The following is a 111432-nucleotide window of genomic DNA, read 5'->3' as shown; positions in this document are numbered from 1 at the left end:
ACGGCGGGCGCCCGCGTCCTGCCCGCCGGGGAGCCGAGCGCCCTGGCGGCCCAGGCGCGCATGGCCCAGGCTTCCGGCCAGGAGTTGGACGTGGTGGTGGTGGACGAGGGGCTGCACACCCCGGCCGCCGCGCAGGCCCCGCAGGTGCTGGGGCGCCGCACCGGCGAACCGCAGGTGCCGACCGTCCTGCTCTGCCATCCAGCCTCCGGATTGAGCCGCGCGCCGGAAGGGGCGATCCCGGTGTCCCGGCCGGTGCGCCGCTCGGTCCTGCTGCGCGCCGTGGCCGTCGCCGCCGGGCGCGCCCTGCCGGAGGGCGGGGGCGACCTGTCCGCCGGGGCCGGTCCGGCGCGCTTCGACGCGGCGCCCCACCCGCTGCAGACCGCGGCGGCGCCGCCCAGCCTGGAGGAGGCCGAGGCCCAGGGCCGCCTGATCCTGGTGGCGGAGGACAACCCGATCAACCGCAAGGTCCTGCTGATGCAGCTCAACTCGCTGGGCTACACGGCGGAGCTGACCAACGGCGGAGCGGAGGCGCTGGCCGCCGCAAACGCCAAGCGCTACGCGCTTCTGCTGACCGACATCCAGATGCCGGAGGTGGACGGCTTCGAGCTGACCCGCCGCATCCGCGCCGCCGAGCGCAACAGCGGGACCCACCTGCCGATCATCGCCATCACCGCCAACGCCGCCCCCGCCGACGTCGAGCGCTACCACGCCACGGGCATGGACGGCGTGTTGAGCAAGCCGCTGAACCTCACCCAGCTCGGCGCGGCGCTGGCCCGCTTCCTGCCGCCCGCGCCCGCCGGCGAAACGCCCGCCACCGGGGCGCCATCCACAGCGCCCAAGCCGGCGGACACCATGCCGAAGCCGGCGGAGGCGGAAGCGTCCGGCGAAAGCGTTCCTCCGGCGATCGACCTGACCTCGCTGCGCCAGCTCTGCGGCGATGACCGCTCGCTGATCCAGGAGCTGCTGAACGACTTCGTCACGGTCAGCCGAAGCATCGGCCGCGACCTCGCCGCGGCGCTGGCCGCGCAGGACGCCGTCCGCCTGCGCGGCTGCGCCCACAACCTGAAGGGCTGCTCGCGCAACGCGGGCGCCAAGGCGCTGGGCAACGCCGCGCAGGAGCTGGAGCACGCCGCGGCGGCCGAGGCCCCCTGGCCGCAGCTGGCCGGATTGGCCGCGGTGGTCGACACGGCGCTGGAGGATGTGGACCGGTTCGTTCGTAATTTTTGAGGGGCCGTGATTTCTGAAGGCCGCGCCTTTTGAGATCGCCCGGCCGGTGGATGGGGCCAGCCGGTGGAGATGTCACACCCGGCGGGGTTGCGTTCGCGCACGCCAAGGCAAATCATCAGGGTGGACGTTCGCCATCACCGTCTGCCGCCGAGGCGCCGACCATGCCCCTGCCCTTCCCGACCGACCCCGGCACCCTGCGGGACCGCTACCGCCGGGACGGTTTCGTGGTTTTGCGCGGCGTCTTCTCCGCCGACGAGGTGGCTAGGCTCGCCGCCGCCTTCAACCGGCAGTACGCGGCCGGGCTGGCCCACCCGCGCAGCTTCCGCCACGGCAATTTTCACGTCCGCGTCGCCGACGACCCGGCGATCGGGCACACGGTGCGCATGGTGCAGTGGCCGTCCTACGGCGACCCGGTCCTGAACGCGATCCGCCAGGACGAGCGCATGCTGCGGATCGTCGAGCCGCTGGTCGGCCGCGACGTGAAGCAGATCATCAACCAGATGCACTGGAAACCGCCGGGGGCGGCCGGCGGCGACTACGCCTTCCACCAGGACAGCCGCTTCCGCCGCCCGCGGGAAGCGTATCGGAATCTCGGCGACTCCTACGTCCAGACCGGCATCGCCGTGGACCCGCACACCGCGGACAGCGGCGCGATGCGCATCTACCCCGGCAGCCACCTCCTGGGCGACGTGCCGCTCGCCGCGCGGGGCAGCGTGCTGGGCACCGGCATCGCGGAGGACGCGCTGGAGCAGGCCGGGCTCGACCCGTCGCGGCTGGTGGACTTCGTCCTGGAGCCCGGCGACGTCGGGCTGTGGCACCCGCACACCATCCACGGCTCCGGCCCGAACCGCACCGGCACCAACGGCTTGGGCCACGACCGGCGGCTCTACATCAACGGCTACGTCCGGGCCGCGGACTGCGACCGCGGCGAATGGGCCTGGCGGGACGGAACACCGGTCCCGCTCGGCGAGCCCGTGCTGGTCCATTACGAGGAACTCCACCGCCGCCCGGAACCGCACTACATCGACGAGGTCATGCCAGCCTCCTGATGACCCGCGCCGGCCAAATGGGGTATTTTCCGGCACCTCTTCCGACTGCCGGCCCCATGAACCGTCTTTTCGCCGCCATCCTGCTGGCGCTCTCCGCCCTGCCCCTTCCCGCCTTGCCGTTTCCTGCCCAGGCCCAGGACAAGGCTCCCCCCGCCAAGGTCCCCGCGCTGGGGGAGGAGCTGACTCCCTTCGGCGCCGTGCGGGCGGGGAACAGGACGCGGGCGATCCCGCCCTGGGCCGGCGGCCTGACCGCGATGCCGGACGACGCCGTGCCCGGCCGCGCCCTGCCCGACCCCTACGACGAGGACGGGCGCTGGTTCACCGTCGAGCCCGCCGACCTGGAGCGCTACAAGATCCGCCTGTCGGGGGGCTTGCAGGAGCTTCTGCAGAAGCACCCGACCTTCGCGATCCCGGTCTTCCCGTCCCGGCGCAGCGCCGCCGCCCCGCAACGCGTCTACGACGAGTCGGTGGAGAACGCCAAGCGCGCCAAGCTGGGCGAGAACGGCCTGGCGCTGAACGGCGCGCGCGTGGGCGTCCCCTTCCCGATCCCGGCCAACGGCGTGCAGGCGATGTGGAACCACATCCTGCGCTGGCGCGGCGAGTCGGTCAGCCGCACCGGCGCGACGGTCCTGTCGGAAGCGACCGGAGCCATGACGCAGACGCTCTACCGCGAGGACTGGCTGTCCAGCTACGCCGCCGGGCAGGACGGCCGCCCCCTTCTCTACCGCCGCACGACCCTGACGCCGAAGGAGGAGGCTGGGACGACCCTGATCCTGCAAGGGACGCTGAACCCCATCCAGGCGGGGTTCGGCGCCTGGTTCCGCGCGGGGGAGAGCGGCAAGGTGGTGCGCGCGAACGACTTCGTCTATGACCGGCCGGACCCGGCCACCGGCGGCATCCGCACCGCCGACATGCTGGACATGTTCAGCGGGCCGCTGGACCGCTTCGACTTCACGCTGGTGTCGCGGCGGGAGATGTACGTGCCCTACAACGCCAACCGGATGAACGTCGCCGGGCTGGCGCCGGTGGATTTCCTGTGGTCCTCGCACCCCAACCCGCAGTTCCTGCGCTACGAGCTGCACCGGGTCTGGGTCGTGGAAGCGAAGCTGAAGCCGAACTTCCGGCACGCGCTGCCGGAGCGCACCTATTACCTGGACGAGGATTCCTGGCAGATCGTCATGGCCGACCATTACGACGCCAAGGGCAATCTGGTCCGCTACGCGGAGGCGCACGGGGTCGCCTATCCGCAGCTGCCGGGCTTCGCGCCGGCGATGGAGATCACCTACGACCTGGACGGCGGCCGCTACGTGGTCAGCGGCATCGACAACGAGCTGAGGCCCCCGGTCTTCGACAGGCCGATGAAGCCGGATGATTTCACGCCGGAAGCCCTGGTGAAGAAACGGCGGCGCTGACGTTCGGTGCCGAACCGTTCAGTGCCGGACCGGACCGGCCACCCACTGGCTGACGATGGTTTCCGCCAGGAAGGGCGTGCTGTCCGGGTTGTGGTAGCGGAAGACGGTGACGGCCGCTTCCAGTGCGTAGCGCTCCGGCTGGCCGCAGCTGCACAGGCCGGCGTAGCAGCGCCGCACCGCGTCCTGGCAGCCGAAGCTTTCCGGCGGAATGGAGTCGAGCGTCAGCAGGCGCGCGTCATCCTTCATACAGGCACCCCTTTGTCCACCGGTTCGTCTGCGTCGTCGTTCCCATCCGCACCCAACGGAATCCCGTAGATCTCCAGCCGGTGCCCGACGATGCGGTAGCCCAGCTCGCGGGCGATGCGCTCCTTCAGCGCCTCAAGCTCCGGGCTGGCGAATTCGATGATGCGGCCATTGCGCGTGTCGATCAGGTGATGGTGGTGGTCGGTGGACGCTTCCTCGTAGCGGGCGCGGCCGTCGCCCAGGTCGACTTTCTCGATCACCTGCGCGTCCTCCAGCAGCCGCATGGTGCGGTAGACGGTGGCGATGGAGATGCGCGGGTCGATGACGACCGCGCGGCGGTGCACCTCCTCCACGTCGGGGTGGTCGTCCGCCTCGGACAGAACCTGCGAGATGACGCGGCGCTGGCCGGTCATCTTCAATCCCTTTTCCAGGCACAAGGCCTCAAGCCGCGACGTCATCCCGCCAACACCCTTCTTGTTCCGGCCTTCTGGTCCGGCTTTCGCTGATTCGGGTCCCCCATGGATGTCCCCAGAAACCCGCCCGCGTATCATAATGCAAATCGTTCGCAAACATACCGCGCCGTTTGCGCGGCGAAAAGCCGCAGTTGGCCGAAAGCGTGCGTTGACTTGACCATGCGCCTTGGCCCCCAATTTTGCGCATCCGGGCGGATCCATTCCGCACCGGTCCACAACGGGAGGGACAAGACGCATGAGACGCATGTCACTGGCCGCCGGCGCGGCCCTCTTCGCCGCGACCGCCATCATGGCGGCAGGCTTCGCGACAGGGACCTTCGCCCAGGGTCCGGGCCAGCCGCAGGCCCAGGCGGCGATGAGCGACGCGCAGGGCAAGGCGCTGGGCACCATCACGCTGACGCAGTTCCCGCAGGGCCTGCTGGTCCACGCCGAGCTGGACGGGCTGAAGCCCGGCTGGCACGCGGTCCACATCCATGAGAACGGCACCTGCACGCCCAGCTTCGCGGCGGCCGGCGGCCACTTCAACCCGCACGGCGGCCAGCACGGCATCGACGCCGCACCGACGCACGCCGGCGACCTGCCGAACTTCTGGGTGGACGAGTCCGGCAAGGGCGGCTTCGAGACGGTGACCGTCTCCGTCACCCTGGGCGAGGGGCAGGCCAGCCTGTTCAAGCCCGGCGGCACCACCTTCGTCGTGCACGCCCAGCCGGACGACTACGCCAGCGAGCCGGCCGGCAACTCCGGCGACCGCGTGGCCTGCGGCGTGGTCAGCAAGAGCTGACCGTCAACGACCGTCCCGCCGCCTCCTTCCCCGGGGAAGGCCCCCGGGTAAGGAGGCAGGCGCGACATTTCCTGTCCGAACCGGCCCCAACCGCCTTGTTTGCTTGCCAAATCCACCCCCACCCCCTATGTGTGGGCGGTCGATTTTGCTTTGGGGTGCCGGATCCCGTTGTCCCGGTGAGGCGCCGTGCGCCGTTCCCACGGTGAATTGATGGCTCCGCGCACTCCCGCGGCGGAGCGCCCCAGCCACGCCGCACCCCCGGGTGCAGCCTTAGTTCACGTGACCAGGACCCACCCCATATGACCGAATTCAGTGGCCTCGGCCTGATCGAGCCCCTTCTGCGCGCCGTCGCGGAGGAAGGCTACCAGACCGCCACGCCGATCCAGGCCGGCGCCATCCCCGTTCTTCTGGAAGGCCGCGACGTGCTCGGCCTCGCCCAGACCGGCACCGGCAAAACCGCCGCCTTCACCCTGCCGATCCTCCAGCGCCTGTTCCAGGCCAAGAAGCGCGTGCAGTCCAAGGCCCCGCGCTCCCTGATCCTGACCCCGACGCGCGAGCTGGCCTTGCAGATCGGCGAGAGCTTCCGCACCTACGGCCGCCACCTGCCGCTGCGCCGCACCGTGATCCACGGCGGCGTCGGGCAGAGCCCGCAGGTCGCCGCACTCGCCCGCGGGACGGAGGTGCTGATCGCCACCCCCGGCCGCCTGCTCGACCTGATGGCGCAGAATCAGTGCGTGCTCGACCAGATCGAAATCTTCGTCCTGGACGAGGCCGACCGCATGCTCGACATGGGCTTCATCCGCGACGTGCGGAAGGTGGTCGCAGCATTGCCGAAGCAGCGCCAGACGCTGCTGTTCTCCGCCACCATGCCGGACGGCGTCGTCGACCTTGCCCACAGCATCCTGCGCGACGCCACGCGCATCGAGGTCGCCCCGCAGTCCACGACGGTGGAGCGGATCGCCCAGCGCGTGCTGTTCGTGGAGCGCGCCGACAAGCGCCGCCTGCTGGCCGACCTGCTGCAGGACGGCGCCATGGAGCGGACCATCGTCTTCGCCCGCACCAAGCACGGCGCCGACCGCATCGCGGAGCATCTGAAGAAGGCCGGCGTCCCCGCCGACGCCATCCACGGCGACAAGTCGCAGTCGGCCCGCGTCCGCGCGCTGGAGTCCTTCCGCGGCGGCGAACTGAAGGCGCTGGTGGCGACTGACATCGCGGCGCGCGGCATCGACATCGACGGCATCACGCACGTCATCAACTTCGACCTGCCGAACGAGCCGGAAAGCTACGTCCACCGCATCGGCCGCACGGCCCGCGCGGGCACCGACGGCAGCGCCGTGTCCTTCTGCGACGCGGAGGAGGTGGCCTACCTGAAGGCCATCGAGAAGACGATTCGCCAGCCGGTTCCGACCGACCACGACCACCCCTACCACGCGGCTGTCGTGGCGGCCCTGCACGCCTCCTCCGCCAAGCCGCCGAAGCCGGCCCCCAAGCCGCAGCGGCCGCCGCGCTCGCAGGAAAATCGACCGCAAGGCGGCCGTCCGCAGCAGGCGCAGGGTGGCGCCAAGCCTGCCGCGGCCAAGCCGCAGGGCAGCGTCGGCGGCGACCAGCCGCTGAAGGCGAAGTCCGCCGCCAACCAGCAGAACCGCCACAACCGCCGGCCGGCCCCCCACGGGACCGCCCGCGGCGGGAACACGGGCGGCGGGCGTTCGGCGGCGTAAAAGCCCTCACTTGCCCCCACCCTAACCCTCCCCCGCTTCGCAGGGGAGGGGACTGCCGCCGCTCCGCGCCAAACTCCCTCCCCTGCGAAGCGGGGGAGGGTCGGGGTGGGGGCAATGCGCTGCCTGCCTTATGCAATCCCCTCCGCCGCCAGCGCCGCGGCCACGGCCGGGCGCTCGGCCACACGCGCCATGTAGGCGGTGATGTTCGGGTAGCCGTCCAGCGGCAGGCCGATGCGCGGAGCCCAGCGCAGCACCGTGAATCCATAGGCGTCGGCCACCGTGAAGCGGTCGCCCGTCAGGTAGTCCTTGCCGGCGAGCCCGGCCTCCACCACCGCGAACTTGGTCGCCAACGTCTGCTTGACGATGTCCTTGAACGCGTCCGGCGTGTTCGGGCGGAACAGCGGGCTGAAGGTCTTGTGCAGCTCCGTACCGATGAAGTTCAGCCACTCCAGAACGCGGTAGCGCTCCAGCGAGCCGACGGCGGGCAGCAGGCCGCTGTCCGGGGCGCGGTCGGCGACGTACTGCACGATCGCCGCGCCCTCGGTCAGGATGCCGCCCTCGTCGAGCGCCAGCGTCGGCACTTGGCCCTTCGGGTTGACGGCCAGGAAATCGCCGCCGTCTTCCAGCGTCTTGGCGGCAAGGTCGACGGCCGCGACGTCGAAGGCCAGGCCGCTCTCGCGCAGGACGATGTGCGGCGACAGCGAGCAGGCGCCCGGCTTCAGGTAAAGCTTCATTGCTTTTCTTGTCCTTGGTTCCGCAGAATTGACGGATCGGTAGAGGTACACGAGGCGGCGGCGAATGCAACAGCGCCGCCCCGCTCCGTCAATCCGGCAAACGCCGGCCGGTGTCCGCGTCGAACAGGTGCAGGGCCGCGGGCGGCGCGTCCAGGCGCAGCGTCTCCCCCTCGCGGCAGGTCGGCAGGCCGTTGACGCGGACCACCAGCGCCTCCCCGTCCGGCAGCCGGCCGTAGATCACCGTGTCGGCGCCCAGCGCCTCCACAAGGTCCACCGTCACCGCCAGCGGCCCGTCTCCGGCCACCAGATGCTCCGGCCGCACGCCCAGCTTAAGTGGCCGGCTGGCGAGGTCCGGCCGCGGCGCCGGCAATGCGAAGGCGGCGCCACCGGACAGAACCACGCCCTGCCCGTCCGCGCCGACGCGGGCGTCCAGCACGTTCATCGGCGGGGAGCCGATGAAGCCGGCGACGAACAGGCTGGCCGGGCGCTGGTAGACCTCCAGCGGCGTGCCGATCTGCTCCGCCACGCCGTGGTTCATGACCAGGATACGGTCGGCCAGAGTCATCGCCTCCACTTGGTCGTGGGTGACGTAGAGGCTGGTGATGCCCAGCCGATCCTGAAGCCGCTTGATCTCCACCCGCATCTGGGTGCGCAGCTTGGCGTCCAGGTTCGACAGCGGCTCGTCGAACAGGAAGGCCGCGGGCTCGCGCACGATGGCGCGGCCCATGGCGACGCGCTGGCGCTGGCCGCCCGACAGCTGGCTCGGACGGCGGTCGAGGAAGCGGCCAAGCTCCAGGATCTCCGCCGCCTTGGCGACGCGGGCCTGGATCTCCGACCTCGGCAGCCCGCGGATCTTCAGACCGTAGGCCATGTTGTCGAACACGCTCATGTGCGGGTAGAGCGCGTAGTTCTGGAACACCATGGCGATGTCGCGGTCCTTGGGCTCCAGCCCGTTGACCACGCGCCCGCCGATGGCGATCTCGCCGCCGGTGATGCTCTCCAGCCCGGCGACCATGCGCAGCAGCGTGGACTTGCCGCAGCCGGACGGCCCCAGCAGCACCAGGAACTCCCCGTCCGCGATCGCGATGTCGATGCCCTTGATGGCCTCGACGGACCCATAGGACTTGCGGACCCGATTCAGATCGACCGTTGCCATGTTCTTATTTCTCGCTGTCCACAAGACCTTTGACGAACCACCGCTGCATCAGCACCACCACCGCCACTGGCGGCAGCATGGCGAGCACCGTGGTGGCCATGATCACGTTCCAGTCGGTGGCGGCCTCGCCGTTGCCGATCATCTTGGTGATGCCGATGACCACGGTTTCCATGTCGGCGCTGTTGGTGACCAGCAGCGGCCACAGATACTGGTTCCAGCCGTAGATGAAGAGGATGACGAACAGCGCCGCGATGTTCGTGCGCGACAGCGGCAGAACCACGTCGATGAAGAAGCGCACCGCCCCCGCCCCGTCGATCTTCGCGGCCTCCACCAGCTCGTCCGGGATGGTCAGGAAGAACTGCCGGAACAGCAGGGTCGCCGTGGCCGACGCGATCAGCGGGATGGTCAGGCCGGCGTAGGTGTCGATCAGGCCCAGGTTCGCCACGACCTCGTAGGTCGGGATGATGCGGACCTCCACCGGCAGCATCAGCGTGATGAAGATCAGCCAGAAGAAGACCATCCGCAGCGGGAAGCGGAAGAAGGCCACCGCGTAGGCCGACAGGATGGAGATGGCGATCTTGCCCAGCGCGATGACCAACGCCATGACCAGGCTGTTCCACATCATGATCCGCACGGGCGTGTGCAGGATGCGGGTGCCCTGGGTCTCGTTCCAGGCGGCGTTGTAGTTGGTCAACAGCTCCCCGCCCGGCGTCAGCGGCAGGTTGCCGCGCCCGATGGTGGCGGCGTCCCAGGTGGAGCCGATCAGCGTCATGTAGATCGGGAAGGCGAAGACCAGCACGCCCAGGATCAGGATGGCGTGGGGAAGCAGGCTTGCCAGCGCCCCGCCGGATTTGCGCTCGTCGGAATTGCGTTGGGGCCTCATGAGTAATGCACCTTGCGCTCGACGAAGCGGAACTGGATGGCGGTCAGGCCGATCACGATGACCATCAGGATCACCGACTGCGCCGACGACGCGCCCAGGTCGTGATTGACCACGCCGTCCTGGTAGACGCGGAAGATCAGCGTCTCCGTCGCCTTGCCGGGGCCGCCGTGGGTCAGCGCGTGGATGGTGCCGAAGGTCTCGAAGAAGGCGTAGACGATGTTCACCACCAGCAGGAAGAAGGTGGTCGGCGACAGCAGCGGGAAGATGATCGTCCAGAAGCGGCGCGACGCGCTCGCCCCGTCGATGCTCGCCGCCTCCAGGACGGAGCGCGGGATGGCCTGGAGCCCCGCCAGGAAGAAGATGAAGTTGTAGGACACCTGCTTCCAGCTCGCCGCCAGGACGACCATGACCAGCGCCTGGGTGTCGTTCAGCCGGTAGTCCCAGGCGTAGCCGAGGTTGTTCAGCGCGCGGCCCAGCACGCCGATCTCCGGGTTGAAGATGAACATCCACAGTACGGCCGCCACGGCCGGCGCCAGCGCGTAGGGCCAGATCAGCAGCGTCTTGTAGGCGCCGGCCCCCTTGATCTTCGAGTCCGCCAGCACCGCCAGCAGCAGCGCCGCCCCCAGCGACAGCAGGGTCACCGCCGCGCAGAAGATCACCGTGATCCGCAGCGTGTCGAGATAGTTGGGGTCGGTCAGCACCGCCTCGAAATTCTCGAACCAGACGAACTGGGCGCGCAGGCCGAAGGCGTCCTGAAGGTGGACCGACTGCCAGATCGCCTGGGCCGCCGGCCAGATGAAGAAGATCAACGTCACCGCCACCTGCGGCACCAGCAGCAGGTAGGGCAACGCCTTGTTGTCGAAGATGACGCGACGTTGCATGGAATCCTCAAGCTCTCCCTCTCCCGTCCCGGGTTGGGGGCTTTGATCATAAATACGACCCCTCGACCGTCATCCCCGCGAAGGCGGGGATCCAGGGCACCTCGTGCACTGGTCGGAATGCCCTGGATTCCCGCCTTCGCGGGAATGACGGTGAGTGGTTGTCCCTTCAGGGGCCCCCGAAGGGAAAAACTGCGGCCCTTAGCCCTTGTTGGCGCGTTCGAAGTTGCGCAGCACGGTGTTGCCGCGCTTCACCGCGTTGTCGAGCGCCTGCTGGGCGGTCTGCTGGCCCTGGAAGGCCTTTTCCATCTCTTCCTGGATGATGTTGCGGATCTCCGGCAGGTTGCCGAGCCGCAGGCCCATGGTGTTCTCCGTGGTGGCCGTGCGGGTCAGCTGCTGGGCGGGGACGTCGGCGCCGGGGTTCTTCTCATAGAAGCCGGCCTGCTTGGCCGCCTCGAAGCCCTTCAGGGTGACCGGGACGTAGCCGGTGTCCATGTGCCACTTGGCGTCCACCTCGGGCTTGGACATGTAGGCGAAGAAGTCGGCCACGGCCTTGTACTCCGCCGGGGTGCGCTTGGGCGAGGTCATCACCCAGAAGGCGGCGCCGCCGATGATGGAGTTCTTCGGGCTGTCCACCGCCTCCGGCCAGTAGGGCAGCGGGGCGGCGCCCCAGGCGAACTTCGCCTCTTTCACGATGCGCGCGCGCAGGCCGGAGGAGGCCTGGATGATGGCGCACTCGCCCGCCGGGAACAGCGGGTCGGCGGCGTTGTCGCGGCCGGAGTAGCGGATCAGCCCGTCCTTCTGCAGGTCCATCAGCGTCTGGAGATGCTTCACGAAGAACGGGTCGTTGATCTTCAGTTCGGCGTTCAGCCCGCCGAAGCCGTTGGCCTGGGTGGCGAAGGGCTTGTTGTGGAGGGCGCCCAGCTGTTCGAACTGCGTCCAGGTCGGCCAGGAGAAGGTCATCGGGCAGGCGACGCCGGCGGCCTTCAGCTTGCGCACGGCCTCGATGGTCTCCGGCCAGGTGGCCGGGGCCTTGCTCGGGTCCAGGCCGGCCTTCTGGAAGGCGTCCTTGTTGTAGAAGGTGATGGTGGTGGAGCTGTTGAACGGCAGCGCCATCATCTTGCCGTCCTTCGACGAGTAGTAGCCGCGGACCGCCGGGATGTAGCCCTCGGCGTCGAAGGCGGTGTTCGTCTCGCTCATCAGCTGGTGCACCGGCTTCACCGCCGGCCCTGCGGCCAGCATGGTGGCGGTGCCGACCTCGAACATCTGGACGACGTGCGGGGCGTTGCCGGCGCGGAAGGCGGCGATGGCCGCCTGCATCGTCTCCGGGTAGTTGCCCTTGAAGCTGGGGTTGACCTGGACCTTGTCCTGGCTGTCGTTGAAGCCCTTCACCACCTGCTCCAGCTGGCCGCCGAGCGGCTGCGGCAGGCCGTGCCAGAACTCGACGACGGTCTTCTGCTGGGCGAAGGCGGCGCCGGCGATCCCGGCGGTCAAGGCAAACGCGGCCGTGGAGACGGCGAGCGTGCGGCGGGTCAGCATGATGGTCTCTCCCTGTGCCGGTCGGTCAGAACCGGTCGTTTGCGTGGATTTGTTTGGAATGCAGCGCGCGGGTTGCCGTCCCGCGACGGTCTCTTGAAGATTTTATGAACACGAACGTTTCGCGGCGGCGCCAAAACGCAATGCGCGCAGCACGATCGGGCGCGGCACGCCTGGATTGCAGGCGCGGGCAAGGTGGCGCGGCGCCGCTTCGGCGACTCTGTTCGGCATCGATAAACCCTCCCCGACTTTGTACTTCTTTTTCCGAACAGCCTTAGGGAGGGAGCCCCGGCCTGTCAATCAGCCGTGGGGCCTAACGCCGCGAATCCACCCGCAAATCCGACCCGAGAGCCGAGTCCCCGCCGCAGAGGATTCCGCTCAGCGACGACAGGCGGTCGCCCGCCAGGGCCGGCGAGCGCACCGTGCAGTAGTAGCGGGGCGCCTTTGCCAGAATGAGCGGAGCCGTCGGCGCCGCGACCGGCGGGGCCGGATAGACGGCGACGGGTGGTGGGCAGTAGGCGGGATAGGGACCGGGGTTGTAGCCGGTGGCCAGCAGGTCGATGCCGAACTTGTACCCGAAGACGCAGCCGCGCCCTTCATCGTCGAGATAGGTCGCGTTCGCGGACGCCGCCGCGCACAGCAGGCCGGCGGCCAGCGCCGCCCCGCCCAAAGCCCTTGTCGTCGGCCGCACCATGCCCCCTCCCGTTGGAGGCCGCGAGACGGCGCGCGGGCGCCGGGGTCCGGAGGAACCCTGGCCTCTCCCATGAGATATGGAGTCGGGGCGCCAGTCCGGCGCGGCGCGGATGGGCGATGGAGCCGGCGCAAGCGTGGGCGTGACTACCCTGCGCGAACGGGGATTTGGGGAATCAGGCCGCCGGGATTTCCGGCGCCTTGGCCTCGCCCACCGCGTGGCTCGCCTGTTCCTGCACGGCGCGCGGAATGTCGACCGCGAAGACGGAGCCCTTGCCGGGCCGGGAGCGCAGCGTGACCGGCAGCCCCAGCAGATCGGACAGGCGCCGCGCGATGGCGAGCCCGAGTCCCAGCCCCTGCTTGCGGTCGCGGCTGGTGGCGCCGAGTTGGCGGAAATCCTCGAAGACCGCCGCGTGGTCGGCCGGGGCGATGCCGATGCCGGTGTCCCACACCTCCAGCCGCAGGCCGTCGCCGCGGCGGCGCGCGGCCAGCAGCACCCCGCCCTTCTCGGTGTAGCGCAGGGCGTTGGACAGCAGCGGGCGAAGCAGCCGCTCCAGCAGCACGGGGTCGGTCGCCACCTCCGCCTCCGCCGGGCGGACGTTGAAGCGCAGCCCCCGGGCCTCCGCCTCCGGCGCGAATTCCTGAAGCAGGCGGCCCAGCGTCTCGTCGATCGGGAAGGTCTGCGGATGCACCTTGACCGTGCCGGCCTCCAGCGCGGAGACCTCCAGCAGGGCGCGCAGCAGCGTCTCGCCGCCCGTGATGGCCTGCTCCAGCTTGTCGCCCAGATCGCGCGAGGCCGGGTCGGTCAGGCGGCCCATCAGCAGGTGGTGGAACAGGTGCATCGCCTGGAAGGGCTGGCGCAGGTCGTGGCTGGCCGACGACAGGAACCGGCCGCTGGCCGCGCGCGCCTTCTCCAGGTCGGCGCGGGCCTGGGCGGCCTCCGCGCGCGCGGCGGCCAGGGCCGCGGCATCCACGTCGCCGATGGCGGCGATGGCCGTCACCGCGCCGTCGGCGTCGCGCACGGGGGTCAGCATCACCTCCCCCTGCGGCAGCAAGCCCTGGGCGGTGAGCGGGTTGCCCGTGGCGGCCACGCGGCGCAGCTGGGCGGTGATCTGCGGGACGAGCGGCGCCGGGATGCCCAGCGCCTCCAGCCCCTTGCCTTCCACATCGTCCGGCAGGCAACCGAAAGCGGCGGCAAAGGCCGTGTTGACCACGAGAAGTCGTCCGTCCGGCGCAAGCAAAGCGTGACCGACGCCGTTGGCCGACACCAAGGCCTCAAGCCAGGCCATCCGGCTGGACATATGACGTTCGTCGGTGGACTTCTGGGTGTACTCGGACACGACTTCACCAAACCGCTCGGGTTAAGACTGCTTTATCTTGCGACTTGGCGCCGGAGTCAAATGTCGCATGCGGAACTCAGTTGAGACAAAATCCGTTCGAATCCGCAACGGTGCCGATCCGTTGGCCTCCGCGCAGGGAGCGGTCTATAAAGGGCCATGATCTTTCGTCGCACCCCCAGCCCCGCCCGTCCGAAAGCGAAGGCACCCCGCGCGCTGGCCGTGGCCGGCCTGCCCGTTCCGCTGGAACTGCGGGAGAGCGCGCGGGCGCGGCGCATGACCCTGCGGGTGGACGCCGGGCGCGGGCTGATCCAGGTGGTGATCCCCGTCGGCGTCTCGGAAACGGAGGCGCTTCGCTTCGTCGGGCGGCATGACGGCTGGGTGCGGGCGCGCCTGGCGGCGCTGCCGCCGCAGCTGCCCTTCAGCGACGGGGCGGTCGTCCCCTACCTCGGCGTCGACCATGTGATCCGCCACGCCCCCGACCTGCGCGGCGCCACCCGGCGCGAGGACGGCGCCATCGTGGTGGGCGGCCAGCCGGAGCATGTCGCCCGCCGCGTGCGCGACTTCCTGATGGCCGAGGCCCGGCGGGAGCTGGCGGAGCGGTCGCGCGCCAAGGCCGCCCTGATCGGCGCGCGGGTCGCGGCGGTCACCGTGCGCGATACCAAGAGCCGCTGGGGCAGCTGTTCCGCCACCGGGCGCCTGTCCTTCTCCTGGCGGCTGATCCTGACGCCGGAGGCGGTGCTGGACTATGTCGTCGGCCACGAGGTGGCGCACCTGCGGGAGATGAACCACTCCGCCCGCTTCTGGGCGCTCTGCGCGCAGCTGACCGCCGACGTGAAGGCGCCGCGCGCCTGGCTGAAGACCAACGGCGCCCGGCTGCTGCGCTACGGGTGAGGGCGGCCTGATCCCCTCTCCCGCCCCCGGCGGGAGAGGGAGGGACCCATGCGCAGCATGGGAGGGTGAGGGCTTGGTTTCTCGGGAAAACCTTGCCCTCACCCTCCCACCGCTTCGCGGCGGGCCCCTCCCTCTCCCAGCGGGGCTGGGAGAGGGGGAGAATCGCCCGCCCGCATCTGCTAAGGTGCCGCCCCCGCCGCACCCGAAGCCATTCCCCATGCCGCCGACTCCACGCCCCGACTCGCTCGCCGTTCGTGTGCTGCTGACCGCGCTCGTCGCCTTCGGCCCGCTGTCCACGGACCTCTACCTGCCCTCCCTGCCGACTCTGGTCACGGTGTTCGGGACGGACATCGCGACGGTGCAGCTGACGCTGTCGGTCTTCCTGGCCGGCTTCGCGGTGTCGCAGCTCGTCTACGGGCCGGTGTCCGACCGGTTCGGGCGGCGGCCGGCGTTGCTGGGCGGAATCACCATCTATCTGGTGGCGAGTGCCGCCTGCGCGCTGACCAACGACATCGGCGGGCTGATCGTCGCCCGCTTCTTCCAGGCGCTGGGCGCCTGCTGCGGGCCGGTGGTGGCGCGGGCGGTGGTGCGCGACGTGTTCGGGCGCGACCGGGCGGCGACCGTGCTGGCCTACATGGCGATGGCCATGACGCTGGCCCCGGCGATCGGCCCGGTCCTGGGCGGCGTGATCACCGAGCTTATCGGCTGGCGCGGCAACTTCCTGCTGCTGACCGTCTTCGCGGCGGGAATCCTGGCGGCCACCCAGGTTCTGCTGGGGGAGACCAACACGCACCGCGACGAGAACGCCCTGAAGCCCGGCCGGCTGGTCGCCAACTACGTCCTTCTGCTGCGCGACCGCGCGTTCCTCGGCCAGATGCTGACGGTCGCCTTCGCCTACAGCGGCATCTTCTCCTTCATCTCCGGGTCCAGCTTCGTGCTGATCGGCCGGCTGCACCTGACCCCGGCGCAGTACGGGGCGAGCTTCGGAGTCGTGGTGCTGGGCTACACGCTGGGCTCCTTCTTCGCCGGGCGCATGAGCCAGCGCATGGGCGGCCCCTGGATGATCCGCACCGGCACCGCGGTGTCTCTGGCCGGCGGGCTGCTGGGCGTGGCATTGGCTCTGGCCGGGGCGCTGCATCTGGTGGCGATCGTGGCGCCGGTCTTCCTGTTCATGGTCGGGGCCGGGCTGACCCTGCCCAACGCCATGGCCGCCGCGGTCGGCCCCTACCCGATGATGGCCGGCCTCGCCTCCTCCCTGGTGGGCTTCACCCAGATGGCGGTGGCGGCGCTGGTCGGCGCGGCGGTGGGGCACCTGCAGACGGGCACGCCGCTGCCCATGATGGGCGCCATCGGGCTGGTCGCGCTAGGCGCCGCGCTGTCGCACCGGATGATGGCGCGGCGCCGCTGATCAGTCTTCGGGCTGGGCCTCCGGCCGGTCCTCGGATCGGGTCGCGACGGGCAGCCGGCGCACGGCGTAGGTGAACAGCACCGTGACCAGCAGGCAGAGCGCCGTGGCCATCCCCGCCAGCAGGTAGTAGCCGGCCCCGCAGGCGATCCCCAGCGCGCCGGCCACCCAGATCACCGCCGCGGTGGTGGCCCCGTGGACGGAATTGCCGGCGCGGAACATGACCCCGGCGCTGATGAAGCCGACCGCCTGGGCCACTCCCTGGATGACCCGGGTCGGGTCCATCCGGCCCTCATCCCCATGGCGGGCGAGGTCCCAATACAGCTCCAGCGCCACCAGCGTGGTGAGCGCCGAGCTGATCGCGACCAGCGTGTTCGTGCGCAGGCCGGCGGCCTTGCCGCGCATCTCCCGGTCTAGGCCGAGCGCCGCCCCGCAGACCGCCGCCGCGAACAGCCGGAGGGCCATTTCCCCAACCGGGATAGCGGTATTCAAGTCCATGATTTGTCTCCGCTTTTTTGCTCCGGCCACGGGACTGACACTTTTTTGCGGCGTGAAGGATTTTTCACTTTAAAAGGCCGGCCATTGGATCTATGTAACCGCAACTCGCAAGCGCACGTGCCGCTGGCCCGCCCCTCGTCTTTTCGAGATGTGGTTATGCAACGACGTAACGCGTGATCCCCGACCGTCCCTTAAGCAAGGCGGCGACTTGGAGGTTACGATGGTTCATGTTGTTGTGGGTGGGCACCGGCTCACCCGTTATCGAACACTCCCCGCCCGGACAGGCCTGTTCCACGCAGGCAAGGTCAATCGGCAGTCCAGTATGGGCGGCCGGAACGCCTGACCTTTTTTCCTGGTCAGAAGCGATCGGCCGTTCCGCCCCCGACTACCCCACAATTCGTCCTGACACCTTCATCTTGCGTCCGGGAGACTGAGATGACCGATAAGATTGCGCGCTTTTTCGAAGAGCAGCGCCCGCAGACGCCTTGCCTTGTCGTCGACCTGGACGTCGTCGAAGCCAACTACCACGACCTGGAGGAAGCCCTCCCGGACGCGAAGATCTTCTACGCCGTGAAGGCCAATCCGGCGCCGGAGATCCTGGGCCTGCTGACCCGCCTGGGCTCGGCCTTCGACACCGCCAGCGTGCCGGAAATCCAGATGGTGCTCGCCGCCGGCTGCACGCCGGAGCGCATCTCCTACGGCAACACGATCAAGAAGGAGTCGGACATCCGCCGCGCCTTCGAGCTGGGCGTGCGGCTGTTCGCCTTCGACAGCGCCGAGGAGCTGGAGAAGATCGCCCGCGCCGCCCCCGGTTCCCGCGTGTTCTGCCGCATCCTGACCTCCGGCGAGGGCGCCGAATGGCCGCTGTCGCGCAAGTTCGGCTGCGACCTCGCCATGGCGCGGGAGCTGCTGCTGAAGGCCCGCGACATGGACGTCGTGCCCTACGGCGTGTCGTTCCACGTCGGCTCGCAGCAGAAGGACCTGACGCAGTGGGACCATGCCATCTTCCAGGTGGCGCAGCTGTTCCGCGAGCTTGAGGTGCTGGGCGTCGACCTCGGCATGATCAACCTGGGCGGCGGCTTCCCGACCCGCTACCGCACCGACGTGCCGCAGACCACCGCCTACGGCCAGGCGATCTTCGAGTCGCTGCGCACCCACTTCGGCAACCGCCTGCCGGAAGCCATCGTGGAGCCGGGCCGCAGCATGGTCGGCAACGCCGGCATCATCGAGAGCGAGGTCGTGCTCGTCTCCCGCAAGTCGGCCAACGACCTGAAGCGCTGGGTCTACCTGGACATCGGCAAGTTCAGCGGCCTCGCCGAGACGATGGACGAGGCGATCCAGTACCCGATCCAGGTGATGGGCGATGATGGGGACGGCGACACGGAAGCGGTCGTTCTGGCCGGCCCGACCTGCGACTCGGCCGACGTGCTGTACGAGCGCGCCGAGTACAAGCTGCCGCTGGACCTGAAGCCCGGCGACCGCGTGCGCATCCACGCCACCGGCGCCTACACGACGACCTACTCGGCCGTCTGCTTCAACGGCTTCGCGCCGCTCCAGCAGATCTGCATCTGACCTCGACCAAAGTCTGACGACGAAAAAAGCCCTCTCCTTCGGGAGGGGGCTTTTTGGTTTCACCACCAAGGCACCAAGACACCAAGAGTCCACGCCGTGGAGAGCGCGAGGATTCTTGGTGTCTTTGTGCCTTGGTGGTGAAAATACTGAAAAACAAAAAGGGCCGCTTCCCCGATGGAAGCGGCCCTTTTTTCCGGGTCCAGCGATCCGGAAGGCATCACGCCTTCCAGAACGGCTTGTTGACCTCGTAGTCGACTTCGAGCTGGTTGATGCCGATGTCGTGCAGCATGCGGTCATCGAGACGAGCCAGTTCGCGGCGGGTGAGAATGCGCTGCCGCCAAAGGGCGAACGTGTCCAGAACGGTGTCCAGCACATGCGCCACCGGAGCAGCCCGATTGCTGCGGCCAACGGTGGCCGAACGCAGAGCCAAAGCCATGGTGGTTCTTCCTGTTTGAAAGGTGGCCCGAGGGGGCCCTGCCGGTACCAGCCGCCACGCCCTCGGTTCGTGAGAAAGAATATTGCTCATCATACGTGAACCTACCACCGCCAAGTCCGTATGCGAGCTGTGTGCTTTCTCGATACCTGTCGTAGGAATATCACCGATGCACGTTCCGCGGGCCTTTGTCCATTTTTTGGGCGCCACAAATTGTGCACCACACCAACAAATCGGCCCGCGAACGGGTTTTTCCTCAACCCAAGACGCGCGCCAAGCGGCCCATGGCCTCCTCAAGCTTGTCGAGCCGGCTGGCGTAGCAGAGGCGCAAAGCCCCCTCCCCGCCCTGCCCGAACGCCGCCCCCGGGGCGAGCCCGACGAGCGCCTCGTCGATGATGCGGGTGGCCAGCGCGACGCTGTCCGTCTCCCCCTCCACCTGGAAGAAGGCGTAGAAGGCGCCGGGGGCCGGCTGGATGCGCACGCGCGGCAAGGCGGCCAGCGCGCCGCAGACGAGGTCGCGCGCCTTGCGGCAGCGCTCCACCGTCTCGGCCACCCAGGGCTCCCCCTGCTCGATGGCGGCGACGCCGGCCATCTGGATGAAGCCCGGCGTGCCGGAGGTGGAGAACTGCACGAGGTTCTCCAGCACCGGCCCGAGTGCCGCCGGCGTCACCATCCAGCCGAGCCGCCAGCCCGTCATCGCCCAGTTCTTGGAGAAGCTGTTGACGACGATCAGCTTGTCCTCCGGGTCCGCCACCTCCAGGAAGGACGGCGCCGCGGTGCGGCCGTCGTAGACGAGACGGGCGTAGACCTCGTCGGAGATCACCCACAGCCCGCGCTCCCGCGCGAATGCCATGACGCGGGCCATGTCCTCGCGCGGCATGATCCAGCCCGTCGGGTTGCCGGGAGAGTTGACGAAGATGGCGCGGGTCCGCGGTCCGCAGGCGGCGAACAGCTGCTCCAGGTCCAGGACCCAGCCCTGGTTGCCGAGCGTCATCGGAACCTCCACCGGCACGCCGCCCTGGACGCGCACGGCGGCCATGACGTTGGGCCAGACGGGGCTGACCACGGCGACCTCGTCGCCCGGATCGACCAGCATCTGCATGGCGTTCATGATCGCCGCCATGCCGGAGGTGGTGACGGTGATGCGGTCCACCGGCACCGGGACGCCGTGCACCCGGCCGAGGTAGGCGCACAGCGCCTCGCGCAGCGGCGGCACGCCGCGCTGGTAGGTGTAGAAGACGTGGCCGTCGCGGATGGCGCGGTCCGCCGCCTCGCGGATGAAGTCCGGGGTGGCGAGGTCGCCTTCGCCGAACCACAGCGGGATCAGCCCCTCGCGCCCGCGGCCGTGGTTCGCCACCGTCACGATGGCGCTGGCCGGCAGAGCCTGGATGCCCGGCCGGATGTCGAACTCCGCAACCATGTCCCACCCTCGCGATTTTTCGTTGCGCGCCAGTCTATGCGAACCCACGACCGTCCGCGAGGCGAACCGTCGCTGGACACAGACGCGCAGCCGTCATACCTCTGGTCCCCACCATCCGCACGGGAACTGGACTCATACGATGATCGACACCATTGCGTTCGATGGCGACGACACGCTGTGGCACAACGAGTCGCTGTTCTCCATGACGCAGGAGCGGTTCCGCGCCCTGCTCGCCCACGCGGCCGACCCCGCGGACATCGACCGGCGGCTGCTGGCGGCGGAGCGGGCGAACCTGCGCGTCTACGGCTACGGCATCAAGGGCTTCGTCCTGTCGATGATCGAGACGGCGGTCGACCTGACGGACGGGCGCATCGCCGGGCGCGACATCCAGAGCCTGATCGACTTCGGCAAGGCGATGCTGGACCACCCCGTCGACCTGCTGGACGGCGTGGCGGAGGTGGTGGAGGCGCTGTCCGGCCGCTACCGCCTGCTGCTGATCACCAAGGGCGACCTGTTCGACCAGGAGAGCAAGATCGCCCGCTCCGGCCTCGTTGAGCGCTTCGACGCCGTGGAGATCGTCAGCGAGAAGGACCCGGACACCTACCGCCGCGTGCTCGACCGGCACGGGGTGGCGCCGGGGCGCTTCGTCATGGTGGGCAATTCGGTGCGGTCGGACATCCTGCCGGTGCTGGCCGTGGGCGGCCACGCCGTCCATGTGCCCTACGCCATCACCTGGGCGCACGAGGAGGCCGCCCCGCCGACGGAGAATTACCGCCGCATCGACACGGTGCGCGACCTGCCGCCCCTGCTGAACGCCTGGTGAGGACAACGGACATGAGCCTGACCCTGCTGACCGACCCCGCCGAGCCGGAAACCGGCGGCCCGGCCCCGGACCGGATCCTCTCCGGTTCCCCGGTCTTCACCACCTGGAACCAGTACGAATCGCCGGACGGCAAGCGCTTCGCCGGTGTCTGGCGCTGCACCCCCGGCGCCTGGCGGATCGTCTACGACGAGTGGGAATACTGCGAGATCCTGGACGGCGTCAGCACCATCACCCACGCCGACGGCCGGCGCTGGACCGTCCGCGCTGGCGACCGCTTCACGCTGGAACCCGGCTTCGAGGGCGTGTGGGAGGTGACGGAGACGACCACCAAGCGCTACGTCGTCATCCTGCCCTGAACCATCAGCCCCTTAAAAATCAGCCCCGTAGAAATCAGCCGGTGGTGGTTGACGTCGTCAGGTCGGCGCGGTTGATGACCACGAAGGCCTTGCGGCCGATCTCCACGGCGAGGACGGCGAGGGTCACCAGGGCCCCGATCAGCAGCGCGCGGGCGAGGTCGCGCATGGTGGACCGGCGCCGAATCCGGCGCGCCAGGACGGCGGCGGCGCGCTCGCGGCGCCGGTCGCGGACGTCCTCAGTCCCGCCCTCGTCCTGTCCGTCTTCGACCTGTTGGTTGCCCTCCGTCCCGCGGTTCCCGCCGGTCTCGCCCAGCGGGTTCCAGTAGGGGGAGGCGTTGGAAGCGCCCGTCTTGCTCATGCGGTCCTCCCCGGTGGAAGGGTCGATCCATGCAGGAGCGGTATCTATAAAATGGCGCGAATCGGCTCAAGCGCCGCCGACGGCCGGCCCCTGCGACGGTGCGCCGCAGCCCGCCGGCGGCAAGACGGGTCGGATCAGCGCCGCCCCCGCGGGTCGCGGCTCAGGCCCTTGGCCTCCAGCTCCGCCAGATACTCGGCCCACAGCCGGTCCTGGTCCTCGCCCATCTCGTGCAGAAGCTTCCAGGAGTAGATGCCGCTGTCGTGCAGGTCGTCGAAGACGATGCGCACGGCGTAGCGGCCGATCGGCTCCAGGCTCATGATGCCGACGTGGCGGCGGCCGGAGACGGTCTGCTTCTGGCCGGGCCCGTGGCCCTGCACTTCGGCCGAGGGGCTGTGGACGCGCAGGAATTCCGCGGGGTAGGAGAAGGTCCGGCCGTCGTCGAAGTCGATCTCCAGCCGCTTCTCCTCCTTCTTCAGGCGGATCTCCAGCGGCCAGTGCTTCGTGCCGAATTCGTCCGACGCGAAATGCTCCTCGGACATCAGGCCGCTCCCGGCTTCTTGTCCAGGCTGCGCGCCTCGTCGATCAGCATGATCGGGATGCCGTCGCGAATCGGATAGGCCAGGCCGGCGCGCTCGCTGATCAGCTCGGCGCGTTCGGCGTCGTAGCGCAGCGGGCCCTTGGTCAGCGGGCAGACGAGGATTTCCAGAAGCTTCGGGTCGACACGAGCCTGCGACTTGCCTTCGCCGTGCGTGTCCTCGGGAATGTGGGCGCTCATGGAACGGGCCTCGCGGTCAAAATCGGAAACGGGAAACGGGGTTCAGTGGCGCGGCACGCTGCCGTCGCCGTCATGGCCGTCGAGAATGGCCATCTCGATCAGCGCGATCAAGAGCTTCGCGCGCTCCGGCAGGTCCGGCGCCTCCAGCAGCGCCTGCTTTTCGCTGGGCGTGAAGGGGCAGATCATGGCGAGCGAGGTGACCAGCCGCTCGTCGGGCGTCGATTCGATGGCGCTCCAGTCCACCGACAGCCCCTGCGTCTTGAAATAGGCCTTCAGCCCGGCCACCAGCCGCGGGCGGTCGACGTCGCCGCCGCCGTCGTTCAGATCGGAGGCGAAACGTTCCCACACTGGAACGACACGCCGGTAGCCGCGCAGGCATTCCGCCTCGCTGCGGATGGCGAAGCGGCTGACCCCGGTCAGGGTGATCAGGTAGCGGCCGTCGTCCGTTTCGGAAAAGCTGGTGATGCGCCCGGCGCAGCCGGTCTCGTAGACCGCCGGCTCGCGCTCCCGGCTGGCCGGGTCGGTCGGCTGGATCATCCCGATCATGCGGTCGGACGCCAGCGCGTCCTCGACCATCGCGAGGTAGCGCGGCTCGAAGATGTTCAGCGGCAGCCGCCCGCGCGGCAGCAGCAGAACCCCCGCAAGCGGGAAGATCGGCAGCAGCCGCGGGAGGCGGTTCAGCGACGGGTCGAAGGGGGTCCGGCTCATGCGACGAATATAGAGCCCCCCGGCGCGGGGAACAGAGCAAGCCCCGTCCCCGCTCCTTGGAAAAAAGCCACCGGAAAACGTCAGCGGAACAGGATGGACGACAGACGGCGCCGGGTCTGGATGGTCAGCGGGTCGGTCGGGCCAAAGGCCTCGAAGAACTTCACCAGCTGCTTGCGCGCGGCTTCCTCGTTCCAGGTCCGGTCGCGGCGCACCAGCTCCAGCAGCTCGTCCACCGCCGCCTCGCGCTTGCCCGCGGCGAACAGGGCCAGCGCCAGGTCGAAGCGGGCCTGGTGGTCGTCCTGGTTGTGGGCGACCTTCTCCATCAGATCCGGGATCGGGCCGGCGTTGGCGGCCTGCTCGGCCACGTCCAGCGCGCTGCGCACCGCCGCGATCTCCTTGTCCTTGGCGATCGACTCCGGCGTCTGGTCCAGCATCTGCTTGGCGCGGACGAGGTCGTCGGTGGCGATCAGGCAGCGGACCAGGCCGGCGTAGGCGGCGGGGTTGATGTTTTCCGGATCGGCCTGCAGGATCTCGCTGTAGATCTCCGACGCGGTCTGGATGTCGCCGGCCTCCAGAGCCTCCTTGGCCTGGGCCAGCACCTCCTCCAGCACGTCGCCGGCGTCGCCGCCCGCGGCACCGGCCAGCTTGACCAGCTTCTCCACGAAGGCCTTCACCTGCGACTCCGGCAGGGCGCCCATGAAGCCGTCCACCGGCCGCCCCTGGAAGAAGGCGTAGACCGCGGGGATCGACTGCACGCGCAGCTGCGAGGCGATCATCGGATCCTTGTCGGTGTCGATCTTGACGAGCCGCACCTTGCCCTTGGCGGCCAGCACGGTCTTTTCCAGGATCGGGCCGAGCTGCTTGCAGGGACCGCACCAGGGGGCCCAGAAGTCGACGATCACCGGGACCGAGCGCGAAGCCTCGATCACGTCGGCCATGAAGTTGCGGTCGCTGCTGTCCTTGATCAGGTCACCGGCCGCCGCGGTGGCGGCTCCGGCGTTGGCGGCACCGGCGGGGGGCTTGGCGGGCGGAATGGAAAACATGGCGGTCTTGGTTCCCTGTGCGATCTTGCCGAATAGATGAGCGCATGAGGTGCGTTAAGCAAGCGTCGGGTGCCGGCCTCACTCCTCCTCGGTGCCGAACGGCACGATCACCGGCTCGTGCCCGCCGGCGCGGATGAAGCGGATCAGGTCGTCCGGCCGGATCGCCGTGGTGCGGTCGTTCAGCAGCGGGTGGAAGTTCAGCGGGTCCTGCTCCAGCATCTGCTGCTGCAGGACGACGGTCACCCGGTGGTCCCGGTCGTTGATCAGCGAGAAGGGCGTCACCGACCCCGGCCGCACGCCGAGATGCCGCCACAGCCGGTCCGGCGAGGCGAAGGACAGCCGCGCCGACCCGATGACCTTGTCGAGGCGGCTCATCTCGATCCGCGCGTTCTCCAGCGCCACCACCAGCCAGTGCCGATCCTTCTTGTCCTTCAGGAACAGGTTCTTGCAGTGACCGCCGGGCAGCACGCCGCGCAGCGCCTTGCTTTCCTCCACCGTGAAGACCGGCGGATGGCTGTGGGTCACGGTCGGGATGCCGAGCGCCGCGAGATGCTCCAGGAGCTGCTCCGGGCTCGTCGGCAGCGGCGCCCCGGCCGTGCCGTCGGTGGTCAATGCGTTGTCCATGCTGATGTTTTTAGCCTCGCACCGGAAATTCGTCCAGACGTCCCAAAAAAGTGAAACATGACGCTTGCATTGCGTTCGGCGATGAGTATAGTCCGCCGCACGCCGCCGGACGGCACCGTGAGACGGTCCGAACGGCGATGTGGAGCGCGGGCGTAGCTCAGGGGTAGAGCACAACCTTGCCAAGGTTGGGGTCGAGGGTTCGAATCCCTTCGCCCGCTCCAGTCTTCCGAGGGGAAGACAGGCCGGTGACAAACCGGTCAAGCACCGCGAAGACAAAGGGCCGGGCCACTGTGGCGCCGGCCCTTCGCGTTTCCAGGCATTCCCTGCTTCGACCGCCCTGTCTCGCCTGATGGGCCAACCCGGGTGGGCCAACCCGCCGCCTGCGCTGCTCTGTCGCAGCGCCGGATGTAACGGCAGCGCCCCGGCGCCCACCGATCCTCTGCAGAGCGCACCATTCCAGCTAACGCCCAACAACAGTCCGCCGGAGCACGCCGCGACTCCGGGAGGTCCGGCGGCCGTTAGTTGGGGGAAGCGACGCATGCACTTGCATGTTCCTCCGTCGACATCCGACTGTATTCGCTTTGGCGCGCCATCTGCTTGGCAAACGGATTGCGTATTTGCCTTCGATCGGTTATCTTTAAAATAAGAAACAAAAGACACGCAATTCGGCGAGGGCTTCGGAATCGCGACTTCGGAACGCGGACCAGGACGGCCCGCCGCCGAAGCGCCGGCCACACCGTTGCGTCCACAGCGTGTTCGCTGCCGTGCCGTGCCTTGGCTGCGTCTTGCCTGGTTGCCCGATACGCCTGATCGCCCACCTCCCGTCCACGCCTCGTTCGCCTGTCGGCAAAGGTTTCGCCCCATGGGTCTGCAACGGTACATCGTGAACTTCCCGCGCCTGTCGCCCGGACTCCTGGACGCTTGGCGCGCGGTGCCGAGCCGCGTCGTGGCCGACGCGCTGGGCTGCGGGCACGTTGTGGCGCCGGGCATCCGCAGCTGCGCACCGGGCACGCGCCTGTGCGGCCAGGCCCGCACGGTCACCCCCATGCCGGGCGACAACAGCGTCCTGCTGACCGCCTGCAGCCTGGCCGAACCGGGCGACGTCGTGGTCGTCGGCGGCGCCGGCCTGGAGACCGTGGCGGTGGCCGGGGAGTGGGTGACGCGCAGCTGCAAGTCGCGGGGGCTGGGCGGCCTTGTGATCGACGGCGCGGTGCGCGACCTTCGCGAAATCCGCGCTCTCGGCTTCCCGGTCTTCGCCAAGGGCGCGGTGCCGCGCGCCCCGCACAGGGCGGTCGGCGGCAAGATGGACCTGCCGGTGATGGTGGGCGGCGTCGCCGTCAGCCCCGGCGACCTGCTGGTCGGCGACGACGACGGCGTGGCCGTCGTCCCCCTGCTGGCGGCGGAAGAGGCGTTGAGGCAGTGCCAGGACCGGATGGCGCGGCTGGAGCATCTCCCGGACCGCCCCCCGGAACGCCTGATCCTGGAGATCGGGGCCAAGGACCGCCCCCTCCCGACTCCGATCGCATCCGCCCTGCCTCTGCTGACGGCTTTGGCGCTCCCCGATCCGGACCTTTTCGACTTCCCCGCCGCACACTGAGCCGCCGGCCCCTGCCAAGCCCTCGGATCAGGCGTTGCCCATGGTCTGGGTCAGGGCGCTCAGCAGGACGGGCGGCGTCACCGGCTTGTGCAGGACGCTGATCCCGCTGGCCTCCGCCTCCCGGATGCGCTCCGGCGCGGTGTCGCCGGTGATGATGATGCTGGGAATGGCGCGGCGGTAGAGGTCGCACACGTCGCGGATCGCCTCGGTCCCCGTGCGCCCCTCGCGCAGGCGGTAGTCGGCGAGGATCACGGCCGGCGGACGCTCCCGCGCGGCGAGGAGCTGTATGGCCTCGGTCGCCGACTCCGCCGCGACCACTTCGAACCCCCAGCTTTCCAGGACGGCGCGCAGGCTGGACAAGACAACCGGCTCGTCGTCGATCAGCACGATCACGCCGCGCCCCGCGCCGTCGCCGACCACGATTTCGCTCCGCTGCGCCGGCGGGCGCAGGCGGACGGTGGCCTGCAGCGGCACCTCGACCCAGAAGACGGAGCCGCGCCCGTGGACCGACCGCACGGACACCCGGTGGCCGAGCAGCCGCGACAGCCGCTTCACGATGGCGAGGCCGAGGCCCAGCCCCTTCTCCCGGTCGCGCTCCGGGTTGCCGATCTGCGTGAACTCCTCGAAGATTTCCTCCGTCTGGCCGGCCGGGATGCCGATGCCGGTGTCCCAGACCTCCACGCGCAGCAGGTCGCCGCGGCGGCGGCAGCCGACCAGGATGCGGCCCTCGCCGGTGTAGCGCACGGCGTTGTCCACCAGGTTCTGGACCATGCGGCCGAACAGCGCCGGGTCGGTGCGCACCAGGGCGTTGCTGGGCACCACCGTCAGCCGCACCCCCTTGGCGGCCGCCAGCGTCGTGTAGCTGACCCGCGTGGTCGCCAGGACGCTGTCGACGGGGAAGATCATCGGCCGCACCGACACCACGCCGGCGTCGAGCTTCGAGACGTCGAGCAGGCTGTCGAGCAGCGTCTTCAGCGCCGCCACCGCCACCTCCATGTCGTCCACCATGGCCCGGGCGGTGCCCTCGGGCAGCTGCGAGGCCAGCGCCGCCGTGAAGAACACCAGCGACTGCACGGGCTGGCGCAGGTCGTGGCTGGCCGCCGCCAGGAACTTCGTCTTGGCGACGCTGGCCCGCTCGGCCTCGTCCTTGGCGGTGCGCAGGTCGGCGTCGGCGCGCTTGCGCTCGGTGATGTCGCGCACGATGCCGGCGAAGATGCGCCGGCCGGCCAGGAACCCCTCGCCCACCGCCAGATCCATGGGGAAGGTCTCGCCGTCCTTGCGCCGCCCCTCCACCTCGCGCCCGATCCCGATGATGCGCGGCTGGGAGGTCTTCAGGTAGTTGTCGAGATAGCCGTCGTGCGCCTGCCGGTATGGCGCCGGCATCAGCATGCTGACGTTGCGCCCCAGCACCTCCGCCGCGCTGTAGCCGAAGATCCGCTCCGCGGCGCGGTTGAAGCTCTCGATGCGGCCGTGGTCGTCGATGGTGATGATGCCGTCCACCGCCGCCTCCAGGATGGCGCGGTTCTTCGCCTCGCTGTAGCGCAACCGCTCCTCCGTCTCCCGCCGGATGGAGATGTCGCGCACGATGCCGGCGAACAGATGCTCCCCGTCCACGACGGCGCTGCCGACCGCGAGGTCCATGGGAAAGACGTGGCCGTTCTTGCGCAGTCCCTGCACCTCGCGGCCCTTGCCGATGATGCGCGTCTCGCCGGTCTCGCGGTGATGGGCCAGGTAGCCGTCGTGGGCCGACCGGTAGGGCTCGGGCATCAGCATGCTGACGTTGCGGCCGACGACCTCCTCCGCCGGGTAGCCGAAGATCCGCTCCGCCGCCGCGTTGACGGATCGGATGATGCCGGTCTCGCCGATGATGACGATCCCGTCCACGGCCGCGTCCAGGATGGCCTGCGTCAGGGTGCCCGCCCTTTCGGAAGCCGGGAATTCGGTTGGGGGCGGTTCGGATGCGGACGGAACAGGAGGGACGGCGGGTTCTAACGGGACAGGCTCGTCGGGCGTCTCACCGGAAGCCGTGGATAATCGGCGGCCGCGCAACGCCCACCCCGCGGCACCGGAGACCAGCGCCACGGCGGCAACGACGAGGAGTCCGACGGCGGCATCCATTCCGTGCCCTCCCGCCCCGAAGCGGCGGCGCCGCTCGACGAAAGTCAATCCGATATGCAACAGTCGGCCATAGACGTCCGGCCCCACAACCTGTCCGTAGGTTATAGGCCGGAACTCTTCCGATCACGCCCCACGGCCTGTTGCCAGGATCGGCAGATCCGCTACGCTCCCCCCATGTGACCGAGCAAAGCGTGACCGAGCAAAACCGCCCGAACAAAACCGGGGCGACCACAGGGAAGGGATCGAGCGATGGCTCTCAGGGCCGAACAGCTCAAGGACGAGCTGACCGAAGAGGTCGTGCGTCAGGTGCGCGAGCGGCTGGGCCGCACCCGCGCGGCGCCGGCGGAACGGTTCGTGCGGCAGTTCTACGACAACGTGCCCCCCGACGACATCATCCAGGCCTCGGCCGAGCAGCTCTACGGGGCGGCGCTGGCCATGTGGCAGTGGGGCCAGCAGCGCGAACCTGGCAAGGCGCCCGAAGGAAAGGCAAAGGTTCGGGTCTACAACCCGCGCGTCGAGGAGCACGGCTGGCAGTCCCACCGCACCGTGGTGGAGATCGTCAACGACGACATGCCGTTCCTGGTCGACAGCGTCACGGCGGAGCTGAACCGCCAGGGGCTGACCGTCCATCTCGTCATCCACCCGGTGGTGCGGGTGAAGCGCGACGACTCCGGCCAGCTGACCGACCTGTACGAGCCCGCGGCGGCGCCGACCGACGCGGCACCGGAATCCTTCATGCACGTGGAGGTCGGCGCGGTGCCCGACGGCGAGGCGCTGACCCGCGCCCGCGAGGGGCTGGAACGCGTGCTGGCCGACGTGCGCGCCGCCGTCGCCGACTGGCGCGCCATGCGCGAGAAGGTGCGCGAGGCCGTGGCCGACGCCGACGCCGCCCGCGCCACCGTTCCGGCCGACGAGGTGGACGAGGCCAAGGCCTTCCTCAGCTGGGCGGACGACGACCACTTCACCTTCCTGGGATACCGCGAATACCGCTTCGGCGACGCCGGGGACGGCGGGGAGCAGCCGCTGGGTCTGGTCCCCGGCAGCGGGCTCGGCATCCTGCGCGACGACGCCGTCACCGTCTTCGATGGCCTGCGCAACTACGCCACTCTGCCGCCGGACGTGCGCGACTTCCTGCGCAACCCGCGCGTCCTGATGGTCACCAAGGGCAACCGCCCGTCGCCGGTGCACCGCGCCGTGCCGATGGACGCCGTTCTGATCAAGCGCTTCGACGCCGACGGCCGGATCGTCGGCGAGCGGCTGGTCGCCGGCCTGTTCACCTCCGTTGCCTACAACCGCAGCCCGCGCGAGATCCCGTACCTGCGCCGCAAGGTCGCCGAGGTGATGAGCCTCGCCGGCTTCGACCCGCAGGGTCACGACGGCAAGGCGCTCCTCCACATCCTGGAGACCTACCCGCGCGACGAGCTGTTCCAGATCCAGCCGCAGGAGCTGTTCGACATCGCCATCGGCATCCTGCATCTGCAGGAACGCCAGCGCCTGGCGCTGTTCGTGCGCAAGGATCCGTTCGAGCGCTTCGCCTCCTGCTTGGTCTATGTGCCGCGCGACCGCTACGACACCACGCTGCGCCGGCGCATCCAGACCATCCTGGAGAGCGCCTACAACGGCACCTGCTCCGGCTTCACCACGCAGCTGACCGAGAGCGTGCTGGCCCGCCTGCACTTCATCATCCGGACGGAGCCGGGGCATGTCCCGGCGGTGGATGCCACCGAGCTTGAGGCGCGGCTGGTGCAGGCCGCCCGCGGCTGGGACGACCACCTGCGCGACGCCCTGCTGGAGGCGCACGGCGAGGAGGAGGGCGGCGCCCTGATCCGCCGCTACGCCGACGCCTTCCCGACTAGCTACCGCGAGCAGTTCAACGCCGAGACCGCGGTCACCGACATCGAGCGCATCGAGAAGGCGATCGCGCAGGGCGGGCTCGGCATCAACCTCTACCGCCCGCTGGAGGCGGAAGCGCACGAGTTGCACGTCAAGATCTACCACGAGGGCCGGCCGGTCCCGCTGTCCGACGTGCTGCCCATGCTGGAGCACATGGACCTGAAGGTGATCACCGAGCAGCCCTTCGAGGTGACGGTCGCCGGCCATGCCGCCCCGGTGTGGATCCACGACTTCACCGCGCGCAGCCAGAACGGCCTGCCCATCGACTGCGCCATGGTGAAGGAGAAGTTCCAGGAGGCCTTCGCCGCCGTCTGGGACGGCCGGATGGAGGATGACGGCTTCAACCGGCTGGTGCTGCGCGCCGGGCTGACCGCGCGCGAGGTCACGGTGCTGCGCGCCTACGCCAAGTACCTGCGCCAAGCGCGCATCGCCTACGGGCAGGACGTGGTGGAAAGCACGCTGGCCGAATACCCGGCCATCGCGCGCAAGCTGACCGCGCTGTTCCACGCCCGCTTCGACCCGGCCCGCCAGGTGCCGAACGATCCGGGTCTGGTGACGGAGATCGAGCGCGCGCTGGACGGCGTGAAGAACCTGGACGAGGACCGCATCCTGCGGCGCTTCCTCAACCTGGTCTGCAACACGCTGCGCACCAACGCCTACCAGGCCGGGGCGGACGGCAAGCCGAAGACCTACATCGCCTTCAAGATCGACAGCCGCCACATCGACGAGCTGCCGCTGCCGCGCCCGATGGTGGAGGTGTTCGTCTACAGCCCGCGCATGGAGGGCGTGCACCTGCGCGGCGGCAAGGTCGCCCGCGGCGGCATCCGCTGGTCCGACCGGCGCGAGGATTTCCGCACCGAGATCCTGGGCCTGATGAAGGCGCAGATGGTCAAGAACACGGTCATCGTGCCGGTGGGCTCCAAGGGCGGCTTCGTCGTGAAGCGGCCGCCGCCCGCCGCTGCCGGCCGCGAGGCGGCGCTGGCCGAAGGCATCGAGTGCTACAAGACGCTGATGCGCGGCCTCTTGGACATCACCGACAACCTCGACGCCGAGGGGGGCGTGGTGCCGCCGGCCGAGGTGGTGCGACACGACGGGAACGACCCCTATCTGGTCGTCGCCGCCGACAAGGGCACGGCGACCTTCTCCGACATCGCGAACTCGGTGTCGATCGACTACGGCTTCTGGCTGGGCGACGCCTTCGCGTCGGGCGGCTCCGCCGGCTACGACCACAAGAAGATGGGCATCACCGCCCGCGGCGCCTGGGAATCGGTGAAGCGCCATTTCCGGGAGCTTGGGCGCGACATCCAGACCCAGGACTTCACCGTCGTGGGCGTGGGCGACATGTCCGGCGACGTGTTCGGCAACGGCATGCTGCTGTCGAAGCACATCAAGCTGCTCGCCGCCTTCGACCACCGGCACATCTTCCTCGACCCCGATCCGGACCCGGCCGCGAGCTGGGAGGAGCGCCGGCGCCTGTTCGACCTGCCGCGGTCGTCCTGGGCGGACTACGACGCCGGGCTGCTGTCGGCCGGCGGGCGCATCTATGACCGTTCCGCCAAGTCGCTGGAGCTGACGCCGGAGATCCGCGCCCGCTTCGGGATCGAGAAGGACCACGTCACCCCGCAGGCGCTGATGCAGACCCTGCTGAAGGCCGAGGTGGACCTGCTGTGGTTCGGCGGCATCGGCACCTACCTGAAGGCGTCGGAGGAAAGCAACGCGGAGGCCGGCGACAAGGCCAACGACGCGCTGCGCATCGACGGCCGCGACGTGCGCGCCAAGGTGATCGGCGAGGGCGCCAACCTGGGCGTCACCCAGCGCGGCCGCATCGAGGCGGCGCGGCACGGCGTGCGGCTGAACACCGACGCCATCGACAACTCGGCCGGCGTGGACACCTCCGACCACGAGGTGAACATCAAGATCCTGCTGAACGACGTGGTCGCCCGCGGCGACATGACGATCAAGCAGCGCGACCGGCTGCTGGCCGAGATGACCGACGAGGTGGCCGGGCTGGTGCTGGCCGACAACTACCTCCAGACCCAGGCGCTGACCGTGGCCCGCGCCCAGGGACCGGACGCGCTGGAGGCGCAGGCCCGCTTCATCCGCGCGCTGGAGAAGACCGGCCGCCTGAACCGCGCCATCGAATACCTGCCGGACGAGGAGGAGCTGTCGGTTCGGCTGGCCGACCGCGAGGGTCTGACCCGGCCGGAGCTGGCGGTGCTGCTGGCCTACGCCAAGATCACGCTGTACGACGACCTGCTGGCGTCCGACCTGCCGGACGACGCCTTCATGGCCGACGACCTGATCCGCTACTTCCCCAAGCCGCTGCGCAAGACCCACGCGGAGGCCGTCGCCCGCCACCGGCTGCGGCGCGAGATCATCGCCACCAGCGTCACCAACAGCCTCGTCAACCGCACCAGCCCGACCTTCGTCAAGGAGATGATGGAGAAGACGGGGATGGGGCCGGCCGACGTGGCCCGCGCCTACGCCATCGTGCGCGACAGCTTCGGCCTGCGGTCCCTGTGGACCGGGATCGAGGACCTGGACAACGTCGTCCCGGCGGCGTTGCAGACCAGCCTGATCCTAGAGACGGTGCAGCTGATGGAGCGGGCGGTCGCCTGGTTCCTGACCAGCTGCGCGCAGCCGCTGGACATCGCGGCGGAGACGGAGGCCTACCGGCCGGGCATCGAGGCCCTGCTGGGCGGGCTCGACGCCTTCCTGGACGCGGAGGAGGCGGCCCGCCTGTCGGCGCGCGTGGCATCCTACGCGGATCAGGGCGTGCCGGCCGAGCTGGCCCACCGTATGGCCGCGCTGCCGGTCCTAGCGGCGGCGCCCGACCTCGTCCGCATCGCGCGGCGCACCAAGCGCGACGTGTCGGCCGTGGCCGCGGTCTACTTCATCCTGGGCCGCCGGTTCGGGCTGGAGTGGCTGCGCGACAAGGCGGCGTCGGCAAAGGTGGACAACCACTGGCAGAAGCAGGCGGTCGCCGCCTTGGTGGACGACCTCTTCGCCCACCAGACCGCGCTGACCGTCCGCGTGCTGGAGACGGCCGACCACCTGCCGGCCGAAGCCCCGGTGGACGGCTGGATCGCCCAGCACCGCCCGGTGGTGGAGCGGGTCGAGCAGCTTCTGTCCGAACTGCGCACCCAGCCCAACGTCGACCTCGCCATGCTGGCCGTGGCGAACCGGCAGCTGCGAGGGTTGACCGCGGGATAAGGGACGCCACAAACCCTCTCCCAGCGTCGCTGGGAGAGGGTTTTCCATGCGTTCACAGCACTTTCCGGCTATGGTGCGCGCAGTTTTGCGCCTTTTTGCCCAGCCGGAGCCGCCGCGATGACCGACAGCACCCCAACCCTCCTCGACGCCATCCGCCTGTTCCGGGCGAACGATTTGGGCGGGGCGGAGGCGGCGTGCCGGGCGCTGCTGGCGACCGACCCGCACAACGCGCAGGCGCTGCACCTGCTGGGCCTCGTCGCCGCCCACACCGGCCATCCCGACGCCGCGCTGGAGCTGCTCGGCCAGGCGATCGCGGAGCAGGGCAACGACCCGTCCTTCCACAACAGCCGCGGCAGCCTGCTCTTCCAGCTCGGCCGCGCCGCGGAGGCGGAGGAGTCCTTCCGCGCCGGCATCGTGCTGAACGACCGCCTGCCGGAGCTGCACGGCAACCTGGGCAACGCGCTGAAGTCGCTGGCTCGGCTTGAGGAGGCGGAGACCGCCTTCCGCACGGCGCTGGCGCTGCGCTCCGACGCGCCGGAGATGCACAACTTCCTCGGCACGACCCTGCGGGAACTTGGCCGGCTGGACGAGGCGCAGACCCATTTCCGCTGCGCGCTGGACCTCGCCCCGGACTATCTGGAGGCGCGCTACAACCTCGCCGAGGCGCTGAGCACCCGCGGGGAGCTGGAGGAGGCCGCGGCTTCCTTCCGCAAGGTGATCGAGGCCGCCCCCCGCTTCGTCCCCGCCCATGTCGGGCTCGCCCACACGCTGCAAAGCCTCGACCGCGCCAACGAGGCGGTGGAGGCCATCGAGGCCGCCCGCGCCATCGCCCCCGACCATCCGCTGGTGCAGTTCACGCGGCGCCTGATCTATTCCAACGCGGTGCCCGGCTGGCACCTGCCGATGATCAACGATTTTGAGCGCAACGAGGCCTATGACGCGGCGCTGAAGCGCGCCGTCACGCCGGACTCCCTGGTGCTGGAGATCGGCACGGGGTCCGGCATCGTCGCCATGATGGCGGCGCGCGCCGGCGCGAAGCGGGTCGTGACCTGCGAGGTCAACCCGATCCTCGCCCGCGTCGCGAAGGAAACCGTGGCGCACAACGGCTATGGCGACCGCGTCAGCGTGGTGCCGAAGCTGTCCACCCAGCTGAGCGTCGGGGCCGGCGGCGACCTGCCGGAGAAGGCCGACGTCTTCGTGTCGGAGCTGATCAACATCGGCATGCTGGCGCCGCGCATGCTGTCGGTGCTCCAGCACGCGCGCACCCATCTGGTGAAGCCCGGCGGCGCCATCATCCCGCGCGCCTCCACCGTCTACGCCATGCTGGTGGAAACGCCGGATCTCGCCCGCATCAACCCGGTGAAGACCATCGACGGCTTCGACATGTCGACCTTCGACGTCTTCCGCTCGCCGGGCTACCAGCAGATCGACCTCGCCGCCGACGCCCACACGCCGCTGTCCGCCGGCTTCACCGCGCTGGAGTTCGACTTCACCCGCAACATGCCGGAGGAAGGCGAGCGCGAGATCACGGTGGAGATCACCCGGGAGGGCACCTGCCACGGCGTGGCCTTCTGGTTCGACCTGTTCATGGACGAGGAGGTCACCTACCGGTCGGAGAGCCGCGCCCGGACGAACCACTGGAAGCAGGCCATGACCTTCCTGGAAACCCCGATCCGGGTCCGCCCCGGCGACCGTCTGACCGTCGTCGCGCGCTACGACAACAACCAGATCGCCTTCGGGATTGGCGGGTGAGGGGTTGGCTCATGTCCATTGCCAAGACATCCGACCGCTTTGAAAGCGACATCGCCCAAATGAAGCGCGACCTCGCCCAGCTTGTCGAAGGCGACCGGGAGATTGCGGAAACGCTGTCCCGAGCGCTTCACATGCTCCTCCGCATCGACGCCAAGCTTGACGATCAACAGTCCGCCATTAACGCTCTGGTTGCGGCACGCTTGTGCCGCCAGTAACGACGGTCCTCCATGTCTGATCCCATTGAGGCGCCCAGCCGCCGTGCCATCGCGTCCTGGTGTCTCTACGACTGGGCCAACTCGTCCTACAACACCATCGTCACGACCTTCGTCTTCTCCGTCTATTTTGCCCGCGGGGTGGTCGGGGACGAGGTGGCCGGGGCCTCGCGGTGGAGTGCCGCGCTCACCGTCGCCGGCCTGCTGATCGCGCTGCTCAGCCCGGTGCTGGGCGCCATCGCCGACCGGACCGGGCGGCGCAAGCCCTGGATGGCGCTGTTCACCGTCACGACGGTGCTGTTCTGCGCCGCGCTCTGGTGGGTGAAGCCGGACCCGTCCTACGCGCTGTTCGCCCTGGTCTGCGTGGTCCTCGGCACGGTCGCCTTCGAGCTGGCGAACGTCTTCTACAACGCCAGCCTGACCGGGCTGGCCCCGCCGTCCATGCTGGGGCGCCTGTCCGGTTGGGGCTGGGGCGTCGGCTATTTCGGCGGCTTGGTCTGCCTCGTCATCGCACTGTTCGTCTTCGTCAAGTCGCCGGCCCCGCTGTTCGGGCTGCTCGGCACGGCGGAGCAGGCACCGGTGCGCGCCACGGCCCTGCTGGCCGCCGCGTGGTACGGGCTGTTCGCCCTGCCCTTCTTCCTGTGGGTGCCGGACGCACCGCCAACCGGCCTCGGCATCGGGCAGGCCGCGCGGGAGGGCGTGGCGATGCTGCGCCGGACCCTGGCGGAGACGCGCAAGTACAAGAACGTCGTCCGCTTCCTGGTCGCCAGCGCCTTCTACCGCGACGCCATCAACACCATCACCGCCTTCGGCGGCATCTTCGCCGCCCACGCCTTCGGCATGACGTTCGAGGAGATCGTGATGTTCGCGATCGCGCTCAACGTCGTCGCCGGCATCGGCGCCATCGCCTTCGCCTGGGTCGACGACCGGGCCGGGGCCAAACCGACCATCCTGATCAGCCTGTTGGGCCTGATCACCTTCGGCGTGCCGCTTCTGCTGGCCACCGACAAGCTGTGGTTCTGGATCCTGGCGCTGGGGCTCGGCGCCTTCTTCGGGCCGGCGCAGGCGGCCGGGCGCTCCATGATGGCGCGGCTGGCACCGCAGGGCATGGCGGGGGAGATGTTCGGGCTCTACAGCCTAACCGGACGCATGGTGGGCTTCCTCGGCCCGCTGGCCTTCGGGCTGGCCACCCAGGCCTTCGAGAGCCAGCGCGCCGGCATGGCGAGCGTTGTGGCTTTCTTCGTGGTCGGTTTTGGGCTTATGCTGACGGTGCGGGAGCCGGCCCCGACACCAAGCCCCGCGGCGCGACAGTCTGCCGCACCCTGATCACAGATTCGGCCGGCCCAAGCTGCTACCTTCCTTTTTGCTGCGACGCACAATAGTCTCGGCCCGGAGGGCGGAACGAATATGCTGCACATCAAGGACATCGAGGCCTTCGCGCACATCAACGAGGCGTTGGCCCGCGACTCCGGCGTCACCCGCCAGGGAACCGATGCGGACGGCCATCACCCGCCGATGCATCCGGCGCTGCTCGTCGCCATGGCCGCGACCGGCCGGCTGAAGCCGGAGGAGGACGACGGCCGCAAGCATCACCCGGCGAGCCTGTCGGGCATGATGGCGCGGCTGATGGGGGCGCGGGGGCGGTAGGGCGAGCCGCGCTGCGGTTTGCCCCCACCCTTCCCACGGCTGCGCCGCGGGCCCCTTCCCTCCCCCGCTTCGCAGGAGAGGGAGAGATCCCCTCCACCGCGGAGCGGGGGAGGGTTAGGGAGGGGGCAAGACGCGCCCCCTCCCTTGGCGCTCAGTGCCGGAAGTGACGCATCCCGGTGAAGACCATCGCCAGGCCCTTCTCGTCGGCCGCGGCGATGACCTCGTTGTCGCGGATCGAGCCGCCGGGCTGGATCACCGCGGTCACGCCCGCTTCCGCGGCGGCCAGAAGGCCGTCGGCGAAGGGGAAGAAGGCGTCCGACGCGACCACCGAACCCTTGGTCAGCGGCTCCGACAGGCCGGCGGCCTTGGCGGCCTCCGCCGACTTGATGGCGGCGATGCGGGCCGAGTCGACGCGGCTCATCTGGCCGGCGCCGACGCCGACGGTGGCGCCGTTCTTGGCGTAGACGATGGCGTTCGACTTCACGTGCTTGCCGACGCGGAAGGCGAACAGCAGGTCGGCCAGTTCCTGCTCCGTCGGGGCGCGCTTGGTGACGACCTTCAGCTCAGCCGGGTCGATGCGGCCGTTGTCGCGGTTCTGCAGCAGGAAGCCGCCGGACAGCTGCTTGATCATCATGCCCGGCTCGGCCGGGTTCGGCACATCCTTGGTCAGCAGGACGCGCAGGTTCTTCTTGGTGGCGAGCAGCGCGCGGGCCGAGTCGTCGGCGTCCGGGGCGATCACCACCTCGGCGAACAGCTTGGAGATCTCCTCGGCCGTGGCGGCGTCCAGCGGGCGGTTGACGGCGATGATGCCGCCGAAGGCGCTGACCGGGTCGCACAGCAGGGCCTGCTTGTACGCGTCCAGGATGCTGTCGCCCTGCGCCACGCCGCAGGGGTTGGCGTGCTTGATGATGGCGACGGCCGGGCGCTCGAACTCGGCGACCAGCTCGAAGGCGGCGTCGGTGTCGTTCAGGTTGTTGTAGGACAGCTCCTTGCCCTGGAGCTGGGTGGCCGTCGCCACACCCGGGCGCTGCTCGCCCGTCACGTAGAAGGCCGCTTGCTGGTGCGGGTTCTCGCCGTAGCGCAGCGTCTGGCTGAGCTTGCCCGACAGGGTGACGCGCGGCGGGAAGGTCTCGCCCAGCTGGCCGGCCAGCCAGGTGGAGATGGCGGCGTCGTACGCGGCCGTACGCGCGTACGCGCGCTGGGCGAGCGTACGGCGGAGCTTCAGCGTGACGGCGCCGTCGTGCGTCGCCAGCTCGTCCAGCACGGCCTCATAGTCCTCCGGGTCGGTGACCACGGTGACGAAGTCGTGGTTCTTGGCGGCGGCGCGGATCATCGCCGGCCCGCCGATGTCGATGTTCTCCACGCAGTCGTCGTAGGAGGCGCCCTTCGCGACCGTCGCCTCGAACGGGTAGAGGTTCACGACCACCAAGTCGATCGGCGGGATGTCGTGGGCCGCCATGGCGTCCGCGTGGATGTCGCGGCGGGCCAGGATGCCGCCGTGCACGCGCGGGTGCAGCGTCTTCACGCGGCCGTCCATAATCTCCGGGAAGCCGGTGTGGTCGGAGACCTCCTTCACCGGGACGCCGGCCTCGGCCAGCCGCTGCGCCGAACCGCCGGTGGACAGGATCTCCACCCCCTTGGCCGCCAGCGCCTGGCCGAGCGCGACGAGGCCCGTCTTGTCGGACACGGAAATCAGCGCACGCGTGATGCGGACGAGATCGGGGGCGGGCGAATGGGCGGTCTTCGGCGGGCTCATCGGGGCATCCTGGTTGTCATGGAACCGGCCGCGATGGACGGGGCCTACGGGAAAAACGAAACCGCCCCGCTTCGTCATCCCCGCGAAGGCGGGGATCCAGGCTCAAGGAAGCGTGCCGCCGTCCGAAGCCTGGATTCCCGCCTTCGCGGGAATGACGGTCGCAGGGGAAAACGTTCAAAGACGCCGAAAACTGGCACCGATCCGTATCCCAACGGCCCGTCCGCCGCGGATGCGCGCGATTTACGCCCCCTTGCGCTCGCGGCGCAAGGCCCATTTCACGGTGTTGCCGTCAGGGCCGGTATGACCGTGGATGGCGATCTGGGTGGTCCGCCGCGGCTCGTCGCCGCTGCCCAGATAGATGCTTTCCTCCAGCTCCAGCGTCCCGCCCGAGGCGCGCAGGCGCCAGCCCGCCCCGCTGTGCATCCGCAGCAGCACCTGCCCGCCGCCCTGGATCAGCGAGGCTTGCACCGACGGGTGCAGGTGGAAGCGGATGGTGAAGTCCTGCGGCTCCGGCGTCGCGCCGATCACCGGCTCCAGCGTGTCCTCGCCGCGCAGGTCCTCGCCGTTCTCCGCCAAATAGACGCGCCGGCGGTGCAGGTAGCCGAAGTTGCGGCTGTAGCCGTTGTGCGTGGCGACGACCAGCACCGCCCCGTCGTTCTCCTGCCGCTCGCAGCCGACGTGGGAGGGGCGGCGGCCGAGCCCGCCGTCCTCCAGCACCTCAGACGAGTTGGTTTCGGCCAGCACGACGGTGGAATGGGCGGCGGTGCCGGCCAGGGCGGAGCGCCATGGGCCGGTGGCCGTCCGGTGGCTGCCGCAATTGACGATCAGCCGCTCCTTGCCGACCGACATCTCCAGCGCCAGGGTGCCGGCGTGGGCGGTTGCGTCCAGGCCGCTGACCGGCGGCACGCCGGCGTCCATCAGCACCATGGTGCGGCCGGCGATCAGCCGTTCGAATCCGGTGTGCGGCGCGCTCTTCAACGGGCGGCCGCGGGCGTCGGCCTGGGCCAGCACCGTGTCGACCAGCGCCGCGTCCTCCTCCCGCCCGCCGTTGAACAGGGCGAGCCCGCCGTCGCCGTGGCGGAAGAAGCGCAGCGCGGGCGTCATGCGGTCGATGGCGTGCTGCAGGGTCTCCGGCACCTCGGCGCGGGCGGCGCGCAGCACGGCGCGCACGTCGATCAGGTCGCGCAGGATGCGCAACTGAACCGAGGGGCAGCGCTCCACATGGCCGCCGTCGGGCAGGATCTGGCGCGGCAGCTCCCGCTCCAGCAGGCGCAGGGCGTCCTGCCCGGTGCGCTCGGTGTCGGGCAGGCAGAAGCCGCCGTAGACGAGGCCCTTCACCGCCGTGACCAGCGCCTTGCCGTCCAGCGCGCCGGGGACGACGCGCGTGAGGTGGCGGACCTGCCGGGCGAGGCTGTCGAAGATGCGGGCGCGGAACTCGTCGTCGGCCGAGGCGCAGTAGAAGTCGTGCAGGCCGATCCAGGTGCTGATGCGCGCGCCCATCACCTCCGGCGCCCAGGTCTTGGGGTGCCAGCCGCCGTTGTGGTCGAGCCAGGACAGCACCAGCGCGCGGGCCCGCCGCCGCGCGGCGTCGCCGCCGACCGCGCGCAGGTCGCGCATCCATTCGAACCCGTGCAGCGCGTCCAGCCAGCCGGCGTTGCCGGCCCGCCAGCTGGGCGTGCCGTTCGGGTCCACCGTGACCGTCTGCCCGCCGAGTCGGAACACGCCGGCCAGCAGGGCGGAGCCTTCCGTCGCGTCGCCCGGCCAGGGGTCCGGCGGCACGATGGACAGCGCCGTCGGCGCCCGGCCGCCCAGCGTCAGCTTGTAGATCGGGTTGCCGAAGGCGATCTGCGCCACGCCTTCCCGCAACCGGCCGATTTTGCCACGCGCGCCACTCATCGCCTCACCCCGCCACACGACAGGGGGAGACGGCCGGCGCATCGATCGGCGCATCGATTCGGGGGATCGGACGATCGGGGAAGAACATTCCTGTTTGGTATCAAATTCGCCTCGACCGCCGCAAGCCGGTGGTAATCTATTCGTGCAACCGTCTCAGCCTTGCCACAAAGAACCCGTCGATGCCGCCGAGATCCGGGAGCATGCCCGGAAGCGAGCGGACCTCGCCGCGCTCGTTGATCAATTCTGCCATGCCGTCCAGCTCACCCGGTTCGATGGGCACGCGCTCGACCCGGTCGTCGCGGGTCAGGATGCGGTCGATCTGGGCCTCGCCCTCCTCCGGCTGGATGGAGCAGGTGCAGTAGACCAGCAAACCGCCGGGCTTGACCAGATCGACCGCGTGGGCCAGCAGGCGGTTCTGCGCGCGGGCCAGCTTGGCGATGTCCTCCGGCGTCTTGACGCGCAGAATGTCCGGGTGGCGGCGGATCGCCCCGGTCGCCGAGCAGGGGGCGTCCAGCAGCACCGCGTCGGCCGGCCGGTCGGGGGTCCAGGTCGCCACGTCGGACGCCAGGATCTCGGCGGGCAGGTCGAGCCGCCCCAGATTCTCCCGCACCCGCTCCAGCCGCTTGGCGGAGCGGTCGACCGCGACGACCTCCGCGCCCTGCGCGACGAGCTGCGCGGTCTTGCCGCCGGGGGCGGCGCACAGGTCGTAGACCAGCTTGCCCGCCAGGTCGCCGAACAGCTTGGCCGGCAGGGAGGCGGCAAGGTCCTGCACCCACCAGGCGCCCTCGGCGAAGCCCGGCAGCTCGGTGACGGACCCGCCGGGCGGGCGGCGCAGCGAGCCGGTGGGAAGGACGGTGGCCTCCAGCCGCTCCGCCCAGGACGCGGGGTCGCGCTTCACGGTGATGTCCAGCGGCGCCTCGTGCAGGTGCGCCTCGACGATGCCGCGGGTGCGGCCCATGCCGTAGGCCTGCCGCCAGGCGAGCCACAGCCAGTCCGGCGTGTTCAGGCGCCCGGCGTCCTGCTTGGCCGCCAGCTCCGCCCCCTCGCGGCCGATGCGGCGCAGGACGGCGTTGATCAGCCCCTTGTAGGGCTCCGCCCCGCGCGCCGCCGCCAGTTCCACCGCCGTGTCGACGGCGGCGTGGGCAGGCGTGCCGAGGAAGACCAGCTGCGCCGTGCCGAGCCGCAGGATGTCGTGCACGGTGGCCTTGGGCAGGCCGGGCTTCGACAGGCTGCCCTGGATCAGCTCGTCGATCTGGCCCAGGCGGCGCAGCACCGTGGCGACCAGCATGCGGACGAAGCCGCGGTCGCGCGGATCGAGCCCGCGCAGATCCGGGTGCGCGTCGAACGCGTCGTCAAAGGGGATGGACTTGCGCAGCACATCGCGCAGCAGGTCGAGCGCGGCGGCGCGCGCGGCAAGGGAGGCTTCGGACATGCGCTGGATTTAGCGCGCCGGACGCCGGGTGTCGAGAGATGCTAGCGTCTCGTCCCCCACTCGTCGTAGCCGGCGTGCGGCCCGACGTCCTCCAGGACGAAGCAGGGCACCCCCGCCGCCTCGCCCCGGCGCAGGATGAAGCGGTTGGGATGGCCGGCGGTCATGGCCCACAGCGTCTCGCCCCCACCGTCCAGAGGACGCAGGCCAAGCTCCGGCGGGACGGGGTTTTCGCCCAGCCGCTTCAGCGTGCGGTCGGCGCGCACGCGCTCGATCGGCGACAGGGCACGCGCCGCCCGGGCGTCGTAGCGGTCGCTCTTCACATAGCGCGTGCCGGCGCCCTGGAGCGGGCTGGACGGCCCGCCGGGATCGGCCAGCGCGCGCCGCGTCATCAGCGCCCAGCGCGCGTCCCGGCAGGCGACCAGGGCCTGCCGGTGCAGCACCCGGATCCGGTCGGCCAGGGCGTGGAAATGGGGGAACAGGGCGCGTCGGCGGAACCCGATCTCCATGGTCGCGCGCTCCACCGCCTCGTCCGCCGTCTTGGCGCCTTCCGGGATGGAGCGGGTTTCCAGCGCCAGCAGCGCGTCGATGCGCGCGTCCAGGTCGGCGGGACCGGCCGGAGTCCCGGCTTCGGCCATCAGCCGCGCAAGCGCCTCGCCGGCCCGCCGTTCCGCCTCGTCGATGCGGCGGAGGACGTCGTCGTGGCCGGCGTCGGGCGGGATGGACAGCCAGGAGGGGTCGAACAGGGGAAGGAGGTCGGAGGTCACAGCGTCTCGTCGAAGGCGGCTTGCAGCGTCCGGCTCATCGGGTGCCGGCGGACCAGTTCATAAGCCGCTTCGCCGTCGATGCGCCAGCGGCCGGAGCGGACATAGTCCTCGCAGCCGTCGAGAAACTCCGCGTCGCGCTCGAAGGCCAGCGCGGATTCGAGGTAGCCGTCCGGGTCGTCGGCCGTGTCGGACAGGCAGCGCAGCCGGTTGTTCGACAGGAAGACCACGCGCTGCGGGCTGACGTGGGTGGAATGGTTGATGTTCAGGTTGGCCTTGGCCATGCCGATCAGGGAGTTGCGCACCAGGGCCGGCGGCGCCTCCTGCGCGCCGATCAGCGTCTGCACGGTCAGGCCGCGCGCGGCGAGGCCCTGGAGCAACCGTTCCCGCCGGGGCCGCCCGGCCACGTCGCCGAAGAAGAAGACGTCGACGGGGCGCTCGGGTCCGGGGCGGACCTCCTCCACCCGCTCGTGGAAGCCGTAGCGCGCGTAGACCGCGCGGCCGCCGAGCGCGCGGTAGGGTTCCAGATCCTGGCGGAACAGGCAGAGGATGCAGCGCGCGTCGGCGACGAAGCGCCGGAAGTCGGCGCTGTCGCCCTCCGGCTCGTCCCGGCGGTGGTGGGCGTAGCCGTGGAAGGTTTCCACCCCGACGAAGCCGTAGGGGATCCGCCGGTCCGCGAGGTGGGCCAGCAGCTCGCGCGACCGGAAGGCCATGGGCGGCAGGAACAGGTTCAGCGCCGCCGGGTCCAGGCCGTTCAGCGACACCCGCACCGTATGGCCGAGGTCCACCAGCGCGTGGTGAAACAGCGCGATGGTGTTGGCGTACATGTTGAACTGCTCGCCGACCAGCGACAGGCACACCCGCATGGCGCCTCTCCGCGTCCGGGGCGGCGTTTGTCAGCCGTCGGCGCGCATCCGCGCGACGATCTCCTCCAGCACCGCGTCGGCCTTGTCGTTGTCCACCTGGCAGGTGCCGGCGGCCTCGTGCCCGCCGCCGCCGTATTCCAGCATCAGCGGGCCGATGTTGGTGCGGGAACTGCGGTTGATGATCGACTTGCCGCAGGCCAGCACCGTGTTCTGCTGCTTCAGGCCCCAGAGGACGTGGATCGAGACGTTGGCCTCCGGGTACATGGCGTAGATCATGAAGCGGTTGCCGGCGTAGATCGTCTCCTCCCGCCGCAGGTCGACGACCACCACGTTGCCGCGCATGGTGGTGCAGCGGGCCAGCTGGTTGGAGAATTTCGGCTCATGCTCGGCGTAGAGGTCCACCCGCTCCTTCACGTCGGGCAGGGCCAGGATCTCGTCGATGCCGTGGTTCCGGCAGGCGTCGATCAGCTCCATCATCAGCTGGTAGTTGGAGATGCGGAAATCCCGGAAGCGGCCGAGCCCGGTGCGCGCGTCCATGATGAAGTTCAGCAGCGCCCAGCCCTGCGGCTTCAGGATATCCTCGATCCCGTATTGGGCGGAGTCCGCCTGGTCCACCGCCGCCATCATCTCGTCGGAGATGCCGGGGAAGCGTTCCTTGCCGCCGTAGTAGTTGTAGACGACGCGCGCCGCCGACGGCGCGTCGGCCTGGATGATGTGGTTGTCCTGCTGACCGACGCGCAGCGTCTCCGACAGGTGGTGGTCGAAGGCCAGATGGACGCCAGAGACATAGGGAAGGTTCGTCGTGATGTCGCGGCCGGAGATCTCGATTTTGCCGTCCTGCATGTCCTTGGGATGCACGAACTTGATCTCGTCGAGGATGTCCAGCTCCTTCAGGAGCACGGCGCAGACCAGCCCGTCGAAATCGGACCGGGTGACGAGACGGTACTTCGTGGCCTCGGACATGCTTTCCCCCTGGCTGCCACCGGATCGCTTGGCAGCCGGAAGGTAGTATTACGCACCTCATAGCGCAATCCCTATCGCGAGGCGATCAGCCCCAGGGACCGCGCCAAGACGTACCGGCGCCGGCCATCTCGCGCAGGCGGCGAACCCGCTCCTCCATGTTGGGGTGGGTGGAGAACAGGCTGTCGGCGCCGCGACCGTGCAGCGGGTTGGCGATGAACAGGTGGGCGGTGGCCGGGTTGGCCTCGGCCTGGTGGTTGGGGATTTGGTTGGCGTAGGCGTGGATGCTGGTCAGCGCGTCGGCCAGCCACAGCGGGCGGCCGCAGATTTCCGCGCCGATGCGGTCGGCCTCGTACTCGCGGGTGCGGCTGATGGCCATCTGCACGATCATGGCGGCGAAGGGCGCCAGGATGGCGACCAGGATGCCGCCGATCATGCCCAGCGGGTTGCCGTCCCGCCCATCCCCGTCACTCGACGACGAAGCGCCGAAGAACATGCCGAAGTTGGCGATCATGGAGATGGCGCCGGCAATCGTCGCGGTGATCGTCATGACCAGCGTGTCGCGGTTCTTCACGTGGGCCAGCTCGTGCGCCATCACGCCGGCGATCTCCTCCGGGCTCAGCATGCGCAGCAGGCCGGTGGTGGCGGCGACCGCCGCGTGCTCCGGACCGCGGCCTGTGGCGAAGGCGTTGGGCTGGTCGTTCTCGATGATGAAGACCCGCGGCATGGGCAGGCCGGCGCGCTCCGCCAGGCGCTGGACGATGCCGTGGAACTCCGGCGCGGTGTAGCCGTCCACCTGCCGCGCGCCGTACATGGACAGGACCATGTCGCCCGAATTCCAGTAGCTGAACAGGTTGACGCCGAGCGCCATCAGGAAGGCGATCATCATGCCGCCCTTGCCGCCGATCAGGTAGCCGATGGCCATGAACAGGGCGGTCAGGCCGGCGAGGAGAATGGTGGTCTTCACGTAGCTGGTCATGGCGTCGATCCGGAAGCCTGGTCGGTCAGCGCGCGACAGGAGTAACCCCATGGGCCTTCCCGCGGCTCGTCGGGGGTGATATGGGCTAGGGGCAAGGCACCGTTCAAGATGGCAACCCACCGCACCCCGCCCCATATCACGGCCATGACCGACAAGACCTCCGCACCCGACGACGCGGCGATCGACGACCAGACCGCCGACGCCTCTTCCACCGACACCGAAACGACCCTGAAGGGCCCCGAGCAGAAGCCCGGCGAGATCGGCGGCCCGAAGGGACCGGAACCGACCCGCTACGGCGATTGGGAGTTCAAGGGACGCTGCTCCGACTTTTGATGCGCACACGTTAGGATCGACTGCCTGCATTCGCTCATCAAGGGCACGAATACATATGAATGCAGGATACAATACCTAAGTCGTGCTTGATACGTTCCTGTTCGCGCGCTATCCTCGCCGCGCAACCCGGGCGCTCGCCCAACGCGAAGGGAACCGCGCATGCACGCCGAATCATGTCGCTTCCGCTGTTCCCCAGCGGTTGTCCTGATGGCCGTCTTGGCGGGCGTCGCGCTGGCCGTTGCCGCCGGCCCGGCGACGAGCGCCCCGCCCCTTCTGCCCGGCCCGATCCCGGCGGAGGTGCTGGAGGTGGTGGACGGCGACACGCTCACCGTGCGCGCGACCATCTGGCTGGGGCAGGTCGTGGAAACCAACGTGCGGGTGGACGGCATGGACGCGCCGGAGATGCGCGCCCGCTGCGCCCGCGAGAAGGACATGGCGGAGGCCGCGCGCGACATGGCGCGCAAGCTGATCGGCGCCAGCCTGGTCAGCCTGATGGACGTGCAGCCGGACAAGTACGGCGGCCGCGTCCGCGCCCGCGTGGTGACCACCAGCGGCGCCGACCTGTCGGAATCCCTGATCAAGGCCGGCCTCGCCCGCCCCTACCACGGCGAAAGCCGCCAGTCCTGGTGCGACGGGGTGGTGGGATAAGCTCTGCCTCTCACCGGCAGCGATCCAACTCCACCCGGTCGTGGGAGCAAACGACGCGCACCGCGCCGGCGTGGTCGCGGACGAGGCTGCGCAGGCGGTCCTGGTTGGCGATGCGGGCGGCGTGGTCGACCTCCATCAGGCGCTGGTAGGCGCGCATGCCCGGCGGGCAGTGCGGGCGCTGCGGGTCCATCTCGCCGTGGTAGAAGTAGGCGTCGCCGGCCAGCAGCAGCCAGCCGCCTTCGCCGCGCCGGCCATCACCCTGCACCGCCACGCCGCAGTGGCCCCAGGTGTGGCCGGGCAGCGGGACCAGCAGGATCTCCGGCGGCAGCCCCTTCAGGTCGCGCACCGCCTCGAAGCCGAACCAGGGCTCCCCGCCGGCCTCGTAGGCCTGCCAGTTCACCGCCTCGTCCCATTGGTGCGGGCGGTAGCGCTGGGAGGCGATGAAGCCGCGCCGCTGCGCCCGCGCCGCCTCCAATTCGCGGCCGAAGACGTGCACGGTGGCGTTGGGGAAATCCTCGATGCCGCCGGCGTGGTCGAAATCGAGGTGCGTCGCCACGATGTGCCGGACGTCCGAGGCCTGGAAGCCCAGCCGTTCCACGGCGCGCAGGGCCGTGTCCTCCTCTCGCAGCTGGATGCGGTTCATCGCGACGAACAGCGGGCTGAGCCGCTGGCGGGTGTCCCGCACGTCGCGCACGCCGAAGCCGGTGTCGACGAGGACGAGGCCCTGCTCCGTCTCGATCAGCAGGCAATGGCAGACGAGATGCGCGGTCATGCCAGGACTGCTGCCGTCGAACAGCCGCCCGCCGACCGGGCACATGGTGCCGCAGTTCAGGTGATGGATCCGCATCGCCGCCCTTTACGCCCGTTCCAAGAAAGGATTGGCGACACAACAGGGTGGCGGAAGCACCGTTCCCATCCGGGAAATGGGCGCAAAACGAAACCGGGGGCCCAAAAGGCCCCCGGTCCGTCGTTATTTCCCGATGAACGCCGCCGATCAGGCGTTGTTCATGCGGTTCTCGATCAGGTCGGTGACGACCGTCGGATCCGCCAGGGTCGAGGTGTCGCCCAGGCTGTCGTGCTCGTTCGCGGCGATCTTGCGCAGGATGCGGCGCATGATCTTGCCCGAGCGGGTCTTCGGCAGGCCCGGCGCCCACTGGATCAGGTCGGGCGAGGCGATCGGGCCGATCTCCTTGCGGACCCAGTTCACCAGCTCCTTGCGCAGCTCCTCCGTCGGGGTCTCGCCGGCGTTCAGCGTGACGTAGGCGTAGATGCCCTGGCCCTTCAGGTCGTGCGGGTAGCCCACGACGGCGGCCTCGGCCACCTTCGGGTGGGCGACCAGCGCGCTCTCGACCTCGGCCGTGCCCATGCGGTGGCCGGACACGTTGATCACGTCGTCGACGCGGCCGGTGATCCAGTAGTAGCCGTCAGCGTCGCGGCGGCAGCCGTCACCGGTGAAGTAGTAGCCGGCGAAGGTCGAGAAGTAGGTCTGGACGAAGCGCTCGTGGTCGCCGAACACGGTGCGCATCTGCCCCGGCCAGCTGTCGGCGATGCACAGGTTGCCTTCCGTCTCGCCTTCCAGCTCCTTGCCGTCGTTGTCCACGACGACCGGCTTCACGCCGAAGAAGGGCTTGGTCGCCGAACCCGGCTTCTGGCCGATGGCGCCCGGCAGCGGGGTGATCAGGATGCCGCCGGTCTCCGTCTGCCACCAGGTGTCGACGATCGGGCAGCGGCCCTCGCCCACCACGTTGTAGTACCAGAGCCACGCCTCCGGGTTGATGGGCTCGCCCACCGAACCGAGGATGCGCAGGCTGGCGCGGGAGGTCTTCTTCACCGGGCCCTCGCCCTCGCGCATCAGCGAGCGGATGGCGGTCGGGGCGGTGTAGAAGATGTTGACCTTGTGCTTGTCCACCACCTGCCAGAAGCGGGAGATGTCCGGGTAGGTCGGCACGCCTTCGAACATCAGCGTGGTGGCGCCGTTGGCCAGCGGGCCGTAGACGATGTAGCTGTGGCCGGTGACCCAGCCCACGTCGGCCGTGCACCAGTAGACGTCGCCGTCCTTGTAGTCGAAGACGTACTGGTGCGTCATCGACGCGTAGACCAGATAGCCGCCGGTGGTGTGCAGCACGCCCTTCGGCTTGCCGGTCGAGCCCGAGGTGTAGAGGATGAACAGCGGGTCTTCCGCGCTCATCTCCTCCGGCGGGCAGTCGGCGGAGACCGACGCGACTTCCTCGTGGTACCAGAGGTCGCGGCCCTCGGTCCAGGCGACGTCGCCGCCGGTGTGCTTGACGACCAGCACGTTCTTGACGCCCGGCGCGCCGGCCACGGCCTTGTCGGCGTTGGCCTTCAGCGGAACCTTGCGGCCGCCGCGCAGACCCTCGTCGGAGGTGATGACGAAGTGGCTGTCGCAGTCGACGATGCGGTCCTTCAGGCTGTCCGGCGAGAAGCCGCCGAACACGATGGAGTGGATCGCACCGACGCGCGCGCAGGCCAGCATCGAATAGGCGGCCTCGGGGATCATCGGCAGGTAGATGGTGACGCGGTCGCCCTTCTTGACGCCGTGCTTCTTCAGCACGTTGGCCAGCCGGCAGACGTTCTCGTGCAGTTCCTTGTAGGTGATGTTCTTGGAAACCGACGGATCGTCGCCCTCGAAGATGATCGCGGTCTGGTCGCCGCGCGTGGCGAGGTGGCGGTCGATGCAGTTGGCCGAAACGTTGAGCGTGCCGTCGTAGAACCACTTGATGTGGACGTCGCCGGTGTAGCTGACGTCCTTCACCTTGGTGAAGGGCTTGATCCAGTCGACGCGCTTGCCGTGCTCACCCCAGAAAGCCTCGGGATCAGAGATCGACTGTTCGTACATCTTGGTGTACGCCGCCTCGTCCACATAAGCGGTCTTGGCGATCTCCGGCTTAACAGGAAAGAACGAATTGTCGGACATTGGCTCGCGATTCCCCCGGTAGTGCTTCTGGTTAGACCCTGAAGGGCTTGAGAGAGTGGCGGCCGGCCACTCCCCTGTTGCCGTTCATTATCCACACAAGTTCCCGCCTCCACAAGCAGAACGGCCGATTGTCCACCAGCCCAATCGGGTCTTATGACCCCACTTTGTTGCGACGCAACGCCTGATGTTTTGAAACCTGATGCGAAAGGATGAGAGAAGGGCCGCGACTATTTGACGCGCCCCGATGACCACCCAGATGACCGACCAGTCGACCGCCGGCCCCACCTTGACGCCTGCCCCGGCCCGGGCGGCATTCCACAGGCGCTTAACGGCCCCTTAACCCGGCATCGTTAGCGTGCGGCGTGAACCGGACATGCGTGTGATTTGGGCGGAGCGAGCGACATGGCCACCACGACCAACGCGGACGGCACGGCCGACGCTTCGGACCTGATCGGCCGGCTCACCGAGATGAGCGACCGCACCAACCTGATGGTGATCGACGCGACTCTGCGCGCGCTTCCCGATGCGGGTCCCGGCTTCGGGACCAGCCCCGCCCAGTCCGCGGCGGAGGTGCGCGCCCTGGCCCGCCGCATGCTTCAGGCCACCCTGGATTTCCAGGCGGTGATCTGCGAACCGGCCGAGTAGCCCGGCCGGCCGCATCCTACTTTCGCACAATGCCGCAGGGGCCTTGCGGGGGCGCCCGGCGGATGCCCGCCGAACCGCCCCCGTGGCCGTTTCCCTACGCCTCGATCCCCGCGAGCGCGCAGACATGCGCCCATTCGTCGTCGCTGACCGGGCAGACGGACAGGCGCGACTGCCGCACCAGCGCCATGTTCTGCAACAGCGGGTCGGTCTTCATGGTCTTCAGCGTGACGGGCGTCTTCACGGGCATCAGCGCCCGCACGTCCACCATGCCGAAGCGGCCCGCCTCGTCGCTCGGGTCCGGGTAGTATTCCCGCGCGATCTCGACGACGCCGACCACCTCCAGCCCCTCGTTCGAGTGGTAGAAGAAGGCGCGGTCGCCGACCTTCATGGCCTTCAGGTTGTTCGAGGCCTGGTGGTTGCGCACGCCGTCCCAATGGGTGGTGCCGTCGGCGACCATGCGGTCCCACGAATATTTGAAGGGCTCCGACTTCAGAAGCCAACGGGCCATCGCCGTCCGTCCCCCGCTCAGGCCTTCGGGTAGACCCGGCGCCACGCCCGGATCTCGACGGTTTCGAACAGGCCGGCCTTGGCGTAGGGGTCGCCGTCGGCGAACGCCTTGGCGGCGGCCTCATCGGCGCAGTCCACGATCAGCAGGCTGCCGACCATGCCCTGCCCGTCGTCCGACAGCAGCGGCCCGGCGACGAAGATGCGGTCGGCGTTGGACTCCAGGTAGGCCAGGTGGGCCGGACGGTTGTCGACGCGCAACTGCGACGCGCCCGCCTTGTCGGTGCAGTGGAACATGTAAAGCATGGGTCACCCTTCCCGTTCGAATTGGCGGGCGAGCCTAGCGCAGCGGGGCGCGCCGCGGAAGGTGCAGCGACAAGCGAGGTGCGACGCTTCGTCCCTGCCCATGTCTTCCAAAACGTAAACCTTTCGCCTTTTATGGTTGCTGCGATTGAGCGCTTATCGCGCAAAGAACACATACGACGTCGAACAATCCCTTTTCAGGAGATGCCCATGGCGGTCCACGCACGCGATCTTGCCTCGACCCGGTTGAGCGCGCAGGACCAGAACGCCCTGCGGCGCGTCGCGCCGAGCCTTGTCGGTGTGCTGGACCGCCTTGTCGAGGAGTTCTACGCCTTCATCCGCACCAACCCGGCGCTGTGGGCCTACATCGGGGACGAATCCCTGTTGCCGCGGCTGAAGGCGCAGCAGAAGCAGCACTGGGCCAACCTGCTGACGGATGGGATCACCGAGGCCTATGCGGAGCGCGCCCGTGCGGTCGGCCGCGCCCACGCACGCATCGGCCTTGCCCCGCACGCCTACGTGACCGCCTACGTCTTCATGCTGGCGCGCCTGATCGAGCTGGCGGACGGCGTGGGCGGCGGGCTGATCCGCCGGGGCGTCCCGGGTGCGGCGGCGGCGCTGACCCGGCTGGTCGGCCAGGATCTGGAACTGACGCTGTCCGCCTACGAGACCGCGCACGCCGACCAGAGCCGGAACGAGCAGCTGCGCCGCGACATGAGCGACAACCTGAAGAGCCTCGTGCACTTCGCCATCAACTCCAACGAGGCGATGGTGACCCTGGCCGAACTCAGCCGGGATGCCCGCGCCGTGAAGGAACAGGGCCAGGACATCGCGCTGGCCGCCGCCGACCTCGTCACCTCGGTGGAGGCCATCGCCCGCAACAGCCAGAGCGCGTCCGACGACGCGCGGGCGGCCGGCGACGCCGTACACCGCGGGATGACCGCCGCCACCGACGCGGTGGACACCATGCGCGCCATCGCCGGCGCCGTGGAGCAGACCGCGGCGAAGATCGACGATCTGGCCGCGGCGTCGGACCGCATCGGGGAAATCCTCGTTTCCATCGACGCCATCTCCAAGCAGACCAACCTGCTGGCGCTGAACGCCACCATCGAGGCGGCGCGAGCGGGCGAGGCCGGAAAAGGGTTTGCCGTCGTGGCGACGGAGGTGAAGGCGCTGGCCAACCAGACCGCCCAGGCGACGGAAGACATCCGCGGCCGCATCGAGGCGCTGCGCGGCGAAATGGCCAGCATCGTGGAGGCCATGCGGCAGAACGGGGCCGCCGTCGCCCGCGGCCAGGAGGTGATCGCCGCGACCGGCACCGAAATGACCACGGTGGCGGAGCAGGTGGGCAACGTCGGCCGGCGCATGCACGAGATCGCCGACATCCTGGGCCAGCAGTCGGAAACCTCCACCCGCATCTCCGGCGGGATCGGCACCGTGGCCACCATGGCGGCGCGCAACGACACGCTGATCGGCAGCGTGATCCAGTCGGTCAACAGCTCCAACAGCGCGATCGCCCAGCGGGTGGAGCAGATCGCCACCCTGAAGACGCCCCGCGCGCTCTGCGAAATCGCCAAGATCGACCACGTCGTCTTCAAGAAGAAGATCGTGGACGCGCTGATGGGGCGGCTCTCCCTGTCCGCGGACGAGCTTGCCGATCACCAGACCTGCCGGCTCGGCGCCTGGTACGAGTCGGTGGACAACCCGGCGATCCGCAACGCCCCGGCCTACCGCGCGCTCGAAGCCTCGCACCGCCGCGTACACGAGCACGGCAAGACCGCCCTGCGCCTGAAGGCCGAGGGGAAGGAAGAACTTGCCATGGCGGAGCTGGGCAAGCTCAACGACGCCTCGCACGAGGTGCTGCGCCTGCTCGGCGAACTGTCGGAGAGCATGCCCGAGGATTGGTGAGGATTGGAGCCGTAGGTTGGGTGGAGCGTCAGCGCAACCCAACACCCGTCTCATTCCGGTGATTGTTGGGTTGCGCTGCGCTCCACCCAACCTACGGGTCTACTATTTGTACAGCCAAAAGAACGGCGCGCGGATCACCGGCGGCGGGACCTTGACCGCGCGGTCCCTTTCAGATGCCGGTTCGTTTAATCCACTCCCCGCAATGGTCCTTGCCACGCACACTCCACGCGTCCAGGGCCGCGGTGGCGCGGGGCGCCAGCATGGACAAGGGATGCGGCAGGGCGATCATGGCACGGTCTCCGATCATGGAACCCGTTCAGCGTCGCACGATCCATCCGGCATTGCAACAGTTCCCGATGCGGGAAATCAATGCCCCTCGCCGCGGAAGGGGCGGGCGAGCAGGCCGGCGATGGTGTCGTCCAGGCCGGCGCCGTGGTTCAGGATGGCGTCCACCGCCGCGCAGATCGGCATGTCCACGCCCTTTTGCGCGGCAAGCCCCACCACCGCGGCGGCGGTGTAGACGCCCTCCGCCACGGACCGGCGCTCGCCCAGCACCTCGGCCAGCGTCCGGCCGGCGCCCAGCGCCGCGCCCAGCGACATGTTGCGCGATTGCAGGCTGGAGCAGGTCAGCGTCAGGTCGCCCAGCCCCGACAGCCCCATCAGCGTCTCCGCCCGGCCGCCGAGCGCCAGGGCGAGCCGTGAGATCTCCGCCAGACCCCGGGTGATCAGCGCCGCTCGCGCGTTATCGCCGAGCTTGCGCCCCTCCACCACGCCGCAGGCGATGGCGAGCACGTTCTTCACCGCCCCGCCGACCTGGGAGCCGATCACGTCGTCCGACAGGTAGGGGCGGAAGGTGCGGCTGCCCAGCGCCTCCACCAGCGCGGCCCCGACGGCCGGGTCGGCGCAGGCCAGCGTCACCGCGGTCGGCAGGCCGCGCGCCACCTCCGCCGCGAAGGTCGGGCCGGACAGCACGGCGAGCGGCGTTCCCGCCGGCAGGGCGGCTTCCGCCGCCTCGCTCATCAGGACGTGGCTGTCCAGCTCGATGCCCTTGGCGCAGATCACCACCGGGGTTCCCGGGCGCAGATGGGGCGCCAACTGGCCGCAGGCGGCGCGCAGATGCTGCGCCGGCGTGACCAGCAGGACGGCGTCGCAGGCGCCGACCGCGGCCAGGTCGCCGGTCGCCCGCAGGTCGGCGGGCAGCGGCACGCCCGGCAGGTAGTCGCGGTTCTCGCGCCCGCCGTTGATGGCCTCCACCACCGCGGGCTCCCGCGCCCACAGCACCGCCTCGCGCCCGGCGCGGAGCGCCGCCAACGCCAGCGCCGTGCCCCAGGCGCCGCCGCCGATCACGCCAATGCGCTGGTACCTGATTGCCGCCATGATGACACCCCGCCCCGTTTTCCCGGGGACTGTTTAGGCAATCCCCGCCTTGTCCCGCAAGCGGCGCCCTCACCCCTCGCGGGTCAAATCCAGCTTCATGCCGACGTGCGAGTCCTGGAAGCCCAGCCTCTTGTAGAAACGCTGGGCGTCCGTGCGCCGGGTCTGGGTGGTCAGCTGCACCAGGGCGCAGCCTTCCGCGCGGGCGAGGTCGACGGCGTGCCGGATCATGGCGCCGCCGATCCCCTGGCCGCGCCGCTCGCTCACCACCTTGACGGACTCGATGGTCGCCCGCGCCGCACCCCGGCGCCCCAGCCCGTGCACGACCGTGAGCTGGAAGCAGCCCACGGGCCGCCCGTCCAGCTCCGCCAGCACCATCCGGTTGCCGGGCTGCGCGGCCATGCGGTCGAAGGCCTCCCCGTAGAGCGGATCGAGCGGGTCGGAGTCGCCGCCCGTGGACAGCGCGTCGTCGGCGATCAGCCGGACGAGGTCGGGCACGTCGCGCCGCTCGGCCGTGCGGAAGGTCAGGCCCAGAATGGAGTCGGCCATCACGCGCCCCCTCACGCCTTCACGCCGGACCCGACGCCGGCCTTGCCGATCGCCGGCTTGGCGCTGGGGTCGAGCGGCCAGCGCGGGCGCGGGGCGAAGTTCAGCGGGTCGGTCTGGCCCAGCCGCAGCCGCTCGATGCCCGCCCAGGCGATCATCGCCGCGTTGTCGGTGCACAGCCGCAGCGGCGGCGCCACGAAGGGCATGCCCTCCTTGTCCGCCAGGGTCTGCAGGCGGGCGCGCAGCGTCTTGTTGGAGGCGACTCCGCCGGCCACCACCAGCGCGCCGCCCTGGGGGTGCAGCTCCTTGAAGCGGCGCATGGCGCGGGCGCAGCGGTCGGCCAGCACCTCCGCCACCGTCCGCTGGAAGGCGGCGGCGAGGTCGGCCTGGTCGTCCGGCGAGAGAGGCGTGCTAAGCTCTTCCACATGGCGCCGCACGGCGGTCTTCAGGCCGGAGAAGGAGAAGTCGCAGCCCGGACGCCCGACCATCGGGCGCGGCAGGTCGAAGCGGCCGGGGTCGGTGGCGCGCGCCGCCGCCTTCTCCACCAGCGGCCCGCCGGGGTAGCCGAGGCCGAGCAGCTTGGCGGTCTTGTCGAAGGCTTCCCCCACCGCGTCGTCGATGGTGGTGCCGAAGCGGCTGTACTTGCCCACGCCCTCCACGACGAGAAGCTGGCAGTGCCCGCCGGAGACCAGCAGCAGCAGGTAGGGGAAGGGCACGTCGTTGGTCAGCCGCGCGGTCAGGGCGTGGCCTTCCAGGTGGTTCACCGCGACGAAGGGCAGCTTGCGCGCGGCGGCGATGGCCTTGGCGGTCATCACCCCGACGATGACGCCGCCGATCAGGCCCGGCCCGCCGGTCGCCGCCACCGCGTCGATGTCGCCCAGGCCCAGGCCGGACTCGTCCAGGGCGCGGCGGATCAGCCCGTCCAGATGCTCCAGATGGGCGCGCGCGGCGATCTCCGGCACCACGCCGCCGTAGGGCGTGTGGTCGTCCAGCTGCGACAGCACCACGTCGGCGCGGATCTCCCGCGCGTCGCTGACGATGGCCGCCGCCGTCTCGTCGCAGCTCGTTTCGATTCCAAGAACGATCATGGCCGCCAAACTAGCCGTCTCCGAGCCTCTGGTATAGGGTCTTGGCCCTGATTTCCAAGGGCGCACGGCGATGAACAAGGACGTACCCGAGGCCGACGGCAGCATCCTCTACTACGACGGCGACTACCCGTCGCTGGAGATCGGGGAGCCGCGGGCCGAGGATGCGGCGGTGCTGGCCCGCATCGGCATGCTGGGCGACGTCGCCTTCTACCGCGACGCAGCACTCGCCGCCGGCGGCCCGGTGCTGGAGGTCGGCTGCGGCACCGGCCGGCTGACCATCCCGCTGGCCCGCGCCGGGATCGAGGTCTGGGCGGTGGACATCTCGGCCGCCATGCTGGACCAGCTGCGCGCCAAGCTGGCGGAGGAGCTGCCGGAGGTGCGGGCGCGCGTCCGGGTCGTGCAGCAGGACGCGGCGGCGCTCGACCTGCCGGAGCGCGGCTTCCGCCTCGCCGCGATCCCCTTCAACGTGCTGATGCTGATCCCGGACCTTGGGGCGGAGCGGCGCACGCTCGCCTCCGTCGCGGCGCATCTGGCGCCGGCCGGGCGGCTGGCGCTGGACGTCATGAACCCGCTGACCCTGCCCATGGACGCGGAGACGAAGCCCTCCCCCTCGATGCCTCGGCGCAACCCGCGCACCGGCAACCGCTTCGTCAAGAACGCGCTGGTCGGGCGGCTGGACGAGCGGCAATGCCAGCGCCTGCACGGCTGGTACGACGAGCTGCTGCCCGACGGCCACATCGCGGTGACCGAGTTCGACTTCACCTGGCGGATGATCTTCCGCTACGAGTTGGAGCTGATGCTGGAAGCGGCCGGCTTCGCGATCGAGTCGCTGGCCGGCGACTTCGAGGCCGCCCCCTGGACCGTGGACAGCCGGCGCATCGTCGTCACCGCCCGGCGGGCGGGGTAAGGATCCCTCAGAACCCGATCCGCTCGACCGCGACCTCACGGTCGTGGGTCAGGGCCGGGACCATGCGGCGCGCCTCCTCCACCCGGTCCAGGTCGAGGTCGGCGACGGTGATCCCGACCTCCTCGCCGCCGTCGGCCAGCACCTCGCCCCAGGGGGCGATGATCAGGGAATGGCCGTAGGTCTGGCGGCCCTGGTCGTGGGTGCCGGTCTGCGCCGGGGCGATGACGAAGCAGCCGGTCTCGATGGCGCGGGCGCGCAGCAACACGTGCCAGTGGGCGCGGCCGGTCGGCACGGTGAAGGCCGCCGGCACGGTGAGGATCCGCGCCCCCGCCTGGGCCAGCGCCCGGTACAGGTAGGCGAAGCGCACGTCGTAGCAGATGGTCAGCCCGACCCCGCCCCAGGGCGAGTTGACGAGCACCGCGCGGTCGCCGGGCCGGAAGGTGGCCGATTCGCGGTAGCTCTCGCCGCCTTTCAGGTCCACGTCGAACATGTGGACCTTGTCGTAGGTCGCGGCGACGCGGCCCCGGTCGTCGAACAGGTAGCTGCGGTTGGCGACCCGCCCTTCCTCCAGCAGGATGCCGAGCGAGCCGGCGAGCAGCCACGCCCCCGTCTCCCGCGCCAGGTCGGCGAAGAAGGGAACGGCGGGATGCTCGGCCTCCGGCTTCACGCGCTCCAGCACCTTGGCGCGGCCCTGGACGATCAGGCTGACATTCTCGGGCATGGCGATGAAGTCCGCGCCCGCGTCGCGCGCCCGGCGCACGAGATCCCCCGCCGCCAGCAGGTTGGGACCGATCTCCGGCCCCGCGTTCACCTGCACGCAGGCCGCCTTCAGCGAGGACTTCGACGCGGACTCCATCGGGGCCTCCATCAGGCGATGCCCAGCAGCGGGTCGAGCTTCCCGGCGCGGTCCAGCGCGTGGATGTCGTCGGACCCGCCGTAGGGCTTCCCGTCGATGAAGATCTGCGGCACGGTCATGCGCCCCTCGGCCCGCTGGATCATCTCGTCGCGGCGCCCCGGCTGCATGTAGAGGTCGATCTCCTCGTACGTCACGCCCTTGCTGTCCAGAAGCCGCTTGGCGCGCGCGCAATAGGGGCAGAAGGGGGTGGTGTAGATGACGACGTCGGCCATGCGGGGCTCCTCGGCTGGGTGGAACGGTTATAAGATCAACGGCCGGGCCATGCCAGCCGTTGCGACCTTCGATACTCAGGTCTTCACCACACGGGCCAAGGTCAAGACGTCGACCTGCGCAGCCCCGGCATGCAACAGCACGCGGGTGCATTCCGCCAGCGTCGCACCGGTGGTCAGCACGTCGTCCACCAGAACGATCCGCTTGCCCTTCACCCGGTCCCGCCGGCCGGGCCGCAGCCGGAAGGCGCCCTTGACGTTCCGCTTGCGCCCCTTGCGGTCCAACCTGCCCTGGGTGGGCGTGGCGCGGCGGCGCACCAGCAGGTCCGGCGCCACCGGCACCCCGGCGCTGCGCCCGGCGGCCCGGGCCAGCAGGGCCGCCTGGTTGTAGCGGCGGCGGAACAGCCGCCAGCGGTGCAGCGGCACCGGGACCAGCAGGTCCGCCCCGGCGAGAAGCTCCTTCCCCGCCCGCGCCATCCAGGCCCCATAGGCGTCGGCGGCATGGATGCGGTCGCCGTGCTTGAAGCCCAGCACCAGCGGCCGGCTGCCGTCGTCGTAGGCCAGGACGGCGCGGGCACGGGCGAAGGGCGGCGGTTCGGCCATGCAGGATCCGCACAGTGTCTCCCCGGGCACCGCATAGTCGAAGGGCGTCCCGCAACAGGCGCAGAAGGGCGGTGCGATGAAGGTCAGCGCGCTCCAGCAGGTGACGCACAGCCCACCCTGCCGGTCCACCGGCCCGCCGCAGGCGAGGCAGCGCGGCGGCAGCACCATATCGATAAAGACGGTGGCGGCACGGGCCAGGAACCGGGGTAAGGACGCGGCCACCACGGGAAGCCTCCTAATGGATGGCGGCGATGCGGTCGAAGATCACCAGCGTGTAGTCGCGCAGCGCGATGTAGATCGCCGGCCCGGTGACGAACAGGATGACCAGGGTCGCGAAGATCTTCAGATCCTGCTGCAGCGACGATTCGTTGATGCTGGTGACTTGCTGGAAGATGGTCAGCAACAGGCCCAGCACGGTGGTGATGACCAGCGCCGGCGTGGTGATCTTGATGATGACGATCAGCGCCTCGTAGGTGACGCCGATGGCTTCCTCGATTCCCATTCCCACGCGCTCCGGTCACATCCGGGGGGAGCTTATCACAAGGCCTGCCGCTTCGCCGATGGTTGTAGCCCTCCCGCGCTGGGCTATATTGCGGGCATGACCACGCCCGACAGCATGACCGTCTTCGACCGCGCGCTCGTCCGCCGCCGCCGCGACCGCGCCGTCCCCACCTTCGCCGAGCACGCCTTCCTGTTCGAGGAGGTGGCCGACCGCCTCGCCGACCGGTTGGAGGACGTGGTCCGCCCCTTCCCCACCGTGCTGGACGTGGGCGCCCACGATGGCGTCATGGCCCGGATGCTGCGCGGGCGCAAGGGGATCGAGCGGCTGGTCTCCTGCGACCTGTCGCCGGGCTTCGCGCGGCAGGCCGGGCCGCTGGCCGTTGCCGCCGACGAGGAGTTCCTGCCCTTCGCGCCGGAAACCTTCGACCTGGCCGTCAGCAACCTCAGCCTCCACTGGGTCAACGACCTGCCGGGTGCGCTGGTGCAGATCCGGCAGGCGCTGAAGCCCGACGGGTTCTTCTGCGCCGCGATGCTCGGCGGGGAGACGCTGCTGGAGCTGCGCCGCTGCCTGTATGAGGCGGAGATGGAGGTGTCCGGCGGCGTGTCCCCGCGCGTGTCGCCCTTCGCAGAGATCCGCGACGTCGGCGGCCTGATGCAGCGCGCCGGCTTCGCCCTGCCCGTGGTGGACAGCGACGTCATCACCGTCACCTACGCCGACGCCTTCCGCCTGATGCGCGACCTGCGCGGCATGGGGGAGAGCAACGCCGTGCTCGCCCGCCGCAAGGTGCCGGCCACCCGCGCCCTGCTGTTCGACGCCGCCCGCCGCTACGCCGAGCTGTACGCCGAGCCCGACGGGCGCATCCAGGCCACCTTCCAGGTGCTGTACCTCGCCGGCTGGTCCCCGCACGAGAGCCAGCAGCAGCCCCTGAAGCCCGGCTGCGGCCAAATCCCGCTCGCCGACGCGCTGAAGGGGCAAACCCACCACTGAATCGGGGAATAAACCACAGAGACACGGAGACACAGAGGACAAAGCCCCTCTGTGTCTCCGTGTCTCTGTGGTTGAATACAGCGTCAGGCCGCGATCAGCCGCCACGCCATCCAGCCGAGCACCCCGGCGTTCACCGCCATGATCACCGGGGCGGCCCGCGCCACCGCCGTCCGCCACGCACGGCCGGCGAGGTGGCCGGCGAGGCCGACCGCCAGAAGGCTCGGCACCGTGCCCAGCGTGAAGGCGGCCATGCCCAGCGCCCCGGTCAGCGCGTTGCCGCTGGCCGCCGCCACCGCCACCGCGCCGTAGAGCAGCCCGCAGGGGATGAAGCCCAGCGCCAGCCCCAGCGCGTAGCCGCGCCAGCCCGTGGGGTTGCCGAACAACGGCCGCGCCAGCCGCGACACCCGGTCGCCCCACCAGCGCTGGAAGGTTCCGTCCAGCTTCGGCACCCAGGCCGACAGGCCCTTGACGGCATAGCCCAGGAAGAACAGCGCCGCGAAGGCCAGCAGGGCCACCGACAGCCAGCGCAGCCCCGGCAGCGCCCCGACATGGCCGGCCACCATCGCCGCCACCGCGCCGATCAGCGCGTAGGTCGTCCCGCGGCCGAGATGGTAGGGCAGCACCGCCGCCCCCGCCAAGCGGTGGAATTCGCTCATCTTCGAGACCGGCACCTGCTCCAGCCGCGCGGTCACCTGGGCCAGCACGAAGGGCCCGCACATGCCCGCGCAATGGGTGGTGCCGCCGACCAGCCCCGCCGTCAGCAGCGCCACCAGCAGCCCGCCGTCGCGATCCACGACCACGGCGCATTGGTTCAGGCCGGTTTCGAGCAGCGACAGGGCCGATTGGGCGTCCACGGCGGATCTCCGGAGGGAATCTCCGGCGGATCATAGGGGCGTGCACCGCTGCGGGCCATGACCTGCGTCAACGGATTTGTTCACCACCAAGACACCAAGGCACCAAGAATCCTCGCACCCGGCCCGTCGTGGATTCTTGGTGTCTTGGTGTCTTGGTGGTGAAATCCCCTCCCTACGGTCTTTACCCCCCAGACCCCGTCTGCCGCACCTCGTGCACCTCCACCGGCTGGGCGGCGTGGCGGGTCATGATCTCTTGGGCGAGCCGCTCGCGCTCGGCGTCGGCGAGGTTGACCCAGAGCAGGATGCCGCCCTTGTCCAGGTGCTGGAGCATCGGCTCGTTGCGCTTGTCGGTCAGCCATTGCGACATGACGGAGCCGAGCGCGCCGCCGCCCACGCCCGCCGCCGCCGCGGCCGCTGCGGCGGCCAGCGCCGTGCCGCCGGTCGCCAGCACCGCCCCCGTCGCCAGGATGGCGCCGACATAGGCCGGGAAGCCGACCGCCACGCCCTTGGCGCTGCCGGTGTCCTCCGGCGAGACGTAGGATTGGCGCGGCGCGTCGGGGTCATGCGCCACGTCCTCCACCCGGTCCGGCACGTGGCCGAGATGGTCCCGGATGGTCTGGTCGTTGGCCAGCACGCTCAGCTCGTGCCGCTGGAAGCCGGCCAAGGACAGCTCGTCGATCGCCTTCTGCAAGGCGTCGCGGCTGGAGAAGATGCCGACGGCCTCGCGGACCGTCCCGGTTGAGGACGTGGATCGGGTGGGTGTCACACCGCTTTCATAGGACATGGACTCGCCTCCGCTGTTGCCGGGTGTAACCCGGTGCGGAGGGCGGAAGTTCCGCAACCGTCAGGGGCTCGACCGGGACGGCGACGCGGCCGGAACGGCGCCGCGCGGCTCCGGCAGGCCGCCGCCGAGGAACCACCAGAGGCCGAGCGCGATCAGCGCGAATTTCACCGCCAGGAACAGCGCGATGTGGCGAGCGAGCGGGTTGCGGAGCATAAGGCGGCCTCCCTGGTTTCCCGGCGTTGTTGCCCCCGCTTTGTTACGCTGGCAGGCCAGCGATGCAAGGGGCGGCGACCATCGGGCGCACCGCGTCGCTGGTCAAGGGTGGGGCGAACTGGATAGTATCCGGCCGCAGGACCGACATCTCCGCGAGAGGAAGCGCCATGAAACGGCTGTTGTTGCTGTCTGTGCTGGCCCTGGGCCTGAGCGCGCCCGCGCTGGCCCCCGCGCAGGCGCAGGTCAACATCCTGGAAGGCCCGGGCCTGGTGAAGGCCGTGTCCACCAACGACGTCAGCGCGCTGCGCATGCTGCTGCTGAAGGGCGAGAACCCGAACCAGACGGACATCTCCGGCAAGACCGCCTTGCAGATCGCCATCGGCAACAGCAACGCCGAGGTGGTCAAGATGCTGCTGGACGGCGGCGCCAACCCCAACCGCGCCGACAAGCAGGGCAACGCCCCGCTCCATTACGCGGTGGACGCCGATGACGTCGCCACGGTCGACCAGCTGCTGAAGAAGGGCGCCAAGGTCGACCAGGACAACCGCGAGGGCATGACCCCGCTGATGATGGCGGCGCGCAACGGTCGCCCCGACCTGGTGGACCGCCTGCTGAAGGCCGGGGCCAAGGCCGACCGCACCGACTTCACCGGCCGCACGACGCTGAGCTGGGCGCAGGACGGCCGCAACGCCCGCGTCATCAACATGCTGCGCCAAGCCGGCGCGCGCTGACACCGGGGGAACGGGCGTCGCCATGGTCACCACCGCCTTCGGCGCCCACCCCCTGAACGGACCGGGGCCGCTGTTCCTGCTGCTGCTGGCCTTGGTCATCGACGCCGTCCTGGGCGACTGGATCGGGCGCGTCCTGCCCGACCCCGCCGCGCTGTCGCGCCGCTTCTGCGCCTGGGCCGACCGGCGGCTGAACCGCGTCGAGCGCGGCAAGACCGCGCGACTGCTGCGCGGCGCGCTGGTCGTCCTGGCCCTGCTGGTCATGGCGCTCGCCGCCGGCCTGCTGGTGGACCGGATCGGCGCCGTGGGGCGCGGCTGGGTGCTGGAGTTGGTGGTGATCCTCGCCACGCTGCGCGGCCGGGCCTCCTGGATGCGGGTGCGTGCGGTGCGCCGGGCGCTGGAAAAGGGCGGTGCCGCCGCCGCGCAGGATGCGATCCTTCCCCTGACCCGCCGGCACGCCTTCAGCCTGGACGAGCACGGCATCGCCCGCGCCGCGGTGGAGGGCGCCGCCAAGGCCTTCGCCCGCAAGCTGGTGGCGCCCGTCTTCGGTTATGCCCTGCTGGGCGCGCCGGGGCTGCTGGTCTGGGCGGCCGTGGACGGGGCCGATTCGGCGCTCGGCAATCCCGGCGTGCGGCACGAGCGCTTCGGCCTGACCGCTGCACGGCTCGACGACGCGCTGAACGCCATACCGGCGCGGCTGGCCGCCCTGCTGCTGGCGCTGGCGGCTCCCTTCGTGGGGGCCAATTTGGGCGGCGCGCTTCGGACCATGGTCCGCGACGGGGGCAAGAGCGCGTCCTTCAACATGGGCTGGCCGACCGCGGCGGTGGCTGGCGCGTTGGGGTTGGCGCTGGCCGGGCCGCACCGGGACGGCGGCGTGGTGATCACCGAGCCCTGGATCGGCGACGGCCGCGCCCGCGCCACCCCCGCCGACATCGGCCGCGCGCTGGCCCTGACCGCCGTGGCGGCGCTGATCCTGGTGCTGCTGGTGGCGCTGCTGCTGTGGGGCGTCGCGGGGGTCTAGGGACGCCTCAGCGCCCCTGCTCCTTCATCGGCGTATCGCCAACGTTTCCCTTGCCGCCGGTTTCGCTGGGCATTGGGGTCTGCCGCGTGTTGCCGGTCAGGTGCTGCGGATCGTCGCCGCCGTGCGGGACGTTGCCCGTGGCCATGCTGTCCGCGGTGCGCTTGATGTGCTCCGCGCTTTCCACGCCCTTGGTGTCGGGATTGCCGGGCAAGTCTTTGGCCGCCGTGTCCTTCGCCTTGTCGATGGCTTCGGTCATGCGGTTGTTCTGGCCTTGATCTGCCATTGACGATTCCTCGGTCCAGTTGTGATTGCTGGGACGCGGTTGATGTCCGTCCCTGCCTCGTTAACCGGATGGGCCCCACAACGGCACGGCGCGCGGCCCAAAGAAAAAAGGCGCGGCCCCGGGGGACCGCGCCTTTCTCATTCTCACCGACCCGAGCTTACCACTTCGTCGCGCGGGCCACCGGCTTGCCGCCGTGGGAGTCGCGGCGGGCGTGGCCATGGTCCGGCCGGCCGCGCTCCGAATGACCATGCTCGTTGCGGACATGGTCGTTGCGGTTCGCGGGACGGCCCTGCGGACGGCCCTGGTAGCCGCCCGGGTGACCGCCGCCGGCCTTGCCCTCGCCGCCGTTGGCGTTGCGGGTCCACGGCTTCTTGTTGTAGCCACCACCGCCGTTGCCGCCGCCCGGACGGCCCGAGCGGCCGGCCGGACGACCGCCGCCGCCACCGGCGTGGATCGGACGCTGCGGCTCCAGCCCCGGCACGGTGTGGATTTCGAGGCGGATGCCCGTGTAGCGCTCGATGCGGAACAGCGCGTCGCGGTCGGGACGGGCGGCAAAGGAGATCGCCACGCCCGAGGCGCCCGCGCGGCCCGTGCGGCCGATGCGGTGGACGTAGTCCTCCGCCGAACGCGGCAGGTCGAAGTTGATGACGTGCGTGATGTCGCGCACGTCGATGCCGCGCGCGGCCACGTCGGTCGCCACCAGCAGGCGCACCTGGCCGGTGCGCAGGCGCTGGAGCGTGCGGTTGCGCTTGAACTGGTCCATGTCGCCGTGCAGGGCGGCGGCGGCATGGCCGGCGGCGGCCAGTTCCTCGGCCAGCGTGTCGGCGTCGCGCTTGGTCGCGGCGAAGATAATCGCCTTGCCGACCTCTTCCTGGCCGGCGAAGTGCATCAGCAGACGGCGCTTGTGGTCCATGTCGTCGGCGTGGTGCAGGCGCTGCTCGACGTTCGCCGCGGTGGTGGTGCTCTCCACCGCAACGCGCTCCGGGTTGCGCAGCAGCTTGCCGGCCAGCTGGGCCATGCGGCGGTCCAGCGTGGCGGTGAACAGCAGCGTCTGGCGGCTTTCCGGGCAGCACTTGGCGATGGTCTCGACGTCGTCGAGGAAGCCCATGTCCAGCATGCGGTCCGCCTCGTCGAGGATCAGGACCTCGACGGTGCTGAGGTCGATGCGGTTGCGCGACACGTGGTCGAGCAGGCGGCCCGGCGTGGCGACCATCACGTCCACGGCACGCGACAGAAGGCGCAGCTGGTCGCGGTACGGCATGCCGCCGACCACGTCCACGATGTTGCGCTTCATGAACTTCGCGTACTTGCGGGCCGCGTCGGTGACCTGCTTGGCCAGCTCGCGCGTCGGGGCCAGAACCAGCACGCGCGGGGCGGCGACGCCCATGCGCGGCAGTTCGGCCGTGCGGGTCAGGGCCGGCAGCATGAAGGCGGCGGTCTTGCCGGTGCCGGTCTCGGCGGTGGCAAGGATGTCGCGGCCTTCCAGGGCGTGCGGGATCGCCGCGGCCTGAACCGGGGTCGGGGTGGTGTATTCGTACGCTTCCAGCGCCTTCAGGACCAGCGGGTGCAGGCCCAGCGCGGCGAAGGCGCTGTCGGAAGCGGCGGTTTCAATATCGGTGACTTCGGTGGCCGGAGCAGCGGCCAGGGTTTCGTCGGCAACCGGAGTTTCGACGACGGCGGTCATTTCGTTCGACGACAAGAAGCGGAACCTTTCCTCAGGACCAAGACGGCGCACGGCCGCTGCACCGAAGTGGTGAGCGGTGGAACGCCGGCGTTTTCGCCGGGAGGAGGTCGGAAGAGGGAGAGGCGTCTGTCCGAAGCTGCGGTCGACCGGGTCCCGAGGGGGCCGTTCCGCGATATCAAAGCGCGTCTCGCTCAAGAGACGCGCGAGCCTCCAGCGATCAGGATGCCCTACATAGGGCGTTGCGCCGCACAATCCAAGAGAATTCTGCGCGGGCGGCGGCACACGTAAAGGCAGGGCAGATGTGCGTGAGGGTGGGATGTCACCAGATTGCGGGCGCTGGGCCCCCACCCAACCCTCCCCCACTTCGCTCTCGCGCAAGCGAAGCTTGCGCTGACGCGGCAGGCGGACCCTTTGGGTCCGCCGAGAGCGGGGGAGGGGTTAGGGGACGCGCGGCGGAGTTCCCTCCCCCGTCGAAGATGGGGGAGGGCTAGGGTGGGGGCCCGGCGCGAGGCCTTCCGGGACTGCCTTACCCCACCTTGCCGTGGCAGTGCTTGTACTTCTGGCCGGAGCCGCAGGGGCACGGGGCGTTGCGCGGGGTGTTGGCCCATTCCTCCACCGCGCCCGCGACGGCGCCGGCGGCGGCGGCGCGGCGGACCATGCCGGCAGGCAGCGGCGCGTCGTCCGGCGGGAAGCCGGACCCGGCCTCCGCCAGCGCGAGCGCCGGGTCGTCGCGGCCCTCGTGCATCTCCGGCAGGGAGCGGGCGAACAACTCCTCCGGCGGCGGGGCCATGCGCACCTCGACGTGCATCAGCACGGCGGTGATCTGCTCGCGGAGCGCGCCCAGCATGGTCTCGAACAGCTCGAAGGCCTCGCGCTTGTACTCGTTCAGCGGATCCTTCTGCGCGTAGGCGCGCAGGCTGATGCCCTGGCGCAGGTGGTCGAGCTGCAGCAGGTGGTCCTTCCACTCCTGGTCCAGGATCTGGAGCAGCAGGCTCTTCTCGACGTGCCGCATCGTCTCGGCGCCGTAGCTCTCGGCCTTTTCCGCGTATTTGCGGTCGGCGGCCTCGCGCACGCGCTCCTCGATCTCCGGCTCGGCGATGCCCTCCTCCTTGGCCCAGTCCTGGACGGGCAGGTCCATGCCGAGCAGGCGGTTCACCTCCTCGTGCAGGCCGGCCGTGTCCCAGGCCTCGGAGTAGGAGTTCGGCGGGATCGCCCGGTTGACCATGTTGGAGATGACCTGGTGGCGCATCTCCGTGATGGTCTCGGAGATGTCCTCCGTGTCCATGATCTCGCGGCGCTGCTCATAGACGACCTTGCGCTGGTCGTTCATGACGTTGTCGAACTTGAGCAGGTTCTTGCGGACGTCGAAGTGGTGGGCCTCGACCTTGGTCTGGGCCTTTTCCAGCGCCTTGTTGATCCAGGGGTGGATAATCGCCTCGCCTTCCTTCAGGCCGAGGCGCTGGAGCATGCCGTCCATGCGCTCCGACCCGAAGATGCGCATCAGGTCGTCTTCCAGCGACAGGAAGAACTTCGAGGCGCCCGGATCGCCCTGGCGGCCGGACCGGCCGCGCAGCTGGTTGTCGATGCGGCGGCTCTCATGGCGCTCCGTGCCGACGACGTAGAGGCCGCCGGCCTGCTTCACCAGATCGCGCGCCTCGGCCACCTCGGCCTCGATCTGCTTGATCTTGGCCTCGCGCTCCGGGCCTTCCGGAACGTCGGCCAGCTCCATCTTCACGCGCATCTCGACGTTGCCGCCGAGCTGGATGTCGGTGCCGCGGCCGGCCATGTTGGTGGCGACCGTCACCGCACCCGGCCGGCCGGCCTGGGCGACGATGTAGGCTTCCTGCTCGTGGTGGCGGGCGTTCAGCACGTTGTGGGGAATGCCGCGCTTCTTCAGCAGGTCGGAGATCAGCTCCGACTTTTCGATGGAGGTCGTGCCGACCAGGACCGGCTGCTGGCGCTTCCGCGCGTCCTCGATCAGGTCGATGATGGCGTTGTACTTCTCCGAGGCCTTCCGATAGACCTCGTCGTCCTGGTCCTTGCGCTGGACCGGCAGGTTCGTCGGCATGTCCACGACCTCCAGGCCGTAGATCTCCGCGAACTCCGCCGCCTCGGTCATCGCCGTGCCGGTCATGCCGGCCAGCTTCGGGTAGAGGCGGAAGTAGTTCTGGAAGGTGATGGAGGCCAGCGTCTGGTTCTCGCGCTGGATCGTCACCTTCTCCTTCGCCTCCAGCGCCTGGTGCAGGCCTTCCGAATAGCGGCGGCCTTCCATCATGCGGCCGGTGAACTCGTCGATGATGACGACCTTGTCGTCCTTGACGATGTAGTCCTTGTCGCGCTGGAACAGCGTGTGAGCGCGCAGCGCCTGCTGGGCGTGGTGGACCAGCGCCACGTTCTGGATGTCGTAGAGACCGCCCGACTTCAGCAGCCCGGCCTGGGCCAGCAGCTGCTCGATGTGTTCCTGCCCGGCCTCGGACAGGCTGACGGTGCGGTTCTTCTCATCCAACTCATAGTCGTCCCGCGTCAGCATCGGGATCAGACGGTCGACCTGGACATACATCTCCGCCGCGTCGGTCGACGGGCCGGAGATGATCAGCGGGGTGCGCGCCTCGTCGATGAGGATCGAGTCGACCTCGTCCACGATGGCGAAGTTGAAGGCGCGCTGGACCATGTCCTCGCGCCGGAACTTCATGTTGTCGCGCAGGTAGTCGAAGCCGAACTCGTTGTTCGTGCCGTAGGTGATGTCGGCGGCGTAGGCGGCGCGCCGCTCCTCGTCGTCCAGGCCGTGGACGATGCAGCCGGTGGACAGGCCCAGGAAACGGTAGATGCGGCCCATCCAGCCGCTGTCGCGCGAGGCGAGGTAGTCGTTCACGGTCACGACGTGGACGCCCTTGCCTTCCAGCGCGTTGAGATAGACGGCCAGCGTCGCCACCAGCGTCTTGCCTTCGCCCGTGCGCATCTCGGCGATCTTGCCCTGGTGCAGCACCATGCCGCCCATCAGCTGCACGTCGAAGTGCCGCTGGCCCAAAACGCGCTTGCCGGCCTCGCGCACGGTGGCGAAGGCGTCGGGCAGGATATCGTCGAGCGTCTCGCCCTTCGCCAGGCGGCCGCGCAGCCAGTCGGTGCGGGCGCGCAGTTCGTCGTCGGAGAGCTTCTGGACCTCGGTCTCCAGCGCGTTGACCTGCTGGACGGTCTTTTGCAACGCCTTGACCGTGCGCGTGTTGGCGGTGCCGAAAATCTTGCGGGCGAGAGCACCGAACATGAAAACCTCGAAGGGTGGAACGTCGTGAAGCCGGCTTTTCAACCGGTCTCACATAGGCCTGTGGCGGGTTTCTGTCAACGAGACCCGCCCCTTTGAACGGCCGCGGGAAACGCTGGGCGCGCAACGGCGGGTGCCCTGCCACGGTTCTTCCACCGTTCCGCCCCTTTGTCGCCCATCCCGGGCCCCATACCGGAGACGACATAGGGCATCAGGACCGCTTGCCCCGCGCGCCGAACCCATGCTTAATCCCCGCGGATTCGGGCGCGAGACGAACGCCTGAGACGAAAATGGCCTGAAACCGGGCACCCCAACAAGGCTTCGCCGCCGGAAGGAAGAAGACCCCATGGTGAATCGAGTGTTCCGCGCCGCCCTTCTGTCCATGGCCGCCTGCGGCCTGGCCCTGGCCGCGCCTGTCGCGGCCAACGCCCAGAACCCCGCCCCGGCCGCGAGCACCCCTGCCGCCGCTGCCCAGTCCACTCCGGCCCAGGCGACGCCGGCCGATCCGGTCGTCGCGCGCGTCAACGGCGAGGAGATCCACCGCTCCGACGTGCAGCGCATGGTCAGCCAGCTGCCGCCGCAGGTGCAGCAGATGCCGCTGGAAATGATCTTCCCGGCGGTGGTCGAGCAGCTCGTGAACTCCAAGCTGGTGGCCTCGGCCGGCTACAAGGCCAACCTCGCAGGATCTCCGGAGGTCAAGGACGAGATCAAGCGCGCCGAGGAGCGCGCGGTGCAGCGCGCCTACATCCAGAAGGAAGTGCAGGCCCGCATCACCCCGGCCAAGCTTGAGGAGGCCTACAAGGACTACCTGAAGCAGAACCCGGCGCAGGAAGAGGTGAAGGCCAGCCACATCCTGGTCGAGAAGGAGGATGAGGCCAAGGCCATCATCGCCGAGCTGAACAAGGGCGGCGACTTCGCCAAGATCGCCAAGGAGAAGTCGAAGGACCCGGTGGCGGCCCAGCAGGGCGGCGACCTCGGCTACTTCACCAAGGAAACGATGGTCGAGCCCTTCGCCGACGCCGCCTTCGCCATGAAGAAGGGCGAGATCAGCAAGGAGCCGGTGAAGACCCAGTTCGGCTGGCACGTCATCAAGGTCGAGGACAAGCGCACCCAGCCGCAGCCGGCGCTCGACGAGGTGAAGCCGCAGCTGGAGCAGCAGCTGAGCAAGGAGATCGTCACCACGGTCGTCGACGACCTGCGCAAGGACGCGAAGGTCGAGACCTACCAGCTCGACGGCTCCCCCATGCCGAAGGAAGAGCCGAAGGCCGACGCGCCCAAGGCCGAAGAGCCGAAGAAGAAGTAAGGATCGGGCACAGGCCCCCACCCTCCCGCTTCGCGGGTCCCTCCCTCCCCCGCTGCGCAGGGGAGGGACAGATCCCCTCCCCCGCCCAGCGGGGGAGGGTTAGGGTGGGGGCAACGCCTTCCCAACCCCACCACCCCACCTCCCCCGCCCCACCTCCCCCGCCAAGACCACGAGCCCGCCCCATGGCCACGACCGTCTCTCCCCTGGCACCCGCCGGTTTCCCGACGCTCCCCCCTGTGGCGGGCGTGCGCATCGCCACGGCGAACAGCGGCATCCGATACAAGGGCCGCGACGACCTGATGCTGGCCGTACTGGACGAGGGCACGACGGTCGCCGGCGTGCTGACGAAGTCCCTCACCTGCTCCGCCCCGGTGATCTGGTGCCGCGACAGCCTGCCGAAGGGCTCGGCCCGCGCCGTGGTGGTCAACGCCGGCAACGCCAACGCCTTCACCGGCAAGGCCGGCGACGCGACCGTGCAGGCGACCGTCCAGGCCGCGGCGGAGATTGCGGGCTGCGGCACGGATGAGGTCTACGTCGCCTCCACCGGCGTGATCGGCATCCCGCTGGCCCCCGACGCCATCGCCAAGGTCCTGCCGGGCATGGTCGCCGGGCTGAAGGGCGATTCGGCGGCGCTGGAGGCCGGCGCGCGGGCCATCATGACCACCGACACCTTCGCCAAGGGCTCGACCCGCACGGTGACGGTCGGCGGCAAGACCGTGACGATCAGCGGCTTCGCCAAGGGATCGGGCATGATCGCGCCGGACATGGCGACCATGCTGGGTTTCCTCTTCACCGACGCGGCGATCGCCGCCCCGGCGCTGCAGTCCATGCTGTCGGAGTTCACGGAGCGCAGCTTCAACGCCATCACCGTGGACGGCGACACCTCCACCAGCGACACGCTGCTGCTGTTCGCCACCGGCAAGGCCGGCAACGCCCCGGTCGCCGATGCGAACGCGCCGGAGCTGGCCGACTTCCGCAAGGCGCTGGAGGAGGTGATGCTGGATCTGGCGCTCCAGATCGTGCGCGACGGCGAGGGGGCGACCAAGTTCGTCTCCATCACCCTGGTCGGCGCCGACAACGACGCGGCCGCCAAGCGCATCGCCCTGACCGTCGCCAACTCCCCGCTGGTGAAGACCGCCATCGCCGGCGAGGACGCCAACTGGGGCCGCATCGTCGCCGCCATCGGCCGGGCCGGCGAGCGCGCCGACCGCGACCTGATCAAGATCACCATCGGCGGCACGCTGATCTGCGCCGAGGGGATGGAGGTGCCGGGCTATGACGAGGCGCCGGTCGCCGCGCACATGAAGGGCAAGGAGATCGACGTCCACATCGACCTCGGCCTGGGCGCCGGCAAGGCCCGCGTGTGGACTTGCGACCTCACCCACGGCTACATCGACATCAACGGCAGCTACCGCAGCTGAGGAGCGTCTTCCGATGCCGGCCTGCTACGACCCCGCCTCGACGCCCGCCCCGGGCACCCTGCCCACGCTGCTGGTGGTCGCCGTGGCGCTGGTCGACGCCGACGGGCGGGTGCTGCTCGCCCAGCGCCCGCCGGGCAAGTCGCTGGCCGGCCTGTGGGAGTTCCCCGGCGGCAAGGTGCACGAGGGCGAGACCCCGGAAGCCGCGCTGGTGCGCGAGCTGAAGGAGGAGCTGGGCATCGACACCGCCGCCAGTTGCCTCGCCCCCTTCACCTTCGCCTCGCACAGCTACGAGACGTTCCACCTCCTGATGCCGCTCTACGTCTGCCGGGTCTGGGAAGGCGACGTGATCGCGCAGGAAGGCCAGACGCTGGCCTGGGTCTACCCGAACCGCATGGGCACCTATCCCATGCCGCCCGCCGACGTGCCGCTGGTGGCGATGCTGCGCGACCTGCTGTAGACCGCCAAACCCGACCGTTTGCGTTCCCGCGCAGCACGAATTGCCGCTGAACCTCTGCGCAAAGCGTGCTATAAGCCGCGCCGAGACGGTTGGGCCGGGCTTTCACCGGGCCGAACCGTCGCAAAACCGCGCTGCGCGGTGATTCTCGCAGGGCGGAGTTGCCGGGCCGCTCCGGTCCGGTCTATAAGGAGAGAGGTTACGTCCGCGTAGCTCAGCAGGATAGAGCACAGGATTCCTGGTTTTTAATTGGGCGTTGCGTTTGGAAACGGCGCAGCGGATCCGCTCAAAGTCGGGGAACGCTACGGCGCGCTTGCGCCTTGCCGATCCCGAGCCAAGCCCCCGACAGGGGGAAGGTGTAGAGACTGGATGGGCGGCACCTACGGGCCTCGGCCTATGGTGAAGGGACAGTCCAGACCACGAACGCCGGACCAAACGTTGGACGGTGGCGGCGAAAGCCGAAGTGGTATGAATCCTGGGGCCGTGGGTTCGAATCCCGCCGCGGACACCATCTCCTTCCCGCTCCGGCACCGCCGGGGCGGCACTGGGGCCAGAGGGCTCCGTGCCTCACGCATGCAGCGCAAGACGATAGCGTCCTACGGTGAGCAATCCGCCGCATCGTCCCCTTCCGTGTGGAAGGCGGCGCTGGCCGGTCCATGGCACCATATAGGATTTCGGGAGATCAGCGGCTCGAAGCCGTCTCGCTTAAGCGTGATGATTTCTCACGCCTAAGCACCAACCGCCGCTTGGAAAGAAGAGCGGCAGACAGCCGCCCATGCGGCTGTGAAGAATTACTGGCGGAGGGAGAGGGATTCGAACCCTCGATACCCTTTTGGGGTATACACACTTTCCAGGCGTGCGCCTTCGACCACTCGGCCACCCCTCCGCAGAGGCCGCGTTTATATCCAGCCCGACGGCGGTGCGCAAGCCCCAGAACACCGCCTTTGCGATTTTTTTTCCGCCGCCGCGGAAAGCCGTCTCACGCCGCGATCTCCCGCACCAGATCGCCGACGGTGCGGCACAGCAGGTCGATGTCCTGCGGGCGCGACAGGCGGTGGTCGCCGTCCTTGATCAGCGTGACGCGGACGTCGTCGGTGGTCAGCGCGTCGGCCAGCCTCAGGCTGACCTGCCAGGGAACGTCCGGGTCGCGGACGCCGTGCAGCAGCCGCACCGGCTTGTCGAAGGCGATGGGCGCGCGCAGCAGCAGGTGGTTCCGCCCGTCCTCGATCAGCGCGCGGGTGATCGGCTGCGGTTCGGGACCATAGTCGGACGGGCGCAGCCAGCGACCGGTCTCCAGGATTTCGCGGCGGGTCGGCTCGTCGAAGAGGTCCCACATCAGGTCCTCGGTGAAGTCCGGGGCCGGCGCGATGCCGACTAGGCCGGCGATGCGCTCCGGCCGGCGGAGCGCCGTCAGCAGCATCATCCAGCCGCCCATGGACGACCCCACGAGGATCTGCGGCCCCACCGTGACGCGGTCCAGCACGGCCAGCGCGTCGTCGGCCCAGGTGCCGATGGTGCCCTCGTCGAAGCGGCCGCTGGACGCCCCGTGGCCCTGGTAGTCGAAGCGGGTGAAGGACAGCCCCTCCGCCGCGCACCAGGACTCCAGCGCGGTCGCCTTGGTGCCGGTCATGTCGGACATGAAGCCGCCCAGGAACAGGACGCCGGGGGCCAGCCCCTCCGGGTCGGTGCCGGGCGTGTGATGATAGGCTATGGTCGCCGCGCCGCGCTGTAGGGTATGGTGCGCGCCGCCCGACAGGGCGGAGCTGCTGGCTGCGGGTCCGGTCATGATCTGCCACCTCTCGGCCAGGACGAAGACGAAGTGCACGGATATGGATTTGGATTCCCACCTTAACACCGGCGACGACGCGCGCAACCGGACCCAGAGCCGGGGGCCCTTCGACGACCGGATCAACGCCGGTAACGGGGCCGGCCGGCCGCCCGTGGTGCTGCAGGTGCTGCCGACGCTGGTCACCGGCGGGGCGGAGCGCGGCTGCATCGACGTCGCGCTGGCGCTGGCCCAGGCCGGCGCGGTTCCGCTGGTCGCGTCCCAGGGCGGCCCGATGGCCGCCGAGCTGGACCGGGCGGGCATCCGCCACATCACGCTGCCGCTCGCCTCCAAGAACCCGCTGGTCATCCGCCGCAACGCCCGCAAGCTGGAAGCCATCATCCGGGAGCAGGGCGTCGACATCGTCCACGCGCGGTCCCGCGCGCCGGCCTGGAGCGCCTGGCTGGCCTGCCAGCGCACCGGGGCGCGCTACATGACCACCTTTCACGCGCCCTACAACTTCAAGGGCCGGCTGAAGCGCTGGTACAATTCGGTGATGGCGCGGGGGGAGCGGATCATCGCCATCTCCGGCTTCATCCGGCAGCACATCCTGGACAACTACGACGTCGACCCCGCCCGCATCCGCACCATCCACCGCGGCATCGACAGCCTGACCTTCGCGCCGGAGCGGGTCAGCTCCGCCCGCATGATCCAGCTGGCCAAGCAGTGGCGGCTGCCGGACGACAAGACGGTGATCCTGCTGCCGGGCCGGCTGACCCGCTGGAAGGGCCAGACCGTGCTGATCGACGCGCTGGCCAAGCTGGGCCGCAAGGACGTCTGCGCGCTGCTCGTCGGCTCCGACCAGGGGCGCACCGGCTACCGGCAGGAGCTGGAGGAGCGCGTAAAGCGCGCCGGGCTGGACGGGCTGGTCAAGATGACCGACCACTGCAACGACATGGCCGCCGCCTACCACCTGTCGGCCGTGGTCGTCTCCGCCTCGCAGGAGCCGGAGGCCTTCGGCCGCGTGATCGTCGAGGCGCAGGCCATGGGCAAGCCGGTGATCGTCACCTCCATCGGCGCCTACCAGGAAACCGTGATCCCCGGTGAGACCGCCTGGGTCGTGCCGCCGGCCGACGCCGACGCGCTGGCCAAGGCGCTGGACGAGGCGCTGTCCCTGACCCCGGAGCAGAGCGCCGCCATCGGCGCCCGCGCCCGCGCCTTCGTCGCCGACCGCTACACCAAGCAGCGGATGTGCGCCGACACGCTGGCCGTCTACGCCGAGCTGCTGGCCGAATCCGCGGCGCGGTCCCCCGCGCGCTGAAGCCCACCCGCCATTCCTTCGCCACCCACCCGGACATCATGACCGACATCGCGCAGATCCCCGGCCTCGCCTCCGTCATCGACCGCTACGACGGGGTTATCCTCGACCTGTGGGGCGTCATCCACGACGGGGAGCAGCCCTATGCCGGCGCGCCGGAGTGCCTGGACCGGCTGCGCGCCGCGGGCAAGACCATCTGCCTGCTGTCCAACGCGCCGCGCCGCACCAGCGGCGTGATCCGCAAGCTGGAGGGCATGGGGATCGGGCGCGAGCGCTACCACCACGTCATGACCTCCGGCGAGGCGACCTACGAGGCGCTGCGCGACCGCGACGACCCGTGGCACGCGCGACTCGGCCGGCGCCTGTTCCACATCGGGCCGGAGCGGGACATGGACGTGTACCTCGGCCTCGACTACACCGTCGTGCCGACGCCGGAGGAGGCCGACTTCGTACTGAACACCGGCATCGTGGAATTCGGCGACCCGCTGTCCCTGTACGAGCCGGACATGGAGGCCTGCCGGCGCCGCGGCCTGCCCATGGTCTGCGCCAACCCGGACCTGATCGTGATGGTGGGGCCGCAGATGGTGCTGTGCGCCGGCACGCTGGCCCAGCGTTACGAGGAGATGGGCGGCGACGTGTGCTGGCACGGCAAGCCGCACGCGCCGGTCTACGACCGCTGCCTGTCGCTGATGGGCATCAGCGACAAGCGGCGCATCCTGGCGGTGGGCGACAGCTTGCGCACCGACGTCGCCGGTGCCAACGCGGCGGGCATCGACGTGGCGCTGGTCACCTTCGGCATCCACCAGGAGGAGCTGGGCGGCGCCTGGGGCGAATCCGTCGACCCGGTCAGGCTGGCCGCGGCGGCGGAAACCGCCGGCCACACGCCGACCTACGCGGTTCCCAGCCTGCGCTGGTGATGTCCGGCGTCATTCCTCGTCGAAGGGAGGGATGGCGTCGTCCATCGCCTTGCGGAGGATGCGGGACGGCCCGTCGTCCTCCGCGAAGCCGCGGCCGCCGATGGCGTTGCGGTAATAGCTGACGATGAACACGCGGATCGACGCGGTCAGGTTGGCCTCGCCGCGGCGGCGGTCCACCTCCGTGCAGATCTGGTTGAGGGTCAGCCCCTCGCGCTCGCAGATTTCCTTCAGGGAGTCCCAGATGTAGGGCTCCATGCGCAGGCTCGTGCGACGGCCGCTGACCTTGACGTTGCGGCAGACCAGGATCGGCCCTTCCTTGCTCCTGTGTCCGCCTGTCATGACACCCATCGACCCTCTGCCGTTGCAGAAAAACGTTCGCCTGTGCGGCGAACATACATCCATTTGTATGAACATATTGCAAGGGGCGTGTGCGCACAAAGCCTAATTCGACCGGGGGTCGCGCAGTCCCGCAACGAAGCCGTGTGACGCCCCCCGCCAGCTTCCCCTGTTGCCGCGCGCGGCCGAGAAGGGGCGGCCGGAAAGGACCAGTTCCCGCTTCCCTCCCATGGGCATTCGCTGTACCAGTGCCGCGGGTGGCGGACACAACCCCTTGTGGTTGCTTTCGGTGGAGAACGAGCGATGGTGCGGCGGCCGGCGGGTTGGCGATTCGCGATGGCTCTGGCGGCAGGGCTTCCGCCCGCTTCGGCGTTGGCTGCCGACTTCCCGGCCGACCAGATCCGCGCCGAAGTCGCCCGCCTCGTCCCGCCGCCCTGGACCGTGGAGGAGGTCACGGTGGACCCCATGCCGGTCCCGACGCCGGAAGGGAAACCCGTCGCGAAGGACGGTGATTCGCGCGCCGCGGCGCGAATCGGGGCCAAGCTCAAGCTGGCCAAGCCGACCTACCTGATCGACGGCCGGGAGGGGCCCTTCACCTTCATCCGGCCGGCGACCGCCCCCAACCTGGAAAAGACGCTGACCGCCACCGCCGTGGCAACCCGCGGCGCCAACGGCTGGACCGCACGGATCGAGCTGCAGAACCCGGAGGTGATGGAGGGCGTGGGCAAGCCGGCCGACGAGCTGCCCGGCCTGACCGTGCTCAGCGGGTCGGACAACGCCAGGGCGGCGCGCGAGCAGCTTGACCGCGACGCCCGGCAGCGCGTTGCCGAGGAGCAGGCCCGTCGGCGGCGGGAGGAGGAGTTGCTGGCCGAGCAGGCGGCGACCGCCAAGGCCGAGTCCGATCGGCTGGAGGCGGCGCGGAGGCAGGTGGAGGCGCGCGCCGCCCAGGTGGCGGACCTGCGGGCCAAGCTTTTGGGTGCCGACCGCCCGGCGCGGATCGCCGCCTATGAGGCGGCGCTCGGCGGCAACGACCCGGCGCTCCGCCAGATGGCGGTGGAGGCGGCGCTGCAAAGCCGCGACCCGGTGCTGGCCAACCTGGCGCTCAAGGACTGGATCGCCCGACGCAAGGCTCTGCCCATCCAGCTCTATGCGACGAAGGAGGACGGCAACTCGGAGACCGTGCTCAACAACCTCGGCCCGCTGACGCTGGAGGTCGAGTCCTTCAACCCGGTCACCGGCGCGCTGGCCGGGCGCCTGGGCGCGCCCGGCTACAGCATCGCCAAGCCGTCCGCCGCCGTCGGCGCGCTCGCCCAGACGGAGTTGGCGGTGAACGGCTACGGCTGTGCGCTGACGCTGCGCCTGACCGAGCACAGGACCATGGACGGGCTGTTCCGCTGCCAGACGCTGCCGACGCTGATCGCGCGCGTCACCGTGGATTGAGGGCGCGGATGCGGTTCCGCCCCATCCCCCTGCCCGTTCCGGCCTTGTTCGCCGGGTTGGTTCTGGCCGCGACGGCGGCACAAGCCGAGAGTCCCGCCACCCCCGACCGGTTCACGCCGCGCCCACCCCCGACCGCGGTGCTGCCGGCCCTGACGCCCCGCGCGGCTCCGGGAAAGGATGCGCCTCAGCCGCACCAAGCCCTGCGTCCCCTGCCGGTGGTCTCATCGCCGCTGGCGCCTCTGCTGGAGTCGTTTTCAGCGCCCGGCGAATCCCCGGCCGCCCCGGTTGCGTCCGCACCGGAGGTCGGGAGGCCGGAGCCGACCCCGGCCGCTCCGCTGCCTGGGCGCAAGCCGGAGCGCGTTGCCCAGGCGGCGCCGGCCAAGCCATCCGCCAGCGCCTCCTTCAAGGGCTACGCCAAGGCCTCGCGGGAGGATCGGGGCTGCGCCCTGCCCGACGACCTGCCGGAGACGCGGCGGGCCCCTGCCCTCAGCGTCGGTGCCATCGCCCGCGTCCGGGCCGATGCGAACCTGCGCGTCGCCCCCTTCTGCGATGCCAAGGTCAAGGACGTGCTGGAGGACGGCGAGACGGTCACCGTAACCGGCGTGCACGGCGCCTGGGTCGAGGTGAGCCGGCGCGGACGGGTGCTGGGCTACGTCGGGGCGGCGCTGCTGGCGGCGGCGAAGACGCGCTGAGAGCCGCCTTGGCGGGCCGCCAACGCCGAACGCCCGCCCGGATCACTCCGGGCGGGCGCTGGTAGGCTCGGCGACGGAAGGGGGCGGATTACTCCGCGGCGGCCTTCTCGTTCATGCCACGGCCGGTCGTGCGCTCGGCGATGCGGGCCGACTTGCCGCGACGATCGCGCAGGTAGTACAGCTTGGCACGACGGACGGCGCCCTTGCGGACCAGCTCGATCGAGTCGAGGCGCGGGGAGTAGAGCGGGAACACGCGCTCCACACCTTCGCCGTAGCTGATCTTGCGGACGGTGAAGGACGAGTTCAGGCCGGCGTTCTTGCGGGCGATCACGACGCCCTCGTAGGCCTGCACGCGCTCGCGCGTGCCTTCGACCACCTTCACGTTCACGCGGACGGTATCGCCCGGCGAGAACTCCGGAATGGTCTTGCCGCCGAGGGCCTTCTCGATCTGCTCCTGCTCGAGCTGCTGCAACAGGTTCATGACACTACCCCTTTCCATCGGTGCGCCTCGCGGCGGACCGTCACTCCGGTTTCGGGCCGCGCCGGCGACCCCGTTTCCCAACAACTTGACCCTCGGCCGTCTTGCCCGCCGCGTAACGGTCCCACAGGTCCGGACGCCGGGCCTGCGTGATCCGCTCCGCCTCGGCGAGCCGCCAGGCGCGAACCTTCTCGTGGTGGCCGGACAACAGGATGTCCGGAACCGACCGTTCCACACCCTGTCCGTCGGTCCAGACCGCCGGCCGGGTGTAGTGGGGGTATTCGAGCAACCCCCGTTCGAAACTTTCCTCGCCCGCCGTCTCCACGTTGCCCATGACGCCGGGGAGCAAGCGCACCACGGCGTCGATCAGGCACAGGGCGGCAGGCTCGCCGCCGGACAGCACGAAATCCCCGAGGCTGACCTCCTCAAGGCCGTGCGCGTCCAGCACCCGCTCGTCCACCCCCTCGTACCGGCCGCAGAGCAGCGTGACCACCGGGGTGGCCGCCAACTCCTTCACCAGTTCCTGGGACAGCACCCGTCCGCGGGGCGACAGGTAGATCGCCCGCCCGCGTCCAGGGGTCCCGGGAGGACCCGCCGTCGCGGTCAAAGCCGCGTCCAGCACGTCGGGCCGCATGACCATGCCGGCCCCACCGCCGAAGGGGGTGTCATCGACGGAGCGGTGTTTATCGCGCGCGAACGAGCGAATGTCCACTGATTCCAGCGCCCAAACTCCATTTTCCAGCGCCTTTCCCGCGAGGCTGTGACCAAGCGGGCCCGGAAACATCTCCGGGAACAGCGTCAGGACCTTGACAGTCCAGGCAAGAGGACCGGCGGCGCCGTGATTCACGGCCCGGTCTCCCCGTCTTCAGCGTCATCCGCACCGTCTTGCGCGTCCGCTCCGTCCTTTTCCCCCTTCATCGCCTCCCCCTCCCGCGCTTCGATGACGGCGGGAAGGTCGACCACGATGCGGCCTCCCTTCACGTCGACCACCGGCACGCAGGCCTTGGTGAAGGGCAGCAGTTCCAGCGGGCCCGGTTCCGTGCGGATTTCCAGCACGTCGCCGGCCCCGAAGTCGAACAGCGCCTTCACCCGGCCATAGACGGTGCCGTCGGCGAGTTCCGCGCGCAGGCCGATCAGGTCCGCGTGGTAGAACTCGTCCTCGTCCTCCGTCTCCGGCAGGGCGGACCGGTCCACGTACAGCCGCACACCGGTCAGGTCCTGCGCCTGCTCACGCGTCGCGATGCCGTCGACGCGCGCCAGGAACAGGTCCTTCATGGTGCCCTGGAGCGTCAGGCGGAACGACCGCCCGCCCCGCTCGTCGGACAGGGGCCCGTAGGACGCCACGGCTTCCGGATCCCCGGTGAAGCTTTTCACCTTCACGAGGCCGCGGACGCCGTGCGCCCCCGCGAACTGGCCGACACAGACTTTGGTGGACACTTTGGCGGACATGGGCATGGCGGGAATTCCGTAGGTTGGGTGGAGCGTCAGCGGAACCCAACGCGCCCAGCGTCGTGGACACGTTGGGTTTCGCCTGCGGCTCCACCCAACCTACGAATTGGTCGATCAGCCCTCGGCTTCGGCGGCGGCCTTGGCGGCGGCTTCGGCCTTCAGGCGCTCCTGCGCCTTCGCCTTCGGGGCGGACTTCTTCGGGGTCTCGCGGACCTCCGGCTTGGCCATCAGGCCGGCGTTCGCCAGGAACAGGGCGACGCGGTCCGTCGGCTGGCCGCCGACCGACAGCCAATGCTTGGCGCGCTCGGCGTCCAGCACGATGCGCTGCTCATGCTCGCGCGGCAGCATCGGGTTGTAGGTGCCGATCTTCTCGATGAAGCGGCCGTCGCGCGGGCTGCGCGAATCGGCGACGACGATCGAGTAGAACGGACGCTTCTTGGCGCCACCGCGGGCGAGACGGATCTTCAGGGACATGGGTCTGAACGCTTTCCTGGTTGGTCGTTAGAGATGATCGCGCGTCGCGCGGGGAAAGAACCGAAGGCCGATTGCAACAAACGTTACTGGGGCCCCCGGAAATTCTTCGGCAGAAGGCTTTGCAGCCCGTGGCGCATCAGGCCTTTCTGCCCGAGCTTCTGAACCTGCTTCATCATCCCGCGCATGGTCTCGTACTGCTTCAGCAGCTTGTTGACCTCCTGCACGCTGGTGCCGGAGCCGGCGGCGATGCGCTTGCGGCGCGACGCCTTGATGATGTCGGGGTGCTTGCGCTCTTTCTTCGTCATCGAGGAGATGATCGCCTCCTGGCGCTTGATCATCCCGTCGTCGATGTTGGCGTCCTTCAGCTGGTTCTTGATCTTGCCGATGCCCGGCAGCATGCCCAACAGGCCGGACATGCCGCCCATCTTGCGCAGCTGCTTCAGCTGGGAGGCCATGTCGTCGAGGTCGAAGCCCTGGCCCTTCTCCATCTTGCGGGCGAGCTTCTCGGCCTCTTCCTTGTCGATCGTCTCGACGGCCTTCTCGACCAGCGACACCACGTCGCCCATGCCGAGGATGCGGCCGGCGATGCGGTCGGGGTGGAAGGCCTCCAGCGCGTCGATCTTCTCGCCCATGCCGAGCAGCTTGATCGGCTTGCCGGTGATCTGGCGCATCGACAGGGCCGCACCGCCGCGGGCGTCGCCGTCCACGCGGGTCAGCATGATGCCGGTGATGCCGACCTTGTCGTTGAAGTTGGTGGCGACCGTCACCGCGTCCTGGCCGGTCATCGCGTCGGCGACCAGCAGCGTTTCCGCCGGCTTGGTCGCGTCGCGCACGGCCGCGACCTCCGCCATCAGCTCCTCGTCGATGGCGAGGCGGCCGGCGGTGTCCAGCATGACCACGTCGTAGCCTTCCAGGCGGCCCGTCTCCAGGGCGCGCCTGGCGATGGTCACGGGGTCCTGGCCGAGGACGATGGGCAGGGTGGCGACGCCGGTCTGCTCGCCCAGAACCTTCAGCTGCTCCTGTGCGGCCGGGCGGCGCACGTCGAGCGAGGCCATCAGGACCTTCTTGCGGTCCCGGTTCTTCAGGCGCAGCGCGATCTTGGCGGTGCTGGTGGTCTTGCCCGAGCCCTGCAGGCCGACCATCAGGATCGGCACGGGGGCGGCGGCGTTGAGGTTGATGTCCTCGCCCTGGCCCAGCATCTCCACGAGGTTGTCGTGGACGATCTTGATGACCTGCTGGCCGGGGGTGATGGAGCGCAGAACCTCCTGCCCGACGGCGCGTTCCTTGACCTGGCTGACGAACTGCTTGACCACGGGCAGCGCCACGTCGGCCTCGAGCAGCGCGACGCGCACCTCGCGCAGCGCGGCGTTGACGTCCTCCTCGCTCAGCGCGCCGCGGCGGCGCAGCTTGTCGAAGATGTCGCCCAGGCGTCCGGTCAGGCCTTCGAACATGGGTCAGCGGTCCTCAGTTTCGGTCCGCATCCGCGCAAGCGCAAAAGCGCCAGTGCGCGACACTCGCGGACTGGCGGAGGTCCCCGGCGCATGGCCGGCGGTACCCGGTCGATCGGCTCGACGGAGGCAGGTCGGCGGACCATACGCATCGCGACACCGCGAGTCAACACCGTCCCGATCGCGGCTGTGGATCGTGGCTGTGCGGAGAGGCCTATGATCCGGAATTGTGGCATATTACGGCAGGATTTGACGAAATTCTTACTTATTGTTAACCCTTTTTTCGCTGGTTGTGATCAAAATGGGGCGTTCCACTGAACCAGGGTCCCCGGGATGTCGTCCGCGCCAGGCTACGGATCGAACACGCCACGCACGAAGCTGACGCAGAACCAGCTGAACGCCATCCTGCACCGGCATCTGGCTTTCCGCAAAAGCCAGGCGGGCGGCGTGCGCGCGAACCTGAAGATGCGCGACCTGTCGCACCTGGACCTGTCGAACATCGACCTGTCGGACGCCGACCTGTCGGGCGCCAAGCTGTTCAGCGCGCGGCTGACCGGGGCGAACTTGGTCAACGCCAACCTCTACGCCGCCGACCTGCGGCTGGCGAACCTGGAGAAGGCCGACCTGCGCCGCGCCGACCTGCGCGGCGCCTGCCTGCGCGGCGCGATCCTGTCCGAAGCGACGCTGGTGGAGGTGGATCTGCGCGACGGCACGCTGCTGCACTACACCCCGTCCGGGGAGCTGACGGAGCACGCCTTCGAGGACTCGGTGCTGACGTCGGAACTGACGGCCGCGGTGATCCGCGGCGCCGACCTGTCGCGCGCGAAGGTGGCCAACGCCTTCGTCATGCAGACCGACCTGACCGACGCGGTGCTGCGCGGCACCAAGTTCATGCGCGCGAACCTGACCGGCTCCAACCTGACCGGCTGCGACCTGACCGACGCCGACCTGACGGAGGCCAACCTGTCGGGCGCCAAGCTGTCCGGCGCCGTGTTGACCGGCTGCGCCATCGGGCGCGCCAACTTCACCAACACCAACCTGATCGGCGCCATCCTGGATGCCGCCCAGCTGCGCTCCCCCAACCTGTCGGCGGCCGTGCGGGCCAAGACGCTGGAGAACCCGGACGACGACCTGCGGGAGATCCTGGTGCTGCACATGGCCTGGATCGACAGCGGCGGCAAGGACGGCAAGCGCGCCGACCTGTCGTCGCTCGACCTGTCGGGGCGCAAGCTCGGCCCCGTCAACCTGTCGGCGGCCATCCTCCAGTGCATCGCGCTGCGCGGCGCCTCGCTGGCCGGGGCGTCGCTGGCGATCGCCGACCTGTCGCTGTCGGACCTGCGCAAGGCCGACTTCACCAAGGCGGACCTGCGCGGCGTGAATTTCGAGCGCGCGACCCTGACCGGCGCCAACCTGACCGATGCCCAGCTCGGCCCCGTGCACATCCAGACCACCAGCGGCCATGTCTGGCGCGCCAACCTCCAGCGCGCCCGCATGGGCATGGCCATCCTGAAGAACGCCGACCTGCGCAAGGTAAACCTGGCGGGCGCGACGCTGGCCGGCGCCGACCTGCGCGGAGCCAACCTCAGCGAGGCCGACCTGACCGGCACCGACCTGACGGGCGCCACGCTGGACGGGACGGTGCTGGACGGCGCCACCCTGGCCGACGCCATCGGCATCGAGGAGCTGAACCTGACCTGACCGCGGTCGCGGTCAGCGACGGTCCGCCCAGGCGGCGGAGTGGTAGGCGGTGCGGACGTGGCGGATCAGCAGGTTGCGGGCGTCGATCAGCTGGGCCATGCGCTCGCGGCAGGCGACCACGCCGGTGTCGGGGTGGTAGACCGGCGCCAGCTCGCGGAAGCGCTTCACCACGCGATCCTCGTCGAAGCACCATTCGTTGACGAAGCCGAACAGCTGCGCGGCGTCGCGCACCTGCGTCATCGGCCCGTCGAGCGGCCGGAAAGACACCCGCTCCAGCGCGTGGGCGAGCGCCTTGTTGCGGTAGGTCAGGGTCTCCACCGCCGCTTCCAGATGCCCGACCTCGGCGACGGGAACCAGCCGCAGCCCGGGATCGGCGAGCGCCAGCGCCGCCGCCAGCGCGCGGCGGACCGCCGCGTCGTCCAGGCCGGGGGCCAGCCGCAGGACCAGCACGGCGCGTTCGTCAGGCTCGTCCGGCACGCCCGGATCGGGCATCCGGTCCGGAGCCAGCATCAGCGCGGCCGAGGCCAGCGCCGACAGGTCGATCCCGCGCGCCCGGGCCAGGGTCAGCACGGCCGCGGCGAAGCGCGCCGGGCAGGAAACGGCGTAGGTGGCCACAGGAGGAGCGTCGGGCGGCGCGACGGCGGCGGTTGCGGAGCCCGGGAAGAGGTCCGCTTCCGAACGGACAGGCGCGTCGGATCGCGAATCCAGCGCGTCGAGGGGAAATCCATCCGGAGCGGTCATAGGCTGGCACCAACGACTAGTGCGTGCGCCGGGACTGTAACGCAATCACTGGGATCCACGCAACGCCGGACGGATGCGCGGGCGGGGTACATCCCGCACGCCCTGCGTGAGACCTTTCGCGCGTTGTCCGGCATCACGAAAGCCCACACGTTCGTCGGCGAGTAGCCCCTCTCCCCTCCGTGGGAGAGGGGTTGGGGTGAGGGGGACCGGCGCATGACCTCGCAGAGGGCACGATCACTTCGTCAATCGGCCACCGATGCGGAAAAGCTCCTATGGGGCGCCGTCCGAGACCGGCGCTTGGCCGGGTTGAAGTTCCGACGCCAACAGCGGATGGGGCGGTACGTGGTGGACTTCATTTGTCACGACCGTCGCCTCATCGTCGAACTGGATGGAAGCCAGCACACGGTCGTGGCGGATGCTGAGCGAACGGCGTTTCTCGAGTCGCAAGGCTATCAGGTCATGCGGATCTGGAACCCGGACGTGTTCCGCAACCTGACGGGAGTCCTGGAAACGATCCTGGCCGTGGCGGAGGGGCGTCTTTTCGATGGGCCGCTGTAAGCTACGAGCTTGAAAACAACAGCGTTGCCGGCGTTTACCCCTCACCCCAACCCCTCTCCCACAAGGGGAGAGGGGCTCTGAGCCGTCACCGCGGCATCGCCGCGGGCTTGGCGGGCAGCTTTTCCAGGAGGTCGGCGATGTAGACCTCGTCGCTCTTGCCGGACATGGCGGCGAAGCCCTTCAGCATCTGGCTGCCGAAGGTGAAGACGTTGGTGACGTCGATTTTCCACGCGCCGCCCTCGCGAACGAAGTCGGCGGGGACCAGCGCCGGGCGGTTGTCCACCAGAAGCAGCGCCGACGCCCGGTCGCCCTTCACGCGGACGGGGCCGAGGCCGCTGCTGCCGATCACGTTGGGGCCCAACCAGCCGTGCCGGATGCCGTGGTCGGCCAGTTCGCTCAGCGACATGCGCCGCAGGTCGGACGGGCTGACGTAGCGGCGCAGCCCCATGGCGGCGAACTTCTCCGCCGGTTCCAGGGTGGTCAGGCCGGAGTCGCCGCCGCTGCGGGCGGCGGTGCGCACCGCCTCCAGCTTGGTGACGGAGGCGCGGGACAGCATGGGCACCACCGCGGCCCCGCGCTTCTGGGCGAGTGCCGAGCGGGCGCTTTCGAAGACGGCCGCGACCTCCCGCTCCTCGGGCGAGGCGGGCGGCGGGGCGGCGAGGACGGGGGCGGGAGAGACGGCCGCGATAGTCGGAACGGTGGCGGCGGCGAGAAACAGGACGAAGGCCGGGATGCGCATGGACGGATCCGTGTGGTGACTCGGCGTCACGTCTTGTCTTCGAGCCCGAAGAAGGCGAGCTGCCAGCGCATCTCGTCGTCGGACATCGGGTAGTGGACGCCGTCCCGAGCCATAAGCGCCGTTTTTGGCGGAATCTGGGCAAGCCGCAGTTGGACCTGCCGGGCGAAGCGCATGGAGAGGCCGGCGCGCCACACCAGCGCGGTCACCGCGCGCGAGGCGTGGGTGCCGATGATGCGGTCGACGATGGGCAGCGGGATCTGCCCCAGCTCGCCCAAGCCGGCCATGACGAAGGCGCGGTCGCCCTCCGCAAGCGCCCCTTCCAGCAGCTTTTCGGTCAGCTTGCCTTCCTTGGCGAGCCGCGCAGCCTTGTCGGACGGGCGTTCGGCCGGCTTGTCACCGTCCTTGCCACCCTTGTGGCCCAGCTCCTCCTCGCCGAAATCGACGAGGCCACGGGGCTGCGCCGCCCCCGCGCCGGCGGCCGGGGCCGCGCCGCGGTTCAGCCGCGCCCGCACCGCCTCCGCCAAGGCGCGCACCGCCGTGGGGTCGAGGTCGGTGCGCTCCTGGAGCACCTTCAGCAGGTTGTCGGCGACGAAGCTGGCCAGCCGGCTCACGGCACGGGCGGGCAGCTTCGGCCGGCGGACCAGCGGGGCGTGCCAGGGCTCGTGCTGCGGCGCCTGGTCCAGGATGCGGTCCAGCGTCTCCTCCCGGATCTGGGCCGAGGGGTTGGCGAGCAGCGCCGTGACCGCCGCCTCGTCGTCGGAGCGCGCGATGGCGTCGGCGACGGAGGCCGAGACGCTCTTGCGGCCGGCGATGGCCGACAGGGCGCCGGCGACCGGCCCGGCCAGGATGATGTCGGCCAGATCCTCGTCGGTGAGGATCGGCGAATGCTGGAGCACCGGCGCGCAGACCGACAGCTCCACGTCGCGGGCCAGCCGGTTGATGACGCTGTGCGGCGCGCCGGGCAACTCCTTCAACGCCTCCGCCAGGATGCCGCGCACCTCCGTCGCCTGATCGCGGGCCAGCGCCTCCAGGCAATCGAGCGTCAGCCGCTCCACCTGCAACGCCTGGTCGGCGTTCAGGTCGGGCAGCAGCCCGGCGACCTTCTGCGCCACGGCGCCGCGCACCGCCACCTCGCGGTCCTTCGCGAGCATCAGGTCGGCCTGCCGCGGCGTGCCGGCGTTGGTCGCGATCGCCTGGCGCACCTCCGCCGCCGCATCCGCGGCAAGGAAGTAGAGAAGCTCCGGCCGGGTCAGCGGCGAGGCCGCCACGCGTTGGCGCACCGCCGGGTCGGCGCTGCGCGCCATCGCCTTGGCGGCTTCATAGTCGCTGGGGTCGAGCAGGGACGGGTCGAGCGGCTTTGGATTGAGCATGTCGGCACGTCGGTTCACAGGCTCGCCCCCAGGGGAGAGGCCGGGTTGGCGGGGTCGGTGGAGACGGGATCGGTCGACACAGGGTCGGGGGCGAAGGCGTAGTGGCCCTTGCCGCGCTTCTTGGCGTCGTACATGGCCGAATCCGCGCGGTCGGTCAGCTCCTGCACGGTTTCCCGCCCCGGCCGGTGCACGGCGATGCCGATGGACAGGCCCAGCGGCTTTTCGGGGCTGGCCGACAGGTGGCGCAGGCCGGCCATGCCGTTCAGCAGGCGCTGCGCCACGGCCTTGGCGTTCTCCTCGTCGGAGCGGCCGACCCACAGCACGAACTCGTCCCCGCCCAGCCGGCCGGGCAGGTCGCCGGGCCGCACGCTGGTGGTCAGCAAGGTGCCGATCGCCTTCAGCACGGCGTCGCCCTGCTGGTGCCCGTGCAGGTCGTTGACCGCCTTGAAGTTGTCGAGGTCGACGTAGAGCAGCGCCGACGCCCCGGTCTCCGGCCGGGCCAGCGCCTCCTCCAGCCGTTCGAAGAAGGTGCGGCGGTTGAACAGGCCGGTCAGCCCGTCGCGCTCCGACAGGCGGCGCAAACGCTCCTGGTAGGCGAAATGGGCGTGCGCGATGCCGATGTGGTCGGCCACGCCGGACATCAGATGGCGGTCGTCCTCGTCCCAGGGGTCGGAGTCGTCGCCGCGCCAGACCACCACGGCGCCGTTCACCGCCTGCCGGTGCTCGGTCCGCGCCGCCAGCAGCCGATCGCCGCCGAGCGCCGTCACCACGACCTCGTCCACCGCGGCGACCTGGTCCAGGATCGGCTGGAAGCTTTCCGGCTCGAACCCCGCCGGGATTTCCGCGGCGAAGTCGGCGGCCGGGAAGAGCGCGCCCGACTCGTCCGCGCGGTAGATGCGGCAGCCGTCGGCGCCGAGCGCCCGCGCCGTCTCCGCCGCCGCGACGTGCAGCGCCTTGGCCGCGTCGATCTGGTCGCGCAGCGTGTGGACGATGTGGGCCAGCAGCTTCTCGCGGTTGCGCACGCGCGCCAGCTCCGCCCCGCGCAGCACCTGGTCGGTGACGTCGCGGCAGACGCCCCGCGCGCCCGTCCACACGCCCCCCGCGCCGAAGAGCGGCAGGGCGGAGGCCACGACGCAGGCCGGCAGGCCGTCGGCGCGCTTCAGCCACAGCTCCGTCTGGTCGACCGGGCGGCGGCTGTCGAAGGGCAACGGCAGGTCGCCCCACTCGTCGATCGCCAGATCGCGGGGGTTGCGACCGATCAGCGCATCGGCGCCGTAACCCAGCGCTCCCTTGGGCGTGACGAACACGAATCGGCCGTCAGCGCCGGTTTCCCAGGCGAAATCGCTCGACGCCTCGACCAGATCCTTGTAGCGCTGCCGCGACTCGGTGAGGGTGTGGCGGAGCTGCCGCTCCAGCGTCACGTCGCGTCCCACCAGCAGGACGGCCCCGTCGGCCAGCGGAACGGCGGCCCATTCCACGATCATCAGGCCGCGCGGCACCTCGATGGGAACCGAGCACAGGCCCGGCGCCACGCTGGACGCCGCCAGCCACGACTGGACGTCGGCCATCCACAAGGGATCGCCGGTCAAAAGCTCCTCCGCCGCGGCGTTCGCCTCCGCGACGGCGCGGTCGGCGGCCAACAGCATCGCCGGCCCCGGAAAGGCGGCCACAAGCGCCGGCAGGGCGGCGGATTCGGCGGTCGATGGCAGGATCACGGTATACTCGGCGGGCACGGATGAAACCTACGGCTGCGTGCCTTACAGCATATCGGAAAAATGCTACCTTTTTCCGCTCCAATCTTCAATCGCACTGACCACCGGCGGGTCCTCGGCGGGTCCCCTGGCCGATCCGGCTTGCGGGCGGGGGCGCCACGCCCCATTCTCACCCCATGACCGCTTCCCTCCGCGACGTCGGGGTCTGGATCTTCGACCTCGACAACACCCTGTATCCCGCCTCGTGCAACCTGTTCGCCCAGGTCGACCGGCGCATCGGGGACTTCATCGCCGACCATTTCGGCATTTCCTACGACGAGGCGCGCGTGATGCAGAAGCGGTTCTTCCGCGAGCACGGCACGACCTTGCGCGGGCTGATGGTCGAGCACGACGTCGACCCGGTGCCGTTCCTGGACTATGTCCACGACATCGACGTGACGCCGGTGGCCCCCTCCCCCACGCTGGCCGGCGCGCTGGACCGGCTGCCGGGGCGCAAGATCATCTACACCAACGGTTCCGTCCGGCACGCCGAGAACGTGACGAAGCGCCTGGGCATCGACGGCCGCTTCGAGGCCATCTTCGGCATCGTCGAGGCCGGCTATGTGCCCAAGCCCGACCCGCGCCCCTACGAGACCCTGGTCGAGCATTACGGCGTCGACCCGACGACCGCCTGCATGGTCGAGGACATCGCCCGCAACCTCGTCCCCGCCCACGCCATGGGCATGACGACGGTGTGGGTGCGCAGCGAGGCCGACTGGGCTCGCCCGGATAAGGGCGGCGTCGGCACCGGCAGCCACATCGACCACACCGTGGACGACCTCGTGACCTGGCTGGACGAGGTCGCGGGGTAGGCGGCGGGACGCAACGGCAACGGGGAAAACCACAGAGGCACAGAGACACGGAGGCCGATCCGGGACGTGCCAACCTCTGTGCCTCCGTGTCTCTGTGGTGAAAAACCGCGTAGGTCGGGTGGAGCGCCGGCGGAAGCCGACGTCGTCGGCGCCGCGGGGTTTGTTGGGTTGCGGCTGCGCCTCCACCCAACCTACGGATCTGCGGGTCCCATTGCCCCGTATTGTTGACAAGGCGGCGGACTGCGGCCCATGTTCCGAACCCTCGGACACCATGCCCAGACGAATGCCGCCATGAGCCACGCCAGCCTCGAAACCGCCATCAACGACGCGTGGGAGAACCGCGCCTCCCTGAACGCCGACACCAAGGGCCCCGCCCGCAGCGCCGTGGACGAAGCCCTTGCCGGCCTCGATTCCGGCGACCTGCGCGTGGCGCAGAAGACGGGTTCCGACTGGACCGTGAACCAGTGGCTGAAGAAGGCGGTCCTGCTGTCCTTCCGCCTGAACCCGAACGAGGCGATCCCCGGCGGCCCCGGCGGCTCCACCTGGTACGACAAGGTCGCGCCGAAGTTCGAGGGCTGGTCGGAAGGCCAGTTCCAGGCCGCCGGCTTCCGCGCCGTGCCGGGCGCCGTCGTCCGCCGCTCCGCCTACATCGCGCCGAACGTCATCCTGATGCCCAGCTTCGTCAACGTCGGCGCCTATGTCGACAGCGGCACCATGGTGGACACCTGGGTCACCGTCGGGTCCTGCGCCCAGATCGGCAAGAACGTCCACCTGTCGGGCGGCGTCGGCATCGGCGGCGTGCTGGAGCCGTTGCAGGCCAACCCGGTCATCATCGAGGACGACTGCTTCATCGGCGCCCGGTCGGAGGTGGTCGAGGGCGTGATCGTGGAGCGCGGCGCCGTGCTGTCCATGGGCGTCTTCATCAGCGCCTCGACCAAGATCATCGACCGCAACACGGGCGAGGTCTTCGTCGGCCGCGTCCCGGCCTATTCGGTGGTCGTGCCCGGCACCCTGCCCGGCAAGCCGCTGCCGGACGGCACCCCCGGCCCGGGCCTGTACTGCGCCGTGATCGTCAAGCGCGTGGACGAGCAGACCCGCGCCAAGACCTCGATCAACGACCTGCTGCGCGACTGATCGCGAGGGCTCCAATGACCACCGACGCCGCGGCCCCCGCCTTCGACCCCTGCGATCCCGTCGCGGTCGCGCAGGCCCTGATCCGCTGCCCCAGCGTGACGCCGGAGGATTCCGGCGCGCTGGGCGTGCTGGAGGCGGCGCTGACGCCGCTGGGCTTCGCCTGCCACCGCCTGCGGTTCGAGCAGGAGGGCACGGCGCCGGTGGAGAACCTCTACGCCCGCCTGGGTACAGAGGGGCCAAACTTCTGCTTCGCCGGGCACACCGACGTGGTGCCGCCCGGCGAGTTGAAGGGCTGGTCCATCGACCCCTTCTCCGCGGAGATCCACAACGGCCGGCTCTACGGGCGCGGTGCGGTGGACATGAAGGGGGCGATCGCCGCCTTCGTCGCGGCGTCGGCCCGCCACCTGCGGGACCATGGCGCGCCGAAGGGCTCCATCAGCCTCCTCATCACCGGGGACGAGGAAGGGGTCGCCATCAACGGCACCAAGAAGGTGCTGGGCTGGCTGAAGGAGAAGGGGGAGAAGCTCGACGCCTGCGTGGTGGGCGAGCCGACCAACCCCAAGGCGCTCGGCGACATGATCAAGATCGGCCGGCGCGGCAGCATGACCGCCTTCCTGACCGTCTTCGGCGCGCAGGGGCACGTCGCCTACCCGCATCTGGCCGACAACCCGCTGCCCCGGCTGGCCCGCATGCTGGCCGCCATCACGGCGGAGCCGCTGGACGGGGGCACGGCGCATTTCCAGCCGTCCAACCTGGAGCTGACCACCATCGACGTGGGCAACCCGGCGCACAACGTCATCCCGGCGCAGGGCAAGGCCACGTTGAACATCCGCTTCAACGACAGCCACACGCCGGACACGCTGCTGGCCTGGCTGCGCGAACGCTTCGACGCGGTCGGCGGCGCTTATGAACTGGAGCATTTCGTGTCGGGCGACAGCTTCCTGACGCCGCCCGGCCCGCTGACCGAGCTGGTGGCCGAGGCGGCACAGGCCGTCACCGGCCGCCGCCCCGAATATTCCACGACCGGCGGCACGTCCGACGCCCGCTTCATCAAGGATTTCTGCCCGGTGGTGGAGTTCGGCCTGGTCGGCCAGACCATGCACAAGGTGGACGAGAACACGACGCTGGACGACCTGACCCGCCTGACCGACATCTATGGCGCGGTCCTCGGCGGCGTGTTCGACCGGATCGGCTGAGACGATGTGTCGAGACTGGCCCCGGTGACCCTGCCCGCCACCTTCCGGTGAATCCACCATGCCGCTGCCCCCATGCCCCTAAATGCCCGGGACGTCGCCTACTCCGTCTTCGGAGCCTACCGTCTGGCGCGTTTCGACCCGACCGGGCTTCAGTACCTGGACCGGACGCCGCAGGGGGCGTGGCAGTCCTTCTACGCCGCCGTCATTGTCCTGCCGGCCTGGGCGCTCCTGCTGACCATCCGGCTGTGGGACCAGGTGCAGGACACGCCGCTGGTCCAGGTCGTCGCGGTGGAGGCCATCGCCTACGTGATCAGCTGGACCGCCTTTCCGGTGCTGATGCACAGCGTCGCCGGGATGCTCGACCGGTCGTCGCGCTACGTGGACTTCGTCTGCGCCTACAACTGGTCCTCGGTCGTGCAGATGGCGGTCTACCTGCCCGTCGTGGTGCTGGCCGCCACCGGCCTGCTGCCGCCGGCCCTGTCGGAATCGCTGGTCTTCGCCGTGATGCTGGCGATGCTGACCTACCAGTGGTTCGTCATGCGCACCGCGCTGGACGTCACCGGCGTGGCGGCCGCCGCCCTGGTCCTGGTGGACCTGTTCCTGTCCGCGATCATCACCGACATCGCCGACGGACTCCTCTGAGTTTTTTCTGAGACCGTTGCCAGGGATGCGGCCGGTCCGGAGCGGACCTCCGGAATCGCGGCAAAGATTACGCTCGTCGCTCGCTGATATACTACTTGCCGTGCGGAGCCCTTTCCTTTCTGTGTTTAATGAACTTCATCTATGTTTCAAAAATGAAATCATGAACATAGGCCCTGTTGCGTATTGAAGCTTCGCCTGTTTTGCGCTTACGATCAACATATGCGCGTATGCATTGGTGCAAGACATGCCAAGCGCGGGTGAGTACACCCCTGGACGACGGCAGCTTTACCTTCTGATCACGGCGGCTCTTCTGCCGGCCGCACTGTGCGCCGTCCTGCTGGTGATCCTGTCCATCGGCGACGCGCGCCGGCAGGTCGAGGACGAGCTGATGCGCGCCGCGGACACGCTCGCGCTGTCCCTCGACCAGATGGTGGCGGAGGAGGTGGCGGCGCTCAGCGTGCTGGCGGCGGCACCGTCCCTGGACAGCGGCGACATGGCCACCTTCCGCAGGCTGGCGACGCAGGTGGTGGAGCAGCGCGGGACCTGGGGCAACGTCGTGGTCGCCGACCGCGACCGGCAGCTGCTCAACACCCGCCTGCCCGCCGACGCTCCCTTGCCGCCCCCGCTTGACCCGGACGCCGTGGCGCGCATCTTCGACACGGGGCATTTCCTGCTGAAGGACGTGGAGCGCGTGCCCGAGCGCTCCGCCCACCCGTTCGTCAGCCTGGCGGTTCCCGTCGTCCGGGCGGACACGGTGCGCTACGTGCTGCTGGCCAAGATACCGGCCACGGCTTTCCGCGCGCGGCTTCAGGGCAAGCTGGCCGGCCATGGCCAGGCCGCGGTGATCGACCGGAGCGGCCGGGTGGTCGCGCTCACCAGCCTGGGGGATCCGGCGGACCCGCGGATCGCCGCGCCGGTTCCCCAGCCCTTCGCCGAGGCCACGCCGGGCGGCATCGCCACCGTGGCGTTGCCCGACGGCCGGGACGCGATGGCGGCGGCGGCCGTCGCCCCGGAAAGCGGCTGGCGCGTCGCCCTGGTCCAGCCGGCCGGCGCGTTCGGCTCCCCCCTGGTCGGCCTGGGGCCGTTCAGCGCCTCGCCGCTGCTGGTCGGCCTCATCCTCGTCGCCATGGTGCTGGCCGGAGCGACGGCGGTCATCCAGGCCCGGCTGTTCCGCTCCGTCACGGCGCTCAGCCGCCAGCGGGTGGCGAACCGCTATGTGGCGGACGTCGCCCGCCATGTCCCGGGGCTGATCCATCGGCACGCGCTGCTGCCGAACGGAGCCATACGGGCGACGGCCGCGGCCGGCGCCATGGCTCCCGGCACCTCGGCCCCCGCGACCGACCTGTGGAGCGGCCCGTCCCTGCCCGTCAGCCCGCGGATGGCGGAGGCGCTGCGCGAATCCGCGGCGACCATGGCGCCCCTCTGCCTCGACGAGGAATACGCCGCGGCCGGGGAAACGCGCTGGCGCCGCGTCACCGCCGTGCCGCGCCGGGTGCCGGGCGGGGCGGTGCTGTGGGACGGCGTGACCGTGGACGTGACCGACCTCCGCCGGTCGGAGGCGAGCCTGCGCGAGAGCGAAACCCTGCTGCGCCTGGCGCAGGAGGCGGCCGGCATGGGCAGCTGGGACTGGGACCTGTCCACCGGCCGGGTGCAGTGGTCGGACGGGCTGCACCGCATCCTGGGGTTGGAGCCGGGGGCGGACGCGCTGGACATCGCCACCTTCGCCGAGCGTTTCGTGCACGCCGAGGACCGGCAGCTGGTGCTGGCCACCGCGCAGCGGGCGGCTGTGCGGCGCGAAACCGTGTGGATGGAGTACCGGATCCTGCGCAAGGACGGCGCGGTGCGCTGGCTGGAATGCACGGGCACCAGCACCGCCGGCCCCGACGGGCGGCCGTCGCGCCTGCTCGGCATCGTCCAAGACGTGACGGAGCGCAAGGCGACCGACGAGGCCCTGCACGCCGCCAACCTCGCCCTGGAGCATGAGGTCGAGCAGCACCGCCGCACCGAGGCCATGCTCCAGTCGCTCTACAACACCGCCCCCGCGGGCATGTGCGTGATCGACTCCCAGTTGCGCTACCTGCACATCAACGAGCGGCTGGCGTCGGCCAACGGCCTGCCCGTGTCGGCGCACATCGGGCGGCCGCTCCGCGACATCCTGCCGCCCGCGCTGGTCGACGCCATCGAGCCGCTGTACCGCCGGGTGCTGACGACCGGGGAGCCCCTGTACGACGGCGTCGCCGGCGGCCCGTCCCCCTGCTCCCCCTGCAACGAGCGGCAGTATCTGTTCAACCTGTACCCGCTGCGCCTGCCCGACGGCACCGTCCACGCCGTCAACGCCGTCGTCCAGGACGTCACGGACCGCCGCGCCATGGAGGAGACCCTGCGCGCCGCACTGGAGGACGCGCAGGCCGCCAACGCCGCCAAGGCCCGCTTCTTCGCCGCCGCCAGCCACGACCTGCGCCAGCCGGTGCAGACGCTGTTCCTGTTCGTCCACGCGCTGGGCGAGCGGCTGCGCGACCACCCGGCCCAGGCGCTGGTCGCCACCATGCAGCAGGCGCTGGAGGGGCTGAAGGCGCTGATCGACACGCTGCTGGACATCTCGCGGCTCGACTCCGGAACGCTGGCGGCGGACCCGGCGGACTTTCCCGCGGTCACGCTGATGCAGCGCCTGTCGGCCGACTACGCGCCGCGCATGGCGGCCAAGGGGCTGAAGTTCCGCATGGTCGGCAGCCCGGTGTGGATCCGCAGCGACTCCGTGCTGCTCGGCCGCATCCTCGGCAACCTGCTGGACAACGCGCTGAAATACACCGGGGAAGGCGGCGTCCTGCTGACCTGCCGCCGCCGCGGCGACACGGCGCGCATCGAGGTGTGGGACACCGGGGCCGGCATCGCGCCGGAGGACCAGGCCGCCATCTTCGACGAGTTCGTCCAGGTCGGCCCGAACCGCCGCGACCGCACCCAGGGGCTGGGGCTCGGCCTGTCCATCGTGCGGCGGCTCGCCACGCTGCTGGGGCACGAGCTGTCCATGCGCTCCGTCCCCGGTCGGGGGTCGGTCTTCGCGGTCACGGTGCCGCTGGCGGCGGAGATCGGCGACACCGCCCACCCGCCGCCCCTGCTGGTCGCCGCCGAGAAGGACGGGCCGCCGCTGGCCGTGATCCTGGACGACGACGCCACCATCCTGACGGCGCTGACCATGCTGCTGGAGGAATGGGGCTTCGAGACGGTGGGCTCCACCGCCGCGGAGGACGCGCTGGCCCAGATCGCCCAGCGCCGCCGCCGGCCGGACGTGATCATCGCCGACTATCACTTGCCGGACGACCGGACCGGCACCGACGCCATCCGCCGCATCCGCGCCTATTGCAACGCCCCGGTCCCGTCCATCGTGCTGACCGGCGACACCGGCCCGAACCGCGCCCTGGAGGTCGGCCGCATCGGCTCGCACCTGCTGCAGAAGCCGGTGATGCCGGACATGCTGCAGGACATGATCCACCGGCTTTCCGGCGTGCCGCGGCGGTGAGTGGTTGGTGGGGAGGGATTCACCACAGAGGCACGGAGACACAGAGATTATTGAACACGCCCTCGCTCCTTTGGTCGGTTGCCAAGTAAGCGAAAGCTGTTTTTAAATAATCCTCTGTGTCTCTGTGCCTCTGTGGTTCATCCCCACCAACGCGGCGCCTCGACTCACCCCTCGCGAGTGCTGACGCCGGCTTCGGCGAAGGTCGCCATGCCCGCGTGGCAGGCGCAGGCGGAGCGGACGATGTTGATCGCCAGCGTCGCGCCGGAGCCCTCGCCCAGCCGCATGCCGAGGTCGAGCAGCGGCTCCTTGCCGATGGCCTCCAGCAGGCGGCTGTGGCCCGGCTCGACCGAGCGGTGGGCGACCATGCAGTGGTCGAGCGCGCGGCGGTCAGCCTTGAACAGCACCGCCGCGACGGCCGTGCAGGCGTAGCCGTCCAGCAGCACCGGCACGCGGGCCATGCGCGCCGCCAGGATAGCGCCGGCGATGGCCGCCAGCTCGTAGCCGCCGAAGCAGCGCAGCGCCTCGAAGGCGTCTCCCCGGGCCTGCGGGTTGGCCGCGAGCCCGGCCTCGATGGCGGCGGCCTTGCGGGCCAGCCCCTCGTCGTCCACGCCGGTGCCGCGGCCGACCCAGTCCTTGGCCTCCCCGCCGAACAGGGCGCAGCAGATCGCCGCTGCCGCCGTGGAGTTGCCGATGCCCATCTCGCCCAGTGCCAGCAGCTGCACGCCCTGCTCCACCGCCATCATGCCGTAGGCCATGGCGCGGCAGCACTCCTCCTCGCCCATGGCCGGCCCTTGCGTGAAGTCGGCGGTGGGGTTCTCCAGGTCCAGCTCGTAGACGCGCAGGTCGGCGTCGGCCACCTCGCAGAGCTGGTTCACGGCGGCGCCACCGTTCTGGAAGTTGGCGACCATCTGCGCGGTGACGTCCGCCGGGTAGGCCGAGACGCCGCGCGCGGCCACGCCGTGGTTGCCGGCGAAGACGGCGACGCGCGGGCGGCGCACCTCGGCCGGGTGCTGGCCCTGCCAAGTCGCCATCCACTGCGCGATTTCCTCCAGCCGGCCGAGCGAGCCCGCGGGCTTGGTCAGCTGGCGCTCCCGCTGCAAGGCCGCGGTGCCGGAATCCAGGTCCGGCCCCGGCAGGTTGCGCACGAGCGCGCGGATTTCCTCGAAGGTGATGGCGGGCTGCAGGTTGCTCATGGCGAAACGTCCTGGCGCTGGCGCGCGAAGAGTGGAAATGAAAAGCGGCGCGACCTTGGACCATTCGCACGCGGCTGTCAAAGTCCGGCTGTCAAAGTCCTTGCCGCCGGCCGGTTCCCCGTTGCGGTGGGGGCTGCCTTGCCGTACTTCGAAGCGCGATGACCGACGATTCCTCTCCACTGCCACGCTTCCGCTGGACGGCCGACCTGGCGCTCGCCGTCGTCTTCCTGACGCGCCTTCCCCTGCGCCTGTCCGGTCCGCCGGCCGGCGACGCGCACGCCCGCGCCATGGCCTGGTTCCCGCTGGTCGGCGCCGGGGTCGGGCTGGCGGGGGGAGCGGTCTACGTGCTGGCGGCGCTGCTGCACCTGCCGCCGCTGCCCGCGGCGCTGCTGGCGCTGGGGATGACGGTCTGGCTGACCGGCGGCCTGCACGAGGACGGGGCGGCCGATGTCGCCGACGGCTTCGGCGGCGGGCGCGACAAGGCCCGCAAGCTGGAGATCATGCGCGACAGCCGGGTCGGCAGCTACGGCGTGCTGGCCATCGTCTTCTCCATCGCCATCCGCGCCTCCGCCCTGGCCGCCCTGGCCGAGCCGCGCGCCGTGCTGCTGGCGCTGGCCGCGTCCGGCGCCCTGTCGCGCGGCGGCATGGCGGTGATCGCCCGCACCCTGAACCCCGCCCGCGCCGACGGGCTCGCCGCCCGGCAGGGGCGGCCGGCGGTGGCGACGGTCGCGCTGTCGCTGGTGCTGGCCGGTGCGGTCGCCCTCGCCGCGCTGGGACCGGCGGCGCCGGCGGCCATCCTGGTGGCGGCGCTGGTGGGCGCGGCGATGGCGTGGCAGGCGCGGCGGCAGATCGGCGGGCACACCGGCGACGTGTTCGGGGCGGCCCAGCAGGCAACCGAGGCGGCGGTGCTGCTGGCGCTGGCGGCGCTGCATCCATGACGGGGCGGTCATGATCGTGACCCGCTGGTGGCTGATCCGCCACGCGCCGGTGCCAAACCCGGACAAGCTGATCTACGGCCGCGACGACCCGCCCGCCGACACCGGCGACGCGGCGTCCCTGGCGGCGCTGGCCGACCGGCTGCCCGCGAACGCCGTCTGGGTGACCTCGCACCTGCGCCGGACGCGACAGACCGCGGCGGCCCTGCGCCTGCCCGGCAGCGACATGGCGCTGGTGGAGCGCGACCTCGCCGAGCAAAACTTCGGCGCCTGGGAGGGCCTGTCCCACGACGCGGTCGCGGCCTTGCACCCGGAGGAAACCCGCCGCTTCTGGTCCGCCCCGGCCACCGAGGCCCCGCCCGGCGGCGAGAGCTTCGCCGACGTCATAGCGCGCGTGGCCGGTGCGGTCCGCCGCCTGACCGCCGCGGAGGCCGGGCGGGACATCGTGGCGGTGATCCACGGCGGCTCAATCCGCGCCGCGCTGGCGCTGGCCCTGGATCTGACGCCGGAGGCGGCGCTGCGCCTGTCGGTGGCGCCCCTGTCGCTGTCGCGCATCGACCATTACGGCGGGGTTACGGGGGGAGATTCGTGGTCGGTCGGAGCCCTGAACGCGCTCGGAACCTTTTCAGCCGGTGCCCGTTGATCGAACTCCGTTGGGGCTACCGAACGAGGGGCAGACCATGGCAAGAAGCGCTACCGACCGCGAGTCCGCCGAGAAACTCTGGGGTATGATCAAGGGCGTCCGCATCGCCATGATGACGACGCTCGACGAGAACGGCATCCTGCATTCCCGCCCGATGGCGACGCTGCCGCACGCGGGATTCGACGACGGCACGCTCTGGTTCTTCACCAGGGCGGATTCGCCGAAGGTCCATGAACTCCAGGAGCATTGGCGCATCAACCTCTCCTACGCCGACCCGGGCGACCAGAACTACGTCTCGGTGTCCGGCATCGCGCAGCTGGTCCGCGACCAGGACAAGATCCGCTTCCTGTGGCGGGACATCCTGTCCACCTGGTTCCCGAAGGGTCCGGACGACCCGGAGGTGGCCCTGCTGAAGGTCACCGTGGACCAGGCCGAGTACTGGGACAGCCCGTCCAGCGCCATGGTCTACGCCTATGGCTACGTGAAGGCGAAGCTCACCGGGGAGCCGCCGAGCCCGGGGGATCACGCGAAAATCGCGTTTCAGTAAGAGTACTTTGCCCCCACCCTTCCCACTTCGTGGGCCCCTTCCCTCCCCCGCTGCGCAGGGGAGGGAGTTCAAGTCCCCTCCCCTGCGCAGCGGGGGAGGGTTAGGGTGGGGGCAATGCCTCCCGTTTCTGCACTCACACCCTTCGAAACGCCAGCGCCGCGTTCAGCCCGCCGAAGGCGAAGGAGTTGGACAGGGCGGCCTCCACCTTGGCATCCCGCGCGTCGCGGGGGACCACGTCCAGGGCGCAGGCCGGATCGGGCCGTTCCACCCCCGCCGTGGGCGGCACCACCTGACGGCGCAGCGCCAGCAGCGTCGCCGCCGCCTCCAAGGCACCCGCCGCGCCCAGAGCGTGGCCGACCATCGATTTCGTCGAGGACACCAGCAGCCGCCGGGCGTGGTCGCCGAAGACCGCGTGGATGGCGCGCGCCTCGGTGGCGTCGTTGGCCGTCGTGCCGGTGCCGTGGGCGTTGACGTAGCCCACCCCGTCCGGCTCCAGCCCGGCGTCGGCCAGCGCGGCGCGCATGGCGCGGGCGGCCCCCGCCGCGTCCGGGGCGGTGATGTCCTTGGCATCCGCCGACATGCCGAAGCCGGCGATCTCGCCCAGGATGTCGGCGCCGCGGCCCCTAGCGGAGTCCAGTGTCTCCAGCACCAGCACAGCCGCCCCCTCCCCCAGCACCATGCCGTTGCGCGTCGCGCAGAAGGGGCGGCAGCCGTCGGGGCTGACGATGCGCATGGCCTCCCACCCCTTCAGCGCGCCGAAGGTCAGGCTGGCCTCCGTCCCGCCGGTCACGGCCGCGTCCGCCAGCCCGCCGCGCACCATCTGGAAGGCCAAACCGATGGCGTGCGCGGCCGACGCGCAGGCGCTCGACGCCGTGAAGGCGGGGCCGGTCAGCCCGAATTCCATGGAGACCTGGGCGGTCGGGGCGCTGACCATCAGGCGCGGGATGGTGAAGGGGTGCAGGCGCTGCGCACCCTGCCGGTAAAGCCGGTGGAAGCCCTCGTCCAGCGTGGTGATGCCGCCGACGCCGGTGCCGAGGATCGTCGCGGTGCGCAGGCCCAGCGGCCCCCCAAAATCCGAGGCAAAGCCGAGGCCGGAGGCCTCCACCGCCTGCCGGGCGGCGACAAGCGCGAACTGGCTGCCGCGGTCGAGCAGGCCGAGCCGCCGCGCGTCGAAATGGGCGGCCGGGTCGAAGCCGCGGACCTCCCCGGCGATGCGGACGGACAGGCCCTCCGTGGGGACGAGGCTGAGGGGGCCGATGCCGCAGCGGCCGGCGAAAAGGCCGTCGGCATAGTCCGCCACGCCCGACCCGATGGGCGAGACGACCCCGAGGCCGGTGACGACGACGCGCCGGTGGCCCATGCGTCACGCTGCCGGCTTGGCGACGACGGACTCCACGGCCCGCAGCACGTCGCCCACCGTGTCGAACTCCTTGCGGGCGTCGTTGGCGTTGAAGGGGATTTCGATCCCGAACCGCTCCTCCAGCGCGAAGACGATCTCGATCACGTCGAGGGAGGCGATCTCCAGGTCGGCCAGCCGGGCGTCGAGCGCGAGGCGGTCGCGCTCCACCCGCCCTTTCTCCGCGATGATCGCTAAAACGTCATTCTCAAGTTCGGTCATCCGTGCTCTCCGCGGAAGCGTCCGCAGAGACGTTAGCGCTGGCATCGAGCGCCCGAACCCTGTTCTTCAGGTCAGCCACGTCCGCGAACAGCCGCTTCAGACGGGCTAGCCCCTTGTACTGGTCGAAGGCGCGGTCGCGCGGGACGGCCGGATAGCCCATGTAGACGGCCTTCGGCGGGATGTCGGTGCCGACGCCGGAGTTGGCGGCGACCACCGCGTCGCTGCCGATCTTCACATGATCGGCCACGCCGACCTTGCCGGCCAGCACCACGCGGTCGCCGATGATCGTGCTGCCGGCGATGCCGACATGGCCGCACAGCATGCAGTTGGTGCCGATCTCCACGTTGTGGCCGATCTGCACGAGGTTGTCGATCTTGGTGCCGGAGCCGATCTTGGTGGCCGTGATGGTGCCGCGGTCGATGGTGGCGTTGGCGCCGACCTCCACGTCGTCGCCCATGATCACCGTGCCGATGGAGTTCACGCGGTGGATCAGCACGTTGGTGCCGACCACCTTGCCGGTCGCCTTGGCCGATTCCACGCTGCCCGGCTCCGGCGTCACGAAGCTGAAGCCGTCGTTGCCGACCGCGGCGTTGGGGTGGATGATGCAGCGCTCGCCCATCACCACCCGCTCGCCGATGCGGGCGCCGGGGTGGATCAGGCTGTCCTTGCCGATCACCGCCTCCGCCCCGACGGTGGCCTGCGGCATCACGGTGACGCCGTCGCCGAGCACGGCCTTCGGCCCGACATAGGCGAAGGGGCCGACCGACACGCCTTCCCCCAGCACGGCGTCGAGCGCCACGAAGGCGGCGGGGTGGACGCCGGGCTCCGCATGGACCGGCTTCTCGAACAGGGTGGTCAGGCCGGCCATGGCGAAGCGCGGGCGCTTCACGACGATCCAGCCCTTGAGGTTCGCGGGCGGCTCCGCCCCTTCCGCCACCACGGCGGCGACGGCCTTGCCCTCGGCCAGCGCCGCCGCCAGCCCCTTCTCCATGGCGAGCGCCAGATCCTCCGGCCCCTCGGCCTCCGCCGGGTGGACGGCGCGGGCGATGCGGAGCGTGCCGTCGCCTTCGAGCTGGGCGCCCAGCGCGGCGGCGATCTCGGCGAGGGTCACGGGAGTGGCGGTAACGGGCTTCATGGCGGCGCTCTGGGTTGCGGCGGTGCGAGGCGCGGACGCTACCACGGTTGGGCCGGGGAGGCGAGCGGCGGCGCCTTTTGTCATTCCCCGGCCATCACTCTCCGGTCTGGAGCAGCGCGCCGCGCACCCGCGCCTGTTTGAAGGAGTAGAGGAACACCCACGTGCACAGCGCCATGTAGACGGCGTTGAGCCCCACCGCCCAGGCGAGGTGGTCCCAGCGCATCGCCCCGCCGAACAGGACCGCGCGCATCCCTTCGAAGACGTGGCTGGACGGCAGCGACAGCGCCACCCATTGCAGCCATTCCGGCAGGACGGAAACCGGGTAGTAGACGGCGCTGATCGGGGCCAGCATGAAGACGACGATCCAGGCCAGCCCTTCCGCCCCCATGCCGTAGCGCAGGATCATCGCCACGATCAGCAGCCCCAGCGACCAGCCGAGCAGGATCAGGTTGACGAAGAAGGCGGCCAGCGGCAGGCCCAGGCTGAAGACCGAATAGCCGAAGAAGGGGATCGCCAGCAGCGCCGCCGGCACCACGCCGATGATGGTGCGGATCAGGCTCATGGTGAACAGCGACACCACCCACTCGCCGGGCCGGAGGGGGCTGACGAACAGGTGGCCGAGGTTGCGCGACCACATCTCCTCCAGGAAGGAGACCGACACGCCGAGTTGCCCGCGGAACAGCACGTCCCACAGCAGCACCGCGCTGACCAGCACCCCCGCCCCGTTGGCCACCCAGTTGCTCGACGAGGCCATGAACTGGTTGATGAAGCCCCACAGGATCATCTGCATGGTCGGCCAGTAGGCCAGCTCCAGGAACCGCGGCCAGGACCCGCGCAGCAGGTACCAGTAGCGCAGCACCATGGCCCCGACCCGACGGGGGGAGAAGGTGGGGTTGGGGTGAAGGGCGGTGGAGGTCATGCGCTCAACACTTTTCCAACGGGCGTGCGATCCCCTCTCCCGCCTCGGGAGAGGGAGGGGCCCGCCGAAGGCGGGAGGGTGAGGGTAGTTCCGAGGATCAGCGCGTTGATTCTCGCGCAACCCTCACCCGGCGGCTTCGCCGCCACCCTCTCCCGGGGCGGGAGAGGGGTACTACTCCGCGGCATCGGCTGGCTCCCGGTCCGTGGCCTCACCCGCCGTCCGGGCGCGGGCGATGTCGAGGAAGACTTCCTCCAGGCTGCCGCGGCCGTAGCGGGCGAGCAGGGCCGCCGGCGTGCCGCGGTCCACGATGCGGCCCTGGCGCATCATCAGCACCTCGTCGCACAGCCGGTCCACCTCCAGCATGTTGTGGGAGGCGAGCAGGACCGTGGCGCCGGTCTCCTGCCGGTAGCGTTCCAGGTAGGTGCGGATCCAGTCGGCGGTGTCGGGGTCGAGCGAGGCCGTGGGCTCGTCCAGCAGCAGCACCTCCGGCCGGTTGAGCAGCGCCTTGGCCAGCGCCACGCGCGTCTTCTGCCCGGCCGACAGGCCGCCGGACGGCCGCTCCAGGAAGCGGGTCAGGTCGAGGTGCTCGGCCAATTCCTCCACGCGGCGCTTCACGCCGGACAGGCCGTAGAGGTGCCCGTAGACCGTCAGGTTCTCGCGCACGGTCAGCCGGTGCGGCAGCTCCACGTAGGGGGAGGAGAAGTTCATGCGCGGCAGCACGGCGTGCCGGTGGCGCACCATGTCCACGCCCAGCACCTCGATCCGGCCCGCCGTGGGCAGCAGAAGCCCCAGCAGCATGGAGATGGTGGTCGTCTTCCCCGCCCCGTTGCCGCCCAGCAGCCCGGTCACCGAGCCCCTCGCCACGGTGAAGGAAATTCTGTCGACGGCGGTGACCTCCCCGTCCTTGCGGGTGCCGAAGCGTTTCGTCAGTGTTTCGACGTGTATGGCTGCCTGGGGGGCTGCCTGAGTGGCTGGCTGAGTGGCTGGCTGAGTGGCTGGCTTCGTCATGGGCCTAGAATATGGCCGCTTGGCGCGCGATCGCCAGAGTGGCAAAAAGGCCCTACCGGCAATACAGTTTTGGCCGTGGCCCCCACCATCCTGTGAGGCGGCCACGCGAGAAAGACCGCGCCCATGACCCTCGTCCAATCCGCCCGTCCCGCCGCCCCCCAGCCCTCCGGCCGCCGCTCCGCCGGAATGGGGCCGGCGCAATGGACCAACCTGGACGGGCGCGTCACGCTGCGCACGCTGATCCTGATCCGCTGGATTGCCGTGGTCGGGCAGCTCGCCACCGTGGGCTTCGTGCAGCTGGCGCTGGGCTTCCCCCTGCCGCTGGGGCCGGTGCTGGCGGCGGTCGGGGCGTCGGTCCTGCTGAACATCGTGGCGATGGCCCAGCGCGGCGGGCGGCTGCGGCTGGCCGACCGGGACGCCGCGCTGTATCTCGGCTACGACATGCTGCAGCTGACGCTGCTGCTGTACCTCACCGGCGGGCTCGCCAACCCCTTCGCGATCCTGCTGCTGGCCCCGATGACGGTGGCCGCGGCCATCCTGTCGCGCTACTGTGTGGTGATCCTGACCGGGCTGAACCTGATCTGCCTGACCGTCCTGGCCTTGTGGCACTTCCCGCTGCCCTGGCCGGAGCCGATGCCCGCCGTCGCCCCGCTCTACGCCTTCGGCATCTGGCTGTCGCTGTCCGTGTCGGCGGGCTTCATCAGCGGCTACGTCTTCCGCGTGGCGGAGGAGGCGCGCCGCTTCGCCGAGGCGCTGTCGGCCACCCAGGTGGCGCTGGCGCGGGAGCAGCGGCTGTCCTCGCTGGGCGCGCTGGCCGCCGCCGCCGCGCACGAGCTGGGCTCCCCGCTCGGCACCATCGCGGTGGTGGCGAAGGAGCTGTCGCGCGACCTGCCGCCGGACAGCCCCTACGGCGAGGACGTCTCGCTGCTGCAAAGCCAGGTGATGCGCTGCCGGGAGATCCTGGCCGACCTCGCCCGCAAGCCGGAGGCCGACGGGGGCGACCCGTTCGAGCGGATTCCGCTGACCGCCCTGCTGGACGCGGCGGGAACGCCGCACCGGCTTGGTCATATCCAGTTCGTTATAGAAAAGACCGCCCCGCCCGACGGCGAGGAGCCGGTGTTCCGTCGCAGCCCGGAAATCATCCACGGCATCGGCAACTACATCCAGAACGCCCACCAGTTCGCCGACCGCCGCGTCACCGTGACGGCGACTTGGGACGCGCGCACCGTCACCGTGGCGGTGATGGACGACGGACCCGGCTTCCCTGCCCAGGTCTTGGCCCGCGTCGGCGAGCCCTACATCTCCACACGCGGCGAGCGTGCCGGTCACATGGGGCTGGGAATCTTTATTGCACAAACGTTGCTAGAGAAAACCGGGGCCATGGTGGCTTATGGTAATAACCGTGGCGGCGGCGCGCGAGTTGTCGTACGTTGGGACCGGGGTATGTTGAAACCAGAGGACTAATGGTGGACACCGGTATGACCACGGACGAGAGTCCATCGGGCGAAACCGCCAAGCTGACGTTCACGGGAGATGTCACCCGCAGCCTCCTCATCGTCGACGACGACGCGCCCTTCCGCATCCGCCTTGCGCGCGCCATGGAAAAGCGCGGTTTCAACGTCGTTGCCGTGGACAGCGTCCAGCTTGGGATAGACGTCGCGCAGGAGTCGGCCCCGGCCTTCGCCGTCGTCGACCTCCGGCTGGCCGACGGCAGCGGCCTCGACGTCGTTAAAACCCTGCGGGACGCCCGCCCCGACGCCCGGATCGTCATGCTGACCGGCTATGGCAACATCGCCACGGCGGTCGCGGCGGTGAAAGCGGGTGCCGTGGACTACCTGCCCAAGCCCGCCGACGCGGACGCTGTCGAATCCGCCCTTCTGGCCGACGGCCGCCCCCTGCCCTCGCCGCCGGAGAACCCGATGTCCGCCGACCGCGTGCGGTGGGAGCACATCCAGCGCGTCTTCGAGCAGTGCGACCGCAACGTGTCGGAGACCGCGCGCCGGCTGAAGATGCACCGCCGCACCCTGCAGCGCATCCTGAACAAGCACGCCCCGCGCGGGTGAAGACTTTCATTCGTCTGCAAATGAAAAGCCCCCGTCTTCGCGGACGGGGGCTTTTTGTTGCCGGCGAGGATGTTGGGTTGCGGCTTCGCCTCCACCCAACCTACGAAAGCGCCCGTAGGTTGGGTGGAGCGCAGCGCAACCCAACAGCGACCCCTCACTGCTTGAGCGGGCAGGTCTTGATGCCCAGCAGCGTGTAGGCCGGGCAGAAGCCCACCACGGCGGTCAGCAGCGGCACGAGGCCGATCCAGCCCCAGGGGGTCTGCGGGCCGACGAAGACGAGGGCGATCAGGACGAGGCCGACGACGACGCGCAGCGCGCGGTCGATGGTGCCGACGTTGACGGGCATGGGAACACCTCTTGGACAGGGGATCAGCGATTGGATCAGCGGTGCGCCCATCCAAGCCCATTCCACAGCCCCCGTCTGTGACTCCGTCACACGCGATTCACATGGCCCCTTCATCGGAAAGCGCCAGCAGCGCGTCGGCGTCGCGCACGGCGACGCGGCCGCGCGACAGCGCGACCAGGCCGCGCCGCTCGAACTCCTTCAGCTGGCGGCTGACCACCTCGCGGGCGGTGCCGAGTTCGACCGCCAGCGCCTGGTGCGTGGTGTCGAGCCCGCCGCGGCCGTCGCGGTGGTCCACCAGGAAGCGGGCGAGCCGCAGGTCGATGCGGCCGAAGGCCACCTCCTCCACCAGCGTCATCATGCCGAGCAGCCGGTTGCCGAAGGACGCGAAGACGAAGTCGCGGAACGCCGCCGACCGCGCCAGCAGCTCGTGGAAGGCGCCGGCCCCGAGCGCCACGGCGTCCAGGTCGGTCTCCGCCACGCCGTCGGCGTTGTAGTCGGCCCGCGTCATCAGGCAGGCGGTGGTCAGGATGCAGGTCTCCCCCCGGCCGACGCGGTAGAGCACGATCTCCCGCCCGGTCTCCGCGGTCATCTGGACGCGGACGGAACCGTCGAGCAGCAGCAGGAAGTTGCGGCACAGGCTGCCGATCCGGAACAGCACGGTGCCGCGCGGCAGCGCCACGCGGGCTCCCTGGTCGCGCAGCAATTCCAGCGCCCCGGGCTCCAGCGCGCGCAGCGCCGGGAACACGTCCAGCCAATCGTCCCGCACCGGCCCCATACCCGTTTCCCCACCAATGACCATCCCCAGGAGTACCCATTATCCGAAAATGGTCACCGCCGGTCCATCGCCTCGGTAGAGCCCTTCGGAAGGCCTATTCGACCGGCCGGTCCCCGGGCAGCTTACCCATTGCGCGCGTCTTCCTCCCCGGATGCACCGGGCGCACCATGAAACGGCCGGACCATAGCGGCGTTCTAGGCACCGAACGCCCCGAACGGGGCGCGGTTCGGCATGCGAGGAGGACCCGCTTTGGCCACCCAGGAAGTTCACGACCAACCCGCAAGGCGGCAGACGGGCCCGATCTCCTTCGACCTGTCCACCGCAGCGGCGAGCGCGGTGCGCCGCACCACCGGCATGCTTCTGCGGCACAAGCTTCTGATCGGCACCGCGATCGTCCTGGGAACGGGGCTGGCCGCGCTGGTGGCGTTGCGGATGACGCCGCTCTACACCGCCGAGACGCTGATCATGGTGGACCAGCGCCGCAGCCAGGTGATGAAGTACCAGGAGGTCGTCCCCGGGCTGTCCACCGAACTCGGCGCGTTGCAGAGCGAGGTGGCGATCCTGAAGTCGCCGGCCTTCGCCGAGAAGGTGGTCGACAAGCTCAACCTGACGACCGATCCGGAGTTCAACGCCGCCCTGCGGCCGCAGCGGACGGACTGGCTGGCCTACCTCTACCCGAAGAACTGGGTACCGGAGTCCTGGTGGAACACGGCCCGCGGCGAGCGCGCCGACATCCAGCTGAGCCCGGAGGAGAAGGCGGCCAACGAGAAGACCTCGGTCGTCAACACCTTCATCGAAAACCTGGCGGTCCGGCCGCAGGGGCGGTCCTACGTGATCGCCATCAATTTCGACAGCGAGGATCCGCGCAAGGCCGCGCTGATCACCAACACCATCGGCGAGCTGTACCTCGTCGACCAGCTGGACGAGAAGTTCAAGGCCGCCAAGCGCGCCACCGCCTGGCTGGAGGACCGCATCGCCGACCTGCGCCGCGAGGCCAAGACCACCGGCGAGGCCGCCGAGAAGTACCGGGCGGAAAGCGGCCTGACCTCGGCCAACGGCGAGACCACCGTGCTGGCCCAGCAGCTGGCCGAGCTGAACACCAACTACGTGCTCGCCCGCACCAAGCGGCAGGAGGCGGAGAACAAGTACCGCGAGGTCTCCACCCTGGTGCAGAGCCCGCGCGGCGTGTCGGCCATCGGCGACGTGCTGGGCTCGCCGCTGATCCAGGCGCTGCGCCAGCAGGAGGTGGAGCTTCAGCGCAAGATCGCCGACGCCTCCAACAAGTACGGCGCCAAGCACCCGGTCCTGACCGCGCTGCAGAGCGAGCTGCGCGACCTGCAGGGGCAGATCAAGGCCGACGTCGGCCGCATCGTCCAGAACCTCGCCAACGAGGTGGAGCTGGAGCGCGGGCGCGAAGCGGGGCTGAAGGCCAACCTGGACCAGCTCCAGGCGCAGCGGAACCAGCAGCAGCAGTCCAACGTGACCCTGCGCACGCTGGAGCGCGACGCCGAGACCTCGCAGACCATGTATGAGGCGATGCTGACCCGCTTCCAGGAGATCGCCGGCCAGACCGACATCCAGCAGCCGGACTCCCGCATCGTGTCGGAGGCGTCGATCCCGCTGAACCCGTCGCAGCCGAACAAGAAGATGATCGTGCTGCTGGCGCTGGTCGCCTCGGCGACGCTGGGCGTGCTGCTGGCCCTGCTGCGCGAGCAGGCGGAGAAGGGCTTCCGCAGCCCGCACCAGTTCGAATCCGCGACCGGCGTGCGCTCGCTCGGCATCGTGCCGGCGATCAGCCGGCGGCGGCGCTTCACCACCTCGCCCGCGGCCTACGCCATCGACCGCCCGATGTCGGCCTTCGCGGAGGCCATGCAGAACCTGCGCACCACGCTCCTGCTCGCCAACCCGGACGGGCACCAGCGGGTGCTCCTGTTCGGCTCCTCCGTCCCCGGCGAGGGCAAAAGCTCCATCGCCGCGGCCTTCGCGCGCATCTGCGCCAACGCCGGCCAGAAGACGATCATCATCGACTGCGACATGCGCCGCAAGGGCCTGCACGGCATGCTGGGGCTGGAGAACCAGCGCGGCCTGTACGAGGTTCTCGCGGGCGAATGCGCGCCGTCGGAGGTGATCCAGACCGACCCGCGCACGGGCCTGCACTTCATCTCGTCGGGCCGCGGCTCCGCCCTGCCGCAGGACATGCTGGGGTCCAGCCGGATGCACCAGCTGATCTCCCGGCTGGCGCTGGAATACGACCGGGTGATCCTGGACAGCCCGCCGGTGCTGGCGGTGTCGGAAGGCAAGCTGCTGGCGGCGCTGGCAGACCAGACGGTGTTCATCGTGCACTGGGGCAAGACCAAGCGCGAAACCGCCATGGCCGGCCTGAAGGAGGTCATGGAGGCGGGCGGCGAGGTCGTCGGCGTCCTGTTCTCCCAGGTCGACATCCGCCGCCACGCCCAATACGAGTTCCCCGACAGCGGCCGCTACCACGGCTACCGCCGGTACTACGCGAACTGACACGGCTGAGGACGAGCGCCATGTTCCCCTCTCCCGCCCCCGGCGGGAGAGGGAGGGGCCCATGCGGAGCATGGGAGGGTGAGGGCAAGGTTTTCCCGAGAAACCAAGCCCTCACCCTCCCGCGTTCCGCGGGCCCCTCCCTCTCCCAGCAGGGCTGGGAGAGGGGAACAGGGCGCTTCCCGCTTTTCCGGAATCCGCCATGACCGCCGCCACGAATGCCGGACGACGCATTTTCATGAACATCCGCGCGCTGGGGCTGGCGCGCATCGCCACGCTGATCAGCGGGCTGGTCACCACGGCCTGGACGGCGCGCGCGCTGGGGCCGGAGTCGTTCGGCGTGCTGGGCTTCGGCACCTCGATGCTGGCCTACGCCGCGCTGTTCGTGAACCTGGGCCTGTCCACCTACGCGGTGCGCGAAATCTCGCGCGACCGCGACAAGGCCGTGGAATTCGCCGACCATGTGCTGACGCTGCGCACGCTGCTGGCCCTTGTGGTCGGCGCCATCTACGCCGCCTTCGTGCTGACGCTCGACAAGCCGGGGCTGGTGAAGGCCGTGCTGCTGGTGCAGGCGGTCCAGCTGCTGGGCAACGCCCTGCTGCTCGACTTCGTCTACCAGGCGACGGAGCGCATGAGCGTCATCGCGACGCGGGAGATCGGCACGGGCTTCGGCATCACCATCGCCATGCTGGCGCTGGTGCACGGGCCGGACGACGTGGCGATCGCCGCGGCCATCACCGGCGG

107 protein-coding genes and 2 tRNA genes (2 of these 109 only partly in view) are annotated in these 111432 nt (G+C 70.0%); 46 read left to right on the top strand and 63 right to left on the bottom strand.

Annotation, left to right across the window (positions count from 1 at the left end):
- The 3 genes from J2851_RS10795 to J2851_RS10785 form a co-directional block, all read left to right on the top strand.
- Positions 1-1227: the final stretch of a hybrid sensor histidine kinase/response regulator gene (locus J2851_RS10795; RefSeq protein WP_209766269.1), read on the top strand. 1740 nt of this gene lie to the left of the window's left edge; 1227 of the gene's 2967 nt are visible here — the last part of the coding sequence; its start codon lies off the left edge, out of view; the stop codon is at positions 1225-1227.
- Between the two features lie 161 nt (positions 1228-1388).
- Positions 1389-2276, top strand: coding sequence for a phytanoyl-CoA dioxygenase family protein (locus tag J2851_RS10790; protein ID WP_209766268.1), 888 nt, complete (start codon positions 1389-1391; stop codon positions 2274-2276).
- Between the two features lie 56 nt (positions 2277-2332).
- A complete protein-coding gene (locus J2851_RS10785) occupies positions 2333-3688 on the top strand; it encodes a DUF1329 domain-containing protein (protein ID WP_209766267.1) in 1356 nt (451 codons plus the stop codon).
- 18 nt (positions 3689-3706) lie between these two features.
- Here the strand turns inward: J2851_RS10785 and J2851_RS10780 are convergent, their stop codons facing one another.
- Both J2851_RS10780 and J2851_RS10775 read right to left on the bottom strand, forming a co-directional pair.
- Positions 3707-3934, bottom strand: a complete 228-nt coding sequence (locus J2851_RS10780) for a hypothetical protein (protein ID WP_209766266.1) — start codon at positions 3932-3934, stop codon at positions 3707-3709.
- Positions 3931-4389, bottom strand: coding sequence for a Fur family transcriptional regulator (locus J2851_RS10775; protein WP_209766265.1), 459 nt, complete (start codon positions 4387-4389; stop codon positions 3931-3933). Before J2851_RS10775 ends, J2851_RS10780 begins: the two co-directional genes overlap by 4 nt.
- A 250-nt stretch (positions 4390-4639) precedes the next feature.
- Here J2851_RS10775 and J2851_RS10770 point away from each other — a divergent pair, with 250 nt between their 5' ends.
- Both J2851_RS10770 and J2851_RS10765 read left to right on the top strand, forming a co-directional pair.
- Positions 4640-5185, top strand: a complete 546-nt coding sequence (locus J2851_RS10770; protein ID WP_246500565.1) for a superoxide dismutase family protein — start codon at positions 4640-4642, stop codon at positions 5183-5185.
- Between the two features lie 299 nt (positions 5186-5484).
- Positions 5485-6903 carry a DEAD/DEAH box helicase gene (locus tag J2851_RS10765; RefSeq protein WP_209766264.1) on the top strand — a complete coding sequence of 473 codons (1419 nt, stop codon included), beginning with the start codon at positions 5485-5487 and terminating at the stop codon, positions 6901-6903.
- A 128-nt stretch (positions 6904-7031) separates the two neighbouring features.
- On the opposite strand, the gene gstA is transcribed toward J2851_RS10765, so the two are convergent.
- The 7 genes from gstA to J2851_RS10730 form a co-directional block, all read right to left on the bottom strand.
- Positions 7032-7637 carry a glutathione transferase GstA gene (gene gstA / locus J2851_RS10760; protein ID WP_209766263.1) on the bottom strand — a complete coding sequence of 202 codons (606 nt, stop codon included), beginning with the start codon at positions 7635-7637 and terminating at the stop codon, positions 7032-7034.
- Positions 7638-7725: 88 nt separating this feature from the next.
- Positions 7726-8793, bottom strand: a complete 1068-nt coding sequence (locus J2851_RS10755) for a sn-glycerol-3-phosphate import ATP-binding protein UgpC (protein ID WP_209766262.1) — start codon at positions 8791-8793, stop codon at positions 7726-7728.
- Positions 8794-8797: 4 nt separating this feature from the next.
- A complete protein-coding gene (gene ugpE, locus J2851_RS10750) occupies positions 8798-9676 on the bottom strand; it encodes a sn-glycerol-3-phosphate ABC transporter permease UgpE (RefSeq protein ID WP_209766261.1) in 879 nt (292 codons plus the stop codon).
- Positions 9673-10557, bottom strand: coding sequence for a sn-glycerol-3-phosphate ABC transporter permease UgpA (ugpA, locus tag J2851_RS10745; protein WP_209766260.1), 885 nt, complete (start codon positions 10555-10557; stop codon positions 9673-9675). Before ugpA ends, ugpE begins: the two co-directional genes overlap by 4 nt.
- A 198-nt stretch (positions 10558-10755) precedes the next feature.
- On the bottom strand, positions 10756-12093 hold the full coding sequence (gene ugpB / locus J2851_RS10740) for a sn-glycerol-3-phosphate ABC transporter substrate-binding protein UgpB (RefSeq protein WP_209766259.1): 1338 nt from the start codon (positions 12091-12093) through the stop codon (positions 10756-10758).
- A 310-nt stretch (positions 12094-12403) separates the two neighbouring features.
- Positions 12404-12784 (bottom strand): hypothetical protein, encoded by a 381-nt coding sequence (locus J2851_RS10735; RefSeq protein ID WP_209766258.1) that lies wholly within the window; start codon positions 12782-12784, stop codon positions 12404-12406.
- Between the two features lie 172 nt (positions 12785-12956).
- Positions 12957-14120, bottom strand: a complete 1164-nt coding sequence (locus J2851_RS10730; RefSeq protein ID WP_307419411.1) for a PAS domain-containing sensor histidine kinase — start codon at positions 14118-14120, stop codon at positions 12957-12959.
- A gap of 156 nt (positions 14121-14276) precedes the next feature.
- Here J2851_RS10730 and J2851_RS10725 point away from each other — a divergent pair, with 156 nt between their 5' ends.
- Both J2851_RS10725 and J2851_RS10720 read left to right on the top strand, forming a co-directional pair.
- On the top strand, positions 14277-15011 hold the full coding sequence (locus J2851_RS10725; protein WP_209766257.1) for a M48 family metallopeptidase: 735 nt from the start codon (positions 14277-14279) through the stop codon (positions 15009-15011).
- Between the two features lie 217 nt (positions 15012-15228).
- Positions 15229-16419, top strand: a complete 1191-nt coding sequence (locus J2851_RS10720; RefSeq protein ID WP_209766256.1) for a multidrug effflux MFS transporter — start codon at positions 15229-15231, stop codon at positions 16417-16419.
- On the opposite strand, the gene J2851_RS10715 is transcribed toward J2851_RS10720, so the two are convergent.
- The gene (locus J2851_RS10715) at positions 16420-16914 is read right to left on the bottom strand and encodes an MgtC/SapB family protein (protein WP_209766255.1); all 495 of its coding nucleotides are present in this window, start codon (positions 16912-16914) and stop codon (positions 16420-16422) included. It lies immediately after the preceding gene.
- Between the two features lie 435 nt (positions 16915-17349).
- Between J2851_RS10715 and J2851_RS10710 the strand changes: the two genes are divergently transcribed.
- Positions 17350-18486, top strand: coding sequence for a type III PLP-dependent enzyme (locus J2851_RS10710; RefSeq protein ID WP_209766254.1), 1137 nt, complete (start codon positions 17350-17352; stop codon positions 18484-18486).
- Between the two features lie 217 nt (positions 18487-18703).
- Here J2851_RS10710 and J2851_RS10705 read toward each other — a convergent pair whose 3' ends face one another.
- Both J2851_RS10705 and J2851_RS10700 read right to left on the bottom strand, forming a co-directional pair.
- The gene (locus J2851_RS10705) at positions 18704-18922 is read right to left on the bottom strand and encodes a DUF1127 domain-containing protein (protein ID WP_209766253.1); all 219 of its coding nucleotides are present in this window, start codon (positions 18920-18922) and stop codon (positions 18704-18706) included.
- Between the two features lie 253 nt (positions 18923-19175).
- Entirely contained in the window at positions 19176-20339 is a 1164-nt protein-coding gene (locus J2851_RS10700) for a pyridoxal phosphate-dependent aminotransferase (protein WP_209766252.1), read from the bottom strand.
- A gap of 139 nt (positions 20340-20478) precedes the next feature.
- Here J2851_RS10700 and J2851_RS10695 point away from each other — a divergent pair, with 139 nt between their 5' ends.
- Positions 20479-21162, top strand: a complete 684-nt coding sequence (locus tag J2851_RS10695; protein ID WP_209766251.1) for an HAD family hydrolase — start codon at positions 20479-20481, stop codon at positions 21160-21162.
- A gap of 11 nt (positions 21163-21173) precedes the next feature.
- Positions 21174-21518, top strand: a complete 345-nt coding sequence (locus J2851_RS10690) for a cupin domain-containing protein (protein ID WP_209766250.1) — start codon at positions 21174-21176, stop codon at positions 21516-21518.
- Between the two features lie 34 nt (positions 21519-21552).
- Here J2851_RS10690 and J2851_RS10685 read toward each other — a convergent pair whose 3' ends face one another.
- From J2851_RS10685 to J2851_RS10660, 6 genes are all read right to left on the bottom strand, one after another.
- Positions 21553-21876 carry a hypothetical protein gene (locus tag J2851_RS10685; protein WP_209766249.1) on the bottom strand — a complete coding sequence of 108 codons (324 nt, stop codon included), beginning with the start codon at positions 21874-21876 and terminating at the stop codon, positions 21553-21555.
- A gap of 134 nt (positions 21877-22010) precedes the next feature.
- Positions 22011-22415 carry a gamma-butyrobetaine hydroxylase family protein gene (locus tag J2851_RS10680; protein WP_209766248.1) on the bottom strand — a complete coding sequence of 135 codons (405 nt, stop codon included), beginning with the start codon at positions 22413-22415 and terminating at the stop codon, positions 22011-22013.
- Positions 22415-22651, bottom strand: coding sequence for a Trm112 family protein (locus J2851_RS10675; protein WP_209766247.1), 237 nt, complete (start codon positions 22649-22651; stop codon positions 22415-22417). Before J2851_RS10675 ends, J2851_RS10680 begins: the two co-directional genes overlap by 1 nt.
- Before the next feature lie 42 nt (positions 22652-22693).
- Positions 22694-23359, bottom strand: a complete 666-nt coding sequence (locus J2851_RS10670; protein WP_209766246.1) for an LON peptidase substrate-binding domain-containing protein — start codon at positions 23357-23359, stop codon at positions 22694-22696.
- Between the two features lie 80 nt (positions 23360-23439).
- A complete protein-coding gene (locus J2851_RS10665; RefSeq protein ID WP_209766245.1) occupies positions 23440-24402 on the bottom strand; it encodes a thioredoxin family protein in 963 nt (320 codons plus the stop codon).
- Positions 24403-24480: 78 nt separating this feature from the next.
- The gene (locus tag J2851_RS10660) at positions 24481-25026 is read right to left on the bottom strand and encodes a prolyl-tRNA synthetase associated domain-containing protein (RefSeq protein WP_209766244.1); all 546 of its coding nucleotides are present in this window, start codon (positions 25024-25026) and stop codon (positions 24481-24483) included.
- 146 nt (positions 25027-25172) lie between these two features.
- Here J2851_RS10660 and J2851_RS10655 point away from each other — a divergent pair.
- Positions 25173-25247: transfer RNA gene (locus J2851_RS10655), tRNA-Gly, on the top strand.
- A 641-nt stretch (positions 25248-25888) separates the two neighbouring features.
- Positions 25889-26623, top strand: a complete 735-nt coding sequence (locus tag J2851_RS10650) for an RraA family protein (RefSeq protein ID WP_209766243.1) — start codon at positions 25889-25891, stop codon at positions 26621-26623.
- A 27-nt stretch (positions 26624-26650) separates the two neighbouring features.
- Here the strand turns inward: J2851_RS10650 and J2851_RS10645 are convergent, their stop codons facing one another.
- Entirely contained in the window at positions 26651-28741 is a 2091-nt protein-coding gene (locus J2851_RS10645) for a PAS domain-containing hybrid sensor histidine kinase/response regulator (protein ID WP_209766242.1), read from the bottom strand.
- A gap of 249 nt (positions 28742-28990) precedes the next feature.
- Here J2851_RS10645 and J2851_RS10640 point away from each other — a divergent pair, with 249 nt between their 5' ends.
- The 5 genes from J2851_RS10640 to J2851_RS10620 all read left to right on the top strand — a co-directional run bounded on the left by J2851_RS10640 (position 28991) and on the right by J2851_RS10620 (position 37458).
- Positions 28991-33847, top strand: a complete 4857-nt coding sequence (locus J2851_RS10640) for an NAD-glutamate dehydrogenase (RefSeq protein WP_209766241.1) — start codon at positions 28991-28993, stop codon at positions 33845-33847.
- A 117-nt stretch (positions 33848-33964) separates the two neighbouring features.
- Positions 33965-35599 carry a tetratricopeptide repeat protein gene (locus J2851_RS10635; RefSeq protein WP_209766240.1) on the top strand — a complete coding sequence of 545 codons (1635 nt, stop codon included), beginning with the start codon at positions 33965-33967 and terminating at the stop codon, positions 35597-35599.
- A gap of 11 nt (positions 35600-35610) precedes the next feature.
- Positions 35611-35814, top strand: coding sequence for a hypothetical protein (locus tag J2851_RS10630; protein ID WP_209766239.1), 204 nt, complete (start codon positions 35611-35613; stop codon positions 35812-35814).
- A 12-nt stretch (positions 35815-35826) separates the two neighbouring features.
- Positions 35827-37137, top strand: coding sequence for an MFS transporter (locus tag J2851_RS10625; protein ID WP_209766238.1), 1311 nt, complete (start codon positions 35827-35829; stop codon positions 37135-37137).
- 81 nt (positions 37138-37218) lie between these two features.
- A complete protein-coding gene (locus J2851_RS10620) occupies positions 37219-37458 on the top strand; it encodes a hypothetical protein (RefSeq protein WP_209766237.1) in 240 nt (79 codons plus the stop codon).
- Positions 37459-37609: 151 nt separating this feature from the next.
- On the opposite strand, the gene purH is transcribed toward J2851_RS10620, so the two are convergent.
- The 7 genes from purH to htpX form a co-directional block, all read right to left on the bottom strand.
- Positions 37610-39214 carry a bifunctional phosphoribosylaminoimidazolecarboxamide formyltransferase/IMP cyclohydrolase gene (gene purH / locus J2851_RS10615; RefSeq protein WP_209766236.1) on the bottom strand — a complete coding sequence of 535 codons (1605 nt, stop codon included), beginning with the start codon at positions 39212-39214 and terminating at the stop codon, positions 37610-37612.
- Positions 39215-39454: 240 nt separating this feature from the next.
- Entirely contained in the window at positions 39455-41110 is a 1656-nt protein-coding gene (locus J2851_RS10610; RefSeq protein ID WP_209766235.1) for a heparinase II/III family protein, read from the bottom strand.
- Between the two features lie 136 nt (positions 41111-41246).
- Entirely contained in the window at positions 41247-42542 is a 1296-nt protein-coding gene (locus J2851_RS10605) for an RsmB/NOP family class I SAM-dependent RNA methyltransferase (RefSeq protein ID WP_209766234.1), read from the bottom strand.
- A gap of 41 nt (positions 42543-42583) precedes the next feature.
- Positions 42584-43306: a hypothetical protein gene (locus tag J2851_RS10600; RefSeq protein ID WP_209766233.1), complete on the bottom strand. Its 723-nt coding sequence runs from the start codon at positions 43304-43306 to the stop codon at positions 42584-42586.
- The gene (locus J2851_RS10595) at positions 43303-44169 is read right to left on the bottom strand and encodes a hypothetical protein (protein ID WP_209766232.1); all 867 of its coding nucleotides are present in this window, start codon (positions 44167-44169) and stop codon (positions 43303-43305) included. The genes J2851_RS10600 and J2851_RS10595 overlap by 4 nt, the downstream gene beginning before the upstream one ends.
- A 30-nt stretch (positions 44170-44199) precedes the next feature.
- A complete protein-coding gene (locus J2851_RS10590; RefSeq protein ID WP_209766231.1) occupies positions 44200-45132 on the bottom strand; it encodes an exopolyphosphatase in 933 nt (310 codons plus the stop codon).
- 85 nt (positions 45133-45217) lie between these two features.
- A complete protein-coding gene (gene htpX / locus J2851_RS10585; protein WP_209766230.1) occupies positions 45218-46108 on the bottom strand; it encodes a zinc metalloprotease HtpX in 891 nt (296 codons plus the stop codon).
- Between the two features lie 108 nt (positions 46109-46216).
- Here htpX and J2851_RS10580 point away from each other — a divergent pair, with 108 nt between their 5' ends.
- Both J2851_RS10580 and J2851_RS10575 read left to right on the top strand, forming a co-directional pair.
- Complete coding sequence (locus tag J2851_RS10580; RefSeq protein WP_376989952.1) at positions 46217-46441, top strand: succinate dehydrogenase assembly factor 4; 225 nt, start codon at positions 46217-46219, stop codon at positions 46439-46441.
- A 207-nt stretch (positions 46442-46648) separates the two neighbouring features.
- The gene (locus J2851_RS10575; RefSeq protein ID WP_246500564.1) at positions 46649-47089 is read left to right on the top strand and encodes a thermonuclease family protein; all 441 of its coding nucleotides are present in this window, start codon (positions 46649-46651) and stop codon (positions 47087-47089) included.
- Positions 47090-47099: 10 nt separating this feature from the next.
- Here the strand turns inward: J2851_RS10575 and J2851_RS10570 are convergent, their stop codons facing one another.
- Positions 47100-47936: an MBL fold metallo-hydrolase gene (locus tag J2851_RS10570; RefSeq protein ID WP_209766227.1), complete on the bottom strand. Its 837-nt coding sequence runs from the start codon at positions 47934-47936 to the stop codon at positions 47100-47102.
- Between the two features lie 147 nt (positions 47937-48083).
- Entirely contained in the window at positions 48084-50024 is a 1941-nt protein-coding gene (gene acs / locus J2851_RS10565; protein WP_209766226.1) for an acetate--CoA ligase, read from the bottom strand.
- A 402-nt stretch (positions 50025-50426) separates the two neighbouring features.
- On the opposite strand from acs, the gene J2851_RS10560 reads away from it, so the two are divergent.
- Positions 50427-50669, top strand: a complete 243-nt coding sequence (locus tag J2851_RS10560) for a hypothetical protein (protein WP_209766225.1) — start codon at positions 50427-50429, stop codon at positions 50667-50669.
- 94 nt (positions 50670-50763) lie between these two features.
- On the opposite strand, the gene J2851_RS10555 is transcribed toward J2851_RS10560, so the two are convergent.
- Positions 50764-51177, bottom strand: coding sequence for an EVE domain-containing protein (locus J2851_RS10555; RefSeq protein ID WP_209766224.1), 414 nt, complete (start codon positions 51175-51177; stop codon positions 50764-50766).
- Between the two features lie 17 nt (positions 51178-51194).
- Positions 51195-51479, bottom strand: a complete 285-nt coding sequence (locus J2851_RS10550; RefSeq protein WP_209766223.1) for a YciI family protein — start codon at positions 51477-51479, stop codon at positions 51195-51197.
- 207 nt (positions 51480-51686) lie between these two features.
- On the opposite strand from J2851_RS10550, the gene J2851_RS10545 reads away from it, so the two are divergent.
- Positions 51687-53384: a methyl-accepting chemotaxis protein gene (locus J2851_RS10545; protein ID WP_209766222.1), complete on the top strand. Its 1698-nt coding sequence runs from the start codon at positions 51687-51689 to the stop codon at positions 53382-53384.
- A 366-nt stretch (positions 53385-53750) separates the two neighbouring features.
- Here the strand turns inward: J2851_RS10545 and J2851_RS10540 are convergent, their stop codons facing one another.
- The 3 genes from J2851_RS10540 to tsaD form a co-directional block, all read right to left on the bottom strand.
- A complete protein-coding gene (locus J2851_RS10540; RefSeq protein ID WP_209766221.1) occupies positions 53751-54761 on the bottom strand; it encodes an NAD(P)H-dependent glycerol-3-phosphate dehydrogenase in 1011 nt (336 codons plus the stop codon).
- 69 nt (positions 54762-54830) lie between these two features.
- Positions 54831-55307 (bottom strand): GNAT family N-acetyltransferase, encoded by a 477-nt coding sequence (locus J2851_RS10535; protein WP_209766220.1) that lies wholly within the window; start codon positions 55305-55307, stop codon positions 54831-54833.
- A gap of 11 nt (positions 55308-55318) precedes the next feature.
- Positions 55319-56392 carry a tRNA (adenosine(37)-N6)-threonylcarbamoyltransferase complex transferase subunit TsaD gene (gene tsaD, locus J2851_RS10530; RefSeq protein ID WP_209766219.1) on the bottom strand — a complete coding sequence of 358 codons (1074 nt, stop codon included), beginning with the start codon at positions 56390-56392 and terminating at the stop codon, positions 55319-55321.
- Positions 56393-56462: 70 nt separating this feature from the next.
- Here tsaD and J2851_RS10525 point away from each other — a divergent pair, with 70 nt between their 5' ends.
- Positions 56463-57299, top strand: a complete 837-nt coding sequence (locus tag J2851_RS10525; protein WP_209766218.1) for a class I SAM-dependent methyltransferase — start codon at positions 56463-56465, stop codon at positions 57297-57299.
- A 7-nt stretch (positions 57300-57306) separates the two neighbouring features.
- Here J2851_RS10525 and J2851_RS10520 read toward each other — a convergent pair whose 3' ends face one another.
- The 4 genes from J2851_RS10520 to J2851_RS10505 all read right to left on the bottom strand — a co-directional run bounded on the left by J2851_RS10520 (position 57307) and on the right by J2851_RS10505 (position 59529).
- Positions 57307-58155, bottom strand: a complete 849-nt coding sequence (locus tag J2851_RS10520; RefSeq protein WP_209766217.1) for a carbon-nitrogen hydrolase family protein — start codon at positions 58153-58155, stop codon at positions 57307-57309.
- A gap of 11 nt (positions 58156-58166) precedes the next feature.
- A complete protein-coding gene (gene grxC / locus J2851_RS10515) occupies positions 58167-58427 on the bottom strand; it encodes a glutaredoxin 3 (protein ID WP_209766216.1) in 261 nt (86 codons plus the stop codon).
- 75 nt (positions 58428-58502) lie between these two features.
- On the bottom strand, positions 58503-59195 hold the full coding sequence (locus J2851_RS10510; protein WP_209766352.1) for a ComF family protein: 693 nt from the start codon (positions 59193-59195) through the stop codon (positions 58503-58505).
- 67 nt (positions 59196-59262) lie between these two features.
- Positions 59263-59529, bottom strand: a complete 267-nt coding sequence (locus J2851_RS10505; RefSeq protein WP_209766215.1) for a flagellar biosynthetic protein FliQ — start codon at positions 59527-59529, stop codon at positions 59263-59265.
- 96 nt (positions 59530-59625) lie between these two features.
- On the opposite strand from J2851_RS10505, the gene J2851_RS10500 reads away from it, so the two are divergent.
- Entirely contained in the window at positions 59626-60516 is an 891-nt protein-coding gene (locus tag J2851_RS10500; protein WP_209766214.1) for a methyltransferase domain-containing protein, read from the top strand.
- Positions 60517-60599: 83 nt separating this feature from the next.
- Here J2851_RS10500 and J2851_RS10495 read toward each other — a convergent pair whose 3' ends face one another.
- The 3 genes from J2851_RS10495 to J2851_RS10485 form a co-directional block, all read right to left on the bottom strand.
- A complete protein-coding gene (locus J2851_RS10495) occupies positions 60600-61370 on the bottom strand; it encodes a sulfite exporter TauE/SafE family protein (protein ID WP_209766213.1) in 771 nt (256 codons plus the stop codon).
- 181 nt (positions 61371-61551) lie between these two features.
- Entirely contained in the window at positions 61552-62154 is a 603-nt protein-coding gene (locus tag J2851_RS10490) for a general stress protein (RefSeq protein WP_209766212.1), read from the bottom strand.
- Positions 62155-62214: 60 nt separating this feature from the next.
- Positions 62215-62367 carry a hypothetical protein gene (locus tag J2851_RS10485; protein ID WP_209766211.1) on the bottom strand — a complete coding sequence of 51 codons (153 nt, stop codon included), beginning with the start codon at positions 62365-62367 and terminating at the stop codon, positions 62215-62217.
- Positions 62368-62534: 167 nt separating this feature from the next.
- Here J2851_RS10485 and J2851_RS10480 point away from each other — a divergent pair, with 167 nt between their 5' ends.
- Positions 62535-63098: an ankyrin repeat domain-containing protein gene (locus J2851_RS10480; RefSeq protein WP_209766210.1), complete on the top strand. Its 564-nt coding sequence runs from the start codon at positions 62535-62537 to the stop codon at positions 63096-63098.
- Positions 63099-63120: 22 nt separating this feature from the next.
- The gene (locus J2851_RS10475; protein WP_209766209.1) at positions 63121-64116 is read left to right on the top strand and encodes a CobD/CbiB family cobalamin biosynthesis protein; all 996 of its coding nucleotides are present in this window, start codon (positions 63121-63123) and stop codon (positions 64114-64116) included.
- A 7-nt stretch (positions 64117-64123) separates the two neighbouring features.
- On the opposite strand, the gene J2851_RS10470 is transcribed toward J2851_RS10475, so the two are convergent.
- The 3 genes from J2851_RS10470 to secA all read right to left on the bottom strand — a co-directional run bounded on the left by J2851_RS10470 (position 64124) and on the right by secA (position 69345).
- Positions 64124-64372, bottom strand: a complete 249-nt coding sequence (locus J2851_RS10470; RefSeq protein WP_246500563.1) for a hypothetical protein — start codon at positions 64370-64372, stop codon at positions 64124-64126.
- Between the two features lie 184 nt (positions 64373-64556).
- On the bottom strand, positions 64557-66098 hold the full coding sequence (locus J2851_RS10465; RefSeq protein WP_246500562.1) for a DEAD/DEAH box helicase: 1542 nt from the start codon (positions 66096-66098) through the stop codon (positions 64557-64559).
- A 511-nt stretch (positions 66099-66609) separates the two neighbouring features.
- Complete coding sequence (gene secA, locus J2851_RS10460) at positions 66610-69345, bottom strand: preprotein translocase subunit SecA (RefSeq protein ID WP_209766207.1); 2736 nt, start codon at positions 69343-69345, stop codon at positions 66610-66612.
- A 343-nt stretch (positions 69346-69688) separates the two neighbouring features.
- On the opposite strand from secA, the gene J2851_RS10455 reads away from it, so the two are divergent.
- From J2851_RS10455 to J2851_RS10445, 3 genes are all read left to right on the top strand, one after another.
- Entirely contained in the window at positions 69689-70645 is a 957-nt protein-coding gene (locus J2851_RS10455) for a peptidylprolyl isomerase (RefSeq protein WP_209766206.1), read from the top strand.
- A 182-nt stretch (positions 70646-70827) separates the two neighbouring features.
- Positions 70828-72066: a bifunctional glutamate N-acetyltransferase/amino-acid acetyltransferase ArgJ gene (gene argJ / locus J2851_RS10450; RefSeq protein WP_209766205.1), complete on the top strand. Its 1239-nt coding sequence runs from the start codon at positions 70828-70830 to the stop codon at positions 72064-72066.
- Positions 72067-72079: 13 nt separating this feature from the next.
- Positions 72080-72523: a (deoxy)nucleoside triphosphate pyrophosphohydrolase gene (locus tag J2851_RS10445; RefSeq protein ID WP_209766204.1), complete on the top strand. Its 444-nt coding sequence runs from the start codon at positions 72080-72082 to the stop codon at positions 72521-72523.
- Positions 72524-73315: 792 nt separating this feature from the next.
- Here J2851_RS10445 and J2851_RS10440 read toward each other — a convergent pair.
- Together J2851_RS10440 and J2851_RS10435 are read right to left on the bottom strand one after the other, a co-directional pair.
- Positions 73316-73406 (bottom strand) — tRNA-Ser (locus J2851_RS10440).
- A 93-nt stretch (positions 73407-73499) separates the two neighbouring features.
- A complete protein-coding gene (locus J2851_RS10435; RefSeq protein ID WP_209766203.1) occupies positions 73500-74306 on the bottom strand; it encodes an alpha/beta hydrolase in 807 nt (268 codons plus the stop codon).
- Between the two features lie 43 nt (positions 74307-74349).
- Here J2851_RS10435 and J2851_RS10430 point away from each other — a divergent pair, with 43 nt between their 5' ends.
- Positions 74350-75606, top strand: a complete 1257-nt coding sequence (locus tag J2851_RS10430; protein ID WP_209766202.1) for a glycosyltransferase family 4 protein — start codon at positions 74350-74352, stop codon at positions 75604-75606.
- A gap of 38 nt (positions 75607-75644) precedes the next feature.
- Complete coding sequence (locus J2851_RS10425; protein ID WP_209766201.1) at positions 75645-76520, top strand: TIGR01459 family HAD-type hydrolase; 876 nt, start codon at positions 75645-75647, stop codon at positions 76518-76520.
- Between the two features lie 9 nt (positions 76521-76529).
- Here the strand turns inward: J2851_RS10425 and J2851_RS10420 are convergent, their stop codons facing one another.
- The gene (locus J2851_RS10420; protein ID WP_209766200.1) at positions 76530-76868 is read right to left on the bottom strand and encodes a ribbon-helix-helix domain-containing protein; all 339 of its coding nucleotides are present in this window, start codon (positions 76866-76868) and stop codon (positions 76530-76532) included.
- 324 nt (positions 76869-77192) lie between these two features.
- On the opposite strand from J2851_RS10420, the gene J2851_RS10415 reads away from it, so the two are divergent.
- Both J2851_RS10415 and J2851_RS10410 read left to right on the top strand, forming a co-directional pair.
- A complete protein-coding gene (locus J2851_RS10415) occupies positions 77193-78296 on the top strand; it encodes a hypothetical protein (protein ID WP_246500561.1) in 1104 nt (367 codons plus the stop codon).
- Between the two features lie 8 nt (positions 78297-78304).
- Positions 78305-78988, top strand: a complete 684-nt coding sequence (locus J2851_RS10410; RefSeq protein WP_209766199.1) for an SH3 domain-containing protein — start codon at positions 78305-78307, stop codon at positions 78986-78988.
- Positions 78989-79076: 88 nt separating this feature from the next.
- Here J2851_RS10410 and rplS read toward each other — a convergent pair whose 3' ends face one another.
- The 5 genes from rplS to ffh all read right to left on the bottom strand — a co-directional run bounded on the left by rplS (position 79077) and on the right by ffh (position 82840).
- Positions 79077-79469: a 50S ribosomal protein L19 gene (gene rplS, locus J2851_RS10405; RefSeq protein ID WP_209766198.1), complete on the bottom strand. Its 393-nt coding sequence runs from the start codon at positions 79467-79469 to the stop codon at positions 79077-79079.
- A gap of 40 nt (positions 79470-79509) precedes the next feature.
- Positions 79510-80313, bottom strand: coding sequence for a tRNA (guanosine(37)-N1)-methyltransferase TrmD (gene trmD / locus J2851_RS10400; protein ID WP_209766197.1), 804 nt, complete (start codon positions 80311-80313; stop codon positions 79510-79512).
- Positions 80310-80921 (bottom strand): ribosome maturation factor RimM, encoded by a 612-nt coding sequence (gene rimM / locus J2851_RS10395; RefSeq protein WP_246500560.1) that lies wholly within the window; start codon positions 80919-80921, stop codon positions 80310-80312. The genes trmD and rimM overlap by 4 nt, the downstream gene beginning before the upstream one ends.
- Before the next feature lie 108 nt (positions 80922-81029).
- Positions 81030-81389, bottom strand: a complete 360-nt coding sequence (gene rpsP, locus J2851_RS10390; RefSeq protein WP_209766196.1) for a 30S ribosomal protein S16 — start codon at positions 81387-81389, stop codon at positions 81030-81032.
- An 83-nt stretch (positions 81390-81472) separates the two neighbouring features.
- Positions 81473-82840, bottom strand: coding sequence for a signal recognition particle protein (gene ffh, locus J2851_RS10385; RefSeq protein ID WP_209766195.1), 1368 nt, complete (start codon positions 82838-82840; stop codon positions 81473-81475).
- A 330-nt stretch (positions 82841-83170) separates the two neighbouring features.
- Here ffh and J2851_RS10380 point away from each other — a divergent pair, with 330 nt between their 5' ends.
- Complete coding sequence (locus J2851_RS10380) at positions 83171-84535, top strand: pentapeptide repeat-containing protein (protein WP_209766194.1); 1365 nt, start codon at positions 83171-83173, stop codon at positions 84533-84535.
- A 12-nt stretch (positions 84536-84547) separates the two neighbouring features.
- Here J2851_RS10380 and J2851_RS10375 read toward each other — a convergent pair whose 3' ends face one another.
- Positions 84548-85276 carry a hypothetical protein gene (locus J2851_RS10375; RefSeq protein WP_209766193.1) on the bottom strand — a complete coding sequence of 243 codons (729 nt, stop codon included), beginning with the start codon at positions 85274-85276 and terminating at the stop codon, positions 84548-84550.
- A 213-nt stretch (positions 85277-85489) separates the two neighbouring features.
- Here J2851_RS10375 and J2851_RS10370 point away from each other — a divergent pair, with 213 nt between their 5' ends.
- Entirely contained in the window at positions 85490-85834 is a 345-nt protein-coding gene (locus J2851_RS10370) for an endonuclease domain-containing protein (RefSeq protein ID WP_209766192.1), read from the top strand.
- Between the two features lie 85 nt (positions 85835-85919).
- Here J2851_RS10370 and J2851_RS10365 read toward each other — a convergent pair whose 3' ends face one another.
- From J2851_RS10365 to J2851_RS10355, 3 genes are read right to left on the bottom strand one after another with little or no spacing between them, the layout of a single operon-like run.
- Positions 85920-86573, bottom strand: coding sequence for a hypothetical protein (locus tag J2851_RS10365; RefSeq protein ID WP_246500559.1), 654 nt, complete (start codon positions 86571-86573; stop codon positions 85920-85922).
- Positions 86574-86599: 26 nt separating this feature from the next.
- Positions 86600-87943, bottom strand: a complete 1344-nt coding sequence (locus J2851_RS10360) for a DUF2336 domain-containing protein (RefSeq protein WP_209766191.1) — start codon at positions 87941-87943, stop codon at positions 86600-86602.
- Between the two features lie 14 nt (positions 87944-87957).
- A complete protein-coding gene (locus J2851_RS10355; RefSeq protein WP_307419390.1) occupies positions 87958-89676 on the bottom strand; it encodes a sensor domain-containing diguanylate cyclase in 1719 nt (572 codons plus the stop codon).
- 155 nt (positions 89677-89831) lie between these two features.
- Between J2851_RS10355 and J2851_RS10350 the strand changes: the two genes are divergently transcribed.
- The 5 genes from J2851_RS10350 (at position 89832) to J2851_RS10330 (ending at position 96995) form a co-directional block, all read left to right on the top strand.
- Entirely contained in the window at positions 89832-90506 is a 675-nt protein-coding gene (locus J2851_RS10350; protein WP_209766190.1) for a pyrimidine 5'-nucleotidase, read from the top strand.
- A 291-nt stretch (positions 90507-90797) separates the two neighbouring features.
- The gene (gene dapD, locus J2851_RS10345; RefSeq protein WP_209766189.1) at positions 90798-91640 is read left to right on the top strand and encodes a 2,3,4,5-tetrahydropyridine-2,6-dicarboxylate N-succinyltransferase; all 843 of its coding nucleotides are present in this window, start codon (positions 90798-90800) and stop codon (positions 91638-91640) included.
- A gap of 14 nt (positions 91641-91654) precedes the next feature.
- Complete coding sequence (gene dapE, locus J2851_RS10340; protein ID WP_209766188.1) at positions 91655-92836, top strand: succinyl-diaminopimelate desuccinylase; 1182 nt, start codon at positions 91655-91657, stop codon at positions 92834-92836.
- Positions 92837-92908: 72 nt separating this feature from the next.
- Positions 92909-93478 (top strand): hypothetical protein, encoded by a 570-nt coding sequence (locus J2851_RS10335; protein WP_209766187.1) that lies wholly within the window; start codon positions 92909-92911, stop codon positions 93476-93478.
- Between the two features lie 244 nt (positions 93479-93722).
- The gene (locus J2851_RS10330) at positions 93723-96995 is read left to right on the top strand and encodes a hybrid sensor histidine kinase/response regulator (protein WP_209766186.1); all 3273 of its coding nucleotides are present in this window, start codon (positions 93723-93725) and stop codon (positions 96993-96995) included.
- A 164-nt stretch (positions 96996-97159) separates the two neighbouring features.
- Here the strand turns inward: J2851_RS10330 and cobT are convergent, their stop codons facing one another.
- On the bottom strand, positions 97160-98188 hold the full coding sequence (cobT, locus tag J2851_RS10325) for a nicotinate-nucleotide--dimethylbenzimidazole phosphoribosyltransferase (RefSeq protein ID WP_209766185.1): 1029 nt from the start codon (positions 98186-98188) through the stop codon (positions 97160-97162).
- Between the two features lie 158 nt (positions 98189-98346).
- On the opposite strand from cobT, the gene cobS reads away from it, so the two are divergent.
- The 3 genes from cobS to J2851_RS10310 are packed head-to-tail and all read left to right on the top strand — an operon-like array spanning position 98347 to position 100313.
- A complete protein-coding gene (cobS, locus tag J2851_RS10320; protein ID WP_209766184.1) occupies positions 98347-99126 on the top strand; it encodes an adenosylcobinamide-GDP ribazoletransferase in 780 nt (259 codons plus the stop codon).
- A 10-nt stretch (positions 99127-99136) separates the two neighbouring features.
- Entirely contained in the window at positions 99137-99766 is a 630-nt protein-coding gene (locus tag J2851_RS10315) for a histidine phosphatase family protein (RefSeq protein WP_209766183.1), read from the top strand.
- A 37-nt stretch (positions 99767-99803) separates the two neighbouring features.
- Positions 99804-100313: a pyridoxamine 5'-phosphate oxidase family protein gene (locus J2851_RS10310; RefSeq protein ID WP_209766182.1), complete on the top strand. Its 510-nt coding sequence runs from the start codon at positions 99804-99806 to the stop codon at positions 100311-100313.
- 133 nt (positions 100314-100446) lie between these two features.
- Here the strand turns inward: J2851_RS10310 and J2851_RS10305 are convergent, their stop codons facing one another.
- The 5 genes from J2851_RS10305 to J2851_RS10285 all read right to left on the bottom strand — a co-directional run bounded on the left by J2851_RS10305 (position 100447) and on the right by J2851_RS10285 (position 104993).
- A complete protein-coding gene (locus J2851_RS10305) occupies positions 100447-101673 on the bottom strand; it encodes a beta-ketoacyl-[acyl-carrier-protein] synthase family protein (RefSeq protein ID WP_209766181.1) in 1227 nt (408 codons plus the stop codon).
- Between the two features lie 3 nt (positions 101674-101676).
- Positions 101677-101931: a phosphopantetheine-binding protein gene (locus J2851_RS10300; protein WP_209766180.1), complete on the bottom strand. Its 255-nt coding sequence runs from the start codon at positions 101929-101931 to the stop codon at positions 101677-101679.
- Complete coding sequence (lpxD, locus tag J2851_RS10295; protein WP_209766179.1) at positions 101918-103066, bottom strand: UDP-3-O-(3-hydroxymyristoyl)glucosamine N-acyltransferase; 1149 nt, start codon at positions 103064-103066, stop codon at positions 101918-101920. The genes J2851_RS10300 and lpxD overlap by 14 nt, the downstream gene beginning before the upstream one ends.
- A 94-nt stretch (positions 103067-103160) precedes the next feature.
- On the bottom strand, positions 103161-103985 hold the full coding sequence (locus J2851_RS10290) for an ABC transporter permease (RefSeq protein ID WP_209766178.1): 825 nt from the start codon (positions 103983-103985) through the stop codon (positions 103161-103163).
- A 171-nt stretch (positions 103986-104156) separates the two neighbouring features.
- Positions 104157-104993 carry an ABC transporter ATP-binding protein gene (locus J2851_RS10285; protein ID WP_209766177.1) on the bottom strand — a complete coding sequence of 279 codons (837 nt, stop codon included), beginning with the start codon at positions 104991-104993 and terminating at the stop codon, positions 104157-104159.
- 123 nt (positions 104994-105116) lie between these two features.
- On the opposite strand from J2851_RS10285, the gene J2851_RS10280 reads away from it, so the two are divergent.
- Together J2851_RS10280 and J2851_RS10275 are read left to right on the top strand one after the other, a co-directional pair.
- Positions 105117-106457, top strand: coding sequence for an ActS/PrrB/RegB family redox-sensitive histidine kinase (locus tag J2851_RS10280; RefSeq protein WP_246500558.1), 1341 nt, complete (start codon positions 105117-105119; stop codon positions 106455-106457).
- A gap of 14 nt (positions 106458-106471) precedes the next feature.
- Positions 106472-107056: an ActR/PrrA/RegA family redox response regulator transcription factor gene (locus tag J2851_RS10275; protein ID WP_246500557.1), complete on the top strand. Its 585-nt coding sequence runs from the start codon at positions 106472-106474 to the stop codon at positions 107054-107056.
- A 154-nt stretch (positions 107057-107210) separates the two neighbouring features.
- Here the strand turns inward: J2851_RS10275 and J2851_RS10270 are convergent, their stop codons facing one another.
- Both J2851_RS10270 and J2851_RS10265 read right to left on the bottom strand, forming a co-directional pair.
- Positions 107211-107402 carry a YgaP family membrane protein gene (locus J2851_RS10270; RefSeq protein WP_209766176.1) on the bottom strand — a complete coding sequence of 64 codons (192 nt, stop codon included), beginning with the start codon at positions 107400-107402 and terminating at the stop codon, positions 107211-107213.
- Positions 107403-107499: 97 nt separating this feature from the next.
- A complete protein-coding gene (locus J2851_RS10265) occupies positions 107500-108177 on the bottom strand; it encodes a Crp/Fnr family transcriptional regulator (protein WP_209766175.1) in 678 nt (225 codons plus the stop codon).
- 249 nt (positions 108178-108426) lie between these two features.
- Between J2851_RS10265 and J2851_RS10260 the strand changes: the two genes are divergently transcribed.
- Together J2851_RS10260 and J2851_RS10255 are read left to right on the top strand one after the other, a co-directional pair.
- Positions 108427-110691, top strand: a complete 2265-nt coding sequence (locus J2851_RS10260; RefSeq protein WP_209766174.1) for a GumC family protein — start codon at positions 108427-108429, stop codon at positions 110689-110691.
- Positions 110692-110890: 199 nt separating this feature from the next.
- Positions 110891-111432, top strand: partial view of a flippase gene (locus J2851_RS10255; RefSeq protein ID WP_209766173.1) — the start only. It continues 928 nt past the right edge of the window; 542 of the gene's 1470 nt are visible here — the first part of the coding sequence; its start codon is at positions 110891-110893; the stop codon falls past the right edge of the window.

Origin of the sequence: Azospirillum rugosum (assembly GCF_017876155.1) — a bacterium.
In the GTDB taxonomy this organism is placed as follows: domain Bacteria; phylum Pseudomonadota; class Alphaproteobacteria; order Azospirillales; family Azospirillaceae; genus Azospirillum; species Azospirillum rugosum.
This window is presented reverse-complemented; position numbering and strand designations above follow the sequence as displayed.

Excerpts from the sequence above, each read along its gene's own strand:
- J2851_RS10790 (WP_209766268.1), top strand. The coding sequence starts at position 1,389 with ATGCCCCTGCCCTTCCCGACCGACCCCGGCACCCTGCGGGACCGCTAC.
- J2851_RS10785 (WP_209766267.1), top strand. The coding sequence starts at position 2,333 with ATGAACCGTCTTTTCGCCGCCATCCTGCTGGCGCTCTCCGCCCTGCCC.
- J2851_RS10780 (WP_209766266.1), bottom strand. The coding sequence starts at position 3,934 with ATGAAGGATGACGCGCGCCTGCTGACGCTCGACTCCATTCCGCCGGAA.
- J2851_RS10775 (WP_209766265.1), bottom strand. The coding sequence starts at position 4,389 with ATGACGTCGCGGCTTGAGGCCTTGTGCCTGGAAAAGGGATTGAAGATG.
- J2851_RS10770 (WP_246500565.1), top strand. The coding sequence starts at position 4,640 with ATGAGACGCATGTCACTGGCCGCCGGCGCGGCCCTCTTCGCCGCGACC.
- J2851_RS10765 (WP_209766264.1), top strand. The coding sequence starts at position 5,485 with ATGACCGAATTCAGTGGCCTCGGCCTGATCGAGCCCCTTCTGCGCGCC.
- gstA (WP_209766263.1), bottom strand. The coding sequence starts at position 7,637 with ATGAAGCTTTACCTGAAGCCGGGCGCCTGCTCGCTGTCGCCGCACATC.
- J2851_RS10755 (WP_209766262.1), bottom strand. The coding sequence starts at position 8,793 with ATGGCAACGGTCGATCTGAATCGGGTCCGCAAGTCCTATGGGTCCGTC.
- ugpE (WP_209766261.1), bottom strand. The coding sequence starts at position 9,676 with ATGAGGCCCCAACGCAATTCCGACGAGCGCAAATCCGGCGGGGCGCTG.
- ugpA (WP_209766260.1), bottom strand. The coding sequence starts at position 10,557 with ATGCAACGTCGCGTCATCTTCGACAACAAGGCGTTGCCCTACCTGCTG.
- ugpB (WP_209766259.1), bottom strand. The coding sequence starts at position 12,093 with ATGCTGACCCGCCGCACGCTCGCCGTCTCCACGGCCGCGTTTGCCTTG.
- J2851_RS10735 (WP_209766258.1), bottom strand. The coding sequence starts at position 12,784 with ATGGTGCGGCCGACGACAAGGGCTTTGGGCGGGGCGGCGCTGGCCGCC.
- J2851_RS10725 (WP_209766257.1), top strand. The coding sequence starts at position 14,277 with ATGATCTTTCGTCGCACCCCCAGCCCCGCCCGTCCGAAAGCGAAGGCA.
- J2851_RS10720 (WP_209766256.1), top strand. The coding sequence starts at position 15,229 with ATGCCGCCGACTCCACGCCCCGACTCGCTCGCCGTTCGTGTGCTGCTG.
- J2851_RS10715 (WP_209766255.1), bottom strand. The coding sequence starts at position 16,914 with ATGGACTTGAATACCGCTATCCCGGTTGGGGAAATGGCCCTCCGGCTG.
- J2851_RS10710 (WP_209766254.1), top strand. The coding sequence starts at position 17,350 with ATGACCGATAAGATTGCGCGCTTTTTCGAAGAGCAGCGCCCGCAGACG.
- J2851_RS10705 (WP_209766253.1), bottom strand. The coding sequence starts at position 18,922 with ATGGCTTTGGCTCTGCGTTCGGCCACCGTTGGCCGCAGCAATCGGGCT.
- J2851_RS10700 (WP_209766252.1), bottom strand. The coding sequence starts at position 20,339 with ATGGTTGCGGAGTTCGACATCCGGCCGGGCATCCAGGCTCTGCCGGCC.
- J2851_RS10695 (WP_209766251.1), top strand. The coding sequence starts at position 20,479 with ATGATCGACACCATTGCGTTCGATGGCGACGACACGCTGTGGCACAAC.
- J2851_RS10690 (WP_209766250.1), top strand. The coding sequence starts at position 21,174 with ATGAGCCTGACCCTGCTGACCGACCCCGCCGAGCCGGAAACCGGCGGC.
- J2851_RS10685 (WP_209766249.1), bottom strand. The coding sequence starts at position 21,876 with ATGAGCAAGACGGGCGCTTCCAACGCCTCCCCCTACTGGAACCCGCTG.
- J2851_RS10680 (WP_209766248.1), bottom strand. The coding sequence starts at position 22,415 with ATGTCCGAGGAGCATTTCGCGTCGGACGAATTCGGCACGAAGCACTGG.
- J2851_RS10675 (WP_209766247.1), bottom strand. The coding sequence starts at position 22,651 with ATGAGCGCCCACATTCCCGAGGACACGCACGGCGAAGGCAAGTCGCAG.
- J2851_RS10670 (WP_209766246.1), bottom strand. The coding sequence starts at position 23,359 with ATGAGCCGGACCCCCTTCGACCCGTCGCTGAACCGCCTCCCGCGGCTG.
- J2851_RS10665 (WP_209766245.1), bottom strand. The coding sequence starts at position 24,402 with ATGTTTTCCATTCCGCCCGCCAAGCCCCCCGCCGGTGCCGCCAACGCC.
- J2851_RS10660 (WP_209766244.1), bottom strand. The coding sequence starts at position 25,026 with ATGGACAACGCATTGACCACCGACGGCACGGCCGGGGCGCCGCTGCCG.
- J2851_RS10650 (WP_209766243.1), top strand. The coding sequence starts at position 25,889 with ATGGGTCTGCAACGGTACATCGTGAACTTCCCGCGCCTGTCGCCCGGA.
- J2851_RS10645 (WP_209766242.1), bottom strand. The coding sequence starts at position 28,741 with ATGGATGCCGCCGTCGGACTCCTCGTCGTTGCCGCCGTGGCGCTGGTC.
- J2851_RS10640 (WP_209766241.1), top strand. The coding sequence starts at position 28,991 with ATGGCTCTCAGGGCCGAACAGCTCAAGGACGAGCTGACCGAAGAGGTC.
- J2851_RS10635 (WP_209766240.1), top strand. The coding sequence starts at position 33,965 with ATGACCGACAGCACCCCAACCCTCCTCGACGCCATCCGCCTGTTCCGG.
- J2851_RS10630 (WP_209766239.1), top strand. The coding sequence starts at position 35,611 with ATGTCCATTGCCAAGACATCCGACCGCTTTGAAAGCGACATCGCCCAA.
- J2851_RS10625 (WP_209766238.1), top strand. The coding sequence starts at position 35,827 with ATGTCTGATCCCATTGAGGCGCCCAGCCGCCGTGCCATCGCGTCCTGG.
- J2851_RS10620 (WP_209766237.1), top strand. The coding sequence starts at position 37,219 with ATGCTGCACATCAAGGACATCGAGGCCTTCGCGCACATCAACGAGGCG.
- purH (WP_209766236.1), bottom strand. The coding sequence starts at position 39,214 with ATGAGCCCGCCGAAGACCGCCCATTCGCCCGCCCCCGATCTCGTCCGC.
- J2851_RS10610 (WP_209766235.1), bottom strand. The coding sequence starts at position 41,110 with ATGAGTGGCGCGCGTGGCAAAATCGGCCGGTTGCGGGAAGGCGTGGCG.
- J2851_RS10605 (WP_209766234.1), bottom strand. The coding sequence starts at position 42,542 with ATGTCCGAAGCCTCCCTTGCCGCGCGCGCCGCCGCGCTCGACCTGCTG.
- J2851_RS10595 (WP_209766232.1), bottom strand. The coding sequence starts at position 44,169 with ATGCGGGTGTGCCTGTCGCTGGTCGGCGAGCAGTTCAACATGTACGCC.
- J2851_RS10590 (WP_209766231.1), bottom strand. The coding sequence starts at position 45,132 with ATGTCCGAGGCCACGAAGTACCGTCTCGTCACCCGGTCCGATTTCGAC.
- htpX (WP_209766230.1), bottom strand. The coding sequence starts at position 46,108 with ATGACCAGCTACGTGAAGACCACCATTCTCCTCGCCGGCCTGACCGCC.
- J2851_RS10580 (WP_376989952.1), top strand. The coding sequence starts at position 46,217 with ATGGCAACCCACCGCACCCCGCCCCATATCACGGCCATGACCGACAAG.
- J2851_RS10575 (WP_246500564.1), top strand. The coding sequence starts at position 46,649 with ATGGCCGTCTTGGCGGGCGTCGCGCTGGCCGTTGCCGCCGGCCCGGCG.
- J2851_RS10570 (WP_209766227.1), bottom strand. The coding sequence starts at position 47,936 with ATGCGGATCCATCACCTGAACTGCGGCACCATGTGCCCGGTCGGCGGG.
- acs (WP_209766226.1), bottom strand. The coding sequence starts at position 50,024 with ATGTCCGACAATTCGTTCTTTCCTGTTAAGCCGGAGATCGCCAAGACC.
- J2851_RS10560 (WP_209766225.1), top strand. The coding sequence starts at position 50,427 with ATGGCCACCACGACCAACGCGGACGGCACGGCCGACGCTTCGGACCTG.
- J2851_RS10555 (WP_209766224.1), bottom strand. The coding sequence starts at position 51,177 with ATGGCCCGTTGGCTTCTGAAGTCGGAGCCCTTCAAATATTCGTGGGAC.
- J2851_RS10550 (WP_209766223.1), bottom strand. The coding sequence starts at position 51,479 with ATGCTTTACATGTTCCACTGCACCGACAAGGCGGGCGCGTCGCAGTTG.
- J2851_RS10545 (WP_209766222.1), top strand. The coding sequence starts at position 51,687 with ATGGCGGTCCACGCACGCGATCTTGCCTCGACCCGGTTGAGCGCGCAG.
- J2851_RS10540 (WP_209766221.1), bottom strand. The coding sequence starts at position 54,761 with ATGGCGGCAATCAGGTACCAGCGCATTGGCGTGATCGGCGGCGGCGCC.
- J2851_RS10535 (WP_209766220.1), bottom strand. The coding sequence starts at position 55,307 with ATGGCCGACTCCATTCTGGGCCTGACCTTCCGCACGGCCGAGCGGCGC.
- tsaD (WP_209766219.1), bottom strand. The coding sequence starts at position 56,392 with ATGATCGTTCTTGGAATCGAAACGAGCTGCGACGAGACGGCGGCGGCC.
- J2851_RS10525 (WP_209766218.1), top strand. The coding sequence starts at position 56,463 with ATGAACAAGGACGTACCCGAGGCCGACGGCAGCATCCTCTACTACGAC.
- J2851_RS10520 (WP_209766217.1), bottom strand. The coding sequence starts at position 58,155 with ATGGAGTCCGCGTCGAAGTCCTCGCTGAAGGCGGCCTGCGTGCAGGTG.
- grxC (WP_209766216.1), bottom strand. The coding sequence starts at position 58,427 with ATGGCCGACGTCGTCATCTACACCACCCCCTTCTGCCCCTATTGCGCG.
- J2851_RS10510 (WP_209766352.1), bottom strand. The coding sequence starts at position 59,195 with ATGGTGCTGCCGCCGCGCTGCCTCGCCTGCGGCGGGCCGGTGGACCGG.
- J2851_RS10505 (WP_209766215.1), bottom strand. The coding sequence starts at position 59,529 with ATGGGAATCGAGGAAGCCATCGGCGTCACCTACGAGGCGCTGATCGTC.
- J2851_RS10500 (WP_209766214.1), top strand. The coding sequence starts at position 59,626 with ATGACCACGCCCGACAGCATGACCGTCTTCGACCGCGCGCTCGTCCGC.
- J2851_RS10490 (WP_209766212.1), bottom strand. The coding sequence starts at position 62,154 with ATGTCCTATGAAAGCGGTGTGACACCCACCCGATCCACGTCCTCAACC.
- J2851_RS10485 (WP_209766211.1), bottom strand. The coding sequence starts at position 62,367 with ATGCTCCGCAACCCGCTCGCTCGCCACATCGCGCTGTTCCTGGCGGTG.
- J2851_RS10480 (WP_209766210.1), top strand. The coding sequence starts at position 62,535 with ATGAAACGGCTGTTGTTGCTGTCTGTGCTGGCCCTGGGCCTGAGCGCG.
- J2851_RS10475 (WP_209766209.1), top strand. The coding sequence starts at position 63,121 with ATGGTCACCACCGCCTTCGGCGCCCACCCCCTGAACGGACCGGGGCCG.
- J2851_RS10470 (WP_246500563.1), bottom strand. The coding sequence starts at position 64,372 with ATGACCGAAGCCATCGACAAGGCGAAGGACACGGCGGCCAAAGACTTG.
- secA (WP_209766207.1), bottom strand. The coding sequence starts at position 69,345 with ATGTTCGGTGCTCTCGCCCGCAAGATTTTCGGCACCGCCAACACGCGC.
- J2851_RS10455 (WP_209766206.1), top strand. The coding sequence starts at position 69,689 with ATGGTGAATCGAGTGTTCCGCGCCGCCCTTCTGTCCATGGCCGCCTGC.
- argJ (WP_209766205.1), top strand. The coding sequence starts at position 70,828 with ATGGCCACGACCGTCTCTCCCCTGGCACCCGCCGGTTTCCCGACGCTC.
- J2851_RS10445 (WP_209766204.1), top strand. The coding sequence starts at position 72,080 with ATGCCGGCCTGCTACGACCCCGCCTCGACGCCCGCCCCGGGCACCCTG.
- J2851_RS10435 (WP_209766203.1), bottom strand. The coding sequence starts at position 74,306 with ATGACCGGACCCGCAGCCAGCAGCTCCGCCCTGTCGGGCGGCGCGCAC.
- J2851_RS10430 (WP_209766202.1), top strand. The coding sequence starts at position 74,350 with ATGGATTTGGATTCCCACCTTAACACCGGCGACGACGCGCGCAACCGG.
- J2851_RS10425 (WP_209766201.1), top strand. The coding sequence starts at position 75,645 with ATGACCGACATCGCGCAGATCCCCGGCCTCGCCTCCGTCATCGACCGC.
- J2851_RS10420 (WP_209766200.1), bottom strand. The coding sequence starts at position 76,868 with ATGGGTGTCATGACAGGCGGACACAGGAGCAAGGAAGGGCCGATCCTG.
- J2851_RS10415 (WP_246500561.1), top strand. The coding sequence starts at position 77,193 with ATGGCTCTGGCGGCAGGGCTTCCGCCCGCTTCGGCGTTGGCTGCCGAC.
- J2851_RS10410 (WP_209766199.1), top strand. The coding sequence starts at position 78,305 with ATGCGGTTCCGCCCCATCCCCCTGCCCGTTCCGGCCTTGTTCGCCGGG.
- rplS (WP_209766198.1), bottom strand. The coding sequence starts at position 79,469 with ATGAACCTGTTGCAGCAGCTCGAGCAGGAGCAGATCGAGAAGGCCCTC.
- rimM (WP_246500560.1), bottom strand. The coding sequence starts at position 80,921 with ATGCCCATGTCCGCCAAAGTGTCCACCAAAGTCTGTGTCGGCCAGTTC.
- rpsP (WP_209766196.1), bottom strand. The coding sequence starts at position 81,389 with ATGTCCCTGAAGATCCGTCTCGCCCGCGGTGGCGCCAAGAAGCGTCCG.
- ffh (WP_209766195.1), bottom strand. The coding sequence starts at position 82,840 with ATGTTCGAAGGCCTGACCGGACGCCTGGGCGACATCTTCGACAAGCTG.
- J2851_RS10380 (WP_209766194.1), top strand. The coding sequence starts at position 83,171 with ATGTCGTCCGCGCCAGGCTACGGATCGAACACGCCACGCACGAAGCTG.
- J2851_RS10375 (WP_209766193.1), bottom strand. The coding sequence starts at position 85,276 with ATGACCGCTCCGGATGGATTTCCCCTCGACGCGCTGGATTCGCGATCC.
- J2851_RS10370 (WP_209766192.1), top strand. The coding sequence starts at position 85,490 with ATGACCTCGCAGAGGGCACGATCACTTCGTCAATCGGCCACCGATGCG.
- J2851_RS10365 (WP_246500559.1), bottom strand. The coding sequence starts at position 86,573 with ATGCGCATCCCGGCCTTCGTCCTGTTTCTCGCCGCCGCCACCGTTCCG.
- J2851_RS10360 (WP_209766191.1), bottom strand. The coding sequence starts at position 87,943 with ATGCTCAATCCAAAGCCGCTCGACCCGTCCCTGCTCGACCCCAGCGAC.
- J2851_RS10350 (WP_209766190.1), top strand. The coding sequence starts at position 89,832 with ATGACCGCTTCCCTCCGCGACGTCGGGGTCTGGATCTTCGACCTCGAC.
- dapD (WP_209766189.1), top strand. The coding sequence starts at position 90,798 with ATGAGCCACGCCAGCCTCGAAACCGCCATCAACGACGCGTGGGAGAAC.
- dapE (WP_209766188.1), top strand. The coding sequence starts at position 91,655 with ATGACCACCGACGCCGCGGCCCCCGCCTTCGACCCCTGCGATCCCGTC.
- J2851_RS10335 (WP_209766187.1), top strand. The coding sequence starts at position 92,909 with ATGCCCCTAAATGCCCGGGACGTCGCCTACTCCGTCTTCGGAGCCTAC.
- J2851_RS10330 (WP_209766186.1), top strand. The coding sequence starts at position 93,723 with ATGCCAAGCGCGGGTGAGTACACCCCTGGACGACGGCAGCTTTACCTT.
- cobT (WP_209766185.1), bottom strand. The coding sequence starts at position 98,188 with ATGAGCAACCTGCAGCCCGCCATCACCTTCGAGGAAATCCGCGCGCTC.
- cobS (WP_209766184.1), top strand. The coding sequence starts at position 98,347 with ATGACCGACGATTCCTCTCCACTGCCACGCTTCCGCTGGACGGCCGAC.
- J2851_RS10315 (WP_209766183.1), top strand. The coding sequence starts at position 99,137 with ATGATCGTGACCCGCTGGTGGCTGATCCGCCACGCGCCGGTGCCAAAC.
- J2851_RS10310 (WP_209766182.1), top strand. The coding sequence starts at position 99,804 with ATGGCAAGAAGCGCTACCGACCGCGAGTCCGCCGAGAAACTCTGGGGT.
- J2851_RS10305 (WP_209766181.1), bottom strand. The coding sequence starts at position 101,673 with ATGGGCCACCGGCGCGTCGTCGTCACCGGCCTCGGGGTCGTCTCGCCC.
- J2851_RS10300 (WP_209766180.1), bottom strand. The coding sequence starts at position 101,931 with ATGACCGAACTTGAGAATGACGTTTTAGCGATCATCGCGGAGAAAGGG.
- lpxD (WP_209766179.1), bottom strand. The coding sequence starts at position 103,066 with ATGAAGCCCGTTACCGCCACTCCCGTGACCCTCGCCGAGATCGCCGCC.
- J2851_RS10290 (WP_209766178.1), bottom strand. The coding sequence starts at position 103,985 with ATGACCTCCACCGCCCTTCACCCCAACCCCACCTTCTCCCCCCGTCGG.
- J2851_RS10285 (WP_209766177.1), bottom strand. The coding sequence starts at position 104,993 with ATGACGAAGCCAGCCACTCAGCCAGCCACTCAGCCAGCCACTCAGGCA.
- J2851_RS10280 (WP_246500558.1), top strand. The coding sequence starts at position 105,117 with ATGACCCTCGTCCAATCCGCCCGTCCCGCCGCCCCCCAGCCCTCCGGC.
- J2851_RS10275 (WP_246500557.1), top strand. The coding sequence starts at position 106,472 with ATGACCACGGACGAGAGTCCATCGGGCGAAACCGCCAAGCTGACGTTC.
- J2851_RS10270 (WP_209766176.1), bottom strand. The coding sequence starts at position 107,402 with ATGCCCGTCAACGTCGGCACCATCGACCGCGCGCTGCGCGTCGTCGTC.
- J2851_RS10265 (WP_209766175.1), bottom strand. The coding sequence starts at position 108,177 with ATGGGGCCGGTGCGGGACGATTGGCTGGACGTGTTCCCGGCGCTGCGC.